At 54.7% G+C, this 113,493-nt stretch carries 106 protein-coding genes, 1 tRNA gene and 1 other RNA gene (2 of these 108 only partly in view); 62 read left to right on the top strand and 46 right to left on the bottom strand.

Annotated features, from left to right (window positions below; translation table 11 throughout):
* The 3 genes in view from yggU to ACR6JA_RS13980 are tightly spaced (at most 24 nt apart) and all read right to left on the bottom strand, a layout consistent with a single transcriptional unit that may run on beyond the window.
* On the bottom strand, positions 1–156 hold the 5' portion of the coding sequence (yggU, locus tag ACR6JA_RS13990; protein ID WP_008461542.1) for a DUF167 family protein YggU. Its footprint begins 144 nt before the window's first position; the window shows 156 of its 300 coding nt (coding positions 1–156); its start codon is at positions 154–156; its stop codon lies off the left edge, out of view.
* Positions 153–707, bottom strand: coding sequence for a YggT family protein (locus ACR6JA_RS13985; RefSeq protein WP_008461544.1), 555 nt, complete (start codon positions 705–707; stop codon positions 153–155). Before ACR6JA_RS13985 ends, yggU begins: the two co-directional genes overlap by 4 nt.
* A 24-nt stretch (positions 708–731) precedes the next feature.
* Entirely contained in the window at positions 732–1,436 is a 705-nt protein-coding gene (locus ACR6JA_RS13980; RefSeq protein ID WP_494493714.1) for a YggS family pyridoxal phosphate-dependent enzyme, read from the bottom strand.
* A 16-nt stretch (positions 1,437–1,452) separates the two neighbouring features.
* Between ACR6JA_RS13980 and ACR6JA_RS13975 the strand changes: the two genes are divergently transcribed.
* The 3 genes from ACR6JA_RS13975 (at position 1,453) to ACR6JA_RS13965 (ending at position 3,201) form a co-directional block, all read left to right on the top strand.
* Complete coding sequence (locus ACR6JA_RS13975; RefSeq protein ID WP_494493713.1) at positions 1,453–2,478, top strand: type IV pilus twitching motility protein PilT; 1,026 nt, start codon at positions 1,453–1,455, stop codon at positions 2,476–2,478.
* A 61-nt stretch (positions 2,479–2,539) separates the two neighbouring features.
* Positions 2,540–2,722, top strand: a complete 183-nt coding sequence (locus tag ACR6JA_RS13970; RefSeq protein ID WP_494493811.1) for a type II toxin-antitoxin system HicA family toxin — start codon at positions 2,540–2,542, stop codon at positions 2,720–2,722.
* A gap of 23 nt (positions 2,723–2,745) precedes the next feature.
* Positions 2,746–3,201, top strand: a complete 456-nt coding sequence (locus ACR6JA_RS13965; protein WP_494493810.1) for a type II toxin-antitoxin system HicB family antitoxin — start codon at positions 2,746–2,748, stop codon at positions 3,199–3,201.
* Positions 3,202–3,206: 5 nt separating this feature from the next.
* On the opposite strand, the gene ruvX is transcribed toward ACR6JA_RS13965, so the two are convergent.
* The 8 genes from ruvX to metK all read right to left on the bottom strand — a co-directional run bounded on the left by ruvX (position 3,207) and on the right by metK (position 10,502).
* Entirely contained in the window at positions 3,207–3,626 is a 420-nt protein-coding gene (ruvX, locus tag ACR6JA_RS13960; RefSeq protein WP_213715361.1) for a Holliday junction resolvase RuvX, read from the bottom strand.
* Positions 3,626–4,189, bottom strand: a complete 564-nt coding sequence (locus tag ACR6JA_RS13955) for a YqgE/AlgH family protein (protein ID WP_039287632.1) — start codon at positions 4,187–4,189, stop codon at positions 3,626–3,628. The genes ruvX and ACR6JA_RS13955 overlap by 1 nt, the downstream gene beginning before the upstream one ends.
* Positions 4,190–4,336: 147 nt before the next feature.
* Positions 4,337–5,284, bottom strand: coding sequence for a glutathione synthase (gshB, locus tag ACR6JA_RS13950; RefSeq protein ID WP_008461555.1), 948 nt, complete (start codon positions 5,282–5,284; stop codon positions 4,337–4,339).
* 12 nt (positions 5,285–5,296) lie between these two features.
* Entirely contained in the window at positions 5,297–6,028 is a 732-nt protein-coding gene (gene rsmE, locus ACR6JA_RS13945; RefSeq protein ID WP_166995246.1) for a 16S rRNA (uracil(1498)-N(3))-methyltransferase, read from the bottom strand.
* Positions 6,029–6,173: 145 nt separating this feature from the next.
* A complete protein-coding gene (gene endA / locus ACR6JA_RS13940; RefSeq protein WP_008461559.1) occupies positions 6,174–6,881 on the bottom strand; it encodes a deoxyribonuclease I in 708 nt (235 codons plus the stop codon).
* Between the two features lie 92 nt (positions 6,882–6,973).
* Entirely contained in the window at positions 6,974–7,489 is a 516-nt protein-coding gene (locus ACR6JA_RS13935; RefSeq protein WP_213715359.1) for a SprT family zinc-dependent metalloprotease, read from the bottom strand.
* A gap of 70 nt (positions 7,490–7,559) precedes the next feature.
* Positions 7,560–8,954, bottom strand: a complete 1,395-nt coding sequence (locus ACR6JA_RS13930) for a sugar porter family MFS transporter (RefSeq protein WP_494493712.1) — start codon at positions 8,952–8,954, stop codon at positions 7,560–7,562.
* Positions 8,955–9,347: 393 nt separating this feature from the next.
* Positions 9,348–10,502 carry a methionine adenosyltransferase gene (gene metK, locus ACR6JA_RS13925; protein WP_008461565.1) on the bottom strand — a complete coding sequence of 385 codons (1,155 nt, stop codon included), beginning with the start codon at positions 10,500–10,502 and terminating at the stop codon, positions 9,348–9,350.
* A gap of 331 nt (positions 10,503–10,833) precedes the next feature.
* On the opposite strand from metK, the gene yqgG reads away from it, so the two are divergent.
* The 4 genes from yqgG to speB all read left to right on the top strand — a co-directional run bounded on the left by yqgG (position 10,834) and on the right by speB (position 14,422).
* Positions 10,834–11,085 carry a small protein YqgG gene (yqgG, locus tag ACR6JA_RS13920; protein WP_494493711.1) on the top strand — a complete coding sequence of 84 codons (252 nt, stop codon included), beginning with the start codon at positions 10,834–10,836 and terminating at the stop codon, positions 11,083–11,085.
* A gap of 101 nt (positions 11,086–11,186) precedes the next feature.
* Positions 11,187–11,333 (top strand): acid stress response protein YqgB, encoded by a 147-nt coding sequence (yqgB, locus tag ACR6JA_RS13915; protein WP_157141458.1) that lies wholly within the window; start codon positions 11,187–11,189, stop codon positions 11,331–11,333.
* Positions 11,326–13,302 (top strand): biosynthetic arginine decarboxylase, encoded by a 1,977-nt coding sequence (speA, locus tag ACR6JA_RS13910; protein ID WP_008461567.1) that lies wholly within the window; start codon positions 11,326–11,328, stop codon positions 13,300–13,302. The genes yqgB and speA overlap by 8 nt, the downstream gene beginning before the upstream one ends.
* A gap of 199 nt (positions 13,303–13,501) precedes the next feature.
* Positions 13,502–14,422: an agmatinase gene (speB, locus tag ACR6JA_RS13905; RefSeq protein ID WP_038479002.1), complete on the top strand. Its 921-nt coding sequence runs from the start codon at positions 13,502–13,504 to the stop codon at positions 14,420–14,422.
* Between the two features lie 36 nt (positions 14,423–14,458).
* On the opposite strand, the gene loiP is transcribed toward speB, so the two are convergent.
* A complete protein-coding gene (gene loiP / locus ACR6JA_RS13900) occupies positions 14,459–15,217 on the bottom strand; it encodes a metalloprotease LoiP (protein ID WP_008461569.1) in 759 nt (252 codons plus the stop codon).
* A 268-nt stretch (positions 15,218–15,485) separates the two neighbouring features.
* Between loiP and tkt the strand changes: the two genes are divergently transcribed.
* From tkt to ACR6JA_RS13840, 12 genes are all read left to right on the top strand, one after another.
* A complete protein-coding gene (gene tkt, locus ACR6JA_RS13895; protein ID WP_008461570.1) occupies positions 15,486–17,477 on the top strand; it encodes a transketolase in 1,992 nt (663 codons plus the stop codon).
* 327 nt (positions 17,478–17,804) lie between these two features.
* Positions 17,805–18,851, top strand: coding sequence for an erythrose-4-phosphate dehydrogenase (epd, locus tag ACR6JA_RS13890; protein WP_494493710.1), 1,047 nt, complete (start codon positions 17,805–17,807; stop codon positions 18,849–18,851).
* 21 nt (positions 18,852–18,872) lie between these two features.
* Positions 18,873–20,036: a phosphoglycerate kinase gene (gene pgk, locus ACR6JA_RS13885; RefSeq protein ID WP_494493709.1), complete on the top strand. Its 1,164-nt coding sequence runs from the start codon at positions 18,873–18,875 to the stop codon at positions 20,034–20,036.
* Positions 20,037–20,133: 97 nt separating this feature from the next.
* Entirely contained in the window at positions 20,134–21,213 is a 1,080-nt protein-coding gene (gene fbaA, locus ACR6JA_RS13880; RefSeq protein WP_008461574.1) for a class II fructose-bisphosphate aldolase, read from the top strand.
* Between the two features lie 402 nt (positions 21,214–21,615).
* Positions 21,616–22,554 carry a transcriptional regulator TdcA gene (gene tdcA, locus ACR6JA_RS13875; RefSeq protein WP_494493708.1) on the top strand — a complete coding sequence of 313 codons (939 nt, stop codon included), beginning with the start codon at positions 21,616–21,618 and terminating at the stop codon, positions 22,552–22,554.
* A gap of 101 nt (positions 22,555–22,655) precedes the next feature.
* Positions 22,656–23,654, top strand: coding sequence for a bifunctional threonine ammonia-lyase/L-serine ammonia-lyase TdcB (gene tdcB / locus ACR6JA_RS13870; protein WP_494493707.1), 999 nt, complete (start codon positions 22,656–22,658; stop codon positions 23,652–23,654).
* A 15-nt stretch (positions 23,655–23,669) separates the two neighbouring features.
* Positions 23,670–25,001, top strand: a complete 1,332-nt coding sequence (gene tdcC / locus ACR6JA_RS13865) for a threonine/serine transporter TdcC (RefSeq protein ID WP_213715354.1) — start codon at positions 23,670–23,672, stop codon at positions 24,999–25,001.
* A gap of 36 nt (positions 25,002–25,037) precedes the next feature.
* Positions 25,038–26,246 (top strand): propionate kinase, encoded by a 1,209-nt coding sequence (gene tdcD / locus ACR6JA_RS13860; protein WP_213715353.1) that lies wholly within the window; start codon positions 25,038–25,040, stop codon positions 26,244–26,246.
* A 29-nt stretch (positions 26,247–26,275) separates the two neighbouring features.
* Positions 26,276–28,570, top strand: a complete 2,295-nt coding sequence (pflB, locus tag ACR6JA_RS13855) for a formate C-acetyltransferase (protein WP_213715352.1) — start codon at positions 26,276–26,278, stop codon at positions 28,568–28,570.
* 171 nt (positions 28,571–28,741) lie between these two features.
* Entirely contained in the window at positions 28,742–29,602 is an 861-nt protein-coding gene (locus ACR6JA_RS13850; protein WP_008461586.1) for a small-conductance mechanosensitive channel MscS, read from the top strand.
* A gap of 142 nt (positions 29,603–29,744) precedes the next feature.
* Complete coding sequence (argO, locus tag ACR6JA_RS13845) at positions 29,745–30,380, top strand: arginine exporter ArgO (protein ID WP_494493706.1); 636 nt, start codon at positions 29,745–29,747, stop codon at positions 30,378–30,380.
* 110 nt (positions 30,381–30,490) lie between these two features.
* The gene (locus ACR6JA_RS13840) at positions 30,491–31,228 is read left to right on the top strand and encodes an oxidative stress defense protein (RefSeq protein ID WP_008461590.1); all 738 of its coding nucleotides are present in this window, start codon (positions 30,491–30,493) and stop codon (positions 31,226–31,228) included.
* A 53-nt stretch (positions 31,229–31,281) separates the two neighbouring features.
* On the opposite strand, the gene argP is transcribed toward ACR6JA_RS13840, so the two are convergent.
* Positions 31,282–32,181 carry a DNA-binding transcriptional regulator ArgP gene (gene argP, locus ACR6JA_RS13835; protein WP_008461592.1) on the bottom strand — a complete coding sequence of 300 codons (900 nt, stop codon included), beginning with the start codon at positions 32,179–32,181 and terminating at the stop codon, positions 31,282–31,284.
* A gap of 188 nt (positions 32,182–32,369) precedes the next feature.
* Here argP and rpiA point away from each other — a divergent pair, with 188 nt between their 5' ends.
* Positions 32,370–33,029 carry a ribose-5-phosphate isomerase RpiA gene (rpiA, locus tag ACR6JA_RS13830; protein WP_008461594.1) on the top strand — a complete coding sequence of 220 codons (660 nt, stop codon included), beginning with the start codon at positions 32,370–32,372 and terminating at the stop codon, positions 33,027–33,029.
* Between the two features lie 303 nt (positions 33,030–33,332).
* A complete protein-coding gene (serA, locus tag ACR6JA_RS13825) occupies positions 33,333–34,571 on the top strand; it encodes a phosphoglycerate dehydrogenase (RefSeq protein WP_008461595.1) in 1,239 nt (412 codons plus the stop codon).
* A 37-nt stretch (positions 34,572–34,608) separates the two neighbouring features.
* Here the strand turns inward: serA and ACR6JA_RS13820 are convergent, their stop codons facing one another.
* From ACR6JA_RS13820 to zapA, 3 genes are all read right to left on the bottom strand, one after another.
* Complete coding sequence (locus ACR6JA_RS13820) at positions 34,609–35,205, bottom strand: 5-formyltetrahydrofolate cyclo-ligase (protein WP_494493705.1); 597 nt, start codon at positions 35,203–35,205, stop codon at positions 34,609–34,611.
* 20 nt (positions 35,206–35,225) lie between these two features.
* Positions 35,226–35,409, bottom strand: a non-coding RNA gene (gene ssrS / locus ACR6JA_RS13815) — 6S RNA.
* Between the two features lie 41 nt (positions 35,410–35,450).
* Positions 35,451–35,780 carry a cell division protein ZapA gene (gene zapA, locus ACR6JA_RS13810; protein WP_008461599.1) on the bottom strand — a complete coding sequence of 110 codons (330 nt, stop codon included), beginning with the start codon at positions 35,778–35,780 and terminating at the stop codon, positions 35,451–35,453.
* A 168-nt stretch (positions 35,781–35,948) separates the two neighbouring features.
* Between zapA and ACR6JA_RS13805 the strand changes: the two genes are divergently transcribed.
* The 8 genes from ACR6JA_RS13805 (at position 35,949) to ACR6JA_RS13770 (ending at position 46,154) form a co-directional block, all read left to right on the top strand.
* On the top strand, positions 35,949–36,527 hold the full coding sequence (locus tag ACR6JA_RS13805; RefSeq protein ID WP_494493704.1) for a YecA/YgfB family protein: 579 nt from the start codon (positions 35,949–35,951) through the stop codon (positions 36,525–36,527).
* A gap of 23 nt (positions 36,528–36,550) precedes the next feature.
* Positions 36,551–37,867: a Xaa-Pro aminopeptidase gene (gene pepP / locus ACR6JA_RS13800; protein ID WP_494493703.1), complete on the top strand. Its 1,317-nt coding sequence runs from the start codon at positions 36,551–36,553 to the stop codon at positions 37,865–37,867.
* The gene (gene ubiH, locus ACR6JA_RS13795) at positions 37,864–39,042 is read left to right on the top strand and encodes a 2-octaprenyl-6-methoxyphenyl hydroxylase (protein ID WP_494493702.1); all 1,179 of its coding nucleotides are present in this window, start codon (positions 37,864–37,866) and stop codon (positions 39,040–39,042) included. The genes pepP and ubiH overlap by 4 nt, the downstream gene beginning before the upstream one ends.
* 12 nt (positions 39,043–39,054) lie before the next feature.
* The gene (gene ubiI, locus ACR6JA_RS13790) at positions 39,055–40,254 is read left to right on the top strand and encodes an FAD-dependent 2-octaprenylphenol hydroxylase (protein WP_494493701.1); all 1,200 of its coding nucleotides are present in this window, start codon (positions 39,055–39,057) and stop codon (positions 40,252–40,254) included.
* A 492-nt stretch (positions 40,255–40,746) separates the two neighbouring features.
* A complete protein-coding gene (gene gcvT, locus ACR6JA_RS13785; protein ID WP_494493700.1) occupies positions 40,747–41,844 on the top strand; it encodes a glycine cleavage system aminomethyltransferase GcvT in 1,098 nt (365 codons plus the stop codon).
* A gap of 29 nt (positions 41,845–41,873) precedes the next feature.
* Positions 41,874–42,263, top strand: a complete 390-nt coding sequence (gcvH, locus tag ACR6JA_RS13780; protein ID WP_008461608.1) for a glycine cleavage system protein GcvH — start codon at positions 41,874–41,876, stop codon at positions 42,261–42,263.
* 55 nt (positions 42,264–42,318) lie between these two features.
* Entirely contained in the window at positions 42,319–45,192 is a 2,874-nt protein-coding gene (gcvP, locus tag ACR6JA_RS13775; RefSeq protein ID WP_494493699.1) for an aminomethyl-transferring glycine dehydrogenase, read from the top strand.
* Positions 45,193–45,410: 218 nt separating this feature from the next.
* Entirely contained in the window at positions 45,411–46,154 is a 744-nt protein-coding gene (locus tag ACR6JA_RS13770) for an SDR family oxidoreductase (RefSeq protein WP_213715346.1), read from the top strand.
* Between the two features lie 43 nt (positions 46,155–46,197).
* Here ACR6JA_RS13770 and ACR6JA_RS13765 read toward each other — a convergent pair whose 3' ends face one another.
* Genes ACR6JA_RS13765 through ACR6JA_RS13755 form a run of 3 tightly spaced genes read right to left on the bottom strand, consistent with a single transcriptional unit; the run spans position 46,198 to position 47,888 of the window.
* Positions 46,198–46,470 (bottom strand): pentapeptide MXKDX repeat protein, encoded by a 273-nt coding sequence (locus ACR6JA_RS13765; protein ID WP_213715345.1) that lies wholly within the window; start codon positions 46,468–46,470, stop codon positions 46,198–46,200.
* Between the two features lie 35 nt (positions 46,471–46,505).
* On the bottom strand, positions 46,506–47,267 hold the full coding sequence (locus tag ACR6JA_RS13760) for a molybdopterin-dependent oxidoreductase (protein ID WP_166878185.1): 762 nt from the start codon (positions 47,265–47,267) through the stop codon (positions 46,506–46,508).
* Between the two features lie 9 nt (positions 47,268–47,276).
* Positions 47,277–47,888 carry a cytochrome b/b6 domain-containing protein gene (locus ACR6JA_RS13755; RefSeq protein ID WP_213715343.1) on the bottom strand — a complete coding sequence of 204 codons (612 nt, stop codon included), beginning with the start codon at positions 47,886–47,888 and terminating at the stop codon, positions 47,277–47,279.
* A 144-nt stretch (positions 47,889–48,032) separates the two neighbouring features.
* On the opposite strand from ACR6JA_RS13755, the gene ACR6JA_RS13750 reads away from it, so the two are divergent.
* Positions 48,033–48,746: a winged helix-turn-helix domain-containing protein gene (locus ACR6JA_RS13750; protein WP_213715342.1), complete on the top strand. Its 714-nt coding sequence runs from the start codon at positions 48,033–48,035 to the stop codon at positions 48,744–48,746.
* Between the two features lie 4 nt (positions 48,747–48,750).
* The gene (locus ACR6JA_RS13745; protein WP_213715341.1) at positions 48,751–50,217 is read left to right on the top strand and encodes a sensor histidine kinase; all 1,467 of its coding nucleotides are present in this window, start codon (positions 48,751–48,753) and stop codon (positions 50,215–50,217) included.
* Between the two features lie 65 nt (positions 50,218–50,282).
* On the opposite strand, the gene ACR6JA_RS13740 is transcribed toward ACR6JA_RS13745, so the two are convergent.
* The 3 genes from ACR6JA_RS13740 to ACR6JA_RS13730 all read right to left on the bottom strand — a co-directional run bounded on the left by ACR6JA_RS13740 (position 50,283) and on the right by ACR6JA_RS13730 (position 53,244).
* Positions 50,283–51,716, bottom strand: coding sequence for a 6-phospho-beta-glucosidase (locus tag ACR6JA_RS13740; RefSeq protein ID WP_213715340.1), 1,434 nt, complete (start codon positions 51,714–51,716; stop codon positions 50,283–50,285).
* A 163-nt stretch (positions 51,717–51,879) separates the two neighbouring features.
* Positions 51,880–52,608 (bottom strand): MurR/RpiR family transcriptional regulator, encoded by a 729-nt coding sequence (locus ACR6JA_RS13735; protein ID WP_008461621.1) that lies wholly within the window; start codon positions 52,606–52,608, stop codon positions 51,880–51,882.
* A gap of 42 nt (positions 52,609–52,650) precedes the next feature.
* A complete protein-coding gene (locus tag ACR6JA_RS13730) occupies positions 52,651–53,244 on the bottom strand; it encodes an HD domain-containing protein (RefSeq protein WP_494493698.1) in 594 nt (197 codons plus the stop codon).
* Between the two features lie 174 nt (positions 53,245–53,418).
* On the opposite strand from ACR6JA_RS13730, the gene trhA reads away from it, so the two are divergent.
* Positions 53,419–54,072: a PAQR family membrane homeostasis protein TrhA gene (trhA, locus tag ACR6JA_RS13725; RefSeq protein ID WP_008461624.1), complete on the top strand. Its 654-nt coding sequence runs from the start codon at positions 53,419–53,421 to the stop codon at positions 54,070–54,072.
* Between the two features lie 58 nt (positions 54,073–54,130).
* Here the strand turns inward: trhA and ygfZ are convergent, their stop codons facing one another.
* Complete coding sequence (gene ygfZ / locus ACR6JA_RS13720; RefSeq protein ID WP_494493697.1) at positions 54,131–55,117, bottom strand: tRNA-modifying protein YgfZ; 987 nt, start codon at positions 55,115–55,117, stop codon at positions 54,131–54,133.
* A 246-nt stretch (positions 55,118–55,363) separates the two neighbouring features.
* Between ygfZ and sdhE the strand changes: the two genes are divergently transcribed.
* Both sdhE and ACR6JA_RS13710 read left to right on the top strand, forming a co-directional pair.
* Positions 55,364–55,630: an FAD assembly factor SdhE gene (sdhE, locus tag ACR6JA_RS13715; RefSeq protein ID WP_008461626.1), complete on the top strand. Its 267-nt coding sequence runs from the start codon at positions 55,364–55,366 to the stop codon at positions 55,628–55,630.
* A complete protein-coding gene (locus tag ACR6JA_RS13710) occupies positions 55,611–56,033 on the top strand; it encodes a protein YgfX (RefSeq protein WP_166878208.1) in 423 nt (140 codons plus the stop codon). The genes sdhE and ACR6JA_RS13710 overlap by 20 nt, the downstream gene beginning before the upstream one ends.
* On the opposite strand, the gene fldB is transcribed toward ACR6JA_RS13710, so the two are convergent.
* Positions 56,030–56,551, bottom strand: a complete 522-nt coding sequence (fldB, locus tag ACR6JA_RS13705) for a flavodoxin FldB (RefSeq protein WP_008461628.1) — start codon at positions 56,549–56,551, stop codon at positions 56,030–56,032. The two genes, ACR6JA_RS13710 and fldB, sit on opposite strands and share 4 nt — an antisense overlap.
* Positions 56,552–56,653: 102 nt before the next feature.
* Here fldB and xerD point away from each other — a divergent pair, with 102 nt between their 5' ends.
* The 8 genes from xerD to ACR6JA_RS13665 all read left to right on the top strand — a co-directional run bounded on the left by xerD (position 56,654) and on the right by ACR6JA_RS13665 (position 65,821).
* Positions 56,654–57,550 carry a site-specific tyrosine recombinase XerD gene (gene xerD, locus ACR6JA_RS13700; RefSeq protein WP_494493696.1) on the top strand — a complete coding sequence of 299 codons (897 nt, stop codon included), beginning with the start codon at positions 56,654–56,656 and terminating at the stop codon, positions 57,548–57,550.
* Between the two features lie 26 nt (positions 57,551–57,576).
* Complete coding sequence (gene dsbC / locus ACR6JA_RS13695; protein WP_213715335.1) at positions 57,577–58,293, top strand: bifunctional protein-disulfide isomerase/oxidoreductase DsbC; 717 nt, start codon at positions 57,577–57,579, stop codon at positions 58,291–58,293.
* A 6-nt stretch (positions 58,294–58,299) separates the two neighbouring features.
* Entirely contained in the window at positions 58,300–60,033 is a 1,734-nt protein-coding gene (gene recJ, locus ACR6JA_RS13690; RefSeq protein WP_213715334.1) for a single-stranded-DNA-specific exonuclease RecJ, read from the top strand.
* 139 nt (positions 60,034–60,172) lie between these two features.
* Positions 60,173–61,271, top strand: a protein-coding gene (gene prfB, locus ACR6JA_RS13685) for a peptide chain release factor 2 (RefSeq protein ID WP_156107000.1) whose coding sequence is annotated in 2 segments (ribosomal slippage) — positions 60,173–60,247 and positions 60,249–61,271 — 1,098 coding nt in all. Because the reading frame shifts where the segments join, the coding sequence is not laid out codon by codon here.
* A gap of 9 nt (positions 61,272–61,280) precedes the next feature.
* Entirely contained in the window at positions 61,281–62,798 is a 1,518-nt protein-coding gene (lysS, locus tag ACR6JA_RS13680) for a lysine--tRNA ligase (RefSeq protein ID WP_494493695.1), read from the top strand.
* Positions 62,799–62,864: 66 nt separating this feature from the next.
* A complete protein-coding gene (actS, locus tag ACR6JA_RS13675) occupies positions 62,865–63,617 on the top strand; it encodes an amidase activator ActS (protein WP_494493694.1) in 753 nt (250 codons plus the stop codon).
* 88 nt (positions 63,618–63,705) lie between these two features.
* Positions 63,706–63,779 (top strand) — tRNA-Gly (locus ACR6JA_RS13670).
* Between the two features lie 89 nt (positions 63,780–63,868).
* A complete protein-coding gene (locus tag ACR6JA_RS13665; protein ID WP_494493693.1) occupies positions 63,869–65,821 on the top strand; it encodes a DUF6538 domain-containing protein in 1,953 nt (650 codons plus the stop codon).
* Between the two features lie 1,381 nt (positions 65,822–67,202).
* On the opposite strand, the gene ACR6JA_RS13660 is transcribed toward ACR6JA_RS13665, so the two are convergent.
* Positions 67,203–68,285: a YcjF family protein gene (locus ACR6JA_RS13660; RefSeq protein WP_196555926.1), complete on the bottom strand. Its 1,083-nt coding sequence runs from the start codon at positions 68,283–68,285 to the stop codon at positions 67,203–67,205.
* Positions 68,286–68,477: 192 nt separating this feature from the next.
* Here ACR6JA_RS13660 and ACR6JA_RS13655 point away from each other — a divergent pair, with 192 nt between their 5' ends.
* Positions 68,478–69,035 carry a recombinase family protein gene (locus ACR6JA_RS13655; RefSeq protein ID WP_224253708.1) on the top strand — a complete coding sequence of 186 codons (558 nt, stop codon included), beginning with the start codon at positions 68,478–68,480 and terminating at the stop codon, positions 69,033–69,035.
* A gap of 157 nt (positions 69,036–69,192) precedes the next feature.
* Here ACR6JA_RS13655 and ACR6JA_RS13650 read toward each other — a convergent pair whose 3' ends face one another.
* On the bottom strand, positions 69,193–69,690 hold the full coding sequence (locus ACR6JA_RS13650) for a hypothetical protein (RefSeq protein WP_000147862.1): 498 nt from the start codon (positions 69,688–69,690) through the stop codon (positions 69,193–69,195).
* Between the two features lie 239 nt (positions 69,691–69,929).
* Here ACR6JA_RS13650 and ACR6JA_RS13645 point away from each other — a divergent pair, with 239 nt between their 5' ends.
* The 3 genes from ACR6JA_RS13645 to ACR6JA_RS13635 are packed head-to-tail and all read left to right on the top strand — an operon-like array spanning position 69,930 to position 71,878.
* Entirely contained in the window at positions 69,930–70,394 is a 465-nt protein-coding gene (locus ACR6JA_RS13645) for a helix-turn-helix domain-containing protein (RefSeq protein WP_001440809.1), read from the top strand.
* A gap of 51 nt (positions 70,395–70,445) precedes the next feature.
* Positions 70,446–70,676: a DUF8370 family protein gene (locus ACR6JA_RS13640; protein ID WP_494493692.1), complete on the top strand. Its 231-nt coding sequence runs from the start codon at positions 70,446–70,448 to the stop codon at positions 70,674–70,676.
* Complete coding sequence (locus ACR6JA_RS13635; protein WP_494493691.1) at positions 70,664–71,878, top strand: DUF8370 family protein; 1,215 nt, start codon at positions 70,664–70,666, stop codon at positions 71,876–71,878. The genes ACR6JA_RS13640 and ACR6JA_RS13635 overlap by 13 nt, the downstream gene beginning before the upstream one ends.
* 667 nt (positions 71,879–72,545) lie before the next feature.
* Here the strand turns inward: ACR6JA_RS13635 and ACR6JA_RS13630 are convergent.
* From ACR6JA_RS13630 to olsF, 3 genes are all read right to left on the bottom strand, one after another.
* A complete protein-coding gene (locus ACR6JA_RS13630; protein WP_213715332.1) occupies positions 72,546–72,965 on the bottom strand; it encodes a GNAT family N-acetyltransferase in 420 nt (139 codons plus the stop codon).
* A 60-nt stretch (positions 72,966–73,025) separates the two neighbouring features.
* A complete protein-coding gene (locus ACR6JA_RS13625; protein ID WP_494493690.1) occupies positions 73,026–73,667 on the bottom strand; it encodes an epoxyqueuosine reductase QueH in 642 nt (213 codons plus the stop codon).
* Between the two features lie 115 nt (positions 73,668–73,782).
* Positions 73,783–75,498, bottom strand: a complete 1,716-nt coding sequence (gene olsF, locus ACR6JA_RS13620; protein WP_213715330.1) for a bifunctional ornithine lipid synthase OlsF — start codon at positions 75,496–75,498, stop codon at positions 73,783–73,785.
* 520 nt (positions 75,499–76,018) lie between these two features.
* On the opposite strand from olsF, the gene ACR6JA_RS13615 reads away from it, so the two are divergent.
* A complete protein-coding gene (locus ACR6JA_RS13615) occupies positions 76,019–77,545 on the top strand; it encodes a peptide MFS transporter (protein ID WP_494493689.1) in 1,527 nt (508 codons plus the stop codon).
* A 68-nt stretch (positions 77,546–77,613) separates the two neighbouring features.
* On the opposite strand, the gene ACR6JA_RS13610 is transcribed toward ACR6JA_RS13615, so the two are convergent.
* Positions 77,614–78,447 (bottom strand): oxidoreductase, encoded by an 834-nt coding sequence (locus ACR6JA_RS13610; RefSeq protein WP_213715328.1) that lies wholly within the window; start codon positions 78,445–78,447, stop codon positions 77,614–77,616.
* Between the two features lie 161 nt (positions 78,448–78,608).
* Here ACR6JA_RS13610 and ACR6JA_RS13605 point away from each other — a divergent pair, with 161 nt between their 5' ends.
* Positions 78,609–79,550: an AraC family transcriptional regulator gene (locus ACR6JA_RS13605; RefSeq protein ID WP_494493688.1), complete on the top strand. Its 942-nt coding sequence runs from the start codon at positions 78,609–78,611 to the stop codon at positions 79,548–79,550.
* Positions 79,551–79,555: 5 nt separating this feature from the next.
* Here the strand turns inward: ACR6JA_RS13605 and ACR6JA_RS13600 are convergent, their stop codons facing one another.
* The gene (locus tag ACR6JA_RS13600) at positions 79,556–80,824 is read right to left on the bottom strand and encodes a chloride channel protein (protein WP_494493687.1); all 1,269 of its coding nucleotides are present in this window, start codon (positions 80,822–80,824) and stop codon (positions 79,556–79,558) included.
* Positions 80,825–80,944: 120 nt separating this feature from the next.
* On the bottom strand, positions 80,945–82,288 hold the full coding sequence (locus ACR6JA_RS13595; protein WP_494493686.1) for an MFS transporter: 1,344 nt from the start codon (positions 82,286–82,288) through the stop codon (positions 80,945–80,947).
* A 130-nt stretch (positions 82,289–82,418) separates the two neighbouring features.
* On the opposite strand from ACR6JA_RS13595, the gene ACR6JA_RS13590 reads away from it, so the two are divergent.
* Positions 82,419–83,312 carry a LysR substrate-binding domain-containing protein gene (locus tag ACR6JA_RS13590; protein WP_494493685.1) on the top strand — a complete coding sequence of 298 codons (894 nt, stop codon included), beginning with the start codon at positions 82,419–82,421 and terminating at the stop codon, positions 83,310–83,312.
* A 110-nt stretch (positions 83,313–83,422) separates the two neighbouring features.
* Here ACR6JA_RS13590 and fabF read toward each other — a convergent pair whose 3' ends face one another.
* Genes fabF through ACR6JA_RS13570 form a run of 4 tightly spaced genes read right to left on the bottom strand, consistent with a single transcriptional unit; the run spans position 83,423 to position 87,869 of the window.
* Positions 83,423–84,706 carry a beta-ketoacyl-ACP synthase II gene (gene fabF, locus ACR6JA_RS13585; protein ID WP_494493809.1) on the bottom strand — a complete coding sequence of 428 codons (1,284 nt, stop codon included), beginning with the start codon at positions 84,704–84,706 and terminating at the stop codon, positions 83,423–83,425.
* A gap of 18 nt (positions 84,707–84,724) precedes the next feature.
* Complete coding sequence (locus ACR6JA_RS13580; protein WP_494493684.1) at positions 84,725–86,287, bottom strand: DHA2 family efflux MFS transporter permease subunit; 1,563 nt, start codon at positions 86,285–86,287, stop codon at positions 84,725–84,727.
* Entirely contained in the window at positions 86,284–87,327 is a 1,044-nt protein-coding gene (locus ACR6JA_RS13575; protein WP_213715322.1) for an HlyD family secretion protein, read from the bottom strand. Before ACR6JA_RS13575 ends, ACR6JA_RS13580 begins: the two co-directional genes overlap by 4 nt.
* Complete coding sequence (locus tag ACR6JA_RS13570) at positions 87,327–87,869, bottom strand: winged helix-turn-helix transcriptional regulator (RefSeq protein ID WP_166878249.1); 543 nt, start codon at positions 87,867–87,869, stop codon at positions 87,327–87,329. Before ACR6JA_RS13570 ends, ACR6JA_RS13575 begins: the two co-directional genes overlap by 1 nt.
* 272 nt (positions 87,870–88,141) lie before the next feature.
* Here ACR6JA_RS13570 and ACR6JA_RS13565 point away from each other — a divergent pair, with 272 nt between their 5' ends.
* Positions 88,142–89,305, top strand: coding sequence for a methyl-accepting chemotaxis protein (locus ACR6JA_RS13565; protein ID WP_213715321.1), 1,164 nt, complete (start codon positions 88,142–88,144; stop codon positions 89,303–89,305).
* A 269-nt stretch (positions 89,306–89,574) separates the two neighbouring features.
* Positions 89,575–91,125, top strand: a complete 1,551-nt coding sequence (locus tag ACR6JA_RS13560) for a methyl-accepting chemotaxis protein (RefSeq protein WP_494493683.1) — start codon at positions 89,575–89,577, stop codon at positions 91,123–91,125.
* Between the two features lie 35 nt (positions 91,126–91,160).
* On the opposite strand, the gene ACR6JA_RS13555 is transcribed toward ACR6JA_RS13560, so the two are convergent.
* Positions 91,161–91,772, bottom strand: a complete 612-nt coding sequence (locus ACR6JA_RS13555; RefSeq protein ID WP_494493682.1) for a LysE family translocator — start codon at positions 91,770–91,772, stop codon at positions 91,161–91,163.
* Positions 91,773–91,880: 108 nt separating this feature from the next.
* Between ACR6JA_RS13555 and ACR6JA_RS13550 the strand changes: the two genes are divergently transcribed.
* Positions 91,881–92,345, top strand: coding sequence for an Lrp/AsnC family transcriptional regulator (locus ACR6JA_RS13550; protein WP_008458505.1), 465 nt, complete (start codon positions 91,881–91,883; stop codon positions 92,343–92,345).
* Positions 92,346–92,392: 47 nt separating this feature from the next.
* Here the strand turns inward: ACR6JA_RS13550 and ACR6JA_RS13545 are convergent, their stop codons facing one another.
* Positions 92,393–93,589 carry a TCR/Tet family MFS transporter gene (locus ACR6JA_RS13545; RefSeq protein WP_494493681.1) on the bottom strand — a complete coding sequence of 399 codons (1,197 nt, stop codon included), beginning with the start codon at positions 93,587–93,589 and terminating at the stop codon, positions 92,393–92,395.
* Between the two features lie 65 nt (positions 93,590–93,654).
* On the opposite strand from ACR6JA_RS13545, the gene ACR6JA_RS13540 reads away from it, so the two are divergent.
* Together ACR6JA_RS13540 and ACR6JA_RS13535 are read left to right on the top strand one after the other, a co-directional pair.
* Positions 93,655–94,293, top strand: coding sequence for a TetR/AcrR family transcriptional regulator (locus ACR6JA_RS13540; RefSeq protein ID WP_494493680.1), 639 nt, complete (start codon positions 93,655–93,657; stop codon positions 94,291–94,293).
* Between the two features lie 63 nt (positions 94,294–94,356).
* On the top strand, positions 94,357–94,977 hold the full coding sequence (locus tag ACR6JA_RS13535; RefSeq protein ID WP_494493679.1) for a LysE family translocator: 621 nt from the start codon (positions 94,357–94,359) through the stop codon (positions 94,975–94,977).
* Here the strand turns inward: ACR6JA_RS13535 and ACR6JA_RS13530 are convergent.
* Entirely contained in the window at positions 94,974–95,747 is a 774-nt protein-coding gene (locus ACR6JA_RS13530) for an AraC family transcriptional regulator (RefSeq protein ID WP_494493678.1), read from the bottom strand. The genes ACR6JA_RS13535 and ACR6JA_RS13530 overlap by 4 nt on opposite strands.
* A 111-nt stretch (positions 95,748–95,858) precedes the next feature.
* Between ACR6JA_RS13530 and ACR6JA_RS13525 the strand changes: the two genes are divergently transcribed.
* Positions 95,859–96,968 carry an MFS transporter gene (locus ACR6JA_RS13525; protein WP_213715407.1) on the top strand — a complete coding sequence of 370 codons (1,110 nt, stop codon included), beginning with the start codon at positions 95,859–95,861 and terminating at the stop codon, positions 96,966–96,968.
* Between the two features lie 108 nt (positions 96,969–97,076).
* On the opposite strand, the gene ACR6JA_RS13520 is transcribed toward ACR6JA_RS13525, so the two are convergent.
* Genes ACR6JA_RS13520 through ACR6JA_RS13505 form a run of 4 tightly spaced genes read right to left on the bottom strand, consistent with a single transcriptional unit; the run spans position 97,077 to position 101,463 of the window.
* Positions 97,077–98,522, bottom strand: a complete 1,446-nt coding sequence (locus tag ACR6JA_RS13520) for an NAD-dependent succinate-semialdehyde dehydrogenase (protein WP_494493677.1) — start codon at positions 98,520–98,522, stop codon at positions 97,077–97,079.
* Positions 98,519–99,562, bottom strand: coding sequence for an aldo/keto reductase (locus tag ACR6JA_RS13515; protein WP_213715314.1), 1,044 nt, complete (start codon positions 99,560–99,562; stop codon positions 98,519–98,521). The genes ACR6JA_RS13520 and ACR6JA_RS13515 overlap by 4 nt, the downstream gene beginning before the upstream one ends.
* Before the next feature lie 9 nt (positions 99,563–99,571).
* Entirely contained in the window at positions 99,572–100,075 is a 504-nt protein-coding gene (fae, locus tag ACR6JA_RS13510) for a formaldehyde-activating enzyme (RefSeq protein WP_213715313.1), read from the bottom strand.
* 26 nt (positions 100,076–100,101) lie between these two features.
* Positions 100,102–101,463, bottom strand: coding sequence for an MFS transporter (locus tag ACR6JA_RS13505; RefSeq protein WP_494493676.1), 1,362 nt, complete (start codon positions 101,461–101,463; stop codon positions 100,102–100,104).
* A gap of 242 nt (positions 101,464–101,705) precedes the next feature.
* On the opposite strand from ACR6JA_RS13505, the gene ACR6JA_RS13500 reads away from it, so the two are divergent.
* The 3 genes from ACR6JA_RS13500 (at position 101,706) to ACR6JA_RS13490 (ending at position 104,791) form a co-directional block, all read left to right on the top strand.
* Entirely contained in the window at positions 101,706–102,644 is a 939-nt protein-coding gene (locus ACR6JA_RS13500; protein WP_494493675.1) for a LysR family transcriptional regulator, read from the top strand.
* A gap of 78 nt (positions 102,645–102,722) precedes the next feature.
* Positions 102,723–103,421: an aspartate/glutamate racemase gene (locus tag ACR6JA_RS13495; RefSeq protein ID WP_166878276.1), complete on the top strand. Its 699-nt coding sequence runs from the start codon at positions 102,723–102,725 to the stop codon at positions 103,419–103,421.
* Positions 103,422–103,624: 203 nt separating this feature from the next.
* A complete protein-coding gene (locus tag ACR6JA_RS13490) occupies positions 103,625–104,791 on the top strand; it encodes an MFS transporter (RefSeq protein ID WP_494493674.1) in 1,167 nt (388 codons plus the stop codon).
* Between the two features lies 1 nt (position 104,792).
* Here ACR6JA_RS13490 and ACR6JA_RS13485 read toward each other — a convergent pair whose 3' ends face one another.
* On the bottom strand, positions 104,793–105,716 hold the full coding sequence (locus tag ACR6JA_RS13485; protein WP_494493673.1) for a LysR family transcriptional regulator: 924 nt from the start codon (positions 105,714–105,716) through the stop codon (positions 104,793–104,795).
* A 226-nt stretch (positions 105,717–105,942) separates the two neighbouring features.
* Here ACR6JA_RS13485 and lysA point away from each other — a divergent pair, with 226 nt between their 5' ends.
* Entirely contained in the window at positions 105,943–107,205 is a 1,263-nt protein-coding gene (lysA, locus tag ACR6JA_RS13480) for a diaminopimelate decarboxylase (RefSeq protein ID WP_213715309.1), read from the top strand.
* Here the strand turns inward: lysA and ACR6JA_RS13475 are convergent.
* Positions 107,197–108,228, bottom strand: a complete 1,032-nt coding sequence (locus tag ACR6JA_RS13475) for a LacI family DNA-binding transcriptional regulator (RefSeq protein WP_166868188.1) — start codon at positions 108,226–108,228, stop codon at positions 107,197–107,199. The genes lysA and ACR6JA_RS13475 overlap by 9 nt on opposite strands.
* A 150-nt stretch (positions 108,229–108,378) precedes the next feature.
* Here ACR6JA_RS13475 and ACR6JA_RS13470 point away from each other — a divergent pair, with 150 nt between their 5' ends.
* Complete coding sequence (locus tag ACR6JA_RS13470; protein ID WP_213715308.1) at positions 108,379–108,828, top strand: GNAT family N-acetyltransferase; 450 nt, start codon at positions 108,379–108,381, stop codon at positions 108,826–108,828.
* Here ACR6JA_RS13470 and galR read toward each other — a convergent pair.
* Positions 108,825–109,835, bottom strand: a complete 1,011-nt coding sequence (gene galR / locus ACR6JA_RS13465) for an HTH-type transcriptional regulator GalR (protein ID WP_494493672.1) — start codon at positions 109,833–109,835, stop codon at positions 108,825–108,827. The genes ACR6JA_RS13470 and galR overlap by 4 nt on opposite strands.
* 661 nt (positions 109,836–110,496) lie before the next feature.
* Between galR and aas the strand changes: the two genes are divergently transcribed.
* Positions 110,497–112,656 carry a bifunctional acyl-ACP--phospholipid O-acyltransferase/long-chain-fatty-acid--ACP ligase gene (gene aas, locus ACR6JA_RS13460; protein ID WP_494493671.1) on the top strand — a complete coding sequence of 720 codons (2,160 nt, stop codon included), beginning with the start codon at positions 110,497–110,499 and terminating at the stop codon, positions 112,654–112,656.
* Positions 112,649–113,493 carry the 5' portion of a lysophospholipid transporter LplT gene (gene lplT / locus ACR6JA_RS13455; protein WP_494493670.1) on the top strand. Its footprint extends 352 nt past the window's final position, so the window shows 845 of its 1,197 coding nt (coding positions 1–845); the start codon lies at positions 112,649–112,651; its stop codon lies off the right edge, out of view. The genes aas and lplT overlap by 8 nt, the downstream gene beginning before the upstream one ends.

Here is a 113,493-nt window from a genome sequence, read left to right as displayed (position 1 = left end):
TACCAGGTGAGCGTTGGCCTGCCCGTCTACCGGTGGTGCGGTGATGGCGACTTTTAACTCGTCGCCATGCATACCGACCAGGCTATCGCGGCTGGCCTTGGGCTGAATATACAGCCGCAAAACCAGCCCGTCAGGCTGCTGCGTCACAGCACTCAAATCGCGTACCAAAGGCCAGGGAACAGGTCCATACCGAGGTAGTTCAGCGCATAAAGAATAAGAATGACCACCATGGCGGAGAAATCAATGCCGCCCATCGCAGGCAAGATGCGGCGAATCGGCGCCATCATTGGCTCGGTCATTTGCATCAGCACGTATTCAATAGGGCTGCGGCCCTGGCTTATCCAGCTCATCAGGGAACGAACGATGATCACCCAGAACACCAGGGTACCGGCTGATTTCAGCAGCGACAGCACGCCGATGAGTAAGTTTAATGGATCGAGCGACAGCCCGCCGGACTGGATCAGCAGCAGAATAGGGAATTTCAGCGTGGTGAGTATAAATGCCACCAGCAGGGATGAGGTATCAATAGGGCCCAGGGATGGCAGCACGCGACGAAGCGGTCCGACAACGGGCTGGGTAACTTTAACGATGAACTGGGCAAACGGGTTGTAGAAATCACAGCGCGCCCACTGCATCCAGATACGGATAAGCAGCACCATTACGTAAAGCTCAATCAGGGTTTTGACCAGGAAAGTCAACGTAAGCATGGTTTTCCTCAAAAATGATGGTGATTAACGAGCGGGATAATCCCGCGCGCCGAAAATAGCGGTTCCAATGCGCACCATGGTGCTGCCTGCGGCAATCGCGGCTTCCATGTCATCGGTCATGCCGAGAGATAATGTATCGACCGTGGTGAAGCGGCCTTTGAGTGCATTGCAGGCCTCAGCCATTTTGCGGCAAACGGCAAGCTGGCGCTCGTAATCCGGTTCTGGCGCAGGGATGGCCATCAGGCCTCGCAGCGTCAGTCCCGGTAAGACCGCCACTTCGGCAGCTAACTGTTCCAGTTCACTCAACGCGATGCCGGACTTACTGTTTTCGTCACTGATATTAATTTGAATCAGTACGTTTAGCGGCGGCAACGTCGACGGGCGTTGTTCGCTGAGTCTGCTGGCAATTTTCAGCCGATCGACGGTATGGCACCAGTCAAAATTCTCCGCCACAAGGCGGCTTTTATTCGACTGCAGCGGCCCGATAAAGTGCCACTCCAGCCCTGTTACACCTTGTTCAGCAAAGTGGTGAATCTTATCCACGCCTTCCTGCACATAGTTTTCGCCAAAGGCGCGTTGCCCGGCAGCAATCGCTTCTGCGAGGGCACTCACAGGCTTGGTTTTGCTGACTGCAAGCAGAGTCACTTCTTCGGGGCTTCTGCCGCAACGTGCCGCAGCGGCTGAGATTTTCCCATGTACCTGTGCCAGATTGTGCGCTATCTCATTCATGATCGTTGGAAGTGATATGGATATCGAAGAAATTGTGGCCCTTAGTGTAAAGCATAATGTCTCCGATCTACACCTGTGCGCGCGCCAGGCGGCACGCTGGCGAAAGTGCGGCAGGCTGGACGTGTGCCCGGAGAAGGTGCCGGCAGTCGAAGACGTTCTCAACAGATGGTTAAGTGAAGAGCAAGCGTTACAGCTTAATCGCGCGGGGCAGCTCGATTTTTCACTTACGCTCACGAACGGTTTCAGGTTGCGCGGCAATGCTTTTCGCCATCAGGATGGTTATTCGCTGGCGCTTAGATTACTCGCGTCTTCTTGTCCGGAACTGCATACGCTTGGCGCACCGTCCCAACTGAAGGCACTTTTACGGGAAAGTGAAGGGCTGATACTGGTGACAGGTGCTACCGGAAGCGGGAAGTCTACAACCCTTGCCGCGATGATCCAACATCTCAACCAGCATCTTGACGGCCATGTGCTAACGCTTGAAGACCCCATCGAATTTATTCACGTCTCTGGTCGATGCCTGATTCAGCAGCGCGAGCCCGGCCTGCACTGTGAAAGCTATGCTGCAGCGCTAAAAGCCGCTTTGAGGGAAGACCCGGACGTCATCCTGCTGGGCGAGCTTAGGGATAGCGAGACGATTGGCCTGGCGCTGACCGCGGCAGAAACAGGGCATTTGGTTCTGGCGACATTGCACACACGCGGTGCTGCGCAGGCGGTAGAACGGCTGGTGGATGTATTCCCTGCTCAGGAGAAAAGCCTGATTCAAACTCAGCTTGCCGGAAGCCTGAAAGCGGTGCTGGCACAAAAGCTTGTGCCGGCAGGCGATGGTGGCCGGGTGGCGTTGTACGAACTGTTGGTCAATACCCCGGCCGTGGCAAATTTGATTCGTGAGGGGAAGACGCATCAACTGCCTGGTGTGCTGCAAACCGGCCAGCAGCATGGCATGCAAAGCTTTGCCCAGAGCGAGGCGCTGCTGCTGCGTGAAGGTAGGATTGCTGGAAACGATCGGGCAGCCAGCGGGCCATGGGAGGCGACATTTTGAACACATTTATTGCTGTTGTGTGTATTGATGTGTATGTTGATCGTCATTCAGGGAGAGCATGATGATCTCTGCTGAGCTGATAAAGGAATTGAGAGCCGCAGGGTGCGAACCCGTCAGGCGTTCTGAGGGTAGCCACGGGATCTGGTGGTCACCTACAATCGGAAAAACGTTCCCTGTTCCGCATCCCAAAAAGGATTTGCCCGTCGGTACCGTCAAATCCATTCGTAAAATGGCAGGCCTTTAGCCTGTCGCTGCCGGAGGTTGATGATGTTTTTTTCCGTTGGTGTGGAATTACCCGCAACTGAAAACGAAGCGTTTGGCCTGGTCGTGCCCGCGCTATGCAATGAAGAATTTGGCTGCGTATCGGCCGCAGACAGTCAGGCGGATATCGGCCCGATGGTGCAGGACGCAGTGCTGTCGATTGTGGATTTAATGGTGGAGAGCGGCAAAGACATTACTCAACTGTGTGATGCCGGGCCTTTTGCTTATGCCGCAGACCCGGAGTACAGCTATTGCCATCAATGGCTGCTGGTTGATGTGGATTTATCCGCGCTGGAAGGAAAGCAGCAGCGGCTAAACATCATGCTGCCGGACGCACTGCTGCGGCGTATTGATTCCCGGGTTAAGCAGCCCTCATCAGGCTACCGGGACCGCAGCCACTTTCTGGCGATTGCCGCAAGGCATGAACTGCTGAACGCACGACACGATACGTCCGGCAGTTAAGCCCTTCACGGGTGGTACTCGAACCAGCTTTCAAGAATAATCACTGCGGAGGCGGAGTCGATGCTGCCTTTATTCAGAGCGCGAAAACCGCCGTGTTCGAACAACCCGGCGCGGGCTTCGACAGTGCTCAGCCGCTCGTCCTGCAGAGAGACTTTCACGCCAAAGCGGCCGTGCAGGCGGTTAGCAAACTTACGGGCTCTCGCCGTCAGGGGTTGTTCGGTGCCATCCATGTTCAGCGGCAGGCCGACAACGACTTCTTCCGGCTGCCACTCTTTCAGGATTTTTTCTACCGCATTCCAGTCCGGGGTGCCGTCCTGCGCTTTGAGTGCGGTTAGCGGGCGCGCAGTGCCGGTAATGCGTTGGCCGATGGCGACGCCGATACTTTTAGTACCGAAGTCAAAAGCCATTAAAGTTCCGTTGCTCATCAGGCGTGCCCCGCTTCGCTTGGCATGGTGTGGATATCGATACCAATCAGGCGGGCCGCCTCGCGCCAGCGCTCTGAAATGGGCGTATGGAACAGGATCTCAGGCGAAGCTGGCGCCGTCAGCCATGAGTTTTCCATGATCTCCTGCTCAAGCTGCCCTTTTTCCCAGGAAGCATAGCCGAGAGCAACAATCACCTCTTTCGGCTGTTTGGCCGTGCCTAACGTTTCCAACACATCACGAGAAGTTGTAATCACCGTATCGTCGGAGATGCGAATGCTTGAGCCGAAGTTGTCCGGCGGCGAGTGCAAAATAAAACCACGATCTTCCGCCAGTGGGCCACCGATGAAAACGGGTTTATCCAGTCGAATCGTGGTGTCGCGCGGGTCCGGTTCTATTTTTAGCTTTTCGAGAACGCCATCAACCTGCAGGTTTTCCAGCGGTTTATTGATGATAATCCCCATCGCGCCTTCATCATTGTATTCACAGATATAAACTACGGAGCGCTTAAATAAAGGGTCCTGGAGAGCCGGCATGGCAATAAGAAAGTGATGCTGTAAATTCATTGTCAGAGGTTCTGATCCCGGTTGATAAAAGCGGCAGTGGCTGCGCGAAGTGTGACCAGCTTACCACTAATGAAGGAAGGCGGGCTACCCGCCGTGAATCGTGCCTTCGAAGGGGGAAGGCGGGTAACAGCTACCCGCCAGATGCGCTTAGTGAGCGAGGCGTTTTTCGATGGCGTCGAACAGCATCCCGGTGATCGACACAGGGAATTCAGCTTCGATTTCGCGGATGCAGGTTGGGCTGGTGACGTTAATCTCGGTCAGGCGATCGCCGATAATATCCAGACCAACAAAAATCAGCCCTTTAGCTTTCAGCGTCGGCCCAACGCGGCGGGCAATTTCCCAGTCGCTGTCGGTCAACGGACGTGGTTCGCCACGGCCACCGGCGGCCAGGTTACCGCGGGTCTCACCGCCCTGCGGAATACGCGCCAGACAGTAAGGTACCGGCTCGCCGTCTACCACCAGCACGCGTTTATCACCGTCTTTAATGGCAGGTAGGTAGTTCTGCGCCATGCAGTAGCGGGTCCCCAGTTCGGTCAGCGTTTCGGCGATAACCCCGATGTTTGGGTCATCCTGTTTCACACGGAAAATAGAGGCGCCACCCATACCGTCCAGCGGCTTCATAATGATGTCGCCGTGCTGCTGCCAGAAGGCTTTCAGCTGAGCTTTGTTACGGGTGACCAGCGTTTCCGGCGTTAAGTCGGCAAACCAGGCAGTGAACAGCTTTTCGTTACAGTCACGCAGGCTCTGCGGCTTGTTAACGATCAGCGTGCCTTTCTCTTCTGCACGCTCAAGAATATAGGTCGCGTAGATAAATTCAGTGTCGAACGGCGGGTCTTTGCGCATCAGGACCACGTTCAGATCGGCCAGGGCGATATCCTGCTCGGTGCCAAACTCATACCACTTATCGTAGTTCTGCTCGACGCTGAGCAGGCGCGTGCGGGCGCGCGCTTCGCCGTTGTTCAGATACAGGTCGGCCATTTCCATGTAGTGCAGTTCGTAACCACGACGCTGCGCTTCCAGCAGCATGGCGAAGCTGGAGTCTTTTTTAATGTTGATGTGTGCGATGGGGTCCATCACGATGCCGAGCTTGATCATTGTTGTTCTCCTTTAGCCCAGGTCGCCAAAGCGCACCTGCAGTGCGGTGATGGCGGTGAGCGCGGTGGTCTCAGTACGCAGAACGCGCGGTCCCAACAGAATATCAGTAAATTGGTGCTCTGCGGTCATGGCAATCTCATCTGCAGACAGGCCGCCTTCCGGGCCTATCAGCAGGCGGACTCGCTCGACCGGCTGCGGCAGCGTGTTGATGCTGGCGCTGGCTCGCGGATGCAGATTGAGCTTCAGGGCGTCATCCTGCTCGGCGCACCAGGCTGCCAGGTCCATCGCCGGGCGAATGTCTGGCACCCGGTTGCGGCCGCATTGCTCGCAGGCGGCAATCGCAATCTTTTGCCACTGCTGGAGTTTCTTGTTCAGTCTTTCCGCATCCAGTTTTACCCCGCAGCGCTCGGAAAACAATGGTGTAATCTCGTTCACACCCAGCTCCACGGCTTTTTGAATGGTGAATTCCATCTTTTCGCCGCGGGACATGACTTGGCCGAGATGCAGCCAGAGCGGTGACTCACGGTCGTCCTCGTTGCCCGCCAGGATTTTAACGCGCACGCTTTTTTTATCCGCCTGCACGATTTCCGCGTCGAACACCTGATTGCTGCCGTCGAACAGCTGAATGGCCTGGCCCGCGCTCATGCGCAGCACGCGTCCAACGTGGTTAGCTGCATCTTCGCTCAGGGCAACGTCCTGGCCAACGGAAAGATTTTCAGGATGGTGAATGCGGGGTATACGCATGAAGTGAGTTCCGGTTAGTTGCGCTGCAGGAATGGGCTCTTATCCTGACTCTATTCCAAAAAGGGAGAGGGGATTTTCGCCCCCTTGTTCTGTAGGTCGAGGGCGATATTCGTCACAGCAAATAAAGAATTGCCGCTAGTGTAGGTTAGCTGTTTCGCGCCTGGCAAGCCCGCAGCACATATGGATTATGATTGCCCTGGACTTTCGCAATGCGCTCATCCCGCTCGCACTCCCAGGTGTTGACCGGGTAGCGTTTATCCCAGGCCTGGAATAATTGAGTCTGCTGGCGAGAAAGCGACAGCTGGTATTGGTCGCGCATGTAGAAATAAGTGCGCGCAATTGCGCCTCGAGCGCGTTCCGGCGGCTCGGCCACTTTATCCTTAAAATCAATTTTCATTGCGCACTGGCCGTATTGGCTTTCGCCGCCGTTCCATTGGCTGTACATGAAGTTATTTCTGTCGGCGTTAACCTCGCCCACGGCAGGCTGCAGGTTGTGCATATCGCTTTCTATTTTGCGGTATACCGGATCTTTGGCGCAGTTTTTACGTCCACCGTCTTGCCAGCACTGCAGCAGGTGGCCGAACTGCCAGGCAGGCATGACGTGTTCCCATTCAATGCGGGTGGCCCGGTTTTCGTTCTTCCGCACTTTATAGCCACAGGACTCCAGATCCGGGATACCTTTTTTCCCCTGCCAGCTGATTTTACAGCCGCAGTAGAAGTCGCCCGGAGCATCGGCGTTGACCTTGACGCCTGCGGTTTTGGCTTGTGCGAAGCTATTGATGCCGTTGCTGAAGGCGGGAAGCGAACTGAAGGCTGCAACGAATGCAACAGCCCAAGAAATTTTGCGAGACATTTCCAGAATCCTTACTAAAACGTGCCCGCACCCTACCTGATCGGATATCCAGTTTCAATCAGAGGTGGCGTAAAAACTCCAGAAATAAACGATTAATTACATGGGGTTGTAGCGTCGGGTTTTAATAGCTGGCCGCAATGAGTGCAGCGATATTCGGCTTCGCCGCGCAGCACCCGATTGTGGCGGCGCACGGTGAGCTGATGCTGCTGGCAAGGGCAGCGGTAGGGGAAGGTATTTTTGCGTACCGAATCGACTTCAAATTTATGAGTGCGGCGGGCCGGGACGCCGAGCACGGTTTCCATCATCCATTTCCATTCCTTGCCGTGGGGGGCGACGCGGCCAAAGTGCTTCCATACCAGCAGGTGAGCCAGCTCATGGGGGACGACTTCTTCGACAAAAGCCTGCTGATTTTCCATCAGCAGCACCGGATTCAGGCGAATTTCGTTACTTTCCAGCCATGCAGTGCCGGCGGCGGTGCCGCGCTGCTGATAGACCACTTTGGGCTCAGGATAATGAGTGCCTAAATGCGCGTTGGCCTGCTGAAGTTTTTCACGCAGGCAGCGCATAACGGCTTGCTGGAGAGCGATAGGGAGTCTGGGGGCTTTCATAACGGCAGAGAATAATGGGGCAGGAAGCGCGGTGCAAGCCCCTCCCGTTACCGAAAGGGGCTTTCAGGACTCAGTTGTGTGCGCCGATTTCGCGTAATTTACGGCCTTTCATCAGGTTACGTTCGATGTGTTCCAGAGAGACATGTTTCGTCTCAGGAATAAGCCACAGCGTCAGGACGATAAAGAACAGGTTCAGCGCCGCATAAACCCAGAAGGTGTTAGCGTTGCCCAGCGTGTTCAGCATAGTCAGGAAGGTGGCGCCGACAATCATATTGGCAATCCAGTTAGTGGCGGTGGAGCAGGTGATGCCGAAATCGCGCCCTTTGAGCGGCTGGATTTCGGAGCACAGCACCCAAATCAGCGGGCCAGCGCTCATGGCGAAGCCAACGATAAACATCAGCAGCATGGCAACCGCAAAGTACTGCGCGCCCTGGGAATGGATGCCGACGTGTAGCATGGTGCCCAGCACCCCCATGCCGATGGCCATGACCAGGAAGCCGAGCACCAGCGTAGGTTTACGTCCCCAGCGGTCAACCAGACCGATAGCAATAAAGGTCGCCAGCACGTTAATCAAGCCCACGATCACGGTGCCCCACATTTGCTGCGTGGTATTCGCGAACCCGGCAATTTCAAAGATTTTTGGTGCGTAGTACATGATGACGTTCATGCCGGTGAACTGCTGCATGACCTGCAGCAACACGCCAAGAAAGACCGCCCGGCGGAAGTTCGAGTTGTCCTTAAACAGCGACCAGCCGCTCTGTTTCACTTTCAGGCTTTCGCGGATTTCTTCCAGCTCACGTTTCTCCTCTGCGCTGGTATCGCGCAGGCGCAGCAGCACGCGTTCAGCATCGTGGAAGCGGCGCTTGGCGGCAAACCAGCGCGGACTGTCCGGCAGGAAGAACACGCCAACCAGCAGTAGCAGCGCGGGAAGGGTGATCACGCCCAGCATCCAGCGCCAGGATTCGGTGTAGCTGAAAGCTGTATCGGAGAGATAAGCGCCCAGAATACCGATGGTGATCATCAGTTGGTACATGGAGATCATGCTGCCACGGATCTTCTCCGGCGCAATTTCTGACAGGTAAAGCGGGGCGGTGTAGGAAGCGACGCCAACGGCCAGGCCCAGCAGGACACGAGACACGATCAACACTTCAACGTTGGGCGCAAAGGCCGAGAACAGGGAACCGAGCACAAACAGCACGGCACCTATCATCAGGCTGTATTTTCTCCCCAGTTTGAAAGAGAGCCAGCCGCTGCCGATGGCCCCGACGGCTGCCCCGAACATCATCGAACTCACCACCCATTCCTGGGTGTGAGAGGTGATGGCGAAGTCTTTAGCGATAAACGGCAGCGCACCGGCAATCACCCCAATGTCCAGGCCAAACAGCAGGCCGGCGAGCGCGGCCAGGAAGCAGACAAAAAAGGTCATGCTTTTGTTGGAGCGCCCGGTTTTTTTATTGTCAGGCATATCGCCCTCCACGTAGATTTTTTTGGATTTGACGTTTTTAAGGGTAGGGCAGTAAACGGCGGAAGTGTGTGATGATAATCACAGCGATGTAATCGTTTACACTAGAGGTCTAAATTGAGAGGAAACTTAATGTTGATAAGACAGAGAATTAACGGCTAATAAAATCCGTCCTGCGGTTAATAATCGGTGTATGATGAGGTGTTATGTAACAAATGATGTGTCTGAACGCACATATGAATAAAAATGGCGATCAAGGCTATTCCTGTTATGTGTAATCGGTTTCAAATTGTTGCCGGTGATGGCAGGGAGGCAGGAGGAGAGAAACCTGTAGGTACAGAACCAAAAGCAAAAGGCCAGCATAAGCTGGCCTTTAAAGTACAAAGCGGTGGCGGGTTATTTCAGGCCAGCGGCTTCACGCAGCAGTGCGGCTTTGTCGGTTTTTTCCCATGGGAAATGTTCGCGACCAAAGTGACCGTATGCGGCGGTTTCTTTGTAGATCGGATGCAGCAGATCCAGCATCTGAATCAGGCCGTATGGACGCAGGTCGAAGAACTCGCGCACCAGCAGGGTCAGCTGCTCGGTAGAGATTTTCTCGGTACCGAAGGTTTCCACCATGATGGAAGTAGGTTCTGCCACGCCGATAGCGTAAGAAACCTGAATTTCGCAGCGGTCAGCCAGGCCAGCGGCGACGATGTTTTTCGCGACATAACGCGCAGCATAGGCAGCAGAACGGTCAACTTTAGACGGATCTTTACCTGAGAATGCGCCGCCCCCGTGACGAGCCATGCCGCCGTAGGTATCAACGATGATTTTACGCCCGGTCAGACCGCAGTCACCCATTGGGCCACCGATAACAAAACGGCCAGTTGGGTTGATGTGGTATTTGGTGGAGGCGTTCAGCCACTCGCCCGGCAGAACTGGTTTGATGATCTCTTCCATCACCGCTTCCTGCAGGTCTTTCAGCGCGATGTCTTCAGAGTGCTGAGTGGACAACACAACCGCATCAATACCGACGATTTTACCGTCGTCGTACTGGAAGGTGATCTGGCTTTTCGCGTCCGGGCGCAGCCATGGCAGGGTGCCGTTTTTGCGCACTTCAGCCTGACGCTGCACCAGACGGTGGGCGTAGGTGATTGGCGCTGGCATCAGCACGTCGGTTTCGTTGGTCGCATAGCCAAACATCAGGCCCTGATCGCCCGCACCCTGTTCCAGTGGATCGGTACGGTCAACGCCCTGATTGATGTCCGGGGATTGTTTACCAATCGCGCTAAGAACAGCGCAGGAGTTGGCGTCAAAGCCCATATCTGAATGCACATAGCCGATTTCACGCACGGTTTTGCGGGTGATTTCTTCGATATCAACCCACGCGCTGGTGGTGATTTCGCCGCCAACCAGAACCATACCGGTTTTGACGTAAGTCTCACAGGCTACGCGTGCTTTCGGATCCTGCTCGAGGATCGCGTCAAGGACGGCGTCGGAGATTTGGTCAGCGATTTTATCAGGATGCCCTTCAGATACAGACTCGGACGTAAAGAGGTGTTTAGCCATATTTTCTTCACCCTAAGAGGATTTATTTAGTTCAGGCTGCTGCTCTACGCCACAGCGGTGGCGAGATAGACCAACCCGGGAACTTATTGCCACAGATTGAAAAACAGGCAGTCTAACAGTTAATCAGTATAGATGGATTAACATCTGGACGGCCATTTTAGATTAGACAATCGGCAGATAGCCAGAATTTTTTAGGGTAACGGCAATATGTGATAAATCTTGAGTGGAAAGTGGAGCTGACACTGCTGGCAATTTACACATTTTGTTTTGCTTTTTACCCCTTATATGGGTATAAAGCGGCGCGCGCGGCTTAATCAAAAGCACACGATTTGTGTTGCCCACTTCCAGCCGGGTTGAGCAATTATTTAGAGCCTGTCAGGTACAGTGTTCGCAGCTTTGGCTTGTCGCATACATATTCAACGTATGCGTGGAGGTGATACAAGTAATGAACCGCCGTCATTCATATAACCCAGCACGCCGTTCTGGCGCGTATATGCTCCTCGCAGCCTGCATCTCATGTTTTCAAACTTGCCGATGTTTTACCCATCTCGGCGCTTCTCAGGATCCCCGGGCCGGTCTGTAATCCGCCGTGGTAACTGAACAAGGGCGCTCTTGTATTACAAGAGTTTTCTCGTGGTTTCGCCGTCCTGTCATACAGGGTTCGGATACGTGTTTTACAATGATATGAAAATGAAACCGGTCGCACAGCCTGGCTGTCAGCGTCTTGTGCTGTCAATGCGCGCTGTTAATGGGTTGTTATTGCAGGATACCCCTGCGATAGTAGTCAACTGTTTTGCACAATCGACAAAATTTGAGGTTCGCCATGACTGACAAAATCACTTCTGTTTCGGGTTCGTCAGTGGGCGAGCAGGATGTACATCGTTCCATTCAGGAGGTTGCCATGAGCTCCGAGGAAGCCAGCAAGATGCTGCGTACATACAATATTGCCTGGTGGGGCAATAACTATTATGACGTTAACGAACTGGGCCACATCAGCGTTTGCCCGGACCCGGACGTTCCTGAAGCTCGCGTGGATCTCGCCGAACTGGTGAAAGCGCGTGAAGCTCAGGGCCAGCGCTTGCCTGCGCTGTTCTGCTTCCCGCAGATCCTACAGCACCGCCTGCGTTCGATTAACGCCGCCTTTAAGCGTGCGCGTGAATCCTACGGCTACAACGGCGACTATTTCCTGGTTTACCCGATCAAAGTTAACCAGCACCGCCGTGTGATTGAGTCGCTGATTCATTCCGGCGAACCGCTGGGCCTGGAAGCCGGTTCTAAAGCCGAGCTGATGGCCGTATTGGCGCACGCGGGCATGACCCGGTCGGTTATCGTCTGTAACGGCTATAAAGACCGCGAATACATCCGCCTGGCGTTGATCGGCGAGAAGATGGGCCATAAGGTCTACCTGGTTATCGAGAAGATGTCCGAAATTGGCATCGTGCTCGAAGAAGCCGAGAGACTGAATGTGATCCCACGCCTGGGCGTTCGCGCCCGTCTGGCTTCTCAGGGATCCGGTAAATGGCAGTCCTCCGGCGGTGAGAAATCCAAGTTCGGCCTGGCGGCAAACCAGGTTCTACAACTGGTTGAAATCCTGCGTGAACGCGGCCGCCTGGACAGCATTCAGCTTCTGCACTTCCACCTGGGGTCGCAGATGGCGAACATTCGCGATATCGCTACCGGCGTTCGTGAGTCCGCCCGCTTCTACGTTGAGCTGCATAAACTGGGCGTGAACATCCAGTGCTTCGACGTTGGCGGTGGCCTGGGCGTGGACTACGAAGGGACTCGCTCCCAATCCGACTGCTCCGTTAACTACGGCCTGAATGAATACGCGAACAACATTATTTGGGCAATTGGCGATGCCTGTGAAGAAAATGGTCTGCCGCACCCAACGGTGATCACCGAATCTGGTCGCGCCGTGACCGCACACCACACCGTGCTGGTTTCCAATATTATCGGCGTGGAGCGTAACGAATATACCGAAGCAACTCCACCTGCGGTTGACGCCCCTCGCGCACTGCAAAGCATGTGGGAAACCTGGGAGGAGATGCATCAGCCTGGGACTCGCCGCTCGCTGCGTGAATGGTTGCACGACAGCCAGATGGACCTGCACGATATCCACGTCGGCTACTCCTCCGGGGCATATAGCCTGCAGGAGCGTGCCTGGGCAGAGCAGCTTTACCTGAACATGTGCCACGACGTGCAGAAGCAGCTTGATCCAAGCAACCGCGCGCACCGTCCAATCATCGACGAACTGCAGGAGCGCATGGCGGACAAAATGTACGTCAACTTCTCGCTGTTCCAGTCGATGCCGGACGCGTGGGGGATCGATCAGCTGTTCCCGGTACTGCCGCTGGAAGGGTTGAATCACGCGCCTGAACGCCGTGCGGTGCTGCTGGACATTACCTGCGACTCCGATGGGGCAATTGACCACTATATTGATGGCGACGGCATAGCCACAACGATGCCGATGCCGGAATACGATCCGGAGAACCCGCCGATGCTGGGCTTCTTCATGGTGGGTGCGTACCAGGAGATCCTCGGCAACATGCATAACCTGTTCGGCGACACCGAAGCGGTGGATGTCTTCGTCTTCCCTGATGGCTCCGTGGAAGTTGAACTGTCTGACGAAGGCGATACCGTGGCGGACATGCTGCAGTACGTGCAGCTCGATCCGAACAAGCTGCTGACTCAGTTCCGCGACCAGGTCAAGAACACCGGCCTTGACGATGCGCTGCAGCAGCAGTTCCTCGAAGAGTTCGAAGCGGGTCTGTACGGTTATACGTATCTGGAAGACGAGTAAGCTATCGCTTTCCCTCTCCTCTTCAGGGAGAGGGGCAAAGAGCGCGCAATAGCCTATACTCTCTTGAACCTGTATGAATTAGCGGCGATAATCCGCGCAATAAATAGTAGTCCCCCAATCCAATCCCTTCCTCGTCGGGTTTAACGACGCGGAGGGGATTTTTTTTAGGCGTTTTTAACCCCAACCGAGAGGTCAGACAATGAGCACCTTAGGCCACAAATACGATAACTCCCTGGTATCTAATGCCTTTGGTTTTTTGCGTTTCCCGCTGAACTTCCAGCCGTACGATAGCGATGCGGACTGGGTGATCACCGGCGTTCCGTTTGATGCGGCAACTTCCGGTCGTGCAGGCGGCCGCCATGGCCCGGCAGCGATTCGTCAGGTGTCCACCAACCTGGCATGGGAAGGTAACCGCTTCCCGTGGAACTTCGACATGCGCGAGCGTCTGAACGTTGTGGACTGCGGCGACCTGGTCTACGCCTTTGGTGATGCCCGTGAGATGAGCGAAAATCTCCAGGCGCACGCCGAGCGTCTGCTGGCTGCCGGAAAGCGTATGCTTTCCTTCGGCGGTGACCACTTCGTGACGCTGCCGCTGCTGCGTGCTCACGCTAAGCACTTCGGTAAAATGGCGTTGGTTCACTTTGATGCGCACACCGACACCTACGCGAATGGCTGCGAATTCGACCACGGCACGATGTTCTACACCGCGCCAAACGAAGGCCTGATCGATCCGAACCACTCCGTGCAGATCGGTATTCGTACCGAGTTCGACAAAGATAACGGCTTCACCGTGCTGGATGCCTGCCAGGTTAACGATCGCGGCGTAGACGACATTATTGCCCAGGTTAAGCAGATCGTCGGTGACATGCCTGTTTACCTGACTTTTGACATCGACTGCCTTGATCCTGCTTTTGCGCCGGGGACAGGTACGCCGGTGATTGGTGGCCTGACGTCCGATCGTGCTATCAAGCTGGTTCGGGGCCTGAAAGACCTGAACATCGTGGGGATGGACGTGGTGGAAGTGGCTCCGGCCTACGACCAGTCTGAAATCACCGCGCTGGCTGCGGCAACTTTGGCGCTGGAAATGCTGTATATCCAGGCGGCCAAGAAAGGCGAATAAGCCTTTAAATACCGCCCCATTGGGGGCGGTATTGCTTTATTTAATCCCATCCGCTGCCATGCGGTCGCGGATATGCTGGGCACGGGCGGCAGACGCCGGGTGGTCGTCCAGCATGGAGCTTTGGCGGCCTTCGTCGAGCTTAGCCAGTTTCTCAAAGCTGGTGGCAAGACCGGTCGGGTTGATGCCGCGTTTGCGCAACAGATCGTAAGAATAATCGTCCGCTTCAGATTCCTGGCGCTGGGAGAACTGAGCGTTCACCAGTTTTTCGCCTAAATCCCCAAGCTGAGACTGCGACAGGTTGCCAATCACGCCGCCTGCGGATGCGGCAGCAACGCGAGCTGCGTTAGCCCCGAGCGCGACCTGCATACCTTTTTTCACGTGGCCCAGCGCGACGTGTCCCATTTCGTGGCCAATCACCGCTTCAACTTCGTTGTCGTCCATCATGTCCATCAGGCCGCTGTAGACGCGGATGCAGCCGTTCGCCATGGCGAAGGCGTTGACGTCTTTGGTCACATAAACTTTGTAGTTAACCGGCAGGCCGTTGATGTTATCCCCCAGCGCGGAGGCAATTTTGTTCAGCCGCTGGGTGTATGGGCTGTCTGCCGGGGCTATCGTGGCTTTGCTGTCCTGCTGCTTACAGGCATCATCGCTCAGGGTTTTCACCTGCGCGTCGCTTAAAGTGTAGGCCTGGAAAGCTTCGGCCCCAGAGGTCAATAGCCCGTTGGAATCCATTCCCTGGCAGCCGCTCAGCAGGGCTGCGACGCTCAGGCTCAACAATATTGGGCGCATCTTCATGGCCATTTTCCTTTCTTTATAATAGGTAAAAACAGAATCGGATTTACCGCAGGCAAGGCGGCTCCAGAACCAGTATAAAGAAGAATAAATGGCCTGCGCATCAGGTTGCGCAACTTGCGAGCGTTATCCAGAGATTTCTTACCCTGTCAACGGCACGCCGCATGTACATGATCATTCCCCTGGTGTACATTGTTGTCACATTTTCGGGCGTAGCCCATAACGCATCGTAGTCAAGGCGCGACCTTCAACCATCCGATCTGGAGTCAAAATGTCCTCTCGTAAAGAGCTTGCCAATGCTATTCGTGCGCTCAGCATGGACGCAGTACAAAAAGCCAAATCCGGTCACCCGGGTGCCCCTATGGGCATGGCCGACATTGCCGAAGTCCTGTGGCGTGATTTCCTGAACCATAACCCACAGAACCCTTCCTGGGCAGACCGCGACCGCTTCGTGCTGTCCAATGGCCACGGTTCTATGCTGATTTACAGCCTGCTGCACCTCAGCGGTTATGATCTGCCGATTGAACAGCTGAAAAACTTCCGTCAACTGCACTCCCAGACTCCGGGCCACCCGGAAGTAGGCTACACCGCCGGTGTTGAAACCACGACTGGCCCATTGGGTCAGGGTATTGCGAACGCGGTCGGCATGGCTATCGCAGAGAAAACGCTGGCGGCACAGTTTAACCGTCCTGGCCACGACATCGTGGACCACTTCACCTATGCATTCATGGGTGACGGCTGCATGATGGAAGGCATCTCTCACGAGGTTTGCTCCCTGGCTGGTACCCTGAAGCTGGGTAAACTGGTTGCGTTCTATGACGACAACGGCATTTCCATCGACGGTCACGTTGAAGGCTGGTTCACCGACGATACCGCAAAACGCTTTGAAGCCTACGGCTGGCATGTAGTGCGTGGTGTAGACGGCCACGATGCCGCGGCTATCAAACGTGCAGTAGAAGAAGCGCGTGCGGTGACCGACAAACCGTCCCTGCTGATGTGCAAAACCATCATCGGTTTCGGTTCCCCGAACAAAGCCGGTACCCATGACTCTCATGGCGCGCCGCTGGGTGATGCAGAAATCGCACTGACCCGCGAAGCGCTTGGCTGGAACCACGCACCGTTCGAAATCCCTTCTGACATCTACGCGCAGTGGGATGCGAAAGAAGCAGGTCAGGCTAAAGAAGCTGCATGGAACGAGAAGTTCGCTGCCTACGCGAAAGCCTTCCCGCAGGAAGCCGCAGAGTTCACTCGCCGCGTGAAAGGCGAAATGCCTTCTGACTTCGACGCAAAAGCGAACGAGTTCATCGCTAAGCTGCAGGCTAACCCATCCAAGATCGCCAGCCGTAAAGCGTCCCAGAATGCTATCGAAGCGTTTGGCCCGCTGCTGCCGGAATTCCTGGGCGGCTCCGCTGACCTGGCGCCTTCTAACCTGACTATCTGGTCTGGTTCTAAAGCGATTAACGAAGATACCGCCGGGAACTACATCCACTACGGCGTGCGCGAATTCGGTATGACCGCTATCGCCAACGGTATCTCCCTGCACGGTGGCTTCCTGCCGTACACCTCTACCTTCCTGATGTTCGTAGAATATGCCCGTAACGCGGTGCGTATGGCTGCGCTGATGAAACAGCGTCAGGTGATGGTGTATACCCACGACTCCATCGGCCTGGGCGAAGATGGCCCGACTCACCAGCCGGTTGAGCAGGTTGCTTCCCTGCGTGTGACCCCGAACATGAGCACATGGCGTCCGTGTGACCAGGTTGAGTCCGCAGTAGCGTGGAAGTACGGCGTTGAGCGTCACGACGGCCCGACCGCGCTGATCCTTTCCCGCCAGAACCTGGCTCAGCAGGATCGTACCGAGCAGCAGCTGAAAGACATCGCTCGCGGTGGCTACGTGCTGAAGGATTGCGCAGGTCAGCCAGAGCTTATTTTCATCGCTACCGGCTCTGAAGTTGAACTGGCGGTGGCCGCATGGGACAAACTGACTGCCGAAGGCGTGAAAGCGCGCGTGGTTTCCATGCCGTCTACCGACGCTTTCGACAAGCAGGATGCGGCCTACCGTGAATCCGTACTGCCGAAAGCCGTTTCTGCTCGTGTAGCTATCGAAGCCGGCATTGCTGACTACTGGTACAAATACGTTGGCCTGAACGGCGCTATCGTGGGCATGACCACCTTTGGTGAGTCTGCGCCAGCGGAACTGCTGTTCGAAGAGTTTGGCTTCACCGTGGAAAACGTGGTGAAACAGGCTAAAGCGATTCTGTAATCCATCTCGCTAACTATGAGGGTCGCTTCGGCGGCCCTTTTTTATGCCGATTATTCCACTTATACCCTGTTCTTTATTCCACCACTGCGGCGCTCAGTTGCAGTTATTCCATCAAAATTGTGATGTACGTCAGAAGTTGAGAGGAGCATGTTGGGGTATCGTTCCTTTTATTCCCGCTTTCGCTTAACATAGCTGAAGCGTTTCAGTCGAATAAATGTTCGACAATTAAGCAAACAAGTGCAGTTTCATGAGTGCGAGGATTCCCCTCAGGCGGTTGCTGGATTACTCTGTCAGCCACTAAATCCCAGGGATTCTGGCAGGAGAGATATGACCGTACGCATCGCTATTAATGGCTTCGGTCGCATTGGGCGCAACGTGGTACGTGCTTTGTACGAATCTGGTCGCCGTGCGGAAATTACCGTGGTAGCAATCAACGAACTGGCAGACGCTGCGGGTATCGCGCATCTGTTGAAGTACGATACCAGCCACGGACGCTTTGCCTGGGATGTTCGCCAGGAGCGTGAAGTCCTGTTTGTGGGCGATGACAGTATTCGCCTGCTGCATGAACCGACCATTGAAGCTCTCCCGTGGCGTGAACTGGGCGTTGATATCGTGCTGGACTGCACCGGTGTGTTCGGTTCCCGCGCTGATGGTGAAGCCCACCTCGCGGCAGGGGCGAAGAAAGTCCTGTTCTCACACCCTGGCGGTAACGACCTCGATACAACCGTCGTCTACGGCGTGAATCATGAGCAGGTCGAAGACAGCCACCGTATCGTCTCCAATGCCTCCTGCACCACAAACTGTATTATTCCAATCATTAAACTGCTGGATGAAGCGTTCGGCATTGAGTCCGGGACGGTCACTACCATCCACTCGGCCATGCACGATCAGCAGGTTATTGATGCTTACCACCCTGATTTGCGACGCACTCGTGCGGCGAGTCAGTCGATCATTCCGGTGGATACGCGTCTTGCGGCCGGTATCACACGTATTTTCCCACAATTTAATGACCGTTTTGAGGCGATCGCGGTGCGCGTTCCCACGATAAACGTGACGGCCATTGATTTGAGCGTGACGGTCAGAAATTCAGTAAATTCATGTGAAGTCAACCACTTGCTGCAAAAAGCGGCACAGGAAGCATTTCATGGTATAGTTGACTATACGGAATTACCGTTGGTCTCTACTGATTTTAACCACGATCCGCACAGTGCAATCGTCGACGGCACGCAAACGCGGGTCAGTGGGCAACATCTGATTAAAACTCTAGTCTGGTGTGATAACGAATGGGGCTTTGCCAACAGGATGCTCGACACCACGTTGGTTATGGCTCAATGGATTTCTGGTAAGGCGCACGTTGCGTCTGCAAAACTTTAAGAATCAACGAGAGGATTCACCATGTCTGTAATTAAGATGACCGATCTGGATCTGGCGGGCAAACGCGTATTCATCCGTGCCGATCTGAACGTGCCGGTTAAAGACGGGAAAGTCACCAGCGATGCGCGTATCCGTGCATCTCTGCCGACCATTGAACTGGCGCTGAAACAGGGTGCTAAAGTCATGGTGACTTCTCACCTGGGTCGTCCGACCGAAGGCGAGTACAACGAAGAATTCTCTCTGCTGCCAGTGGTTAACTACCTGAAAGACAAGCTGTCTAACCCGGTTCGTCTGGTAAAAGATTACCTGGACGGCGTAGAGGTTGCTGCCGGTGAGCTGGTTGTTCTGGAAAACGTTCGCTTCAACAAAGGCGAGAAAAAAGACGACGAAGCACTGTCCCAAAAATACGCTGCACTGTGCGACGTGTTCGTGATGGATGCTTTCGGTACTGCACACCGTGCGCAGGCTTCTACTCACGGCATCGCTAAATTTGCTGACGTTGCTTGTGCAGGCCCGCTGCTGGCTGACGAACTGGAAGCACTGGGCAAAGCTTTGAAAGAGCCTGCTCGCCCAATGGTTGCTATCGTTGGCGGTTCTAAAGTTTCTACCAAACTGACCGTGCTGGACTCCCTGTCCAAAATCGCTGACCAGCTGATTGTTGGCGGCGGTATCGCGAACACCTTCGTTGCAGCCCAGGGCCACAACGTGGGTAAATCCCTGTACGAAGCAGACCTGGTTGATACCGCTAAAGATCTGCTGACCCGTTGCGATATCCCAGTACCAACCGACGTGCGTGTTGCCACTGAGTTCTCCGAAACTGCGACCGCAACCCTGAAGTCTGTGAGCGACATCAAAGACGAAGAGCAGATTCTGGACATGGGCGACGTTTCCGCTGAGAAACTGGCCGTGATCCTGAAAAACGCGAAAACCATTCTGTGGAACGGCCCGGTTGGCGTATTCGAATTCCCTAACTTCCGTAAAGGGACCGAAATCGTTGCCCGTGCTATCGCAGACAGCGAAGCCTTCTCTATCGCAGGGGGCGGCGACACTCTGGCAGCTATCGACCTGTTCGGTATCGCAGACAAAATTTCCTACATCTCTACCGGCGGCGGCGCATTCCTTGAGTTCGTGGAAGGCAAAGTGCTGCCAGCTGTAGCGATGCTCGAAGAGCGCGCTAAGAAGTAATTCCTACGGGCAGGGTAACCTGCCCGTTGATTTATTGCCGCCCGGCAAGATTCAGGACGGTGATTCGATTTTTCCAAGGCCTACAGGACACATCAACATGTCTAAAATTTTTGATTTCGTAAAACCAGGTGTTGTAACTGGCGACGACGTACAGAAAATCTTCCAGGTAGCAAAAGAGAACAACTTTGCTCTGCCAGCCGTTAACTGCGTCGGTACCGACTCTATTAACGCCGTTCTGGAAACCGCTGCGAAAGTAAAATCTCCGGTTATCGTTCAGTTCTCTAACGGCGGTGCTGCGTTCATCGCTGGTAAAGGCGTGAAAACTGATGTTCCACAGGGTGCTGCTATCCTGGGTGCAATCTCTGGCGCGCACCACGTTCACCAGATGGCTGAACACTACGGCGTGCCGGTTATCCTGCACACTGACCACTGCGCTAAGAAACTGCTGCCGTGGATCGACGGCCTGCTGGACGCGGGTGAAAAACACTTTGCCGCTACCGGTAAACCACTGTTCTCTTCCCACATGATTGACCTGTCCGAAGAGTCTCTGGAAGAAAATATCGAAATCAGCTCCAAATACCTGGCTCGCATGTCCAAACTGGGCATGACCCTGGAAATCGAACTGGGCTGCACCGGCGGTGAAGAAGATGGCGTGGACAACAGCCACATGGACGCTTCTGCTCTGTACACCCAGCCAGAAGACGTTGATTACGCTTACACCGAACTGAGCAAAATCAGCCCACGTTTCACCATCGCAGCTTCCTTTGGTAACGTACACGGCGTATACAAACCAGGTAACGTGGTTCTGACCCCGACTATCCTGCGTGATTCTCAGGAATACGTTTCTAAGAAACACAACCTGCCGCACAACAGCCTGAACTTCGTCTTCCACGGCGGTTCCGGTTCTTCTGCTCAGGAAATCAAAGACTCCGTAAGCTACGGCGTAATCAAAATGAACATCGATACCGATACCCAGTGGGCAACCTGGGACGGCATCCTGAACTACTACAAAGAAAACGAAGCTTACCTGCAGGGTCAGCTGGGTAACCCGAAAGGCGCTGACCAGCCGAACAAAAAATACTACGATCCACGTGTTTGGCTGCGCGCAGCTCAGACCTCTATGATCGTTCGCCTGGAGCAGGCATTCAAAGAGCTGAACGCGGTAGACGTTCTGTAATTTGAGCTAATACTTGTTTCGATAAAAACCCGCCTTGGCGGGTTTTTTTATATTCAAATATCAGCGTAATATTTGCAGTCATTTTTAATTCTTTGTTTTATGCACCTTAATCTGAGTAAATAAACGTCAATATTGATAAATTTTTAGTCTGAATAAGAGTTTATTGGTGGTTATATGAATTTATTATCTCCATAAAATTATTTTATTCGGGATGTTTAGGTTGACCTTAATCATGGAAATAGCAAATTACAAAACATTAACCCATTGTTATTTATGGCTTTATATTTATTTGATTGCTTGTTGTACTGATGAGGGTTGAGCTCTTGTGAGTCGCCGCACATAACATAGAAGGGAGAATACGTAAGATCGCCGCCATTGATAACTTATTAGGCATGGCGCTTTATGGATAATACGACATTACCTAAAACACAGCACCTGGTTGTATTTCAGGAAGTGGTAAGAAGTGGTTCATTTGGCTCTGCGGCGAAGCAGCTAAGTTTGACTCAGCCGGCGGTAAGTAAAATTATCAGCGATATGGAAGCCTTGTTTGGCCTGGAGCTTATCATTCGCAAAAATACCGGTGTTCAGCTTACGGTTGCCGGTAAAGTACTGCTCAGTTACGCCGAGTCGATTACCCGCGAAATGCGCAACATGTGCAACGAAATGAACAGCCTGGTCGGCAGCGAAGCGGTAGATGTTTCATTTGGCTATCCTTCGCTTATCGGTTTTACCTTCCTGCCGGGCATGATGAAAGCCTTCAAAGAGCAGTATCCACAAGCTGAAGTTTCAATGTTTGAAGCTCAACTTTGCTCCTTCTTACCGGCGATACGTGACGGCAGGTTGGATTTTGCCATCGGTACGCTGAGCGATGAGATGCTGCTTCAGGATTTGCACATCGAACCTCTGTTTGAATCAGAGTTTATTCTGGTAGCCGGACGAACACGAACGCGCGGAGGCGTGATGACGCTCCGCTCATTAAGCCATGAGCAGTGGGTGTTGCCTCAAACCGAAATGGGCTACTACAGCGAACTTCTGACCATCTTGCAACAGAACCATATCACCAGCGATAAAATCATCAAAACCGACTCAGTTGTCACCATTTATAACATGGTGTTGACCGCCGGTTTCCTGACGATTATTCCCCGTGAAATGATCGCACCTTTTGGCTCTCAGGAGTTTGTTCAAATTCCATTAACGGATGAATTACCTGTTGCACGCTATGCTGCGGTATGGTCGAAAAATTGTCGTATAAAAAAATCAGCGGCTACTCTGGTCGAATTAGCCAAAGTGCATTCAGTGCGTAGTAAATATCAATTTAATAAATTAACGGTGGTGGCTTAGCTTACTTAGCATAATCACTTTTTATCACTCATTAAATTAAAGTGGCGAGTTTTTCATTATTCGCTACGAATATCTTTTATTGCTTTAATGCGGAGATTAACATGCATATAGATAATGAATTGCCAGTTACAATTAACGATGTTCTTGAAGCGAAAAAAAGAATATCTGGATTTGTTTATAAAACCGGGATGCCGCGTTCTAATTATCTTAGCGAATGCTGTAAGGGCGACATCTATTTGAAATTTGAAAATATGCAGCGTACCGGTTCGTTTAAAATGCGCGGTGCTTTCAATAAACTCAGCTCACTGAGTGAAGAAGAAAGAACCCGGGGCGTGGTGGCCTGTTCTGCGGGTAACCATGCTCAGGGTGTTTCATTGTCATGTGCGCTGCTCGGTATTAACGGCAAAGTGGTGATGCCAAAAGGTGCGCCAAAGTCAAAGGTCGCCGCCACGACTGACTATTCGGCTCAAGTCATTATCCATGGTGATAATTTTAATGAAACCATCGCCAAGGTCAGCGAAATTGTTGAGATGGAAGGGCGTATTTTTATCCCACCTTATGATGATGAAAAAGTCATTGCCGGACAGGGTACTATTGGCCTGGAAATTCTTGAAGATCTTTACGATGTCGATAACGTGATTGTGCCTATTGGTGGCGGCGGCCTGATTGCCGGCATTGCGGTAGCCATTAAATCCATTAATCCAACAATTAATATTATTGGCGTGCAGGCGGAAAACGTCCACGGTATGGCTTCCTCTTTCCGTACTGGTGAAATTATCGCATATCGGGCAGGCAGCACGTTGGCTGACGGCTGTGACGTTGCCCGCCCAGGGAAGTTAACCTTCGAAATCGTTAAAAAATTAGTCACCGATATTATTTTGGTCAGTGAAGACGAGATCAGAAATAGTATGGTCGCACTTATTCAGAGAAACAAAATTGTCACTGAAGGTGCTGGTGCGCTGGCTTCTGCTGCATTATTAAGCGGCAAGCTCGACCAGTACATTAAAGGCCGGAAAACCGTGAGTATTATTTCTGGTGGAAATATTGATTTGTCTCGTGTTTCTGAAATTACTGGCGCAGCGGAAGCCTGCCTGGTCTAAATAAGGATCTTCATTATGAGTAATGTAGAAACAACCCTTGTTGGTCAAAAAGAATCCTCCCTGTGGCGTAAGTCCGATACCACCTGGACTTTAGGTCTGTTTGGCACCGCCATTGGCGCTGGGGTCCTGTTTTTCCCTATTCGGGCGGGCTACGGCGGGCTTATCCCAATACTTATCATGCTTGTTCTGGCCTATCCGATAGCCTTCCTTTGCCACCGCGCGCTGGCACGACTGTGCCTTTCCGGCAGCAATCCTTCGGGGAATATCACCGAAGTTGTCGAGGAGCATTTTGGCAAAACGGGTGGCGTCGTTATCACCTTCCTTTACTTCTTCGCGATTTGCCCGCTACTGTGGATTTACGGCGTCACCATTACTAACACCTTCATGACCTTCTGGGAAAATCAGCTCCAGCTGATGCCCTTAAATCGTGGGCTGGTAGCGCTATTCCTGCTGATGCTGATGGCCTTTGTCATCTTCTTTGGTAAGGATCTGATGGTGAAGGTGATGAGCTGGCTTGTGTTCCCGTTTATCGCCAGCCTGGTCATTATTTCCCTGTCGCTTATTCCCTACTGGAATTCAGCGGTTATCGATCAGGTGAACCTGAGTGAAATCGCGTTGACCGGCCATGACGGCATCCTGGTGACCGTGTGGCTCGGGATCTCCATCATGGTGTTCTCCTTTAACTTCTCGCCGATTGTCTCTTCCTTCGTGGTGTCGAAGCGTGAAGAGTACGAAGCTGACTTCGGGAAAGCCTATACCGAAGACAAGTGCTCAAAAATCATCTCGCGTGCCAGCGTGTTGATGGTTGGCGTGGTGATGTTCTTCGCCTTTAGCTGCCTGTTCACGCTGTCGCCACAGAATATGGCCGAAGCAAAAGCGCAGAACATCCCGGTGCTCTCCTATCTTGCTAACCATTTCTCTTCACTCTCTGGTTCGAAGTCTACTTTTGCCACGGTGCTGGAATATGGCGCATCGATTATTGCCCTGGTCGCCATTTTCAAATCTTTCTTCGGCCACTATCTGGGCACGCTGGAAGGGTTGAATGGCCTGGTCCTGAAGTTTGGCTATAAGAGTGACAAAACGAAGGTTTCCGAGGGCAAACTTAATCTGATCAGCATGGTGTTTATCATGGGGTCAACCTGGGTTGTAGCCTACGCCAATCCAAATATTCTTGACCTGATTGAAGCGATGGGCGCCCCGATTATTGCCTCGTTGCTTTGCCTGCTGCCGATGTACGCGATTCGCAAAGTGCCAGCGCTGAGCAAATATAAAGGCAGAAGTGAAAATATCTTTGTTACCGTGATCGGCTTACTGACGATCCTTAACATCGTATACAAAATCTTGTAATTAACTGTCATTGGCTCAGGATGAGTGAACGTTAATATGAATGAATATCCGGTAATATTAACCATAAATTGCGGTTCATCTTCGGTTAAATTTTCCGTGCTGGATGAATTAACCATGGAGCCACTTTTAACGGGTATTTGCGAAGGTATAAATACCGAAGCCGCAATGCTTATCGTTAATAGCGGTGAGCCGGTGAAGCTGGCGCATTCTGATTATGAGGATGCGCTGGCGGCAATCTCCCTCGAGCTTGAAAGGCGTCATTTGACCGAAAGCGTGGCCTATATAGGCCACCGCATTGCTCACGGCGGGGCGATTTTTGGCGAGTCGGTATTGCTTACGGACGACGTCATGGAGCAAATCCGCGCGGTCTCGCCTCTCGCGCCGCTGCACAACTATGCCAATCTCAGTGGCGTGGCTTCGGCCAGGCTGCGCTTCCCTGGTGTGCCGCAGGTTGCCGTGTTTGATACCAGCTTTCACCAGACGATGAAACCTGAAGCCTATCTTTACGGCCTGCCATACCGCTATTTCAAAGAGCACGGCGTCAGGCGTTATGGATTCCACGGGACCTCTCACCGCTATGTTTCCATGCAGGCAAGCGAGCTACCTGAACTGAAAGGGCGTTCATTGGGGCTGGTGATTGCTCATCTTGGCAACGGGGCTTCAGTGTGCGCGGTGGTTGACGGGCAAAGCGCTGATACCTCGATGGGGATGACGCCGTTGGAAGGTTTGATCATGGGGACACGCTGCGGCGACGTCGACTTTGGGGCGATGGTGTGGCTGGCAAGGCAGACTGGGCAGTCGCTGGACGATCTTGAGCAGGTGGCAAATACCGAGTCAGGGTTGTTGGGGCTTTCAGGTATATCTTCTGACTTACGGACGCTGGAAAAAGCCTGGCAGCAGGGGGATACCCGCGCGGAGTTGGCTATCAACACGTTTGTACATCGTATTGCCAAAACCATCGGCGGGCACGCAACTTCGCTGCCACATTTTGATGGGCTAATTTTTACTGGTGGCATTGGTGAAAACTCAGCTCTTATTCGTCGTCTGGTTATTCAACATTTAAGGGTATTCGGTTTCGAACTGAATGAAGAAAAAAACATGCGGCCTAATTCTGACGGCGAGCGTGTTATTTCAACCCAGAACTCGGCAGTACTGTGTGCAGTTATTCCGACCAGCGAAGAAAAAATGATTGCTCTTGATGCCCGTGAATTGGGCAAGGCATCCCGGCTTGCAGAGTTCGCTTAATTTTATTTGCGGTACAGAGGATTGAATGAATGAAAATGGATATTGATATTTCCCATGATAATTATGCTCAGGCCTGGCAGCAGTTTCGTGGGGAATGCTGGCAGCATGAAATTAATGTTCGGGATTTTATCCAGCAAAACTACACGCCGTATGAGGGGGATGATGCGTTTCTGGCGAGTGCAACATCTGAGACGACGGCGCTCTGGGAAAAGGTGATGGAGGGTATTCGCGTTGAAAATGCCACTCATGCCCCGGTCGATTTTGATACTAACGTGGCCACGTCCATTACCGCCCATGCCCCCGGTTACATTATTCAGCAGCATGAGAAAATTGTTGGCCTTCAGACGGACCAGCCGCTAAAGCGCGCGCTGCATCCTTTCGGCGGCATCAATATGATCAAAAGTTCGTTTGAAGCCTATGGCCGCAAAATGGACCCTGAGTTTGAGTATCAGTTTACTGAGCTGCGGAAAACGCACAATCAGGGCGTGTTCGACGTTTATTCGCCGGATATTCTGCGCTGCCGCAAGTCCGGCGTATTGACTGGGCTGCCGGATGGTTACGGGCGTGGCCGAATCATCGGCGATTACCGCCGCGTGGCGCTGTACGGCATTGCTTATTTGGTCCGCGAACGTGAGCTACAGTTTGCTGACCTGCAGCAAAAGCTTGAACGCGGCGAGGATCTTGAGGCAACGATTCGCCTGCGTGAAGAACTGTCGGAGCATCGCCACGCACTGCTGCAAATACAGGACATGGCCGCTGGCTACGGTTTCGATATCTCGAGGCCGGCGAGCAACGCACAGGAGGCGATTCAATGGCTTTATTTCGCCTATCTGGCGGCGGTGAAGTCGCAAAACGGCGGAGCGATGTCGCTGGGGCGCACCGCAACCTTTATCGATGTTTATATTGAGCGCGATCTTCGCTCTGGCTTGCTCAATGAGCAACAGGCGCAGGAGCTTATTGACCACTTTATTATGAAAATCCGCATGGTGCGCTTCCTGCGCACGCCGGAGTTTGATTCGCTGTTCTCCGGGGATCCTATTTGGGCAACGGAAGTGTTAGGCGGAATGGGGCAGGATGGTCGTACTCTGGTGACCAAAAGTACCTTCCGCTACTTGAATACGCTTTACACCATGGGGCCTGCGCCGGAGCCGAATTTGACCATCCTTTGGTCTGAGGCGCTGCCGAAAGCGTTCAAGGTTTATGCCGCCAGGGTGTCGATTGAAACCTCGTCATTGCAGTATGAAAATGATGATCTGATGCGCAGCGATTTTGCCAGCGACGACTATGCGATTGCCTGCTGCGTTAGCCCGATGGTGATTGGCAAACAGATGCAGTTCTTTGGTGCTCGCGCCAACCTGGCAAAAACGCTGCTGTACTGCATCAACGGGGGAATGGATGAAAAGCTGAAGATCCAGGTTGGGCCGAAAACGCCAATGTTGCTCGACGATGTGCTGGACTACGACAAGGTGATGACCAGCCTCGACAGCTTTATGGATTGGCTGGCGGTGCAGTACGTGACGGCCCTGAACCTGATCCACTACATGCACGATAAATACAGCTACGAAGCTTCGCTGATGGCCCTGCATGACCGGGATGTTTACCGCACGATGGCCTGCGGCATCGCCGGGCTTTCGGTGGCGGTGGATTCACTTTCTGCCATCAAACACGCCGTGGTTAAGCCGGTGCGCGACCATACCGGGCTGGCGGTGGATTTCGTGATTGAGGGCGACTATCCGAAATACGGCAATAACGACGATCGCGTGGACGCCATTGCCTGCGATCTGGTTGAGCGTTTTATGAAGAAAATTCAGGCGCTGCCAACTTATCGCGATGCCGTGCCAACGCAGTCTATTTTGACAATTACGTCGAATGTGGTTTACGGGCAAAAAACGGGGAACACGCCAGATGGCCGCAGGGGAGGAACGCCGTTTGCACCCGGTGCGAACCCGATGCACGGGCGAGACACTAAAGGAGCTGTAGCCTCGTTAACCTCCGTGGCTAAGCTGCCGTTCAGCTACGCAAAAGATGGTATCTCTTATACGTTTTCCATCGTGCCTGCGGCGCTGGGGAAAGAGGATTCCATTCGCTGCCTGAACCTGGTCGGCTTGCTTGATGGCTACTTCCACCACGATGTCAAAACGGAAGGCGGGCAGCACCTGAACGTCAACGTGTTGAACCGTGAAATGCTGATGGATGCCATCGCGCATCCTGAAAATTACCCGACACTGACCATTCGTGTTTCTGGCTACGCGGTGCGTTTCAACGCACTTACCCGCGAGCAGCAGCAGGATGTTATTTCCCGGACCTTCACACAAACGTTGTAAGCCCACTTTTAGCCCGGACATTCGTCCGGGCTTTTCCCTTCCTTTGCTGCATTAATACTCAATTTGAGATCAATTTTGTGACGTACTTGGCACATTCATGCGTTTTTGTTTACCCTTTACGGTTTGAACTGCCTTACCGGGCGGAGAAACTTTTCAGACAAGGAACAGTAAATGGAAGATCTCAACGTAGTAGACAGTATTCATAATGCGGGGGGCTGGCTGGTACGCAATCAGGAGCTGCTCCTGAGCTATGCGGTAAATATCGTCGCCGCCGTGGCCATTTTGATCGCCGGGATGATCGTTGCCCGTCTGGTCTCCGGAGCCGTTAATCGCCTGATGCTGGCTCGCAGCATCGACAGCACTGTCGCCGACTTTCTTTCCGCGCTGGTGCGCTACGGAATTATTGCCTTCACGCTGATTGCGGCCCTGAGCCGTGTTGGGGTGCAGACAGCTTCGGTGATTGCCGTGCTGGGTGCCGCCGGTCTGGCCGTTGGTTTGGCGCTGCAGGGTTCCCTGTCCAACCTGGCCGCAGGCGTGTTGCTCGTTACCTTCCGCCCGTTCCGTACCGGGGAGTATGTCGATCTCGGCGGCATTGCGGGTACCGTGCTTAATGTGCAGATATTCTCCACCACGTTGCGCACTGTGGATGGCAAAATTGTGGTTGTGCCGAACGGCAAAATCATCGCCGGGAATATCATTAACTTCTCCCGGGAACCTGCCCGCCGCAACGAGTTCATCATCGGCGTGGCCTACGATGCCGACATCGATCAAGTTAAGCAGATCCTGACTGACATCATCACCAGCGACGAGCGCGTGCTGAAAGATCGCGACATCACCGTGCGCCTGAACGAGCTTGGCCCTTCATCCGTCAACTTTGTGGTGCGGGCATGGAGCAAAAGCGGTGACCTGCAAAACGTTTATTGGGACGTGCTGGAGCGCATCAAGAAAGCGCTTGATGCAAACGGCATCGGTATTCCTTATCCGCAAATGGACGTTCACGTTCGCCAGATGAAAGACTCTGATAACGCATAACTTCCGGGGCCAGCTTTCGCTGGCCTTATTTCCATCAGCAATAATTAGCTATACTTATAAGCGATTAAAAACATCAATTTCCTCTAATAATTTTTGCGCATTACACTCACGCTCAATAATGAACAGTTAAAGGGTGTGTCGCGTGTTATCTTATTATTTTCAGGGTATTGCATTGGGAGCCGCGCTAATTCTGCCGCTGGGGCCGCAAAATGCCTTCGTGATGAATCAGGGCATTCGTCGCCAGTACCATCTGATGATTGCTTCCCTGTGTGCGTTGAGCGACATCATTCTGATTTGCGGCGGGATTTTTGGCGGCAGCGCCATTCTGATGCAGTCTCCCTGGCTGCTGGCGCTGGTCACCTGGGGCGGCGTGGCATTTCTGCTGTGGTATGGCTGGGGTGCGCTGCGCACGGCGATGAGCAGCAACGTGGCGCTGGCTTCGGCCGAAGTGTTGAAGCAGGGGCGCTGGAAAATCGTGGTCACCATGCTGGCGGTGACCTGGCTCAACCCGCACGTCTATCTGGACACCTTTGTGGTACTTGGTAGCCTGGGAGGCCAGCTTGCGGAAGAAGCAAAACGCTGGTTCGCGCTGGGAACCATTAGCGCCTCCATTCTCTGGTTTTACGGCCTGGCTATTCTTGCCGCCTGGCTGGCCCCTCGTCTTCGTACCGCAAAAGCACAGCGCATTATCAACGGGGTGGTTGGGATTGTGATGTGGTTTATTGCCGCTCAGCTGGCCCGGGATGGCGTGCAGCACATCGCGGCACTAGTGGGCTAATTCGCCATAATCTGATAGACAAGTTACCATTACAGGCTAAGCTTGCTGGCAGACGTCGGGAGTTTGTTGATCGGCGTAATCACAGTGGAACGTAGCACGGAGGAGTTACAGTGAAGTTTAAAATTTTAGCATTAGCCGCGTTAATGGGATTAGGTTCTGTTTCTGTGCAGGCAGGTGAGTTGCCAAACGGCCCTCACGTGGTCACCTCCGGGACAGCCAGCGTCGATGCCGTTCCTGATATCGCCACGCTCGCTATCGAAGTCAACGTGTCCGCTAAGGACGCCGCTTCTGCCAAAAAACAGGCCGACGATCGCGTGGCGCAATACCTGACCTTCCTGCAGAAAAATGGCGTAGAGAAGAAGGACATCAATGCCGCTAACCTGCGCACACAGCCAGAGTATGACTACCTGAAAGACGGTAAGACTCAGTTGAAGGGCTACCGTGCGGTACGCCAGGTGGAAGTCACCCTGCGTCAGTTGGATAAAATGAACGAGCTGCTGGATGGTGCGCTGAAGTCCGGTCTGAACGAAATCCGTTCCGTGTCGCTGGGCGTTGCGCATCCGGAAGAGTACAAAGACAAAGCACGTAAAGAAGCGATTAACGATGCAACCCGCCAGGCGAAGCTGCTGGCCGAAGGCTTTAACAGCAAGCTGGGCCCGGTCTACAGCGTGCGTTACCACGTGTCTAACTACCAGCCCGCGCCGATGGTTCGCATGATGAAAGCGGACGCGGCTGCACCGGCTTCCGCTCAGGATACCTACGATCAGCAGACTATTCAGTTTGACGATCAGGTCGATGTGGTGTTTGAACTGCAGGGCGCACAAACCCCGGCGGCACCTGCTCAGTAAGATGTGATCTTCACCTTAACCCTCGCCGCATCCGGCGAGGGTTAATCAAAGCGTTATTCCGTATCCTGCCTCAAGACCTTGTGCCCGTACTCCAGCAACGCATCCGTCACGTTGCGCATCATGCGGCTTTCCGGTGCAAAGCGGTGCCAATAGAGCATGCGGCGCTGCAGCAGACCCGGTGTCAGGTCAATTAATTCCCCGCTATTTAACTCGCGCTCAATTTGCAGGTGCGGGATCATACAGCACGTTGTGCCCTGGCGAGCCAGTTGCACAAAGGCCTCCGAGGAGTTAACGATATGGCACGGCACGCTGCCGGGGGACAGATCAAAGTTCTGCTGTAAAAATGCCTGATGCATATCGTCGAGATGATCAAAGGCTACGGCAGGGGCTTTTAACAGCGCCGACCGCGTGACGCCATTCGGGAAGTAACGCTCGGCAAAATCTTTCGACCCCACAAACAGATAGTCCAGCGCGCCCAGGCGATCCACCAGGCAGCTCGGCAGCGGCTGAGGTTGGATGGACACCGCCCCAACCACTTCCCCGCGACGCAGGCGTTCCTGAGTGCGGGTTTCATCTTCCACCTGAAGATTCAGGCGAATGGGGGAGTCGGCCAGAACCGGCGCAAGGGCCGGTAGCAGCCAGGTGGCCAGACTGTCGGCGTTAACGGCCAGCGAAAGCAGCAGCGGCGTGGAGCCGGTTTGCTCATCGCCCAGCCACTCTTCTTCCAGCAGTTCCACCTGACGTAAAAGTGCCAGCAGTTTTTGGCCCTGCTCGGTGGGACGGGGCGGCACGGTGCGCACCAACAATGGCTGGCCGAACATCGTTTCCAGTTGCTTGATACGTTGTGACACCGCCGACTGAGTAATGCACAGCTTCTGCGCCGCACGCTCAAATCCTCGTTCACGAATTACCGCATCCAGCGCCTGCAGCGTTCTGTAGTCCGGGCGTTTCATTGTTGTTCATCTGCTCCTGATTTCGTCGTGCAGTCACTATGACATAAATTTGCCGCTGATTCAGACCAAATCAGCAAGCTGACAGTGTGTTTGAACGTGATGGGGTTTGCATTGCGGCAAAGCCGGGGACAATTTTCCGACGCATGCTCTATAATGCGCGTCAGTTTCCACATCACAGGCATAAAATTATGACGCAGGATGAACTGAAAAAAGCAGTCGGATGGGCAGCACTCCAGTACGTGCAGCCGGGCACCATTGTGGGCGTGGGCACGGGCTCAACCGCCGCGCATTTTATTGATGCTTTGGGCACCATCAAACACCAGATTGAAGGTGCTGTTTCCAGCTCCGACGCTTCCACCGCGAAACTGAAAAGTCTTGGGATCCCCGTTTTCGATCTCAACGAGGTGGATTCATTAGGCGTCTACGTCGACGGTGCCGATGAGATCAACCATCAGATGCAGATGATTAAAGGCGGTGGTGCAGCGCTGACCCGCGAGAAAATCATCGCCTCCGTTGCCGACAAGTTTGTTTGCATCGCGGACGCCTCCAAGCAGGTTGATATTCTCGGTAACTTCCCGCTGCCGGTGGAAGTGATTCCTATGGCGCGCAGCGCCGTCGCGCGTGAACTGGTAAAACTGGGTGGTCGCCCGGAGTACCGTCAAGGCGTGGTCACGGACAACGGTAACATCATTCTGGATGTGCATGGTTTGAGCATCATGGAGCCGATGAAGCTGGAAAACATCATCAACGGTATGCCCGGTGTTGTTACCGTGGGCCTGTTTGCGAACCGTGGCGCGGATGTGGCGCTGATCGGTACCGCTGACGGCGTAAAAACCATCGTGAAATGATCTGACCGGGGCGCGTTCGGCGCCCCAAAAAACCGTATAAAAAATGACAAATTATTTTAACCGCATATTTGGTGACATATATCACATTTCGGTAACAGTGCTGTGATTCATACCTGGTTCACTCTCCCGCTCAGCATTTTATTCTGACTCTCACCGCCTTATTCCCGCCTGACGATACGGCGACGCAATCGTTCATATTGCCCCAAACGTAGATTTTGATATTTTGACAGAAGGGTAACTTATAGGCGGTGGCGCATCACCGCCTAAAAACGAATACAACAGCACTGAAAATAGGGTCGGGAAATGGCAAAAGTATCACTGGATAAAGACAGAATTAAATTCCTGCTTGTGGAAGGCGTGCACCAGAAGGCGGTAGACAGCCTCCGTGCAGCAGGATACACCAACATTGAATTCCATAAAGGCGCGCTGGATTCCGAAGCGCTCAAAGAGTCGATCCGTGATGCTCACTTCATTGGCCTGCGCTCCCGCACCCATTTGACCGAAGAGATCTTTGCCGCGGCTGAAAAACTGGTGGCTGTAGGCTGCTTCTGCATCGGCACCAACCAGGTTGATCTGGATGCGGCGGCGAAGCGCGGTATTCCGGTGTTTAACGCCCCGTTCTCGAACACCCGTTCCGTTGCCGAACTGGTGATTGGTGAATTGCTGCTGTTGCTGCGTGGCATTCCTGAAGCTAACGCCAAAGCTCACCGTGGCGTGTGGAACAAGCTGGCGGTAGGCTCTTTTGAGGCCCGTGGTAAAAAGCTGGGCATCATTGGCTACGGCCACATCGGTACGCAACTGGGGATTTTGGCTGAATCCCTGGGGATGCACGTCTACTTCTACGATATCGAAAACAAGCTGCCGCTGGGCAACGCGACTCAGGTTCAGCATCTCTCCGACCTGCTGAATATGAGCGATGTGGTTAGTCTGCACGTGCCGGAAAACGCTTCTACCAAAAACATGATTGGTGCGAACGAGCTGGCCTTGATGAAGCCGGGCTCGCTGCTGATCAACGCCTCTCGCGGTACGGTGGTAGATATTCCTGCTCTGTGCGGTGCGCTTTCGAGCAAGCATCTGTCTGGTGCGGCTATCGACGTCTTCCCGACCGAACCGGCCACCAACAGCGATCCGTTTAACTCTCCGCTGTGCGAGTTTGACAACGTGATCCTGACCCCGCACATCGGCGGCTCAACTCAGGAAGCGCAGGAAAACATCGGCCTGGAAGTGGCGGGCAAACTGGCGAAATACTCGGATAACGGCTCTACGTTGTCTGCGGTTAACTTCCCAGAAGTTTCTCTGCCGCTGCACGGGGGCACCAGCAGCCGCCTGCTGCACATTCATGAGAACCGCCCTGGCATTCTGACCGCGCTTAACCAGATCTTTGCTGAGCAGGGTATCAACATTGCCGCTCAGTTCCTGCAGACCACGCCGCACATGGGTTACGTAGTAATTGATATTGATGCGCCGGAAGATGTGGCTGAGAAAGCGCTGAAGTCAATGAAAGCGATTCCGGGCACTATCCGCGCCCGTCTGCTGTACTGATCTGACCATGGCCTCTTCCCCGAAGGGGGAAGGGGCATCACCACTGCCAAAGGCGCGATGGCGTCACCACGGCAGGCAAAGGAATATCCCACTGTTCTACCGGCAACGTCTCCACCTGCTGGCAATCATGCGCCAGGCCAACCGGGTAGAAACCGTGCTGCTGCCAGTTCTGCAGCGTTCTGTCGTAAAACCCGCCGCCCATCCCCAGACGCTGGCCTGTTTCATCGAAGGCCACCAGCGGCGTGACCAGTACATCCAGCTTATTCAGCGGCAGCACGTCGCGAACATCCAGCTTAGGCTCAAGAATTTTCAGGCGATTGGTGACCAGGTTACTTTGCGGCGTGTAGCGTAAAAACAGCAGGTTGCCGGGGCTAAAAGGATGAAGCACCGGGAGATAAACGTTTTTGCCTGCCTGCCATAAAGACTGAATCAGCGGGGTGGTATTCAGTTCCCCGTCGAACGAGAGAAACAACGCTACGGTCTGAGCACGAATAACCGGCTCAAACGCCAGCATGCGTTCAGCAGCCTGTAGGGCAAAGGTTTGTTGTTCTGGGGGAGTGAGCGACCGGCGTCGCTGCCGAATCGTTTGGCGAATGTCCTGACGAAGCGTTGAGGTTAACGGGGTATGCGTCATGATGGTCGGGTAGTAAAGAGGGAATCTCCGAGATGCCGCCGCAGGCTGTAACCCTTGAACCCTTGGTTCAAGGTGAGTGTGTCGTCATGGTTTTAAGGCTTCTCGGACGGACCGAGCATGCTCACCAACCGCGGAGCGCCACACTCTTGTGGTATGAAATATCGGCTCAGGGGACTGGCCCGCTTGCAAACATCTCAGAGAAATTTTGTCTTCGAAGTTACTCTACCACAGTCAACTGCGAAGTGTTATTCAAACTTTGGACCCTGTCGGTCTGCAATGCGACCTTGCTCAAGCAATGCTTGTTCGATGGTCTGCTGTAGCATCCGAATACGCTCTTCCATATTGGCGGCGTAGTCACGGGTTTTCGACTTTTCCTGAGCCAGTTCGTAGCAAATGTTAAGTGCTGCGATGAACACCAGCTGCTCGGTATTTGTGACTCTAGTGCGAACTTTTAAATCTTGCAACCGCTGATTCAGCTCTTCCGCAGCCTGATTCAGCGCATCCTGTTGTTCAGGCGGACAATTCACGCGCAATGAACGACCGAAAATTTGAATATCGACTGGTTGTGCAGACATGCCACCTTCCTGCTGTTTACTCGCCTGCCTTTACGCTACCGGCCCCGGTAGCGGAAGGGGCGCCACTATAGCTATCCCGATATCAAGATACAAGCCCTTTTCTGGTATCTGCGGGGGTCCTGGTGGTAGCATAACACACACTATTCCTGCCAACGATGACGAATGCGCATGTCAATACAGAACGCAATGCCGGACTACGACTTAGTCGGCCAACTTTTGAACCAACAGGGTGTGGGTCTGACGCCTGCAGAAATGCACGGCTTGATCAGCGGCATGCTGTGCGGTGGTAACAAAGACACCAGCTGGCAAACGCTGCTGCATGACCTGACTAACGAAGGCTTGGCCTTTAGCCAGAACCTCGCAGATCCGCTGCGCCAGATGCACTGCGCCATTGGCGATGCGCTGGAAGACGAAGGCTTCCTGTTCCAGCTTTACCTGCCGGACGGGGATGATGTCTCCGTTTTCGATCGCGCCGATGCGCTTTCCGGCTGGGTAAACCACTTCCTGTTGGGCCTCGGCGTTATGCAGAGCAAGCTCGACAAAGTCACCGGTGAAACCGGCGAAGCCATTGACGATCTGCGTAATATTGCCCAGCTGGGTTACGACGAGGACGAAGACCAGGAAGAGTTGGAGATGTCGCTCGAAGAGATCATTGAGTATGTGCGTGTTGCCGCGCTGCTGTGCCACGACACCTTTACTCACGCGGCACCGACCGCGCCAGAGGTACGCAAACCTACGCTCCACTAACAATCAAAAAATCAGGGGATGTGATGACCCAGCAGGAATTTCTTCGCCGCCGTCAGGCGCTACTGGCGAAAATGGTGCCCGGCAGCGCTGCGTTAATTTTCGCGGCCCCGGAAGCGACCCGCAATGCCGACAGCGAATACCCTTATCGGCAGAGCAGCGATTTTTGGTACTTCACCGGCTTTAACGAGCCGGAAGCCGTGCTGGTGCTCATTAAAAGCGATGAGTCGCATAATCACAGCGTGCTGTTCAACCGCGTGCGGGATAAAAGTGCAGAAATTTGGTTTGGCCGCAGGCTTGGCCAGGACGCTGCCCCGCAGAAGTTAGGGGTGGATCGCGCGCTGGCCTTCAGCGAAATCGGTGAGCAATTACATCTCCTGCTAAACGGCCTGGATGTGGTTTACCACGCTCAGGGCGAGTACGAATATGCGGATAACATCGTTTTTGCCGCGCTGGATAAGTTGCGTCGTGGTTCGCGTCAAAATCTCGCTGCGCCCGCAACCCTGACCGACTGGCGCCCGACTGTACACGAACTACGCCTCTTCAAATCCGAAGAAGAGATTGCCGTTATGCGTCGTGCCGGGGAGATTTCCGCGCTGGCGCATACTCGTGCCATGCAGGCCTGCCGCCCGGGAATGTTTGAATATCAGCTCGAGGGTGAAATTCACCACGAGTTTACTCGCCAAGGCGCGCGTTATCCTTCGTACACCACCATTGTGGGTGGCGGTGAGAACGGTTGCATTCTGCATTACACCGAAAACGAAAGTGAACTGCGCGACGGAGATCTGGTGCTGATAGACGCCGGATGTGAATACCAAAGCTACGCCGGAGACATCACGCGCACTTTCCCTGTTAACGGCAAATTCAGCCCGGCGCAGCGTGAAATTTATGACATCGTGCTGGAATCGCTCGAAACCTCGCTAAAACTCTACCGACCGGGCACGTCCATGCAGGAAGTGACGACGGAAGTGGTGCGCGTCATGGTTAAGGGGCTGGTGAAGCTCGGTATTCTGAAAGGCGATATTGATCATCTGATAGCCAATAACGCCCACCGCGCGTTCTTTATGCATGGCCTGAGCCACTGGCTGGGGCTGGACGTGCACGACGTGGGCGCTTATGGGCAGGACAGGTCACGCGTGCTGGAGCCGGGGATGGTCATCACCGTCGAACCTGGGCTTTATATTGCTCCGGATGCGGACGTGCCCGCGCAGTACCGTGGCATTGGCATCCGCATTGAAGACGACATTGTGATCACCAAAGACGGCAACGAGAACTTGACCGCCAGCGTGGTGAAGTCGGCAGACGATATCGAAGCGCTGATGGCAGCGGCGCGTCAGCCATGAGCGTCATCATTGTTGGCGGCGGGATGGCAGGGGCGACGCTGGCATTAGCCATATCGACCCTCACCCAGGGAAAATTGCCGGTGCACCTCATCGAGGCGATTGCCCCGGACTCAGCCGCTCATCCGGGGTTTGATGCCAGAGCCATCGCGCTCGCCCAGGGCACCCGGCAGCAGTTGGCCCGCATTGGCGTATGGTCTGCGCTCGCCGACTGCGCCACGGCAATTAAAACCGTGCACGTCAGCGACAAAGGCCACGCCGGCTTTGTCACCCTTGAAGCTGAGGATTACCAGATTGATGCGCTTGGGCAGGTTGTGGAGCTGCACGACGTCGGGCTGCGTCTTTTTAGCCTGCTGCGTAAAGCGCCTGGCGTAACGCTGCACTGCCCGCAGCGCGTTTCGTCGTTTACCCGGCATGAGCATAGCGTTCAGGTTGTACTGGATAACGGCGTTGAGCTGCAGGGCAACGTTTTGGTTGCGGCGGATGGCACCCGTTCTAAGCTGGCGGCGCAGTGCGGCATCACTTGGCAGCCGCAGAGCTACCAGCAGATCGCCGTGATTGCCAACGTCACGACTTCTGAACCCCATCATGGCCGGGCATTTGAGCGCTTTACCGAATACGGGCCAATCGCCATGCTGCCGATGTCCGATGGGCGCTGCTCGCTGGTCTGGTGCCATGCGCTGGATGCCCGTGAGGAGGTTGAAAGCTGGAGTGAAGCAGAGTTTTGTCAGCAGCTTCAGCGTGCCTTTGGCTGGCGACTGGGGCGAATTACCCATGCAGGCATTCGCCATCATTATCCTTTGGCGTTACAACAGGCTTCTCAGACCGTATCCCATCGCCTGGCGCTGGTAGGCAATGCCGCGCAAACGCTGCATCCGATAGCCGGGCAGGGATTCAACCTTGGCCTGCGCGACGTTATGTCGCTGGCTGAAGGGTTGGCAGAGGCGCACGCTGCAGGCACGGATGTCGGCAGTTTCCCGGTTCTGGCCGCTTATCAGCAGCGCCGTGCCGCAGATAAAGCGGCAACCATAGGCGTCACTGACGGGCTGGTTCAGCTGTTTGCTAACCGCTGGGCACCGCTGGTGGCGGGCCGTAATCTTGGCCTGATGGCGATGGAACATTTTACTCCGGCACGAGACGTGCTGGCTCAGCGCACCCTGGGTTGGGTGGCGCGTTAAAGGAGAGTCAATTTGCAAAGCGTAGATGTGGCGATTGTCGGCGGCGGCATGGTGGGGCTGGCGGTGGCCTGCGGACTTCAGGGCAGCGGCCTGCGCGTTGCGGTCATTGAAAGTCATCTTCCCAAGCCGCTGGGGCCTGAAGCTGCCCCGGAACTGCGCGTTTCGGCTATCAATGCGGCGAGCGAAAAGCTGCTGACGTATTTGGGCGCGTGGCCAAAAATCAGCGAGCGAGCCAGCAGCTATCACGGGATGGAAGTCTGGGAGCGAGACAGCTTCGGGCAAATCGCCTTTGATGATAAGAGCTTCGGTTTTAGCCATCTGGGGCACATCATCGAAAACTCGGTCATCCACCAGGCGCTGTGGCAACGTGCAGAGCAATGCAGCGACATCAGCCTGATGGCACCCGTGGACATTAACCAGGTCGCCTGGGGTGAAAACGACGCGTTCCTGACCCTGAAAGACGGCACAATGCTAACTGCAAGGCTGGTGGTGGGCGCAGATGGCGCGAACTCCTGGCTGCGCGACAAAGCCGATATTCCGCTGACGTTTTGGGACTATAATCATCATGCGCTGGTGGCGACGATTCGCACCGCCGAGCCGCATCAGGCCGTAGCACGTCAGGTGTTCCATGGCGAAGGTATTCTGGCATTTCTGCCGCTTTCTGACCCACATCTTTGCTCTATTGTCTGGTCGCTGCCGCCGGAAGAAGCGGCTCGTATGCAGCAGGCCGACAATGAAGCGTTTAACCAGGCGCTTTCCGTCGCGTTTAACATGCGTCTCGGCCTGTGTTCTGTTGAAAGCGAGCGCCGCACCTTCCCGCTGACGGGCCGCTACGCCCGCAGCTTTGCCGGCCATCGTCTGGCGCTGGTGGGCGATGCCGCCCATACCATTCACCCGCTGGCCGGGCAGGGCGTCAACCTCGGTTTTATGGATGCCGCTGAATTGATTGCGGAAATTCGCCGCCTGCATCGCGAAGGCAAAGATTTTGGGCAGCATCTCTACCTGCGTCGCTATGAGCGCAGTCGCAAGCACAGCGCGGCGGTGATGCTGGCCAGTATGCAAGGCTTCCGCGATTTGTTCGCAGGCAGCAACCCGGCGAAAAAACTCTTCAGAGATATCGGCCTGAAGCTTGCCGATACGCTGCCGGGAGTTAAACCTCAACTGGTTCGCCAGGCGATGGGGTTGCAAGATCTGCCTTCCTGGCTGCGATAAACACTCGCCATACTTCGAGCTACAGGGGTGTGACCAGTACTCACCCACTTGATGGAATCCATAGTGATAACCCCGTCACATTTCCCTTCCCGATGACCGGGAAGGGTATCTGCTCCCTCGTTTGAAATATTCTAATCTCAGGACAAATCTCGGATTACATTTTCTAATCTTACAATTTATGTGATGTAGTCAATTTGTTTCTGAAATGGTCGTAAATGTTAGCCAGTGCTAAATTCGACACTAAATACCTGCTGTTAATGTGGAGTGAATCGCATTTTTACAGTGAATTACTCTGCACACTTCCTCTCCCATTTTGGTCATAAGCTAATGCAATGACCGTTTTTCGCTTATGGTTTACGCCCCCGTTCGGTGGTAAGTTCAGGTCAAAGGTAACGTTTGCGTCGCTATCGGGGAACGGTGGCGATGCCGGGTTTCGTCTGACGGTTGGCAAAGCCAAATCCGCCTTGCCACCAGATGGTTAAAGAGGAAAAGATGACTCAACAGACCCCCTTATTTGAACAGCACACGCTCTGCGGTGCCCGCATGGTTGATTTCCACGGCTGGATGATGCCGCTGCACTACGGCTCGCAAATTGATGAGCACCACGCTGTACGCACCGACGCCGGTATGTTCGACGTGTCGCACATGACCATCGTCGATCTGCACGGCAGCCGTACTCGCGAGTTTCTGCGTTACTTAGTCGCCAACGACGTCGCCAAACTCACCCAGCCGGGCAAAGCGCTTTACACTGCCATGCTCAATGCTTCCGGCGGCGTGATTGACGACCTGATTATCTATTTCCTCACCGAAGACTATTTCCGCCTCGTTGTTAACTCCGCTACTCGTGAAAAAGACCTTGCCTGGATCAACCAGCACGCTGAACCGTTTGGCGTGTCCGTCACCGTGCGTGACGACCTGGCGCTGATTGCCGTTCAGGGGCCGAATGCGAAGGCCAAAGCCGCCACGCTGTTTAGCGAAGCGCAGTGTAAAGCCGTTGAAGGCATGAAACCGTTCTTTGGCGTGCAGTCCGGTGATTTGTTTATTGCCACCACCGGCTACACCGGTGAAGCGGGCTATGAAATTGCGATGCCGAACGACAAGGCCGCGGGATTCTGGGCGCAGCTGGTTGAAGCGGGCGTCAAGCCTTGCGGCCTGGGCGCTCGCGACACGCTGCGTCTTGAAGCTGGCATGAACCTTTACGGCCAGGACATGGACGAAGGCGTTTCTCCACTAGCCGCGAACATGGGCTGGACCATCGCGTGGCAGCCTGAAGATCGTGATTTTATCGGCCGTGAAGCGCTGGAAGCACAGCGCGCGAACGGTACCGAAGAGCTGGTTGGCTTGATCATGACCGAAAAAGGCGTATTACGTAATGAGCTGCCGGTACGGTTTACCGACGCGCAGGGTAATACGCACGAAGGGGCAATCACCAGCGGCACCTTCTCGCCAACGCTCGGCTACAGCATTGCGCTGGCTCGCGTCCCGGCGGGCATCGGTGAAACGGCGATCGTGCAGATCCGCAACCGCGAAATGCCGGTCAAAGTCACCAAACCTATTTTTGTTCGCGCCGGTAAGCCGGTCGCGCTTTAAATTTTGAAATCAGGTATCAGGAGAAAACAATGAGCAATGTGCCGAACGAACTGAAATACAGCAAAGAGCACGAATGGCTGCGTAAAGAAGCTGACGGCAGCTACACCGTGGGCATCACTGAACACGCGCAGGAACTGCTGGGCGACATGGTATTTGTTGACCTGCCTGAAGTGGGCGCCACCGTTTCTGCCGGTGATGATTGTGCCGTTGCTGAATCCGTGAAAGCGGCTTCTGACATCTACGCGCCAATCAGCGGTGAAATCGTTGCGGTCAACGACGCGCTGAGCGACAGCCCGGAGCTGGTCAACAGCGAGCCTTACGGCGAAGGCTGGATCTTCAAAATTAAAGCCAGCGACGAAGCACAGGTTGCCGCGCTGCTGGATGCTTCTGCCTATGAAGCGCTGTTAGAAGACGAGTAATTTTTAAACCCCTCTCCCTGGTGGGGAGGGGAAACCATTTCAGGAATCACCGCTCATGACCCAGTCTTTACGTCAGTTAGAGAATCACGAAGCGTTTATCGATCGTCACATTGGCCCGGACGCGCAGCAGCAGCAAGAGATGCTGGAGACCGTCGGTGCGAAGACGCTCCCCGACCTGATCGCCAGCATTGTTCCGCAGGATATTCAGCTTGCTGAGCCGCCTCAGATTGGCGCCGCGGCGACCGAGTTTGCGGCCCTGGCAGAGTTAAAAGGCATTGCCAGCCGCAATAAACGCTTCAAAACTTACATTGGCATGGGTTACACCGCGGTACAAACGCCGCCGGTGATTCTGCGTAACATGCTGGAAAACCCAGGCTGGTACACCGCCTACACGCCTTACCAGCCTGAAGTTTCCCAGGGCCGCCTTGAAGCGCTGCTGAACTTCCAGCAGGTCACGCTAGATCTGACCGGCATGGATATCGCTTCCGCCTCTCTGCTTGATGAAGCTACCGCGGCAGCCGAAGCTATGGCAATGGCTAAGCGCGTCAGCAAGTTGAAAAACGCTAACCGTTTCTTCGTGGCCTCTGACGTTCATCCACAAACGTTGGATGTGGTGCGTACCCGCGCGGAAACCTTCGGTTTTGACGTCATTGTCGATGATGCGGCAAAAGTGCTGGATCATCAGGATGTGTTCGGCGTGCTGCTTCAGCAGGTGGGCACCACCGGCGAAGTGCATGATTACACGGCTCTGATTGCCGAGCTGAAACAGCGCAAAGTTGTGGTCAGCGTAGCCGCAGATTTCATGACGCTGGTGATGCTGACCGCGCCGGGCAAACAGGGCGCGGACATTGTCTTCGGCTCTGCCCAGCGCTTCGGTGTTCCAATGGGCTACGGCGGCCCGCACGCGGCGTTCTTCGGCGCTCGCGATGAATTTAAACGTTCCATGCCAGGCCGTATTATCGGCGTTTCCCGCGATGCCGCTGGCCGCACCGCGCTGCGCATGGCGATGCAAACCCGCGAGCAGCACATCCGCCGCGAGAAGGCGAACTCCAACATCTGTACTTCCCAGGTGCTGCTGGCGAACATTGCCAGCCTGTATGCGGTCTTCCACGGTCCGGCTGGCCTGAAGCGTATTGCAGGCCGCATTCACCGTCTGACTGACATTCTGGCTGCAGGCCTGCAGCAGAAAGGCCTGGTTTTGCGCCACAAACACTGGTTCGACACCCTTTGTGTTGAAGTGGCTGATAAAGCCGCCGTGCTGGCGCGCGCCGAAGCGCGTGAAATTAACCTGCGTAGCGACATCCTGAACGCAGTTGGCATCACGCTTGATGAAGCCACCACCCGTGAAGATATCGTTGCTCTGTTGGACGTGCTGCTGGGCGATGCTCATGGCCTGGATATCGACAAGCTGGATCGTGACGTTGCCAACGACAGCCAATCCATTCCTGCCCCGATGCTGCGCGACGACGAGATCCTGACCCACCCGGTCTTTAATCGCTACCACAGCGAAACCGAGATGATGCGCTACATGCACTCTCTGGAGCGTAAAGATCTGGCGCTCAACCAGGCGATGATCCCGCTCGGCTCCTGCACCATGAAGCTGAACGCCGCGGCCGAAATGATCCCGATCACCTGGCCGGAATTTGCCGAGCTGCACCCGTTCTGCCCGGCAAACCAGGCCGAAGGCTACCACCAGATGATCGCCCAGTTGTCCGACTGGCTGGTGAAACTGACCGGCTACGATGCGCTGTGCATGCAGCCGAACTCCGGTGCCCAGGGCGAATACGCTGGCCTGCTGGCTATCCGCCGCTACCACGAAAGCCGCAACGAAGGCAGCCGTAACATCTGCCTGATCCCAAGTTCTGCGCACGGCACCAACCCGGCTTCGGCGCAAATGGCGGGTATGGAAGTGATCGTCGTGGCCTGTGATAAACAAGGCAACATCGATCTGCAGGATCTGCGTGTTAAAGCCGAACAGGCGGGCGAAGCGCTCTCCTGCATCATGGTGACTTACCCGTCTACTCACGGCGTGTACGAAGAAACGATCCGCGAAGTGTGCCAGATCGTGCATCAGTTTGGGGGCCAGGTTTACCTGGACGGCGCCAACATGAACGCCCAGGTGGGGATCACCACGCCGGGATATATCGGCGCGGACGTTTCACACCTCAACCTGCACAAAACCTTCTGCATTCCGCACGGCGGCGGCGGCCCGGGCATGGGCCCAATCGGCGTGAAAGCGCATCTGGCTTCGTTTGTACCGGGCCACAGCGTGGTGCAGATTGAAGAGATGCTGACCCAGCAAGGCGCGGTGTCCGCCGCCCCGTTTGGCAGCGCCTCTATTCTGCCAATCAGCTGGATGTACATCCGGATGATGGGCGCGGACGGCCTGAAGAAAGCCAGTTCCGTAGCGATTCTGAACGCTAACTACATCGCGACCCGCCTGAAATCCGCGTATCCGGTGCTGTACACCGGCGCGAATGGCCGTGTGGCTCACGAATGTATTCTGGATATTCGTCCGCTGAAAGAAGAAACCGGCATCAGCGAGCTGGATATCGCCAAGCGCCTGATCGACTTCGGCTTCCACGCGCCAACCATGTCGTTCCCGGTAGCGGGCACGCTGATGGTTGAGCCAACCGAATCCGAAAGCAAAGTTGAGCTGGACCGCTTCATTAATGCGATGCTGTCCATCCGCAGCGAAATCGACCGCGTCGTTGCAGGCGAATGGCCGCTGGAAGACAACCCGCTGGTGAACGCGCCGCACACTCAGGATGAAATCGTTGCCGAATGGGCACACCCGTACACCCGCGAACTGGCGGCCTTCCCGGCAGGTCTCAGCAATAAATACTGGCCAACCGTGAAGCGCCTCGACGACGTTTACGGCGACCGTAATCTGTTCTGCTCCTGCGTGCCGATGAGCGAGTACGAATAGTTTTTACAGATTGAATCAAGGGCACTTCGGTGCCCTAAAGACAGCTGACAATCCTCTGGTGATAGTAGAAATGCTAGACGATTCGTCAAAAAAATAAGGAAAATCAATTTATTGATTTTCGGCTGATAATCACAAAGAGGAAAAAACCACGCTTTTTTCCTCTTTGTCATCAACCTTAAGGGCACTTCGGTGCCCTTTCTTGTTTCTGGAGAATACGTATGAAGATAGCTCTGGTTACCGGCGGCAGCCGGGGGATTGGCAAAGCCACCTCGCTGTTGCTGGCTCAGCATGGTTATAAAGTGGTGGTGAACTACCTCCGTAATAAACAGGCTGCGGATGAAGTGGTCAATACGATCATTGCCCAGGGGGGTGAAGCGCTGGCGCTGCGGGCGGATATTGCCGATGAGCTGCAGGTGATGGCGATGTTCGCCGAAATCGATAACGCATTTGGGCCGCTGACCGCGCTGGTGAATAACGCCGGGATCTTGTTCCAGCAATCGACCATTGAAAACCTGACGGCGGAACGTATCAATCGCGTGCTGACGACAAACGTGACCGGGTATTTTCTCTGCTGCCGGGAAGCGGTGAAGCGCATGGCGTATCGCCACGGTGGAGAAGGTGGGGGAATTGTGAACGTCTCTTCTGCTGCGTCACGCTTAGGGGCTGCTGGAGAATATGTTGATTATGCAGCGTCTAAAGGCGCGGTCGATACGTTAACCACCGGGCTGGCGGTAGAGGTTGCCGCGCAGGGGATCCGCGTGAACGGCGTGCGGCCCGGTTTCATTTACACCGAAATGCATGCTTCCGGCGGAGAAGCGGGGAGAGTTGATCGGGTGAAAACGGCATTGCCGATGCAGCGCGGTGGCCAACCTGAAGAGATCGCGGAGGCCATTTTATGGCTACTGAGCGAAAAGGCTTCTTACGTGACCGGCACCTTTATTGATGCAGCAGGTGGGAAATAAGTTCGCTACGCCAGAAGAGGGTGAGACTGGCGTAGCGTCAGGCTTATTGCTTGCTCATGCTGTCTTTCGCCATACCATCTTTGGCCATGCTGTCTTTGCCCATATGGTCTTTGCTCATCCCATCTTTCTTCATGCCGTCTTTGGACATGCAATCTTTCTTCATGCCGTCTTTCTTCATGCCGTCTTTACAGGTGTGGGTCATTTTGCCCATGCCGTCTTTGGCCATGGAATCCTTGCTCATCGAGTCGGCAGCGTTAGCCCCGGCGATACCGAACAGCATGGTGGAGCACAGCAGGGCAGCGTAGATCTTTTTCATGATGTATTTCCTTGATTTTGCAGTGAGACAGAGAGTTAACTACCACCGAACCAGTTATAGCCCTGGTCTTCCCAGTAGCCGCCGGGGTAGCGATTGGTGACTTCAATGACCTGAATATGCTTCGGGTTCTTGTAGCCGAGTTTGGTTGGGATACGCAGTTTCATCGGGTAGCCATATTTGCGTGGCAGGACTTTGCCATCCCAGGTTAAAGCAATCAGCGTTTGTGGATGCAGCGCAGTGGCCATATCAATGCTGGTGTAGTAGTCATCCGCGCATTTAAAGCTGACGTATTTGGCTCGCAGGTCGGCACCAATCCCTTTCAGAAACAGGGCAAAAGGGACGCCGCCCCATTTGCCGATGGCGCTCCAGCCTTCGACGCAGATATGGCGAGTCACCTGGCTGACCTGCGCCATCTGGTGAAGCTGTGCCAGCGTCCACGGGCGCTTGTCGGTAATTAGCCCGGCAAGCTCCAGGCGGTAGCTGTCGCCGTTGATGTCCGGGGCTTCATCCTCGCCGTAAAAGGCGTTAAACGGGAAGTTAGCGTCGATCATGCTTTCCGGGTAAACCGGTGCCAGTTGGCTGCCGTTAAACAGCCAGGCTTGAATGCGGTCGTTAAAACGTGAAATCTTGCTGAGCGAACTTTCAACCGTGGCGTTATCGCTGATATCGCAGCCGGTGAGCATCGCGATGCCACCGAGCGTTAAGCCCTGTTTTAAAAAACGACGGCGGCCTTCCTGCGTGAGCTGCTTATTAATCAACTGCGTCGCTTCTTTGATAATTTCGTTTTTATCGCTCATGTTTCTTCCTTAGCGGCCACGGAGCATAGCGAGCAACGTGCGGGGCACCAGCGCCACCATCAGCAGATGAATCACCACGAAACCGACCAGCGCGGACATGGCATAAAAGTGGATAAACCTTGCCGTGTCGTAGCCACCAAGTAATTCTCGCAGGAGGGCAAACTGCACGGATTTCCACACGACGAGGCCGGAAATAACCAGCAGCAGACAATCGGCGATGACAAACAGATAGGCCGCCTTTTGCACCATGTTGTAATGGCTCAGGTCGGCGTGGGCCAATTTCCCCCGCAGCGCCGCAAAGGCATCCTGGAAGAATTCACGAGGCGATAAGGGCCAGTATTTCTGCTTAAAGCGGGCGCTGAAGAGATTGCACAGCAGATAAATCACGCCGTTGACCGCAAACAGCCACATCCCGGCGAAGTGCCACTGCAGCGCGCCACCCAGCCAGCCGCCGAGCGTCAGTTCGTTGGCAAACTGGAAATGAAACAGCGGAGAGGCGTTATAAATGCGCCAGCCGCTGGTGACCATAATCAGGATCGCCAGCGCATTCAGCCAGTGGCAGAGCCTCAGCCATAGCGGGTGAATGAGCGTTGGGGCGGTATGCAGCGTTGAGCTTTCCATCGTCCGGCTTCCTCGTGATTTGATGCAGCGAGTATTGGCCAGATTTGTTCCCCATTGCCTCACGCAAAGTTAAATTAAATGTGACAACTTAACTGACGCGAGTTGTGTAAACTTTGGCTATGCCAGCGTGTGGGGACAGACAAAGTGAATCAGGCAAAAAGAATACTGATCGTAGAAGACGACGAAAATATCGCCGAGCTTCTGCAGCTACATTTGCGGGAAGAAGGCTTTGAAATTGTGCATGCCGCCGACGGCAATCTCGGCCTGGAAAAGCTCAGGCAGGGCGGCTGGGATGCGCTGATTCTCGATCTGATGCTGCCCGGCGTCGATGGCCTGGAGATTTGCCGCTTTGCCAGAAGCATGACGCGGTACACGCCGATTATTATGATCAGCGCTCGCTCCAGCGAAACGCACCGCGTGCTGGGGCTTGAGCTGGGCGCGGACGACTACCTGGCGAAACCGTTTTCAATGCTCGAACTGGTCGCCCGCGTGAAGGCGCTGTTCCGCCGTCAGGAGGCCATGAGCCAGAACCTCAAGATAGACGCCGGCACGCTGACGTTTGGCCCGCTCACGATTGATCCGCTGGCCAGAGATGTTCGGCTGAATCAGATGCCGATAGATCTCACCCCGCGTGAGTTTGATTTGCTGTACTTTTTCGCCCGCAACCCGGACAAAGTGTTTTCGCGGCTACACCTGCTCAACCAGGTTTGGGGCTACCAGCACGAAGGCTATGAGCACACCGTAAACACCCATATCAACCGGCTGCGCATCAAGATTGAAGATAACCCGGCGGAGCCGAATTTTATCCGCACCGTGTGGGGTAAAGGCTATAAATTTACCGCCCTGATACGTGAGTAACCCTATGCGAATTCTTACGCTTTCCCGCCGCCTGACGCTGGTTTTTGCCGTGTTGCTGCTGACCGCCTGCGCCTTTTTGGGCTGGCTGCAGGTGCGTACCAGCACGCAGTACAGCCAGGCTGTGATTCAGCAACTTTCCGGTGACCTGGCGCAGCACATCAACCAGAGCTACCCGCTGCTCGGGCAGGACGGGCTGAACAAAGACTCGGTCCGCACGCTGTTCGACCATCTGATGGCCGTTAACCCCAGCGTGGAAGTTTATCTGCTGGATAAACAAGGCAATATCATTGGTGATGCAGCCCCGGATGGGCATATTAAGCGCCATCAGGTCGATCTCGCTCCGTTACGGGCCGCGCTGAACGGCGGTAAATTCCCGCTTTATGGCGACGACCCGCGCAGCCTGGACGGGCAGAAAGTGTTTAGCGTGGCGCCGATGATGCGAGACGGCAAACTGGAGGGCTATTTGTACGTGGTGCTGCTGGGGGAGACCTACAATCAGCTTGCTAACAGCGCTCAGTTTGATGCCGTTTTAAAGCTAAGCCTGTTTCTGCTCAGCCTGGTCTGCGTGCTGGGGTTGGTGGTGGGCGGCCTGGCGTTTCGCTGGATCACACGCCCGTTACGCGAACTTTCGCTGCACGTTAAGGCACTGGAATCAGGAGGGATGGCCGAAATGCAGGCCATGGCGGCTCTGCCGCAAAATCCAGGTGGAGATGGGGATGAGCTGGCCCAACTGCGTCACGGGGTGATTGCTATGGCCGGACGAATATCCGAACAGTGGCATAGCCTGACCCAGCAAGATCAGCTGCGGCGCGAGTTTATCGCCAATATCTCCCATGACCTGAGAACGCCTCTAACGTCGCTGCATGGTTACCTGGAAAGCCTCTCGGTCATGTCGGCTACGCTGAGCGAGGCGGAGAAAAAGCGCTATCTGGATATTGCGCTGGCCCAGAGTCAGAAGGTTGGGGCGCTGGCGCAGTCGCTGTTCGAACTGGCCAGGCTGGAATACGGGGTGGTGAAGCCACACAAAGAGAGCTTCTCCCTGAGCGAATTGCTGCAGGATGTGTTCCAGAAATTTGAGCTTCCGGCGCAAACTCGCCAACTTGAACTTTTGGCTGACATCCAGCCGGGATTGCCGCTGATTGAAGCCGATGTCAGCATGATCGAGCGTGTGTTGACCAATCTGCTGGACAACGCCATTCGCCATACGCCGGACAAAGGCATGATTTCAGTCCGGCTGTGGAAAGAGGTGGATAAAGTCATGGTGCAGGTCAGCGACAGCGGGCCAGGCATCCCGCAAGAGCTAAAAGAGGGGCTGTTTGTGCGGCCTTCGATTGTGAATCAATCCCGGCTCAGGGTTGGCGGGCTTGGGCTGATGATTGTGCGCCAGATGCTGCAACTGCACGGCAGCGACATTTCGCTGGTAGACCAGCCAAAGCGCGGGGCCTGCTTCCGGTTTGGGTTGCCCGTTTAAATAAAAAAGGCGCCATGAAGACGCCTTTTGCTTATCAACTCTAAACCACCTCCTATGGAGGTGGTTTAGAGATTCTCGCCATTGCTGGCGATCACTTCTTTGTACCAGTTGAAGCTCTTCTTGCGGGAGCGCGACATATCTCCAGTGCCGTCGTCGTGTTTGTTGACGTAGATAAAGCCGTAGCGCTTACTGTACTGGCCGGTGGTAAACGACACGCAGTCGATGCAGCCCCATGGCGTATAGCCCATCAGATCCACACCGTCGTAGGTCACGGCTTTTTTCAATTCTTCAACGTGAGCGCGCAGGTAATCAATGCGGTAGTCATCGTTGATGGTGCCATCAGCTTCTACTTTGTCGTAAGCGCCAAAGCCGTTTTCTACGATGAACAGCGGTTTCTGGTAGCGTTCATACAGTTCACACAATGCGTAGCGCAGACCAACCGGGTCAATCTGCCAGCCCCAGTCGGAGGCTTTGACGTGCGGGTTCGGCACGCTGCCCTGGAAGCCGGAAAGCGCATCGCCGCTGCCGCCTTCGGCCTGAACGGCGTTCGTCATGTAGTAGCTGAACCCGAGATAATCACAGACGCCTTCGCGCAGGATCTGCGCGTCACCGGCTTCCATTTTAATGTTGAACTCGCGGCGTTCCCATTCGTTCAGTACATAGGACGGGTAATAGCCACGCAGCTGCACGTCGGTAAACACATAGCGTTCACGCATCGATTCTTGCGCAAACATTTGGTCTTCAGGCTTACAGGAGAAGGCGTACAGAGGCACCATGGCGAGCATGCAGCCGATTTTCATCTCAGGGTTGATGCGGTGGCCGATCTTCACCGCCATTGCGCTCGCCACAAACTGGTGGTGCAGCACCTGGTACATCACCTCTTCCGGGTTGTCGTGCTCGGTGTAAACCACACCGGAGCAGCAGTAGCCGAACAGCGGCGCGCGCCAGTTACGCTGGTTATTGATTTCGTTAAAGGTCATCCAGTACTTCACTTTGCTCTTGTAACGCTCGAACACGACTTCGGCGAAACGAACAAAGAAATCGACCACTTTGCGGTTGGTCCAGCCGCCGTATTCGGTCACCAGGTGGTGCGGCATTTCGAAGTGGGAAAGGGTGATGACCGGCTCGATATTGTATTTCAGCAGCTCATCGAACATATCGTCGTAGAACTTAAGTCCGGCCTCATTAGGCTGCAGTTCATCGCCGTTAGGGAAAATGCGGGTCCAGGCAATGGAGGTACGGAAGCATTTGAAGCCCATCTCGGCAAACAGCTTAATGTCTTCTTTGTAGCGGCCATGAAAATCAATCGCTTCGTGGTTCGGGTAGTATTTCCCGGCTTCGACCTGCAGGGTTATCTCGCGCGGGACGCCGTGGGCGCCGCCCGTCAGCACGTCACAAATGCTTGGGCCTTTACCGTCTTTGTTCCAGCCGCCTTCTACCTGGTGAGCGGCAACCGCGCCACCCCATAAAAAGTCCTTCGGTAACTTAAGTTGCTTCATATTCTTTCATCTCATTGTTAGCGCATGAAATAATGTGCGAGGTTCACATCGTCGCGCTGAAAGTATTATTTCTGCTTTGGAGTCTAACAAATGAAAACGGATTGTCACGATATAACAAATACTGCGAATTGTGATTTGTCACAAATAAAAAACAAGGTGTTTTTTATAGCATTCTTTTTGCCAGACGGCGGCCAATGGTTTCAAGAATATAAATAACGGGGATTTGTGTGGTGATGTCATACACACCGGCGATACGTACCGGTGGAATATGCCAGGAAATATTAAAGTCGGCTAATTTCGCCAGCGACGAGTTTTCATGGCTGGTGACAGACATCACTTTACAGTGGTGAAGGCTGAATTGGCTGGCAAAGCGCAGGATCTCCTCCGTCTCACCTGAAACGGAAAGCACAATAGCCAGCGCGTTACGTGCCATATCATTGGTGACCGGAAAATAAGGATCATCAATATGGTTGCTAAATTTACCAACGTTTGAGAAAAAGCGCGCACCATATTTAGCTAAAGCACCGGATGTTCCCGCGCCAACAAAAATAATACGCTCGGAGGAGCAAATAATATCAACGGCGTGGTCGATTAAATTATCGAATTCTTCATTGTTGGTGCTTTTAAAAAAACTGATAATTTCGCTGCTGCCGAAATTAGCGGGCTGAGTTTCCGTTTGCTCCAGATATAATTTAAAACGAACGCGAAACTCGGAATACCCTTCACAGTTGAGTTTGCGGCAAAAACGCAACACGGTCGTGGTGGAGACTCCTGCGGCATCCGCCAGCTCTCGAATGGTCATGTACATGACTTTGTCTTTGTTTTTAATGACAAAGTTGTACACCATCATTTCGAGGCCATTCAGGGTGGCGATTGCCGCATGGGTAAACATACTTTTTATTCCTGCTGATACGGTGCTTACGGATGGCTGGAACTAACGCAGCCAGCCTTTCTCGTGCGCTTGATATAATTGACGCTCGACATGTTGCCACAATTCCGGCCAGCTTTCTCCCACCTGCGCATTGCGGGTTAATACCTGCTGCAGGGAAATATTATTCTCTCGCCAGCTCTGTCCTTCGTTATGCAGGTTAAGCAGAATAGGCAAAATGCGATCCAGCGCCCCGGCAAAGCGGGCGTCGGGTGTGGTGCCTGCCTCGTATTCTTGCCACAAAGCCAGAAATTGTGGCCCCTGCGGCGCAGGCAACAAACCAAACAGACGGCGTGCCGCCGCCGCTTCTTTTTCGGCGATAGCTTCACGGGCCGCAATATCATAAACCAGCACATCGCCAACATCGATTTCTACGACGTCGTGCAGCAGCGCCATTTGTATCACGCGCTGGATATTCACCTCTTTTTCGGCCCAGGGGGCGAGGGTCATTGCCGCCATAGCGAAGTGCCAGCTGTGCTCGGCAGAGTTTTCATGTCTTTCATGACCGATGATTTTGGTGCGACGTTGAACCAGCTTCAGCTTATCAATCTCCATCAGGAAATGGATAACCGCACTCATTTCACCAAATGCCTGTTGCATCGTGTTTTCCCTGTTTTTCGGCTGTCGTTTGATTGTAAAAGAAATCCTCCAGGCTGACGAAGGGAGTCGTCACAGACGCTCACATATTTATTTTAGCTTACATGTGTTCACTGGAATCATTCTCAGTTAGGCTAGTATCGCTGCGTTATTCTTCTTTATCTCGGGAGGAGCCAGATGGCTCGTAAACCACTTGTCGCGCATGGATATTCTCTGGCTGAGGAAGTAGCCAATAGCATTAGCCACGGCATTGGGTTGGTGTTCGGTATTGTTGGCTTGGTGTTGTTGCTGGTGCAGGCAGTCGATGCCAATGCCAGTGCAACCGCAATCACCAGTTACAGCCTGTACGGCGGCAGCATGATCCTGCTGTTTCTCGCCTCAACGCTTTACCACGCCATTCCGCACGAGCGGGCTAAACGGTGGCTCAAAAAGTTTGACCATTGCGCCATTTACCTGCTGATCGCCGGCACGTATACCCCTTTTTTGCTGGTAGGGCTCAACTCGCCGCTGTCAAAAGGGCTGATGATTGTTATCTGGAGCCTGGCGCTGGCGGGGATCCTGTTTAAGCTCACCATTGCACACCGGTTTAAGGTGTTGTCGCTGGTGACCTATCTGCTGATGGGCTGGCTGTCGCTGGTCGTCATCTACCAAATGGTCGTCAAACTGGCACCGGGCAGTGTTACGCTGCTGGCGATTGGCGGTATTGTTTACTCGCTAGGGGTGATTTTCTACGTCTGCAAACGTATTCCGTACAACCACGCCATTTGGCATGGGTTTGTGCTGGGCGGTAGCGTCTGCCATTTCCTCGCGATTTATCTCTATATTCGTTAAAACGTCTAACTCGCCAAAATCAAATTATTGAGCCCCGGTTTCGGGGCTCAATGTCAGATTAATTTTCTTCCAGAGAATAGGGCAGTGGCTCCAGTGAGAGCTTGCTGTTTGCATCATCACGCACGCGCAAGACGCTGTTCGGCTCAAGATCGTTGTTCATCACCGCCTGCACAACAAGACGGCCATCTTCTAATCGTGAAGCGGCCAGCACGGTGCCGGTTCGACGCCAGTTTTCACCCATCTGCAACTCAAGATCTTCGCCTGCTTCAGGCACGCGGCTTGCGTTCCCGGCCAGCAGCCAGAGTGCACGTTTATTTGCCCCGCGGAACTTGGCTCGGGCAACCATTTCCTGGCCGGTGTAGCAGCCTTTTTTAAAGCTGATACCGCCCAGCGCCTGAAGGTTTGTTGCCTGTGGAATAAACTGAGCGCTGTTTACACTATCAATGACCGGCAATCCACCCTCGATATCCAGCGTCAGCCACTGCTGGCTATCATTACGCTGTGCTTCTTCACTGAGTTTTTCAGTTAACGTCTGAGCCATTTCTTCGTCAGTGACAATCAGGAAGCGCTCCGCCGGCAGATTTAGCCACAACAGAGTTGTTGCGCCGTGCTGGACAACCTGAGTATTTTCATCCGGCAGCGTAGTGAAAACGGCTGCAAGCGCAGAACGCGCCTGGAAACCAGCCAACCCTAACAGGACGCTGGCGTCATCCGCATTGAAAGTGACTTTGGAGAAAACGGAATATTTCTTCAGCTCTGTAAGCTGGGCGTCACGCAGGTTGCGGCGCTCAATAAACGCAAAGCCTTCGCCCCGATGGAACAGACGCAGGTTACTCCACATCTTCCCTTTGGCATCGCAATGGGCGCAGAGCAGATGCTGGCCCGCGTCAAGTTTCGCGACGTCGGCAGTCACCTGACCCTGAAGATATTTCTCAGTGTCTGCACCCACGGCAGTAACGAGAGCCCAGTCGTCGAGCGTCATTATTGTCAGCGGTAGACGGGCGGCGGCACTGGGCTGGCGAGGAGGAAACGGATTAAAAGCCATAACAAAGATCCCGGGTTATCCAACGGTTTAATTTCTCAATGGTAAAAGAGCCAGAGGGCAATGCAAGCAGTTTGATAACGCCATTCGTGCGTTTGCGTGTTGCCTCGGGGAATCTTGTGCAATCGGTGCCGTTACACGGGTTTGTGTGGGGAAAGCGCGCACAATGGAACATTCAGGTAATCCCGTTGACGAAAACACGTTACACTAACTCCGTACCCAACTTGATGGCTAAGCAGGAAAGTGCACATGGATATCAATAATAAAGCCCGAATTCACTGGGCATGCCGCCGTGGAATGCGCGAGCTCGATATTTCGATTATGCCGTTCTTCGAACATGAATACGAAACGCTCAGCGACAGCGACAAACAGCTGTTTGTTCGACTGCTGGAGTCTGACGATCCAGACCTGTTTAACTGGTTGATGAATCACGGTAAACCAGCAGATGCCGAGCTTCAGCGTATGGTTGCCCTTATTCAGACACGGAATAAAGAACGTGGTCCTGTGGCAATCTGATCTCCGGGTTTCCTGGCGCGCGCAATGGATGTCGTTGCTTCTCCACGGCTTGGTGGCGCTATTCGTGCTGCTAATGCCGTGGCCGATGAGCTACACGCTGGTCTGGATGTTGCTGCTTTCCCTTGTAGTTTTCGACAGCGTGCGCAGTCAGCGCCGCATTCACGCTCGCCAGGGCGAAATTAAACTGCTGACGGATTTTCGTCTGCGTTGGCAGGGGCGTGACTGGGATATCGTGGGAAATCCATGGATGATTGACAGCGGGGCGATGCTAAGACTACGTCGTGCCGGAAAGCATCGTTGCCAGCATCTTTGGCTGGCTGCTGACAGCATGGACATCGGTGAATGGCGCGATCTACGCCGCCTGCTGATGCAACAACAGGCGAGCGGAAGCGGGCAGATTTAGGCAAAGCGTTCGGCCATTTCGCCAAGAATTTGCTCGCACCAGGTTTCAATGCGTTCGTCGCTCAGGTCGTACTGGTTGGTTTCATCCAACGCCAGGCCAACAAACAGCTGCCCGTCGGCAATGACCGGTTTTGGGCTGGTAAATTCATAACCTTCTGTTGGCCAGTAGCCGATGAACTGTGCCCCGCGCGGTGCCAGCTTGTCGTGCAGCATGCCTAACGCATCCAGAAACCATTCACCGTAGCCAAGCTGGTCGCCCATGCCGTAAAGCGCCACGAGTTTGCCTTCCAGGTTCAGGTCATCCAACTGCGGCCAGACGGTTTCCCAGTCTTCCTGCAGTTCGCCAAAATCCCAGGTCGGTATGCCAAGGATCAGAACGTCATACTGCTCCATCATGGCCGGGGCATCATCTTTCAGGTTGTGAAGCGTCACCAGTTCAGGACCAATAATGTCGCGAATTTTTTCGGCGGCCATTTCGGTGTAGCAGGTGCTGGAGCCGTAAAAAAGACCAATGTTCATAGCAATAACAACTCATTTTAATCGCGTGCAGATGGCCAAGTGTACCAGATCCCATTCGCCATCATGCATAATGGACACAATTCGCCAAATCAGGAGTGGAGCGTGGAGCAGGATAAGATCCGTATCGAACAGTTTCTGGATGCGCTGTGGCTGGAAAGAAATCTGGCCGAAAATACGCTCAGCTCTTATCGCCGCGATCTCACTATGGTGGCCGAGTGGCTGCAGCGTCAGCAACTCAGTTTTTTAACCGTTCAGGCTTCGGATCTCCAGTCGCTGCTTGCGGAGCGCGTCGAGGGCGGTTATAAAGCCACCAGTTCCGCGCGGTTGCTTAGCGCTATGCGGCGGTTATTTCAGTACCTGTATCGCGAAAAAATGCGGGAAGACGACCCCAGTGCGCTGCTTTCATCGCCCAAACTTCCCCAGCGTTTGCCGAAGGATTTAAGCGAGGCTCAGGTTGAACGGCTGTTGCAATCCCCGTGTGTCGATCAGCCTATTGAACTGCGCGATAAAGCCATGCTTGAAGTCTTGTACGCAACCGGGCTGCGCGTCTCGGAGTTGGTTGGGCTGACAATGAGCGATATCAGCCTGCGGCAGGGCGTGGTGCGAGTGATTGGTAAAGGCAACAAAGAGCGTCTCGTACCGCTGGGCGAAGAGGCGGTGTACTGGATTGAAGAGTACCTGAAGTATGGCCGCCCGGAGTTGTTAAACGGGCAGTCTCTGGATGTGCTTTTCCCCAGCAATCGCGCACAGCAAATGACGCGGCAAACCTTCTGGTACCGCATTAAGCACTATGCCGTGCTGGCCGGTATCGACAGTGAAAAACTGTCTCCGCATGTGCTACGCCACGCTTTTGCCACGCACCTGCTGAACCATGGCGCGGATCTTCGTGTCGTACAGATGCTGCTGGGCCATAGTGATTTGTCCACCACACAAATTTATACACATGTAGCGACGGCGCGTTTACGCCAGCTGCATCAACAGCACCACCCTCGAGCGTGAGTGCTACAAGAGATAAAGGAATCCTCATGAAAAAAGGTTTTTGGCTGCTTTCTCTGCTGGCCGCTTCCGTTTCCGGTATTGCTCACGCGGATGACGCCGCTATTAAACAATCTTTGGCGAAGCTGGGCGTGCAGGGCGCGGAGATTCAGGCTGCACCGGTTGCCGGGATGAAAACTGTGTTGACCGATAGCGGCGTACTTTATGTCACCGAAGACGGCAAACATGTGATTCAGGGGCCGCTGTATGACGTGAGCGGCGCTCAGCCGGTGAACGTGACCAACCAACTGCTGATCGGCAAGCTGAACGCGCTGGAAAAAGAGATGATTATCTACAAAGCGCCGAAGGAGCAGCATGTGATTACGGTGTTCACCGACATCACCTGCGGCTACTGCCACAAGCTTCACGAAGAGATGAGCGACTACAACGCGTTGGGGATCACCGTGCGTTATCTGGCATTCCCTCGTCAGGGGCTGCAAAGCCAGGCCGAGAGCGACATGAAGTCTATCTGGTGCGCGAAAGACCGTAACAAAGCGTTCGATACCGCAATGAAGGGCGGTGATGTGGCACCGGCAAGCTGTGATATTAACCTGGCTAACCACTACAACCTGGGTGTGCAGTTTGGCGTGCAGGGGACGCCAGCGATCGTGCTGAGCAACGGCAGCATGATCCCGGGTTATCAGGGGCCTAAAGAAATGAAACAAATGCTGGATGCCCACAAGCAGTTAATGAAAGCGGGTGGTTAATTTCGGGTGAAACAGCAAACGCAACTCCGCCGCCGGGTCGTTGACAGCTCGGTGGCGCTTCCGGCTACGCTGCCTCCTTTGTTACAGCGGCTGTATGCCAGCCGTGGCGTGCGTGGCGAACAAGAGCTGGAACGCGGCGTAAAAGGGATGCTGCCGTGGCAACAGCTCAGCGGAATCGATCGGGCCGTTGTCATGCTTTATAACGCCTTTCGCGAAGGCTTGCGCATCATCGTTGTCGGCGATTTTGATGCCGATGGGGCAACCAGTACCGCGCTAAGCGTTCTGGCCCTGCGCAGCATGGGGGCTGAGAATATTGGCTACCTGGTGCCTAATCGCTTTGAGGATGGTTACGGGCTTAGCCCGGAAGTGGTCGATCAGGCCCATGCCCGCGGTGCGCAGGTGATCGTGACCGTCGACAACGGCATCTCATCCCATGCGGGCGTTGAGCGCGCTCATGCACTGGGGATCCCGGTGTTGGTGACCGATCACCACCTGCCAGGGGAAACACTTCCCGCTGCCGAAGCTATCATTAACCCGAATCTCGCCGACTGCGCATTTCCATCTAAATCCCTGGCGGGTGTCGGCGTCGCGTTTTATCTGATGCTGGCGCTGCGCACGCATCTGCGTGATAACGGCTGGTTCGAACAGCGTGGGCTGGCCATTCCGAATCTCGCAGAACTGCTCGATTTAGTCGCGCTGGGCACCGTGGCGGACGTTGTGCCGCTGGATGCCAACAACCGCATTTTGACCTGGCAAGGGTTAAGCCGCATTCGCGCGGGGAAATGCCGTCCCGGTATTCGCGCGCTGCTTGAAGTGGCTAATCGTGAGCCGCAAAAGATCGCCGCCAGCGATCTGGGCTTTGCGCTGGGGCCGCGCCTGAACGCCGCAGGCCGACTCGATGATATGTCGGTTGGCGTGGCGCTGCTGCTTAGCGAAAACATTGGTGAAGCGCGTATGCTGGCTAACGAGCTGGATGCGTTGAACCAAACGCGGAAAGAAATTGAACAAGGCATGCAGGTCGAAGCGCTGACCCTTTGCGAACAGCTGGAGCGCAGTAGCGAAGCCCTGCCTTACGGGCTGGCGATGTATCACCCGGAATGGCACCAGGGCGTGGTCGGCATTCTGGCCTCGCGCATCAAGGAGCGTTTCCACCGACCGGTCATCGCGTTCGCGCCTGCGGGAGACGGCACGCTTAAAGGGTCCGGCCGTTCAGTTCAGGGGCTGCATATGCGTGATGCCTTAGAACGTCTGGATACGCTTTATCCGGGCATGATGCTGAAGTTCGGCGGTCATGCCATGGCCGCAGGCTTGTCGCTGGAAGAGGCTCGTTTTGAGGAGTTTCGCCAGCGTTTTGGCGACTTGGTTGGTGAATGGCTGGACCCGGCGTTGTTACAGGGGGAAATCTGGTCCGACGGCCCGCTGTCCGCACAGGAGATGACGCTTGAAGTGGCGGAGATGCTCAGAGACGCCGGGCCGTGGGGGCAAATGTTCCCGGAGCCGCTGTTTGACGGCAGGTTCCGTATTCTCCAGCAGCGTCTGGTGGGCGAGCGCCACCTGAAGGTGATGGTGGAGCCTGTCGGTGGCGGTCCGCTGCTGGACGGTATCGCCTTCAACGTGGATACCACCCGCTGGCCGGACAACGGCGTGCGCGAAGTTGAGCTGGCCTACAAGCTGGACGTGAACGAGTTTCGCGGCAACCGCAGCGTGCAGCTTTTAATCGATCATCTCTGGCCGATATAGCCCGCATTCTCAACGCTGCTGCAGCGTTAATTACTTGGCTATATGTCAGGGAGAATGCTACAAAATGCGGCGTAAATCCGGTAAACTTTCCGGTTTACGACCGCATTTCGTCTTCTGAAATCAACATAAGAAATTACGCATGTTTGAAATTAACCCGGTAAAAAGCCGCATCCAGGACCTCACAGAGCGCAGCGACGTTCTTAGGGGGTATCTTTGACTACGATGCCAAGAAAGAACGCCTCGAAGAAGTAAACGCCGAGCTGGAACAGCCCGATGTCTGGAACGAACCTGAACGCGCACAGGCGTTGGGAAAAGAACGTTCCTCGCTGGAAGCCATTGTCGACACGTTAGATCAGATGTCTCAGGGCCTGGAAGACGTTTCCGGTCTGTTGGAGCTGGCGGTAGAAGCCGACGACGAAGAGACCTTTAACGAGGCCGTTGCCGAGCTGGATGTGCTGGATGCCAAACTGGCGCAGCTTGAATTCCGCCGCATGTTCTCTGGCGAGTACGACAGCGCCGACTGCTACATCGATATTCAGGCTGGCTCAGGCGGTACGGAAGCGCAGGACTGGGCGAGCATGCTGGAGCGTATGTACTTGCGCTGGGCAGAAGCTCGTGGTTTCAAAACCGAAATTATTGAAGAGTCCGAAGGCGACGTGGCGGGCATCAAGTCCGTGACCATTCGCATTCAGGGCGACTATGCCTTTGGCTGGCTGCGTACCGAAACCGGCGTTCACCGTCTGGTGCGTAAGAGTCCGTTTGACTCCGGTGGCCGCCGCCATACCTCGTTCAGCTCTGCGTTTGTTTACCCGGAAGTGGATGACAACATTGATATCGACATCAACCCGGCGGACCTGCGCATTGACGTTTATCGCGCATCCGGTGCGGGTGGTCAGCACGTTAACCGTACGGAATCTGCGGTACGTATTACCCACATTCCAACCGGCACCGTGACCCAATGCCAGAATGACCGTTCTCAGCACAAGAACAAAGACCAGGCGATGAAGCAGATGAAGGCGAAGCTGTACGAGCTGGAAATGCAGAAAAAGAATGCTGAGAAGCAGGCGCTGGAAGACAACAAATCGGATATCGGCTGGGGCAGCCAGATTCGTTCTTACGTCCTCGACGACTCCCGCATTAAAGATCTGCGCACCGGGGTTGAAACCCGCAACACGCAGGCTGTGCTGGACGGCGATCTGGACAAATTTATCGAAGCAAGTTTGAAAGCAGGGTTATGAGGAACCAACATGTCTGAACAACAAGCACAGGGCGTTGACGCAGCAGCCGATCTTAACAATGAACTGAAAGCGCGCCGTGAGAAGCTGGTAGCTCTGCGTGAGCAGGGTATCCCATTCCCGAACGATTTCCGCCGCGATCACACCTCAGACCAACTGCACGCTGATTTCGATGCGAAAGAGAACGAAGAGCTGGAAGACCTCGGCGTTGAGGTAAGCGTGGCTGGTCGTATGATGACCCGCCGTATCATGGGTAAAGCGTCCTTCGTGACCTTACAAGACGTTGGCGGCCGTATTCAGCTGTATGTCTCCCGTGACGACCTGGCGGAAGGCATCTACAACGAGCAGTTCAAAAAGTGGGACCTGGGCGATATCCTGGGCGCGCGCGGTAAGCTGTTTAAAACCAAAACCGGCGAGCTGTCCATTCACTGTACCGAACTGCGTCTTCTGACCAAAGCGCTGCGCCCGCTGCCCGATAAATTCCACGGCCTGGCCGATCAGGAAACCCGCTATCGCCAGCGTTACCTGGACCTGATCGCTAACGATGAGTCCCGCAACACCTTTAAAGTACGCTCTAAAATCATGGCCGGCATCCGCCAGTTCATGGTGGGCCGCGACTTTATGGAAGTTGAAACCCCAATGATGCAGGTGATCCCTGGCGGCGCATCCGCTCGTCCGTTCATCACGCACCATAATGCGTTGGACATCGACATGTACCTGCGTATCGCGCCAGAGCTGTACCTGAAGCGTCTGGTGGTGGGTGGGTTCGACCGCGTCTTCGAAATCAACCGTAACTTCCGTAACGAAGGCATCTCCCCGCGCCATAACCCAGAGTTCACCATGATGGAACTCTATATGGCTTACGCGGACTACAAAGATCTGATTGAGTTGACCGAATCCCTGTTCCGTACTCTGGCTCAGGACGTGCTGGGCACCACCGAAGTGCAGTATGGCGAAGAAACCTTCGACTTCGGCAAACCGTTTGAAAAGCTCACCATGCGTGAAGCTATTAAAAAGCACCGTCCAGAAACCAACCTGGCCGATCTCGACGACATGGACAAAGCGGTAGCCGTCGCGCAGTCCATCGGCATCAAGATCGAGAAAAGCTGGGGTCTGGGCCGCGTAGTGACCGAAATCTTCGAAGAGGTTGCGGAAAGCCACCTGATTCAGCCGACCTTCATCACCGAATACCCGGCAGAAGTCTCTCCCCTGGCGCGCCGTAACGACGAAAACCCGGAAATCACTGACCGCTTTGAGTTCTTCATCGGTGGACGTGAAATCGGCAACGGCTTCTCCGAGCTGAATGACGCGGAAGACCAGGCACAGCGTTTCCAGGACCAGGTTGATGCGAAAGCGGCAGGCGACGACGAAGCGATGTTCTTCGACGAAGACTATGTCACCGCGCTGGAGCACGGTCTGCCGCCAACGGCGGGTCTGGGTATCGGTATCGACCGCATGGTTATGCTGTTCACCAACAGCCACACCATCCGCGACGTTATCCTGTTCCCGGCTCTGCGTCCGACTAAGTAACGCCCTCATTCCCCTCCGTAAGGAGGGGGATTTTCCTCAAGTTCATCAACGTTTCCGGGGCCTGGTTTGCGCAAGGAAAGCATTTTAAAACGCTGGCACATCACCGCTTTCATTATCATGACGAGCCTGATGCTGACGGCCTGCTCCTCCTCAAAACCAGCCAAAAGTACCCGAAACGAAGGCACGTTTAGCGGCGCAGTTTACACCGTTAAGCGCGGCGATACGCTCTCAAAAATTTCCAGAATGACCGGCAGCAGCGTGGGTGACCTCGCCCGACTGAACGGGATCCCTGCGCCTTATACTATCCAGGTGGGCCAGCGTATTCGGATCAAAGGCTCAGGCTCTGCAAGCCGGCCGAAAAACACCGCCACGGCCAAAAACACCACTGCGCCAGCTCGTTCGCAAAACACGACCATAGCAAAGGTGGCACCGCCGCCGGTGGGAGCACGCTGCTGGCTGTGGCCGACGAAGGGCAACATTGTTGAACCATTCTCCAGCAGCGACGGCGGCAATAAAGGCATTGATATCTCAGGCTCTCGCGGGCAGCCTATTTATGCTTCCGGCGCGGGAACGGTGGTTTATGTCGGTAACCAGCTGCGCGGCTACGGCAATCTGGTGATGATCAAACACAGCGAAGAGTACATCACCGCCTATGCCCACACCGACACGATGCTGGTTAATACTGGGGAGAAAGTGAAGGCCGGGCAGAAAATTGCCACGATGGGCAGCACTGGGGCGGATTCGGTGCGTTTGCACTTTCAGATTCGCTACCGGGCCACAGCAATTGACCCTCAGCGTTACCTAAAACCGTCGTGTTAATTTAAAAAGTGCTTGAAAAACCATCACCTGGACACAAAGGCACTTGCCAGCGAGTGCTGAAAGTCTATAATGCGTAACGCACCTCAAAGCGGGCGTAGTTCAATGGTAGAACGAGAGCTTCCCAAGCTCTATACGAGGGTTCGATTCCCTTCGCCCGCTCCAGAATTCCCCTAACGTATTCATTCCTGAGCCTTTTTCTGATTCATACGTGACGGCGCTCGTGATCCTACTACAAAGGGTTCATACAGCCGATGGCACAGCGTGATAATCTCTATCGACGTCCAAGCGGTATCTATGTTCTGCGGATCACCGTTCCGGTTCGTTATCGTGCCCTGATAGGGCAGCGTGAAATTCATGCATCTACCCGCACAACCCACCTTGCAAATGCCAGAGCTATTGCCGCGCGTTTGCTGGAGAAGTGGTATGCGTCTCTGGAAGAGTTCAGGCAAGTGGATAAAGAGAAAATCGGGGGTAATGCCCCATTGTTGACTGGCGCTGGCAAAATCGGCCTGGCGTTGTTTTGCGATTCGTTTGGTGTTGGGCTTGAGACTGTCGTCCAACATCTTCTGGCAGACAATGTGCCACTTTATGCCCTTGTGTCGAATCAGCGTGGCTTCCTGATTGATGATTTCAGCACGCTTGACCGTGATCCTGACACGCATGGATTCGTTTTAAACAACGTTGCGCATGACGGTGCCGAGGCTGCGGTAAACGGTTATATGCAGCTTTACCAACCGCAGTTTGCGCTTGTTGAATTGCTGAACGGACGAAAGGTTGAGGCCACTGCATTCAGAGCTAACAATGGCAATCCGCTTTCTCTCTGGCTGTTGGATTTACCCGGGGTGACGCTGAACGCAAGTTCTTTGTTCATCAACAACGTGCAGGCTGAAAAACTACGTAGCGCCTGGGATAAGGCGCTTACGAAATCAGAGCCAAAATTAAGTGCTCTGCCATGTGCTCCGGCAGTTGTAACACCAGCGATTCCTGTGGCCGCTACCATCAACCCGTATTGCAACCCGACATATGCGAGCATGACTGTTTCAGCATTGCTGGAAGCGTTTTTGGTCTATAAAAATACGGGTGATATCAAGTTGGCCAGTGAGGGGAAAATTCGTTCCAGAATTGAACACTTCACAGAGGTCATGGGCGATTTAACTCTAGGTGAACTGAATCGTGACGTAGTGAAAGATTACGTCACCAAAATGCAGAATATGCCCGGTAATCTGTATTTGATGCGGCGAAAATACAAGATTTCAGATACGCAAAAGCTTATTGAAATAGCGCTCGCTGATGGCCAGCCAGTTATGAGCCGAGATGCCATTGGCAGGCATATTGAGTCACTGGGTTCTATGCTCAAATGGGCGAAGAGTGAACGTTATCTTTTTGATAACCCTGCTGAGAATGTTCTGGCTCAGCGCCGTGTGATGGTGCGTGAGCAGGATCGCCGCGACCTCTTCACCGATGATGAACTAGTGCAAATTTTCTCGGCTGACTGGTTTAAGAAAGGCGCGGGAACGCCCAATCAATACGGACGTTATACAAGCTTCCGCCCGTTTCACTACTGGTTGCCTCTGCTGGCATTATATGTGGGCGGGCGCATCAATGAGCTTTGCCAGCTTTATCTAGCGGATATTCGCGAAGATAAAAACGGTATTGCATATATTGATTTTAACCTTGATGCGCCGGATAAGGTGATGGATGAAGAGGCACAGGCTGGCGGCGATAAATCATTAAAGACGGTGAATGCGATCCGTCAGGTTCCAATTCATCCGCGACTTATCGAACTAGGGTTGCTGGAGTATGTAGATGCACTGAAAGCTGCCGGGTATGATCGTCTTTTCCCTGAGTTGAAGCACAACAAAATCAAAGGATATCGTGCCGGCGCCTCAAAATGGTTTAACGAAAACTACTTTGGCAAAGTCCTCGGGTTCCCCCGTGACGGTAAGAAAACGTTCCATTCACTGCGGCATACTTTCATCAATGCTCTGGATGAGTTTGAGAACAATGAACGCACGATTGCGCAGCTTGTTGGACATGTTCGTGGCAGCACCACCGCGATGACAACCTATCGCAAGGATGCTGATGTGGGAGAGCAATTAGGTGTGATTTCGCAGCTTCGCTACAACTTGCCAGATATTGCGCCGTTTGATTCGCAAGGGGGTATCAAGGCGGTCATCAATGCGCGACGCAGACATAAATCATAGTATGTGCCAAACGCGCCAGGCCGCTCTCTGGCGCGTTTTATATTAAGGGTAATGGAAATCGTGGTGAGGAGTCTGCGGCGCTTTCGTAGCTCGACTGGCGCAGCTAGATGAATCAGATCTAACCTTCAACAAGCAGCTTCTTTCGCAATATTTAAACAACTAGCGGAGTATGGATGTTAATGGCGACCTACAAGCAAATTGCCGATGATGTTAAATCCCGAACGGGGAGAACAGTTAAAACATGTTGGATAGCGCATGTTAAGTCATTACATGGGTTAACCCGCCGCGTATCTCCAAACCGCATTAGCACCGAAAGCCGTGTTTATCCTTGCCCTGATAAATGGGTTGCGGAGATCGAGCAATCAATGAGAAATCTGGGCGAGCTTTAGCATTACTGCGCAGCTTAACTTTTGAGTCTGTTTGGCTCTATAAGGACTGTCTCGCCGCCACGGAATTTTTCGGACGCAATGCCTGAAAGGGGGGCTTCCAAACCTAGGACTTCCACTTTCCAGCACCCAACTTATCCGGCTGCATTGACACCGCGAACACGTTGAAGGTTAGCAGCTTCTGGTTCGTGTTTGGTTGTTACGCAGGTGAGGCAAAAACGGCAGGTTTACTTTTGACGGGAACACTTTAGGACAGAAAACAGCAGAGAAGTGTAATTGTTAGAAATGTTAAAACATAAATTGTTCTTTATGATGTTAACCCTTCCTCGGGGGGGAAGCCGGACATATCAACCCTAAGGCCATCTGAGAAGATAGCCTGTAGGTTTGCTCGGTTCCCCTTGCCAGATGAAGATCAAGTCTTCCTCGTGGTGTGACGACCTTTCTTGAAAGATGCATTATGCGCAAAAGAAGCTACTCAAGAATCCGCCGATAGCTACTTTTACCCTCTGCCTGGCTGCATCAAACGCTTGCGCGCCCTACCTACCACAATCAACGTTACGCAGAGTTCCCATCCTGACGTTTTCCGCAAAAGAGCGGTGATGCCCCACCTACCCGGACCGGTTTACCGCATGAAGTAGGTGTCATTTACAGACTAGCACACTACGTTCATCAATAAAATGTCTATATATCAATAAACTGCGTTCATATTCTGAACGCAGTTTTTACAGAAGCTTTAAGATATGGGAAAAATTCGGTTTCTACGCTGTTTTGAGCCAAATAGCATATGAGTGTTAATGGGGGGATTTGGTTTTATCCCTACAGGCATTTATTTAAAACATTGCAGGTTGAAATTCATAAAATAAGATTGAAGTTATATGCTAACAAGTGAAGCATGGCTAAAAGCAATCTTTGTTATTTTTATCAAAGTATATTAATAGGCCTGCCGCTATATTATGATTAAGGGCGTGCGCAACTTGTATAGGCACGCCTTTAAATCATTTCGCCAGTTCTTTTTTGAATTCAACAGCGATCAATTCACCAGTGAGTTTTCTGTTGGGATCATCCTTTAATAAACGGTAAAGTGTAGCAATATAAGCCTCACCAAATGTTGTTGTGACGGTTGCTGCAACACTTGCTGATATAGCTGCACCTACCGCTGAACCAGCTCCCGGAATTAATTTAAGCAGGGCTCCTGCGAGTGCTCGGCCTCCCAGTGTTCCTGCAATTGCGGTTAGTGCGCCACTTACGATTGAACCAAGGAAAGCTTTATTGGTCTCAAGGCCAAATGCGAGGCTAATGCCCGCCAGCATTGTAATCTGAATCGGAACTATAGCGATAGCATCTGAAAAGGGAATTGGGATTGCAGCGGTTCCCATTGCGGAAGTGGCAGCGGCAGCAACAATTTTATGCGACTGATTAACTTGATGTTCTATTTTTATTTGTTGAGCAGCAGAGAATGCCTTTTTTTGCCCCTCGGGCAAAACCTCCATTGTAACATCGATAAGATCGTCAAGACCTGTGGCAGGAAGAGTAAGTCCGCTATCGAATATTTGTTCAATCGAGTTTACTCTCACTACATTCCGAGCGCACTCAAAATGATTTTCAACTTCGCTTTTAAACCCTTGATCAGATAGCGCATTAGTAATTACGATTATAACTGGCATTTTTTCTGACAGGGACTTAGCTAGTTTTATTTCAGCATCTTCAATTCGACGAGAGCTTTCTGACAAGCAAACCCAGGCGGCATGAATATGCGATTGCGGGTCAGTCGATGAGTTAGTGGTTGATATGAATCTAAGTAACTCATCAAGAATTTTATCATAATCAGCTAATTCGAGTCCTTTCGTATCATATATTGATATCGGAATACCCTCTTTAGTTATTTTCTTTGTGCCTTGCGTTACTGGCTTACCTTGACCTGTTGCTGCCATCCTTCCTCTAAAGACTGCATTAATCAATGTGCTCTTACCAACACCAGTTTTTCCAGCGATTAAAATATTAGCAACTCCTTGCTTTTTTAAAGCCTGATCATATGCGTCAGAAATCGCCTTGTTCACATCAAAAGTGTTAGCGGTCATTAAATCTTCCTTTTGTTTTTCCTCGAATGAGGACCAGTGGTAATTTAAAACGAAGAGTGGCAAAAATCGACCGTTTTCCGGCATCTCTTTTGAGGTGACTTCCAGACTGTGGGGAAATTAGCCTTGGCAATTGTTGGCAGGCGTCCTATTGTTGACACCGTTTTCTGGCAGGGGCCGGATGAGGAGATGACTATGGCGATTTTTGGCTACGGGCGTGTTTCGACATCGCAGCAGGATACTGAGAACCAGCGTTTGGAACTTGAGCAAGCTGGATGGACTTTCGACTTTTGGTTTACTGATGTTGCTAGCGGGAAGGTTCCTGCGGTGCAACGCAAAGCGTTTTCTGAAATGCTCAGCAAAATCCGCGATGGTGAAACGTTGGTAGTTGCAAAACTAGACCGTCTGGGGCGTGATGCGATTGATGTTCTGCAAACTGTCAGAAAGTTGGCTGACCGAAATATCAAGGTTATTGTCCACCAGCTTGGCACGACTGATCTCACCTCCGCTGCGGGTAAGCTTCTGCTGTCAATGCTGGCAGCGGTTGCAGAGATGGAGCGTGACTTGCTCATTGAGCGCACTCAGGCGGGGCTGTCACGAGCAAAAGCCGAAGGCAAGAAATTGGGCAGACCTTCTAAAATCGCACCAGAAGCCCGTATGGCGATTATAGAGAAAAAGAATAGCGGAACCAGTGTCAGTGCGTTAGCGCGTGAATACGGTGTTTCCAGAGCGACTATAGCCGCGCTGCTTTAAACGCTTCTAAACTTTCATTGCAAACCTCGAGTTTTGGGTTGGTTAGCGTGAGAGATTCAAAGCGAAAGAAAGGTTGTGGCACCGTTTCCGGTTAGAGTAGCAAAGAAGATCTATGAGGTGGATGCTCCCACTTATGAATTCGGGGGGCTTGTGGTAGTTACTCAAATGAAGCCGCGATGACTTCCCCGGTGTTGGCGTTAAAAATACAAAAGTATTGCAGTGGTATCAGCATATTCATGCTGTTAATGGCCTTGGCCTGATGTCCAAATGCTTGAATCGTTTTCTTTTGCTCGTCGTGCCACAAGTAAGTTCCGAAAACTGGCTGAGCTTCACTTTCCTGCCACACATGGCGAAACGTCGCTTTCTTGTCCATTACCTGTTTGCACTCTTTGACGGGGTTGTGGTGCGCTTTTGCATAGCATTCCGGTGTATTACCTGAGCAAACAGCACCTTGCTTTTCTATTGTGCGTTCTGCACTCATAGCAGAAAACGCACACACTCCCAGCACCAAAGAGAGAGTTCCCAAAATGCCCCATGATATTGCACGTAGGCTGCTGATCTGCCGTTTTATTGAAACGTGAGCAACTATGCTGTAACTGGCCCAGCTAAGCACGGCTCCCGCTGCCATCGGTAATACAAAGTCTGATCCCGTCATGATTCCCTCATTTACCAAACAACATCACGTCTTGTAGTGAGTGCTGAAGACACATAACCAGTGATGACCATCATACGGTTATGATTTTATTTGTCACTATTGGTATTCATTTTGAATCTTTTAATTGTAGTGACACAGGCTTCTTGCGAGGGAGAGTGTGCTCACAAATAGGGCTTTTAGATTCAAAATGTCTCACATGGAGCGTGGCCTTACAGTGGTCAAAACTGCACATTCAATGCATGAAAAAGACCTTGAGAATACAGTTTGGCGAGCGGGTAAAAGAACTGCGTATTGCCACCGGAATGAGCCAGGAAGCGTTTGCCGATCGGTGTGGGTTTGCTCGTAGCTATATGAGTCGCATTGAGCGCGGTGGCTCTAATGCGTCTTTGGATGCGATTGAGGTGCTAGCTAATGCTCTGAGTGTTGAGCCGTGGCAACTGTTGGTGTCTGATTTATCTGAAGATAACGATCCTGATCTGTTGGTTCCATACGCGGCCGATGGTTCCTGTTTTCACCCTGGTTTGGCGAGCACCCGTGATGGTTCGTTTGGCGTAGGTGATAAAGCGGCTCAGAAGCGTTTTGCCTCATTTTCTGAAGCGCTTGAGTATCTCCGTAGCATGGAGACGGCAAAATGGCGTAGGCCCAATGCCAGTGGAAACTGGGGCATTGTTTCGGCGGTGCGCTGGGATCGTTTGAAAAAGTAACCGGAGTATTCATTCTTAAAATTTAATTATTATGGTGCAATGGAGGGTGAAATGCGTTTCTCTGAATATTTTAATCTGAATAGAACTCAGGCTTTATTAGACTTTGTTGACGTTCCTCTTGATACTGATCTTGCTGTCTTTTTAGATCCCGGTGCAATAAGAAGTTTAGATTCATTGTGGGGACATGAACTTACAGCGTATTTACAAAGTTTTTTCTCTGTCGTATTAAAAAAAATCAAAAATAAAGACGATGATGGCGCTAAAAATTATTGGCGTCATTGAATGAAAGAAATGAATTTCACTTAGGCTATTCTGCTGGTAAATCTCAAGGACATGGATTTGGTAGTGGTTCTGCTCATTCTGTTTGGAATGCTTTAACAAAAAGTAAGGCTATACAAACTGGATTACTTCGTGATCTAGAAGATACGGCTCTGCTTATTGAAGGAATCGGCACTGACATGATTTCTGATGCTGTTAGTAACATACTACGAGGGCCATTGATTAAATATACACAAGATATATGTGCTTATTATAACATTCCATTAACACCGAATGTGGCATCAGGACCAATGTGGGATATTAATAAGGAAACATGGATACAATCATTTGTTCCTTTGCCAATGACACCGAGTGGGAAAATAATACTTGTTCCTAAGGTATTGGTAAGATATAGATTATCTTTTCAATATGACCAATTCTATAGGCACTATCTGCTACCTGAAATGCAGGATGAACATATCAGTTCTAACTCATCACTCGTTAAAGTTCTTAAAGATGGAAGTAAACGAGTGACCAAAAAAAGTCTGATGGAAAAATATGGTAGTGACAAACTCTCTGTTATTGAGCAAACAATTCAACATCCTGACGTTTACGAAGACTATAAACAGCATAAAGCTAAGAATCCGTCATCACCGCTAACACATGGCGATTTTGATGAATTAGAAAATAATACATCTAAAACGGATGTTCTTCCATATTATTCTGAGTTAAAGAAAATAAAGACTGGGACAAAAAGTGCATCTGCATACGAAGATATAATTGAGAAGATATTTTCTATTATTTTTTACCCTTCGTTGTGTTATCCACAAAAGCAAGAAGAGCAACATAATGGACGAAAGCGAGTAGATTTAACTTATCTCAATGAGGCAAAGTATGGGTTTTTTAAATGGTTGTCTATGCATTACTTTTGTCCCAAAATTTATATTGAATGTAAAAATTACAGTAGCGATGTAGCTAACCCTGAACTAGATCAGTTATCAGGAAGATTTTCTCTTAATAGAGGTAATATTGGTATATTGGTTTGTCGGAAAATAGAAAACAAGAGTTTATTTAGACAGCGTTGTAAAGACACTGCTAATGATGGCCGTGGTTTTATTCTTGCACTTGATGATGAGGATGTTGAAGAGCTATGTAAAAGTTATAAGAATGATGATTGTCATCAATTCCAGTCACTATTAAAATTGTGGAATGAACTAATATCTTGAAAATTCCAATGAATAATACCCCCCTCTTTTATCTTTGAGTAAGGGGGGCATTAGAGTAGTAGTTAAGTATCATGTATAAGGATAGTAGTTCGACAGACGAATGTGAAAAATCAATGGTATCTGCTGATTAGATAAAATAAAAATACAGATAAATTATGGGGGTATTTAGTTTTTGATCCTGTCTTAACGCGTCCATACTACTATGTGATATATGGGCATTTTAACTTTCCTAACACCCTTCCAAAAATACCCAGATACAGGTGCGTTATAGTGGCATTTCGTATCGAAATATGATTTTTTTGTATTTAAATTCATATGGATATGAATATGGCTACTGCTTTCAGAAAATGAACGCACTTCAGTAGCCTTCTATTATAGTGCTATTCCTATCATGAGAATATCATGTTGGATGTTTATGACGGTCATAACTATGTAGGCCCGAGTCGCGAAGAAGAGAGGTTTCAAATAGTTCCGATGAAAATTTGTAGTTCCTCCTACAAAACCGTCCTACAATGCGTCAAGTTTTTGTTAATAAATCCATGGGATTACGAGATCTTTGGAGCGGGGGTGATTTCCCTTCGCCCGCTCCAATACTTCCCTGATATACCTATTCTCCCTGATTGCATAACGGCTGAACTTGCCCGGCAGTAGCTTGACGATCAATAACTCACAGAGCCTTTTTGCCCCACACCAGAGCCATCCCCTCGCTTTCCGGACGCACACTTTTGAAACCGAATTTTTCATACAGCTCAGGTACATCTGCGACGAGAGTTATATATGCGCCATCGGGAGACAGCTGCTCAAGCCATGCCATCAAATTTTCCATGACTGCACGCCCAAGGCCTTGCCCCTGATAGTCCGGATCGACTGCAACATCGACGATTTCAAAGTTCAACGCTCCATCGCCGACAATTCTGCCCATACCGACAACACGTCCGGAATGTTCAATATGAACGCCATAACAGCTTCTTGGGAGTCCATTTCTGGCTGCTTCTAAAGGCCGAGGCGTCAGACCGGAAATAATACGTAATCGACAGAAATCTTCTGCAGATGGAACTGCGTTAATGAGTACATACTTCGAGTCCATTTTTAACCTCAGCCTCAGGGAATATGATTTATCACTAACATTGAATTAAGTGACGCACAATCATGATTTACCCGGCTTGATTAACGCTTTCCCCTGCGATGTTCGATAAGCGTTGGCATCCCGCAAAGAATAAGCGCAGCCGCAATACTCCTGCTGATAAAACTGCTCGCGTTTGCAGATCTCTACCGTGCGCGCGGAGCCACCTTGCTTACGCCAGTTGTGGGTCCAGTAAAACATTCCCGGATGACGCGCCGCTGCTCGCTGGCCGCATTCGCAAACCTGCTGAAAATTCTTCCAGCGTGAAATTCCCAGCGAACTGCAAATCGCCTCGAAGCCGTGTTCAGCCGCGTACAGCGCGGTGCGCTCCAGGCGCATATCAAAACAGGCCGTACAGCGCGCGCCGCGCTCGGGTTCCCACTCCATACCTTTCATGCGTGCAAACCAGTTATCGGCATCATAATCCGCGTCGATGAAGGGCACACCGTGTTGCCCGGCAAACCGCTTATTCTCCTCCTTACGGATGAGATACTCCTTTTGCGGATGGATATTGGGATTGTAGAAAAAAATCGTAAAGTCGATATCCGAGGCAAGCAAAGCCTCGATGACTTCGGAAGAGCAGGGCGCGCAGCAGGTATGCAATAACAGCTTGTTTGCACCGTCCGGCAGGGCAAGCTTTGGGCGCTTAAATTCGGCGATCGTCATGGTCTGTCAGTAGAAAGAAGGGAAATAGCGGGGATTGTAACACTAAAACTGTGGGTAATGGACGTTACCCGTCAGCGGTGAGGCGGGAGGCTGTTTCTCCCGCCTGAACGGAAAGCTATTCCAGTCCCGACAAATGCATCCCGACGTACCGCTCATAGCGGCTCTTTTTCAGGAACGTTAAATCGACCAGCACGAGACCGTCGACGCAGTTGTTGAAGGCCGGGTCGCTGCCAAAATCAATAAACTGCACGCCGCCCGGCTCGCAGAGTTCCGAATATTGCTTATACAGCGTCGGGATGCCGCAGCCCATATTGCTGAGCAGAGATTTTAAACGAGTCAGATCTTCGCCGTAATCCTCTCCCTTGAACTGCGCCAGCACGTCTGGAAGCGTTGCCGGATAAGGGCTGCGGGACGAGGCCAGCGGATGGCTCGCTGGGAACCACAGCCGGTAAAAGGCGACAAGCAGATCGCGTGCGTCCGGCGGCAGGCCACCGGAAATAGATACCGGGCCGAACAGGTAGCGATATTGCGGGTAACGGGCGAGATAAGCGCCAATCCCCGACCATAAATAGTCCAGGCCACGGCGCCCCCAATAGCGAGGCTGAATAAAGCTGCGCCCCAGCTCGATGCCGTGCTGCAGCACATCGTCCATTTTCTCGTCATAGTGAAACAGGCTGTAGCTGTACAGACCGTTCACACCGCGTTTTTCAAGCTGACGCGCGGTAGGCATAAAGCGGTATGCGCCGACGATCTCCAGATCCTGCTCGTCCCAGAGGATCAAATGCAGATAATCGTCATCATACCTGTCGAGATCCCGGCGTTTGCCGCAGCCTTCACCCACGGCACGAAAAGCAATCTCACGCAGCCGTCCCAGCTCGCGCAGTAGCGGAGCCTCTTCTTTTGAGTCGCTGCGTTGCCAAAGATAAATCACTTTATCGTCTGCAGTGCGGCCAAGGCACTCCGCTTTTGCCAGCTCCCGACGCAGCGTGGCGCGGTCTTCCGCCCGGGCAATGGCGCTTTCCGTTGTAAACTTGCCTGTAAGCCCTTTACCCAGCAGCTGAACGTGCTGGCGGCACTTTTTGGCCAGTTCACGCGGAACCTGCTGCGGGCTATGCCAGCTTTCCCAGGGAATGCGCTGGCCCAGCGTAACCGGCAAATTGGAGTCCCGGCGGCGGAACATCTGCTGCATCAGCAGCAGCATCGGCAGCGCAGGGGAAACCATCGCGCTGGCATAAAACAGCGCGCTGTTGCGCGCGTGGATAAAGGCCGGCAGCAGCGGCACGCGGTACTTCGCGGCAAGCTTAATAAAGCCGGTGTGCCAGTGCCCGTCGGCAATGCCTTCGCGGGACAAACGGGACACTTCCCCCGCCGGGAAGAAGATCAGCACGCCGCCGTTTTGCAGCTGCTGTTCCATCTGCACAAGGGACGATTTAGGCGTGCGGCCATTGATATTGTCGACCGGAATAAACAGCGAACTCAGTGGCTCGAGGTGATTGAGCAGGCGGTTGGTCACTACCTTAACATCGCGGCGAACACGGGAAACGGCATACAGCAGCGCCAGCCCGTCAAGGGTGCCTGTGGGGTGGTTGGACATCATCACCACGGGGCCGTGTTCAGGGATATTTTCTAATTCGCGGGGAGAGATGTTGCAGCGGATGTGTAGGTGATCCAGGACTTGTTCGATCATATCCAGCCCGCGCAGGTGCGGATGATTTTCGGCAAAGGCCTGGAATTCTTCCTCGTGAAGCAGGCGTCTTAACAGGTTTTTTTGCCAGGGCGTAGGATTTGCCTGGGGCCAAAGGTCGTCAAGTACGTTATCGAGACTAAACATATTCGCTCCTCTTACCGTTCTGCGCCTGACGGTAGAAGATGAAGATGAACGCTGCGTGTCAGTGAGGTGACGTTTCAGGTATACGCGCCGGAGGCGTGCCGGTTTTTTATTCTGCGGCAATACGTCGGTGGGCGGTTAACGTGGTTTTTGGCTTAGGTAACAGGACAAACCCGGATGAATTATAGGTTAATGTTGGGTGGAGCATGAAAATGCGTAGTTTTTATTTAATTTATTGTTTTTAATAGTTATTGTTTTTGGTTGTTCGAGATTTTCTTGTCAAGATAAAAGCGTATTTAATGAGATTTTTATCATGAAAATTGAGAGTTAAGTCGATTTTTAATCTAAAAACCCCCTATTAGGCATTAAAGTTACTCTTCGTCTTGATGATTTTTCAACGATCTACGCTAAAGTAGCCGCCGCTGGCTAACGACCAGCCTATGATTAAAAATCAGCAACCGAGCGCCGGGACCGGCGTTTTATCAACACCGCATCAAAAGAGATAACCTATGGGAGTTCACAGATGAGTCATTCTGCGACGAAAACAAAAACCTTTTTCGGGCATCCGTACCCGTTAAGTTCGCTCTTCCTCACCGAAATGTGGGAACGTTTTTCTTTCTACGGGGTTCGCCCGCTGCTCATTCTGTTTATGAGCGCCGCGCTGCTTCAGGGCGGGATGGGGCTGCCGATTGAGCAGGCTTCTGCCATTGTCGGGATCTTCGCCGGCGGCGTGTACATTACCTCGTTACCCGGTGGCTGGCTGGCCGATAACTGGCTCGGGCAGCGCCGTGCCGTCTGGTATGGCTCGCTGATTATTGCGCTTGGTCACCTCTCGATTGCCCTGTCGGCATTCGTGGGCAACACCTTCTTCTTTGTCGGCCTGCTGCTGATCGTCCTGGGAACCGGGCTGTTCAAAACCTGTATTACCGTGATGGTCGGGACGCTGTATAAAAAAGAAGATACCCGCCGCGACGGGGGCTTCTCGCTGTTTTACATGGGCATCAACATGGGCTCGTTTATTGCCCCGCTGATCATCGGCCCGCTGCACGAGAAATACGGCTGGCACATGGGCTTTGGCCTGGGGGGCTTAGGAATGCTGGTTGCGCTGTTCATCTTCCGCTTCTACGCTATTCCGCAAATGCGCCGTTATGACAAAGAAGTTGGCCTGGATTCCACCTGGAACCGCCCGACGACAAAGCGTAAAAACGTTGGTAAATGGGTGACGCTTGCCATGGCGCTGCTTGCGGGGCTGGTGGTGTTGATCGCCAACGGCACGATCCCATTCAACCCTACGGTGATCGCGAAAAGCTCCGCCTACATCATTTCTACCTGCGTGGGCCTCTACTTCCTGTTTATGTTCTTCTTCGCGGGCTTAACCAGCAGCGAACGTTCGCGCCTGCTTGCCTGCCTGATCCTGCTGATTGCGGCGGCATTCTTCTGGTCTGCCTTCGAACAGAAACCGACCTCCTTCAACATCTTTGCACGTGATTACACCGACCGCCAGATGGGCAGCTTTGAAATCCCGACGATCTGGTTCCAGTCGATCAACGCGCTGTTTATTATTCTGCTGGCTCCGGTATTTAGCTGGTTCTGGCCATCGCTGGCTAAGCGTAATCTAAACCCGAGTAGCATGACGAAGTTCGTCATCGGCATTCTGTTTGCGGCGGCAGGTTTTGCGGTGATGATGGCGGCGGCAAATCAGGTACTGGCGACGCAGAGCGGCGTTTCTCCGTTCTGGCTGGTAGGGAGCATCCTGCTGCTGACCCTGGGCGAGCTGTGCCTTAGCCCGATTGGCCTCGCAACCATGACGCTGCTGGCACCGCAGAAAATGCGCGGCCAGGTGATGGGGCTGTGGTTCTGCGCCAGCGCGCTGGGTAACCTGGCGGCGGGTATTATGGGCGGGCACATCAAAAAAGATCAGCTTAGCTCGATGCCGGAGCTGTTCTCCCACGTCTCTATCGCCCTGGTTATCTGCGCCGTGGTGCTGGCCGCGCTGATTATTCCGGTCAGAAACATGCTGAGAAATGCGGACGCCAACGAAGCCAAATAACGGTGTTTAAGCGCCCGGCCCGGTAGCCTGTAATAGGTTACCGGGCTTTTTTATTTCGTGGGCCGCTATTACGCATCCGTCGAGCGGCTTACAGTTTCCCAGGCCGTAATATCCGCCTCCATTCGCTCAAGCTTCTCTTTGACGAAGGTGACCGCGTCGCTGCCCAGCAACAGTGCTGCCGGTGGATTAGGGCTGCCGATAAGCGCCAATATTGCTTTGGCGGCTTTGACCGGATCGCCCGGCTGCTGCCCGCTACGCTTCTGGCGGGTGTCGCGAATCGGGCCGAAGCTCTGGTCATAATCGCTTATACTGCGCGGGGTTCGCACCATGGAGCGCCCGGCCCAGTCGGTTCTGAAGGAGCCGGGCTGCACGGCGGTCACCGCGATATTAAAAGGTTTGAGCTCTTTACTCAGCGTTTCGGAGATACCCTGCAGGGCGAATTTACTGCCGCAGTAGTAGCTGATGCCGGGCAGGGTGATAAAGCCGCCCATCGACGTGATATTAATAATATGGCCCGCACGACGAGTGCGGAACCCGGGCAAAAAGGCTTTTATCATCGCTACGGCACCAAACACGTTGACGTTGAACTGCTGAATTAGCTCGCTCAGCGGGGATTCTTCCATCACCCCTTCGTGCCCGTAGCCTGCGTTGTTGACCAGCACATCAATGGTGCCCATCTCCTGTTCTATCGAAGCCGCCAGCGGCGCAGCGGCATCAAAATCGGTGACGTCCAGAATTCGGGCAAAACATTTGCCGGGTGCCAGTGCCTCAAAGGCTTCCTTTGCTTGCTGATTGCGCACGGTGCCAACCACGCGGTGCCCGGCTTTCAGCGCCTCTTCTGCCAGTGAACGGCCAAAGCCGCTGCTGACCCCGGTAATCAAAAATAACTTCGATTGGCTCATTATCATTTCCTCCGTAAGTGGGAGGTAAAGCGTAAGGCTGGGAGGGTTGAATGCGTAGCCTGGATCCTCTCTGATGTTTGCCTATTTCTATGAGGTATATGGACGACGGGAAGTTTCACTGCCAGACTCTGGCTACATCTTCCTTTGCCAGATGAACCCCTATGACAAATGCCAGCCTGCAGGTCAGCAAACAAATGGTAGAGCTTCTGGACCAGCTAACCCCGCATGAAGGCTACAATCTTACGGTGCTAAACGAGGTGCGTTTCTTACGCTCTAATCGTCCGCTGATGCGAACCCCGGTTCTTTATGAACCCGGTATTGTGATTGTAGTACAGGGGCGTAAGCGGGGGTTTTTAGGCGAGAATGTCTATTTATATGATGCGCAGCACTATCTGATGGTTTCTGTGCCCGTGCCGTTCACCATGGAAACGGAGGCAAGCGACGAAGAACCCATGCTGGCTATCTACATGAGGTTAGATTTCACGCTGGCGGCTGAAGTCATGCTGGCGCTGGATGGGCGAGGCGCTGAGCTGGCCGTCGAGCCACGAAGCATGATGTCCAGCCCAATGGATGAAGCGATGAGTGCTTCCGTACTGCGTTTCTTACAGGTGATGTCGACGCCGCTGGATGCCGAGATGTTAGGGCCGGCTCTGGTACGGGAGATTTATTACCGTGTATTGACGGGCGCGCAGGGGCGCACGTTACGCAGCGCGCTGGCTATGCAGGGGCAGTTTGGGAAAGTAGCGAAAGCGCTGCGCAAGCTTCATGCTGAGTTTGATGGGCATCTGGATGTGAATGCTCTGGCAAAAGAAGCGGGCATGAGCGTGCCCACTTTCCACAGCCACTTCAAAACGATGACCAACACTTCCCCCATGCAATATCTCAAATCCACAAGGCTGCATCAGGCGAGATTGTTGATGCTGAGAAACGATCTGACCGCTTCGGCGGCCAGCGCCCGCGTGGGCTACGAAAGCGTTTCGCAGTTCAGCCGCGAATTTAAGCGTCTTTTTGGGCTCACGCCGCTCAATGAGGTTGCGCGTATGCGGCAGCATTTCTCCATGCCGGCCCCGCTCACAGAGTCGGCATTTATCTCTTCCCACTGAAGAGGTTAGTACCAGTACTTTTTATCCAGAACCCGGCAGGTGGTGTAAGCGCCGGCGGCGCAAAGCAGCGCGGGGGCAAAATAGCTGTGATCCATATGGGTAAATTCCATCACCAGCGCCACGGCGGTGATTGGCATCTGCATCGAAGCGGCTAAAAACGCCGCCCCACCGACTAGCGCAAAGCTCCCCACGTCTCCGCCAGGGAAGACAAACTGCCAGGCCACCGCCAGCAGCAGGCTCAGCAAAGCACCTACCGTTAAGCCCGGCGTCAGCAGCCCACCCTCAGCACCGCCTCGCAGGACGGCGAGGATCACCAGCATTTTCAGCGCCAGTAAAATCGCCGCGAAGTTAACGCTCAGGCCGTTACTGATGGCAAGCTGCATCGGGCCTTTGCCGTTGCCCGGCAGCTGCGGGAACCACAGACTAAGTACGGCCAGCAGCGCAAAGGCCAGCAGGCAAAATACCGGCATCTGCCAGTTGGTTTTAACCTGCGTTCTCACGCTCGTTGTCGCCTTGCGGAACAGCCAGGCGGCATAGCCCAGCAGCGGGCTGGCGACGATGGCCCAGCCGATAAACGCGTGGGGCAGCGCAAAAGAAGCGAAGTGATATTGCGACTCATCTCCCAGCCCCAGCGTGGCGACCCAGGCCGCCACTGCCGAAGTGATGACCGCCGCCAGCGCTTTCTCCCAGCTAAACGAGATCAGCAACACTTCCAGCGTGAATAGCGCTCCGGCGAGGGGCACGTTATACACCGCCGCCAGGCCCGCTCCTGCGCCGCAGGCAATCAGCGTGCGGGTTTCATCCGGCTGCAGGCTGAACTTCCGGGCGAGGAGCCCGGCCGCCAGCGCGCCCATTTCCCGAGGGGCCACTTCACGCCCGAGTGGGGAACCCAGCGCAACGGTAATAATTTGCAGCAAAGCATGAACAGTGGTGGTGCCCGTTGGCATCGGCACGGCAGGATTTGCCACGGCGGCAGCGATAGATACTCTTTTCTTGCCGAAACGCGCGAGCAGCCACCAGCCAAACCCGGCGACGGCTCCGCCGCCAAGAATCGCCGCGACCCGGCGTAAATGCGTGGCGTCCGTCACGCCCTCAAGGAACGTCTCGCTCCCAACCAGTTGGTCAATGCTGTAGCCAAAAGCCAGGTGTTGAATGGCGTGTAAAATCAGCGCGAGAAGCATCCCCGCGATGCCGGCAAGAATGCCGGTAAGTACGACCACAATCAGGCGCACAAGGTAGTGTTTAGCGTCAGCCTGGTCAGCTTGCTGGGTCATATTGGGATCCTTAACGCGGGAAAATTCGATGATAAGGGAGAAGAATTAAACAGTTAGTATAAATGTAGCATTCATCCGGCCCCAATCTCGCTCACCTTTCCCCGCGCAAATTTCCCTTGTTTAACTCGCTTTCTGGCATGCCGCAAGCAGCATGCCTGCCACAGCGGCAGCGCCCAGCAGCCGGAAAGCCGTTGCCCACTGTGTTATATCGGGAGCCTGCCCGAGCACGACGGAAAGCACCGCCAGCATCATTGCCCCGGCCATATACTGGCTGGTGGCCATCAGGGCGCTGGCGCGTCCCTGTTGATCAAGCGGGGTGGATGATAGCCCCACGGCGAACATCGCCGGGAAGATGAGCCCGTGGCCAAGCCCGCTTAACGCGATACCACTGATAAATACTGCAGACAGCGGGGACGCCACCCCGACGGACAGCAGCCCCAGCCCCAGTGCCGAACAGGCAAACCCGACGGCCAAAACCGTGGCGCTGGCGTAACGGGCCGTCAGGCGGGTAAAAAGCGTATTGCCCGCGACGATTAATAGCGCGAGCGGCGTGAACATCAGCCCGGTGGTAACGGCATCCTGCTGCAGAGTCTGCTGCCAGAATAGCGTCATGGCATAAAACTGGCTTCCCACGCTTGCCATATAACAGGCGCTGCTGAGCCAGCCCGTTTGCAGGCCCGGCAGAGCGCGAAGCGAGCGGGCCAGTAAAGGCTGAGGGGCGTAGCGTTCGTGCAGAATAAACAGGATCCCCATGGCAACGGCGAAGCGGTTGGCAACATAGTCAGGCTGCCCGGTTTCGCCATAGCGCATCAGCGCCCAGACCAGTGCCCCGGCGGCGAAGCACCCGACCAGCGACCCGATGCCCGTCTGCTGTTTTTCGCCCTGCGTGCTGAGCGGGAGATAATCCCGGCGAACCAGCCACAGCGCAAGCAGCCCCGGCGGAATGTTAATAAAGAAAATGGTTCGCCAGTCCAGCGCGGCCAGGATCCCGCCCAGTATCACGCCCGCAACCAGGCCCAGCGCGCCGATGGCGCTCCATATCGCCAGCGCCCGTCGGTGCGCCTCGCCGTGAAATCGCTGCGCCATCAGCGCCAGTACCGCAGGCTGCAACAACGCTGCCGCCATCCCTTGTCCGCAGCGGGCGATAAGCAGTAGCGTGCCGCTTTGCGCCAGCCCACCAGCTACCGATGAAAGCAAAAACAGCGCCATGCCGAGGCTGAACATTCGGTGTGCCCCCAGCCGGTCGCAGAGGCTGCCGCCCGCCAGCAAGAGGGCGGCAAACGTCAGGCCATACAGAGAAACCACCCACTGCATCTCGCTGAGAGAAAGATTCAGGCTCTGCGCCAGCGTGGGGAGTGCGACGTAGACAATCGCGTAGTCCAGCGCGATCAGCGCCTGTGCAATGCCGGGCGCGGATAAAGCGCGCCAGGACCCACTGGCGGGTATCGCATAAGTTTGTGTCATCGATGTTTCCTGCTATTTTCTCTTTGATGAATCATTTTCATCATTTGATGAGCGTGAATAACAGGCTACGCCTTTGTTTATGGTGCAATCAAAATCATATTATTCAGCCAAGGATGAGTTAAATTCACTCATGAAAAGTCGTCGACTCCCGCCACTCACGGCCATTCGGGCCTTTGATGCCGTGGCACGCCACGCCAGCTTTAAAGCGGCAGCGGAAGAAATTGGCGTGACGCCCACCGCCATCAGCCACCAAATTCGCCTGCTGGAAGATTCGCTGGAGCAGCGATTATTCACTCGCTCTGCTCGGGGCGTGGCGCTGACTGCGGCGGGGGAGATTCTGTTCCGCGCCTCCGGGAACATGTTCACCATGCTGCGCGAGGCCGTTGAGTCCATAACAACGATATCTCACCCCGGCACGCTCACGCTCAGCACTACTTCGAACTTCCTGACTAACTGGCTGGTGCCGCGTTTACCGTCTTTACATCAGCAGCATCCCTCGCTGGAGCTGCGCTTTCACAGCGGCGTAGCGCTGGCCGATCTCCACGGAAAAATGGCGGACTGTGCGGTGCGTTACAGCATGCAGGCCGACGAATCTCTCGACAGCACGCTGCTGCATAGCGACAGCTTTGTGCTGGTGGCAAGCCCGCAGCTAAAGCTCAGGAGCGTGAAGGATCTCGCGGGGATGACGCTTTTTCATATTGATAACCGGCATGTGCCCAGCCCTGAACCCAGCTGGCAGCACTGGAAATCGGTCTTTGGGCCAGAGCATTTGGATGTGCAGGGCGGTATTCATTTTGACGACGAAACCCATGCGATTCAGGCGGCGATAGCCGGGCAGGGGATCTTGCTGGCAAGCGAGCTGCTGATTCGCCGGGCGCTGCAGCAGGGCTTGCTGCATATTGCGCTGCCGGGCGCGCTGCCTGGGGCGAACTATTATTTTGTGACCAGCCACGAAAAGGCCCGGAGAGAAGATGTGCGGCAGGTTAGGGCGTGGTTGCAGCAGGCGTTTGAGGCAGGTGGGTGATGATTGCCCCGTCCCCTCTCACCAAAGGGGAGAGGGGACGGGATCGAACAGTAATTTTCCGTCAGTTTTCCCCTCTTCCTTCCAGGGAAAGGGCCGGGGTGAGGGGCCTGTTATTCCCCGGATTCCCACCGTTTCAACAGCAGGCTTGCATTCACGCCGCCAAAACCAAACCCGTTCGACAGCGCATAGCGCAGTGCCTGCGGCCGGGCGGTAAGCGCCACCAGATCCAGCCCGTCCGCCTCTTCATCAGGGTGATGCAGATTCAGCGTCGGCGGCACAACCTGGTCACGCAATGCCTGAATAGTAAATATAGCCTCGATGCCGCCCGCCGCGCCCAGCAGGTGGCCGGTTGCGGATTTCGTTGATGTCACCGCCACCGGATGCGTGCCGAAAAGCGCTTTAATCGCCGCCAGCTCGCCTTTGTCGCCGACCTGCGTCGAGGTTGCGTGCGCGTTGATATGGTCAACATCCACGGCTGCAATACCGGCCTGGCGAAGGGCCGCCTCCATTGCTCGCCTTGCGCCGTTGCCGTCTTCCGGCCCGGCGGTCAAATGCCAGGCATCCGCGCTGGTGCCGTAGCCGACCAGCTCAGCCAGCGGCGTTGCGCCACGAGCCATGGCGTGTTCAAGGGATTCAATCACGATAAGCCCGGCGCCTTCGCCCATAACAAAACCGTCGCGGTCACGGTCGAACGGGCGTGAGGCGGCTTCGGGATTGTCGTTGGAGGCGGTAGACAGCGCGCGTGCGGCAGCAAATCCGGCCAGGCTGACGCGGTGAATGGCCGCTTCTGCGCCGCCGCAGAGGGCAATATCAGCCTCGCCGCTGCGGATCAAGCGTGCGGCATCGCCAATTGCCTGGGCTCCGGCGGCACAGGCGGTCACCGGGGCACCAATCGGCCCGCGAAAGTCGTGCGTAATGGACACATGCCCGGCGGCAAGGTTGGCGAGGAAAGAGGGGATGGTAAACGGCGACAGGCGACGTGGCCCGCGCTCGTCCGTGGTGCGCACGGCGTTGGCTATTTCGCTGAAGCCGCCGATCCCGGTAGCAATCACCGTCGCGGTACGATCTTTCTCTTCCTGCGAAGCCGGTGACCAGCCCGCCTGAGTCAGCGCTTCATGGGCGGCAACTAGCGCAAACTCAATGAACCGATCCATCTTTTTACGTTCTTTGGCGGGGATCGTCGCCAGCGGATCAAAGCCGTGCTGAGGATCCTGTTCTACGGACGGCACCTGGCCGGCCACTTTACAGGGAATATCTTCCACGACTTTCTCATCCAGCGCCGAGATGCCGGATTTTCCCGCCAGCAGCGACTGCCAGACATGCTGCACGCCACAGCCCAGCGGGCTGACGATACCCATGCCCGTGACCACAATCCTTTTCGCTGAAACGCCCATCATTATTCTCCTGAAATATCAGTGTGGCTGCGGCTTTTTCATTAACGGAACCAGCATCGCAGCAATCAAAAAACCTATCATGATCAGGTAAAAAGCATCCGAAAATGCCTGAGTTCGTGCCTCGCGCAGTGCCAGAGAGGACAAGTTTTTTAGCGCTCCGCTGGTGGCGGCATCCGGGGACAAGCCCTGCGCGGCCAGGCTGGCGGCGCTGCGCTGGACAAAGTCCGTCATCGCGAGATTAGCGGTATTGAGATGGTCGGCCAGGCGGCTGTAGTGCAGGTTGGTTCTGTCATTCAACACCGTGCCGCACAGGGCAATGCCGATAGCGCCGCCGAGATTACGCATTAAGTTGAACAGGCCGGAGGCAAGCTTAAGCCGTGCGGGCGGCAGGCTGCCCAGCGTTAACGTCACCGTAGGTGCGACGGCGAACTGCTGCGCAAGGCCGCGAAACGCCTGCGGCAGCAGCAGTTGGTCCGCGCCCCAGTCGTGGGTGATCGGCACGAAACTGTACATCGAAATGGCAAAGCCGATCAGCCCGGCCATCAGCAGCCAGCGGAGATCCACGCGGTTTGCCAGCCAGGCATAAAAGGGAATCGACATCACCTGGAACAGGCCAGTGGAAAACACCGCCAGGCCGATTTCCAGCGCGCTAAAGCCGCGTACGCTGCCGAGATACAGCGGCGTTAAATAGATCGTGGCGAAAATGCCCACCCCGGCCATAAACGAGAAATAGCAGCCGAGGCTAAAGGTTCTGTCCTTGAGCGCCCGCAGGTCCATCACCGGCTGGGCGTGGCGCAGCGTTCGAATAATAAAGGCGCTGCCGCACAGCAGCGCTATCCAGCCAGTTGTGGCGATGGTGTTGTCATCAAACCAACCCCAGCGCGGGCCTTCTTCCAGCGTATATTCCAGGCAGCCGAGCGAGGCCGCCAGCAGCAAAATACTGAAATAGTCCGCACCGCGCAGCAGAGAGAAATCAGGACTATCCACCTTCACCAGCAGCGGCACCGCGACGGCGATATAAATCCCCGGGATGACGTTAATAAAGAACAGCCAGTGCCAGTTGAAGTTCTCGGTGATCCAGCCGCCGACGGTGGGGCCAAGCGTCGGGGCCAGCGAAGCCAGGCCGCCGATGGTCGCGGCGGCAATAACGCGCTGTTTGCCCTGAAAGAAAGCGAAGGCGGTGGTAAACACCAGCGGGATCATCGAGCCGCCCGCCAGCCCTTGCAGGGCACGGAAGGTAATCATGCTTTGAATATTCCACGCCCAGCCGCAGAGCAGGCTCATCAGAGTGAAGCCTGCCGCCGAGGCGGCAAACAGCCAGCGGGTGGACATCACCCGCGCCAGCCAGCCGGACAGCGGAATAATAATGATCTCGGCGATCAGGTAGCTGGTCTGCACCCAGACAGTTTCATCATCCCCAGCCGAAAGACCGCCGCCGATATCCCGCAGCGACGCGGAGACGATTTGGATATCAATCAGCGCAATAAACATCCCGACGCACATGCTGGCAAAAGCGAAGATCTTTTTTGCCATTGGCATAGAGATGCCCTGCGGCATCGGTGCGGCCTGGGCGGTGCTCATCGCGTGCTCTTTTGATCGACGGTGACGATGACCGACAGCCCCGGACGAAGCACATCCAGTTTTGCGCCGTCACCTTCCAGCGCTATCCGCACCGGAACCCGCTGAACGATTTTGGTGAAGTTCCCCGTGGCGTTTTCCGCCGGAAGAATGCTGAACCGGGAGCCGGTCGCCGGAGAGACGCTGGCAACGTGGCCCTTAAAGGTGTGGTTCGGCAGCACGTCGGCCACCACGGTCACCGGTAAACCGGCTCGCATGTGCGCCAGCTGGTTTTCCTTGAAGTTGGCATCGACCCAAAGCCCCTGGGAAGGCACCAGCGAGAGTAGCTGCGTGCCGCTGGTCACGAAGGAGCCGGTCCACGCGCGGCGGTTACCGATCACGCCGTCGAACGGGGCGCGAATTTCGGTATAGCTGAGATTCAGCTTCGCCATCGCCAGGTTAGCCTGCGCCTGTTCCAGCGCGGCCTGGGTTTGTTTTTCACGGGCATCAAGCACCGCGAGCTGGCGCTGGGCCACGGCTTTATCGGCCAGGGCTTTGCTTTGTTCCGCTCGCGCCCGGCGATAATCCGCCGAGGCGTTGTCGCGTATCTGGGCTGAAATGGCGCTCGAGGCTTCCAGGGCGTTATAGCGGCGGTTGTCGTTGGCCGTTTTGTCCGTTGCCGCCGCCGCTGCCGCTAAAGAAGCGGTGGAGCCTTCAATCGTCGCCTGCTGTAGCTGGCGCGTGGCGGCGATATCCGCCAGCGCGGCTTGCTGGGCAGCAACTTCCCCAAGGGCTTTCGCCAGCGCGGCCTGGTAATCACGATCGTCAATGCGGATCAGCAGGTCGCCTTTTTTCACCGCGGTGTTGTCCTGCACCGCAATTTTCTGAATGTAGCCGGAGACTTTGGTTGAAATGGCGCTGATATCCCCGCCGATGTAGGCGTCGTCGGTAGACTGAATAAAACGCCCGCTGTGCCACCACCATGCACCATAGCCTGCGGCCGCCAGCACCACGGCACCAAGTACGGTCAGCGTAATCAATTTTTTCTTATGGGCGGCGCTCATCACTGGGGTTCTCTGTACGGTTCTGGCTGGAATTTAAGCCCGGCGTCGCCGGCTTGTTTACGCTGCAGGTAGTCGTGGCGGTATTTCATCATCGGTGAGGCCGCCGGACCCGGCACCATGGCGTATTTTCCTGGCTCAATCGACTCGCCGGTTTCTTTATCGGTAAGGATGGGCTCTACCGGGCGCTGGGTTTCGCGCTCAACCAGCTGCATCTGACGCCCTTCTGGCGCGAAGTGGCGGTTGCCCCATTCAGCCAGTGCCAGAATCACCATGCGGAAATCACGCCCGCTTTGGGTGAGGTGATATTCGTAACGCGGCGGCGAGCTGCTGTAGCAAACCTTCTCCAGTAAGCCATCATCAACCAGCTCTTTCAGGCGGCGCGAAAGAATATTGGGCGCCACGTTGCTGCTCTTCTGGAATTCATCGAAGCGGGTAAAACCGGCCAGGGCATCCCGCAGGATCATGATGCTCCAGCTGTCGCCGATACGGCCAAGACTGCGGGCAATGGGGCAGGGAGCGCTACACAGAGGTTCGTTTTTCATGGTTCGATCCGGGGGCGGGTTATCGTCTGGTGACAAATTGGCATAGTGACTTTCAAAATGCAAGTCACTAGACGCAACGCTGATGAAAGTGACTTGATCGTAACGTCACGGATATATTCAGAAAGGCGTCGTTCTTAAACGAAAAGTGCGGATTTAAAATCTTTTCAGTTGGCTTATGTTGGCGTTAAATTCTGATTTATTTTATAAGATGGCTTTTCCATAAATCCAGGTAATAAATAATATACCCGCCCAAGTCTCGCACAGGATTACCTATGCTTAAGAATGCCAGCGTTCGAAGCGTTATTGTCTATTTTTTGGCAATATCCTTTTTAGTTATAGATTTCTTAGCATTCGCTTTATCAGCCAGTGTGCTTGTTTTAGCCATGCTTAATATTGCCTGGGTTGTCTTACTCTTCTCCCTGTGGACGTATATGACGATATATCTTGTACGGCCCATTAATAACGTTAAGCGGAGCATTGACGAAATTAACTCGGGGAATTTATCGGTGCATATCCCTGAGTTTGGTAATAATTGTGCCGGACGATTAATTCCAGGCATAAATACGCTTTCCGCCGAAATTACTACCCTGGTAATGGATATTCGGAAGTCGTCCCAGTCGGCCAAAGCGCTTTCGGAAAGCCTGGCGCACCAAAGCGCCACGCTGTCGGTGAAAACCGAGCAGCAGTCGGCGATGCTGATTCAGACGGCATCGAGCATGGAACAGATTTCCGCCGGGACAAAAAACAATGCCGACAGCACCCGCGAGCTGAGCGACATCACCAGCGGAGCGCACCGTTCGGCCAACCACGGCAGTGACCTGATGCAGAAGCTGACCAGCAACATGACCTCAATCACCGACTGCGCCAACAAGATGACGGAAATCATTACCATCATCGACAGCATTGCCTTCCAGACCAATATCCTGGCGCTGAACGCTGCGGTAGAAGCCGCCCGCGCCGGGGAACACGGCAAAGGCTTTGCGGTAGTCGCCGGTGAAGTCAGAAATCTGGCGCATAAAAGCTCGGAATCGGCCAAGAACATTAAGTCGTTAATTGATATCACCAACCAAAACGTTCTGCAGGGCGCAAGTCTGGTCTCCGAAGCGGAAAAAAATATGAAGGATATTGTTTCCGGTTCAGAAAATATCGACGCGCTGATGGGGCATATTTTTATCTCCACCAACGAACAGGAAAAAGGTATTCAGCAAATTACCACGGCGCTCTCCGAACTGGAGAAAGTCACCCAGGGGAACGTGGCGGTGGTGGAAGAGCTGGCTGGATCTTCAGAAGTGCTGAATAAACAAGTGTTCGAGCTGGAAAAACGAACCAGCAGCCTGCATCTGGGGGAAAGCGATGAGGCAAGCGTAATATTATCGCCCCAGCTGGCACCGCGTCGGGCGTTAAAAAGAGAAGAGGAACACTGGCAGGCATTTTAATCTTTAACTTTAGAGCAAATAATAAAAGGCTCCTGGGCATGAATATGCCGGGGCCTTTTATTATTTAATGGCCTTTTCATTGTGATGAAGATCACATTAAAACATTACTTCGGGCCGAAATGCTGCTTTATCGACCGTTCCCCCCTGGTTTTTGCCTGCAGAAATAACCGTGACCTCCGATATCGGTTAACAACGTGGTTACAAAACACGCCATTCCCTCGCGCCAGGCGCCGGGGGCACTCCGGGATGTGGTTTTCTAAGGAACGAGAATGAAACTAAGTAATTTGCGTGTAGGCGTCAGGCTGAGCGGCGGTTTTTTCCTGCTGTTGTTTTTGATGATTCTGATGGGTATCGGCGCCAGCCTGTTCAGTCGGAACAATGTTCACGCCGTCGATGAGATGATTAACCAGCATTTGCTGAAGGAAAGGTTGGTCGAGGAATGGCTGGCACAGGTCGACAAGAGCAGCGGGAACGCTATCGCGGCAATGGGAACTGAAAATGCGATGCTGCGTAAGAAACTGCTCGCCAGCATTGCGCAGAATTCGGCGGTCACCACCCGAGTCCAGTCGCAGCTCACGTCGATGATTGCGTTGGAAACCGGCAAGCACCTGCTGGCGAATCTTGTGCCCGTGCGAGAAAAGTATTTGCAGGTTCGTTCCGAAGGGTTGGCCCGGGCTGAGCGGAGCGAACATGAGGGCATGGATACCTATATCTCTGAACGTTTTATTCCGATAAGCGAAGAATATCGGCAGGGGCTGCAGGCTCTGCTGGATTTCCAAAAACAGCTTATCGACAACACGCATGCCAGCATTCAGAAAAACTCCCGTAATAATGAGCTGCTCATGTTGCTGCTAGTGGCGCTGGGTGTGGCGCTGGGGGCGGCAACGGCCTGGTACATAACCCGCAGTATTACGCATCCGCTGCAGCAGGCTGTTAACGTTGCCGGCAGGGTGGCGCAGGGCGATCTCACCGCCAAAGTGCATGTGCATGCGAAGGACGAGCTGGGGCAGCTCATGCACTCATTGCAGGAAATGATTACTTCGCTTGGGAGTACGGTTAGGAACGTCAGCAGCGGGGCGGAAAGTATTGCCCTGGCAGCGGATGAAATTGATGCTGGTAACCAGGATCTGGCCTCACGAACAGAGGAGCAGGCGGCGAGCGTCGAGCAAACTGCCGCGACGTTAGAGCAGTTAACGTCCACGATCAAGAGCACCGCCAGCCATGCCCATCGGGTGAATACGCTGTTTAATGAGTCCGGAGAAATGGTCAAGGCCAACAGCGAACGTATGCACGTGGTGGCCGATGCCATGGGCGAAATCCATACTGATGCAGGCCGGATGACCGATATCATTGCGGCCATTGAAGGAATTGCTTTCCAGACAAATATCCTGGCATTAAATGCCGCCGTTGAGGCTGCCAGAGCCGGTGAACAGGGGCGTGGTTTTGCCGTGGTAGCCGGGGAAGTGAGAACGTTGGCGCAGAGAAGTTCGGCCTCCGCGAAAGAGATTCGTGACATCATTAGTGCGTCGGTGAACAAAATCACCGATGGCCGTAAGCTGGTCACGGAAGCGGATGAGGGCATGCAGGAAATCGTTGAAAACGTTGCCCGCGTGCAGCAGCTGGTGGATGAAATTGCCCGTGCGAGTCATGAGCAAAGCGACGGCATCGCGCAAATTAATGCTGCGATGGGGCAGATTGATACCACCACTCAGCAAAACGCCTCCCTGGTTGAGCAGTCCTCCGCGGCCAGCGGTTCCCTGAAGGAACAATCCGGCTTGTTGCTCAACAGTATTCGTGTCTTCACCCTACATCAGGCGTAGTTCCTCAGAGGCAGGTATCCTGCCTCCTTTTTTCGCTATTTCAACTGCTCGTAAATCAGCAGCAGCGCAATGATTACCATGAGGACACCCGAAAGCATACTCACCCTGCGAGCGGCCTGAGGGCGGGTGCTTAAGAGGGCTCTTGAACCGTAACCAATCAAGAGATAAATCAGGGTACAGGTCACCAGGTGCATCGCACCCAGAGCGGACATCTGCTGCGCCACTGACCACTTCCCCTGGGGATCGGTAAACTGCGGTAAAAGGGCCAGAAAAAGCAGAAATACTTTCGGATTCAGGCCGCTGATACACATCCCTTTGATGGCCCACTGTTGCCAGTTGCCGTTGTTCTGAGCGGCGGCGTTCAGCCCGGGAGGGCTGCGCAAAATAGTGAGGCCAAGCCAGAGCAAATAGAGCGCACCCAGCAGCGTGAGGACGGATAAAGCGAGCGGATGCCCGGCGAGCAAAACCCCCACGCCGGCAACAACAATGATTGTCGCGATAGCATGGCCCGACATCAGTCCGGCCACGGCGGGAATAATTCTGCGGCCATTGATTCCGGCGCTGATGGTGTAAGCCCAGTCAGCCCCAGGGGTGATAATTAGCAGGAACGAAACCAGCCAGAATCCTGCGGCAATGCTCATCGCCATGATGGTATTTCTCTCTTGGATAACGGGAAAGAAAGAATACGGTTAATCCCCGGCAATGGGCTTTCAATGTTATGCTCAAAACTCTTGTTAAAAGAGAGAATATTCCAAATGGATAGCGTAGACAGAAAAATTCTTGCTGAACTCCAGGCCGATGGGCGTCTGTCCATTACCGACCTGGCCGAGCGGGTTAACCTCAGCCTCTCGCCGTGCCATCGTCGGCTCAGAGCGCTGGAGCAAGAGGGGGTCATTACGGGCTATCGGGCTAACCTTGACCCGGGCAAGATGGGCTTTAATTTTGTGGCTCTGGTCTTTGCGACGCTCAAAGAAGGGGACAGAAAGGCCGTCAGCGCGTTTGAAGAAGCTGTGGAAGATATCCCGCAAATTGTGCTGGCGCAGAGACTGTTTGGCGACCCGGACTATCTGATGCAGGTCGTAACCCGGGACCTGCCTTCGTTCCAGGCGCTGTATGACAGAAAACTATCGGCCATGCCCGGTGTGCAGCATCTCCGTTCGACGCTGGTGATGAAAACCGTGGTACAGGACAGGCCCTTTCCGCTGGAGAAGTTAAAATAGGCCTGCATGTTACGATGTGATTTTTCCGCCATCGCTCTCTGGCTGCTTTATGGGCTTATTGGCTGTATTTCACTTTTGCCGCGGGTGCTGAACAACACCAGCGGCACGGCAACGGCGTACACCACAATCACCGACAGCCAGATAGCGCCGGGCCACGAGTCCTGCACCACAAAGTAGAAACTTGAGAAGCCCAGCGGGGCAATGATAGACGCGAGGCTGACCGCCGAGGCCAGAATTCCCTGCAGCTGGCCCTGGCTGGCTTCATCTACCCTCCGGGTGGCTAGCGCCTGCAGGGCCGGGGCACCAACGCCGCCCAGCCCGAACAGCGGCATAATCAGAAACACCTGCCAGCCTGCTTGCACAAAAGCCAGCATCGTCAGCGCAATACACGAGCTACAAATGCCAAAAAGTACCGCGCCGCGCTCCCCCAGCCAGCGGGTTATCGGGCCGGGAAGCAGCGCCTGCGTCAGCGTCTGGCAGATGCCGTAAGCGCCGAGAGAAAGCCCAATCCACAGCCCGTTCCAGCCGAAAGTATCGGTCCCCCAAAGCGCCCAGCAGGTGCCGTACACTTCGCCGGTTGCGCTCAGAATGAAAAAGACCATCGCAATCGGGATTAGCCCCTTCAGGGTGAAAATGCGGCGTAGAGGCTGCAGGGGATTGAGTACGGCAAAGCTGAACCGTTGGCGGGCGGGTTCGCGGGATTCCGGCAGCATAAACAGCGCCATCAGCAGGTTAACGGTGTTTAGCACGGCAGCCGCAATAAACGGCAGCCGTACCCAGGCATCGCCCAACAGGCCGCCAAGCACCGGGCCGATGATAAACCCGGCCCCAAACATGGCGTTAAACAGCCCGAAGCGACGGGCGCGTTTATCCGCCGGAGTGACGTCGGTGATGTAAGCCATCGCCACCGAGACGTTCGCGCTGGTCAACCCGGCGATAGCGCGGCCCAGCAGCAGCATCCACAGGTGCGGGGCGAAGGCCATGATCAAATAATTTACGGCGGCCCCGATAAGGGAGACGAGCAGCACGGGGCGGCGACCATAGTTGTCGCTCAGCGCCCCCAGCAGCGGGGCGAAAACAAACTGCATCAGGGCATACAGCGCGGTCATGATGCCGATCCAGTGGGCGATATCCGGGGTGTGCGTTACCTCTTCCAGCAGGCGCGGCAGAATCGGAAAGATCAGGCCGATGCCGACGGCATCCAGGCAAATGGTGGAGAAAATGACAACCAGCGCTTTGTTCATGTTTACCTGTACTGAGTATCAATATATACTCAGTACATAATTATCCATTCTGCAGGATCCTGTCAATGTCCGTCGATCGCCGAACCCTTAACCGACTCGCCACCCGCCAGAAAATTTCTAATGTTGCCACCCGGCTGTTTCTGGAAAAGGGCTTTGAACAGGTGACGATTGACGAAATCGCCACGGCGGCAGAGGTGGGGAGAATGACGGTGTTCAACCATTTCCCGCGCAAAGAGGAGATGTTCTTCGACCGCGAAGAAGAGGGGCTGCAGATGCTGCGCCGTGCGCTGAATCAGCGGGATAAAGACACGGGGCCGCTGGAAGCGCTGCGCCGCTTTGCTCACCATCTGGTGGAGCAGAATAGCCCGGTGGTGGCTTTCTCCGTGGCGGGGCAGGGGTTTGTCTCGACGATTGAGCACAGCCCGGCGCTGAAAGCGAGAGCCAGGGAGATTCGGGATGAATTTGCCCAGGCGCTGGCGCATGAGCTGGCCGCCGGCGCTGGCCTTGAAAAAAGCGACCCGCACACTCAGCTGGCGGCGGGCTTGGTGCTGGCCACGTGGAGCGCGGCGCTGATTCAGGCTCACCGAACTTTTAGCCAGACGCTGAGCAACGCCGCCGCCGCCGCCGTGTTTCTTGACCTGATCGACAGGGGAACAACGGGCGTTATCGCGGCAATGAACGGGACAGTTTACGGCGAAAAATAAAGGCATCAGGGCATTGTCGGCTGAGCTGAATTTCAGTAGATTTATCGTTTTCGGAGTTAGAAAATGTCCGTCGCCGATGCGCTTCTTGCTTTCACGCTAGCCGCCACGCTTCTCACGCTTACCCCCGGTCTTGATACCGCGCTTATCCTGCGAACCGCCGCCGCCGAAGGGGGCAAAAAGGCCTTTCATGCCGCGCTGGGTATCGACGTAGGCTGTTTTGTCTGGGGGGCGCTGGTTGCCTTCGGGCTTGGCGCTTTGCTGGCGGTGTCTGAATTTGCCTATACTTTGCTGAAGTGGTGCGGCGCCGCGTATTTATGCTGGTTGGGTATTCAACTGCTGCTTCGCCCTCGCCAGAGTTTCAGTCTCGCTTCTGCGGAATCAACCCGCGCCAACAACTGGTTTTTGCGCGGTATGCTTGGTAACGTGCTTAACCCGAAAATGGGCGTATTTTACGTCTCTTTCCTGCCGCAGTTTATCCCCTCCGGCCACTCCCCAATCCTTTGGACTTTCCTGCTGGTTTCTATTCATGTGGTGATAGGTACGCTGTGGTCCCTGACGCTAATTCTTGCCACGCGCTACGCTTCCGGGGTGCTCCGAAAACCCGGGGTCGTAAAGTGGATGGATCGCGTCACCGGCAGCGTGTTCCTGCTGTTTGCCGCGAAGCTGGCAGTTAGCCGACGTTAAGCCTGTTGCGAGGTCAACATGCCCGGTGTCTGGCCGGTCATACTGCGGTAAAAGTAGATAAAGGCGCTGTCGCTGGAAAAACCTAGCTCCGAGGCAACAACGGTAACCCGCGCGTGGCTGGCCAGCATTTCCACTGCCTTCATTAAACGCCACTGCTGCCGCCATGGCTGGTAGGAGAGGCCGGTTTCCCGGAGGAAAATACGGCCAATGGTGCGCTCGCTTGCGCCGGTTACGCTGGCCAGTTGGTTGAGCGGCGGCGGCAGCGTGTCGCCCGTCAGGTGGCGCAGCCGCTTATCCTGAGGGAAGCGCAGCGTCATCGGGACTTCTTCTGCGGCATTCAGTTCCGCTACGCACAGGGCGGCCATGTGCATCGGGGCGCCTTGTTCCCAGTCAGTTTCCCAGGGGCTGGCTGAAATCCTTTCCAGCAGTTCATTGAGCAATGGCGTGACGTTGAGTACGACCGCGTCGGTGGGCAGCGTGGGGTAACGCGTTGTGTCGAACCAGACTGAGCGGTAGGCCACGCTACTTTTCATTTCGGCCCGATGGTTTATACCTCCGGGGATCCAGGCGACTTTGCCCGGCGGCAGCAAAGAGAGCATCCAGCCATCATTCAACGTAAGCTTCACGCAGCCTCCACGGGTAAACAACAGTTGCCCCATATGGTGCCGATGCAGCCCAGAATCATGATCCCCAAGTTCGGCCTGCACGCCAATCACGCTTTTATTCATTGTGTCAGGGTTAAATTCTGCATCCGCAGATAGCCAGCTCAAAATGTCTGATTTCCGATATTAAATGTCATGATGTTTATAATGATGTATTTGTCACTTGCCTACAATAGCGCCTCTTTTTAAGGAGGACGCAGGGTGAACATACCTCGTGGTATGGCGCTATTAACGGCGCTGCTGATGTTTCCGCAAATTGTGGAGACTCTTTATAGTCCGGTGCTGACAGATATCGCCCGGCATTTTTCTGTTACTGCCCAGAAAGCGAGCTGGACGCTCTCGCTGTACTTTTTTGGCTTTGCCGCCGGGGTGCTTTTTTGGGGAAGGATTTGCGATCTTCTTGGCCGGAAACCGGCGCTGTTGCTGGGGCTGCTTTGCTATGCGGCTGGCGCGGTTGCCGCGTTGATGACGTCGCATTTCGTGCTGCTGTTGGCAGCTCGGATGCTGGCGGCTTTTGGGGCTGCCACAGGATCGGTAGTGACCCAAACGGTACTGCGCGATCGTTTTAGCGGCAGTGAGCTGGCGAGAATATTTTCCTTCATGGGTATTGCGTTGGCTGTGAGCCCGGCGCTGGGCCTCTGGCTGGGAGGGGGGATAGCCTCCGTCGCAGGTTTCGAAGGCGTATTTTATCTGCTGGCTGGTTTGGCTATTGCATTACTGGCCTGGAGCGCATGTCAGCTTGAGGAAACGAGGCCGCCAGAGCACGCCCGGCAAGGGTTTGTCGCGGTGATGTGGCGTCTGCTACGGGACACACAGGTCTGGCGGGCAACCGGGCTGGTAGCGTTATTTAATGTCAGTCTTTTTAGCTACTACAGCCAGGCGCCATTTTTGTTTCAAACCTTAGGTTTTGGCCCTGCCGCATTTGGCCTCACGGGTAGTGTGCTGGCGCTGGGTTCTCTGGCAGGGGCGCAGCTTAATCATCTGCTGATGAAACGAGGCATGAGCACCAAAGCATTGCTGAATATGGCGAGCGGTGTTGGGCTGGTGGGCGGCCTTGGTGTGTGGGGACTGATGCATAGCCTCTGGTTTTTGGCACCGATGTTTTTGGTGATGGTCGCATTCTCAATGGCGATTCCGGTGGTGCTCGGTACAGCACTTAGTGCCTATGCCGATTGTCGGGGAACTGCCGGGGCGCTGTTTGGCTTTGCTTACTATTTACTCATCGGCATTGGTTTGATGGTGTCCGGTTGGGGTCAGCAGTTGGGGATCACGCTGGTGATTTGCGCCGTGGGTGTGGTGCTAGTGGGGCGGGGATATCGGCGAGGGTAATGCTATTGGTGCAGGGATGCCCCTCTCCCCCTTTGGGGAGAGGGCCGGGGTGAGGGGCTTTCCCGATGAACGGAACTTTTGCCGAGCCAACTCAAACCGTATTCGCTGTTACAGCAATCCCCCCAGATTCACATACTTGGTTTCCAGGTACTCTTCCAGCCCACAGTCGGAGCCTTCGCGGCCGAGGCCCGACTCCTTCACACCGCCGAAAGGCGCGACTTCCGTTGAAATTATACCTTCGTTAACGCCAACCATGCCGCTTTCCAACTGCTGGGTGACGCGGAAGGCGCGAGCCAGATCGCGGGTGTAGAGATAGGCCGCCAGGCCAAACGGCGTGGCGTTGGCGCGCTCAATTGCCTCCAGCTCACCGCTGAAGCGGAAGCAGGCCGCCAGCGGGCCGAAGGTCTCCTCGCGGGCCAGCAGCATGGCTTCGGTAGCGTCGGCCAGCACGGTAGGCTGGTAGAACGATGCGCCGAGGGCGTGCCGTTCGCCGCCGCACAGCAGGCGCGCGCCTTGCTCAAGGCCGTCCTTCACGTGGGCTTCCACTTTCTCAACCGCTTTCTGGTGAATCAGCGGCCCCTGCTGGGCACCCGGCGTCAGGCCTGGGGCAACTTTCAGCGCCCGCGCGGCGGCAGCGAGTTTCTCAACAAACTGCTCATACACGCCGGCCTGGATGTAGAAACGGTTAACGCACACGCAGGTTTGCCCGCTGTTGCGGAATTTGGCGGCCATCGCACCCTCCACGGCGGCGTCAACGTCTGCATCGTCAAAGACGATAAACGGCGCGTTACCGCCCAGCTCCAGCGACAGCTTTTTCACGGTATCCGCCGCCTGGCGCATCAGCAGCTTGCCGGTTGGCGTCGAGCCGGTGAAGGAGATTTTACGCACTGTTGGGCTGGCCATCAGCGTACTGCCGATTGCCACGGTGTCACCGGTGACGGCGTTAATCACGCCAGCCGGGACGCCTGCCCGCTCGGCAAGCACGATAAGCGCGAAGGCCGAAAGCGGTGTTTCGTTCGCCGGTTTAATCACGGCGGTACAGCCCGCTGCCAGCGCGGGGCCGAGTTTGCGGGTCAGCATCGCCAGCGGGAAGTTCCACGGGGTAATAGCCGCGACCACGCCAACGGGCTCCTTGAAGGTAAGGATTTGGTTACCCGCTTTTGTGGAAGGAATGGTTTTGCCGTTGGCGCGTTTGGCTTCCTCGGCAAACCATTCGATAAAGCTGGCGGCGTAAGCCACTTCGCCTTTGGCTTCTGCCAGTACTTTGCCCTGTTCGGTGACCATCAGTTCCGCCAGTTCGGCCTGATGCTCCATGATCAGCGCGAACCAGCGCTGGAGGATCTGCGAGCGGGCTTTGGCGGTTAATGCTCGCCAGGCGGGCAGGGCTGCGTGTGCGGCAGCGATGGCTGCCTCGGTTTCTTTTGCTCCGGCGTTGGCTACCTGAGCCACTATTTCGTCGGTTGCCGGGTTTAATACGGCATAGCGTTCGTTGGCGTCCCGCCATTCACCGTTGCAGTACCAGCCGGTACGAACCAATGCATCAAAGCTGCTCATGCGATGTTCCTTGTGGTGACGTTGTCGATAAACAGGCCACGAGCGGCGCGGCTCTCACGCGCAATACGTTTGCCTGCGGTGTAGTCGTTGATGACGTCGCACGGCGTGTAGTTACGCTCCAGTTCGTAGCGCTCATCTTCATCCAGCGGTGTGCCGAGTGCGGCAATTGCGCTGTTAATTTGCTGTACAGAATCTGCGCCAACCAGCATGCAGTCCACGCCCGAATGGTTCAGGACCCACGCCTGAGCAATTTGTGCCGGAGGCAGGCCGCGCAGCTGAGCTACATGGCTGACGGACTGCGCAACGTTTCGGGAGGTGATGTCCGCGTACATCTCTTGGGTGAAGAAGTCGGTCTGGTTGCGCACGGAGGTAAAGTCGCAGCTCAGCAGGCCGCGGGCGAGCGGGCTAAAGACTGACACGCCAAGCCCCTGGTCGCGGCAGAAAGGGATCATTTCCCGCTCTTCTTCGCGGTAGGCGCAGTTCAGCTGCAGCTGCATATTGATGGGTTTCGCGTAGCCATAGCGCTCGCAGCACCAAAGGATTTTCGCCAGTTGCCAGGTGTACATGGTGGAAACGCCGACGTAGCGCGCTTTGCCGCTGCGCACGATGTCGTTCATCGCCGCCCAGGTTTCTTCGACCGGTGTATTCACGTCGAAGTAGTGCAGCATGTAGATATCGACGTAGTCGGTGCCGAGGCGCTTCAGGCTGCCGTCGATGCTTTCCATGATGTGTTTGCGTGAATGGCCCTGGTTGTTAAAGCCGGTGCCGATGGGGTAGCCGACTTTGGTGGTGAGGACCAGGTCATCGCGGCGGGCAATGCGTTTTAACACGTTGCCGACCACTTCTTCCCCCGCGCCGCTGGAGTAGAAATCCGCGAGGTCGATAAAGTTAACGCCGGATTCCAGCGCGTGGCGGATCAGCGGCTCGCTTTGCGACTCGTCAAAAATCCACGGTTTCCACTGTTTGCTGCCCATGTTCATGGTGCCGAGGCACAGGCGAGAGACTTTCAGGCCGCTGTGGCCCAGATTGACGTATTCCATTTCGCCTCCTCAGGCTTTTGGGGTGTAGAAAGGGTTACCGAGCTGCGGCAGGGCGTCGGCAATCTGGCTGCGCTGCGGCAGTTTGCCCATGGCCGCGCGGATGGCCTGACGACAGGCGCGGTAGTTGTTGTGGTACACCTCGTCGAGATCGTTGCAGCCGGGATTGACCCAGTTGGCGGTGACGATGCACCAGTTGTCTTCCGCTTCCGGCGGCAGCGTGCCGTCCAGAAGTGCTTCGGTGACCGCTTTGGCGATGGCGGCCTGAGAGGCTCCCCAGGTGGCATTGCCGTGCAGCTCGCCGCTGATTTCCGCTTTGTTGACGTACAGCGTCATCGGTTTGGCCGGAACGTTAGGTTTGATCACCACCATAAACGGGCAATGACCCTGGCTTGGCGAAGCGAGGCTGCTGGAAAACGCCTGGCCAACCACGCCGCTGCGTGGGCCAATCATGATGTTGATGTGCGAGGCGTTAACGCCGTTACCTTCAAACCCTTCTCCGATATACATTTCCACGAGACTTCTCCTGTTAAGCGTGAGCGTTATTTAGCCGGTTCAGCGGCGGCATTGCCGTGGCGCTGGGCCGGTTCGTGAGCGGCATCGACCAGGGTTAACCCTTTGGTTTCAGGCGCCCAGGCGAGTGAGACAACGGCACCGATGACGAGGATCAGCGCCAGCATGCCGGTAGTGGCCTGCATGCCGTAATTCAGAATGGCCAGCGGCAGTAAGCCGGTGCCGATGGCGGAGCCAAGGCGGCTCATGGAGGTGGCAAAGCCGACGCCCATCGAGCGCACTTCCGTCGGGAAACTCTCAGCCGGGAAGACGCCCACCAGATTGCTGACCGCCGACATCACCAGCGTGAAGGCGGCAAAGAACAGAATTAACCAGCCGGACTGGCTGACCGGAATGATGCTGAGCATCACCAGGCAGGCGGCGAGGAAGACAAACGAGCCGATCAGGAAGCCACGGCGCGAGCAGACCACCGTCAGCAGGATCCCGAGCAGCGCGCCGACGATCAGCAGGGCGTTCAGCAGCAGGTCGGTGGTGAAGTTATTGTTCAGCCCCATCACCTGCAGAATCGACGGCAGGAAGGTGTAGATGGCGAAATACGGGATCACCAGGCAGACAAAAAACAGACTGTTGAAGGCGGTGCGGCGGCGGTATTTCGGCCTGAACAGCGACATAAAGCGCTGTTTTGAGGCGACGGGGGCTTCATCCACCAGCAGCACGTTAGGGCCGAAGTGTCTATGGACAATCGCCATCGCTTCTTCTCGTCGCCCTTTGCCCATCAGCCAGCGCGGGGATTCCGGCGTGCCGATGCGCATCAGCAGAATAATCAGCGCGGGCAGGGCGGAAGAAGAGAGCAGCCAGCGCCAGGCGTCCGGCCCTAGCGCCGTCAGAAAGTGCCCGGCAAAGCCTGCGGCCACGTAGCCAAAGGTCCAGATCACGCTGAATGAGCCGAGCAGGACGCCGCGATGTTTTCGGGGGGAAAACTCGGCCAGCATTGTGTGGCCGACGGAGAAGTCGCCGCCGAGGCCGATGCCGACCATTACCCGCAAGAAGAACAACTGTTCTGGCGTTGTGGCGAAAAACTGCAGCGCCGAAGCGAGGGTTATCACCACGAAGCTGAAGCAGAAGATCTTCTGGCGGCCAACGTAATCGGAGATCCAGCCCAACACCAGGCTGCCGAGAAACAGGCCGAGCAGCGCCGAGCTGCCGAGCATCCCTTCCCAGAAGGGCGTTAACCCCATTTGAGGTTTAATTTGGGCCAGCGCGAAGCCGATGACGCCGAGCACGTAGCCGTCGGTAAAGTGTGCGCCGAAGGTCAGGCCGGCGATTTTGATATGGAAACGGTTTAACGGCACGTCATCCATACGGGTGTACTGTTGTGTCAGGTGGGACATGATGCCTCCTCCTGTGAGGTGGTTTTGTAGGGTATTTGTATTTTTTATGTTTCAAGTGCGTTAACAATGTGGCAGCAAAGCGCCTCAGCAGGCGAGTGCGTTTTAGTCATACCCCCAGGCAAAAAACGCATGTGATCCTCCTCCTGTTTTGCAGAAATAGCTGCGGCGGGGGATGGTGTTTCAGGGCAGGTTAGAAACATATTATTAACATGACTGGCGCTCGCCCGCGGATAATGACAACAATGAGAAAACTCCCGTCACTCAGTATGTTAAGGGTCTTTGAAGAGACTTGCCGGACGCTTAGCTTTAGCAAAGCGGCGCAGGCCTTGTGCATTACCCAGAGCGCGACCAGTCGGCAAATCAAACAGCTCGAAGCGTTTCTCGGCAAGCTGCTGTTCGTGCGTACCCACAGCGGGCTGGAGTTGACCCAGGACGCGATGCTGCTGTTGCCGGTGGTACGCCAGTCGCTGGATATTCTTGAAGAGGGCGTGTGCCACGTTCAGTTGCGCAATCCTCTCCAGCATCTTCGCCTGCAGGTTGCTCCGACCTTTGCCACCCGCTGGTTGGCACCGCGGCTGGTGGCGCTTCGCCAGCGCAACGGCCAGCTACAAATTGCCCTTATCAGCGAAACCCGGCAGAAATACAGCGATTTTGACTGCGCCATCCGCTTTGGCACCCGCCAGGAAAGTGAAGGCCGGGGGCAGTGGCTGTGCCATGAAAAACTGCTGCTGGTGGCCAGCCCGTTGCTGATGATTGACGGCGTCTTTCCCCCGCTGGCCTCGCAGCCACAGCTGCATATTCTTAACGGCGACATCCGACTGGATAACTGGTCGCGCTGGCTTGTTGCTACGGGTCAAAATGACAGTCTGCTTTCCGGCGGGCTGGAGTTCAGCACCGAGGATCAGGTGATCAACGCCTGTGTGACCGGGGCGGGCTACGCTGTGCTCGATAGAATGATGATCCGCAACGAGCTGCGTGGCGGGATATTGGTGCCGCTGGCGGAGCTGGAGCTTGAAAGCGGAAATGGTTACTGGCTGGAGATCCCCCAGGGTAAGCGGGAGCTGCCGCGAGTGGGCTATTTTAGCGACTGGGTTCAGGCCGAGATCGCCCGGTTCTGGGGGGAAGAAGAGCCACTCGCTCAGCGAACGTTATCCTTACCTGATGCATTAGCCGTCGGCTGATGACGGCCTCCCTTCGGAGGCTTTTTTCTTACCGGAATAAGGGTTATAACCGGAGGGAAATAGCAAAAGGGGATAAGAATGAAAACGATTGGGCTGCTGGGCGGCATGAGCTGGGAATCCACTATTCCTTACTACCGATTAATTAACGAAGGGATCAAACAGCGTCTGGGCGGGCTGCATTCTGCAAAAATTGTGCTGCACAGCGTCGATTTTCACGAGATTGAGGCCTGCCAGTCTGCCGGTGAGTGGGACAAGGCCGGTGAGATGCTGGCTGAGGCGGCGCTGGGGCTGCAAAAAGCCGGGGCTGAAGGCATTGTGCTGTGTACAAACACTATGCACAAAGTCGCGGAGCATATTGAATCCCGCTGCTCGCTGCCGTTTCTGCACATTGCCGACGCCACCGGGCGGGTGATTGCGGCTCAGGGCGTAAGCCAGGTGGCCTTGCTCGGCACGCGCTACACCATGGAACAGGATTTTTATCGTGGCCGCCTGCAGGCGCAGTTCGGGATCCGCTCGATTATTCCTGACGCCTCCCAGCGTCAGCGTATCAACCAGATAATCTTCGATGAGCTGTGCCTCGGGGTGATCAACCCTGAGTCGAAGCGCTATTACCAGCAGGTGATTCAGGCGCTGCAGGCGCAGGGGGCGGAAGGAGTTATTTTCGGCTGTACCGAAATTGGCCTGCTGCTCAGCCAGCAGGACTGCCCGCTGCCGGTGTTTGATACCGCCGCCATCCACGCCGCCGATGCAGTTCGCTTTATGTGCGGTGAAGAGTAATGATTTATCCTTATATATCAACTAAATAAGAGGTAATGGTGTTTTTCCCCCACGACGAGCCGGGTCATGCCCGGCCGCTAATGTGTTATAAATTTGTTATGTAGCGCACATTATTCCAAAAAGCTGCTCCTCTGAAATCCTCACGCTACAGGCGATTGCGCACAGCAATGGCTTTTCATCATGTCTGCAACCGGAGTTATACAATGCCTGTTTCCTTACTGGCGCTGGCGATGAGTGCGTTCGCCATCGGCACGACGGAGTTCGTGATTATGGGACTGCTGCCCGAAGTGGCAGGGGATCTCCATGTCTCCATTCCCGTCGCCGGCTGGCTAATCAGCGGCTATGCGCTGGGGGTCGCCATTGGCGCGCCCATCATGGCGCTGCTGACCGCCCGACTGCCGCGCAAGCTGTCGTTAATTTTGCTGATGGTGATTTTCATTGTTGGCAACCTGCTGTGCGCCCTCGCGCTGAGCTACAACTTCCTGATGCTGGCGCGCGTTATTACGGCGCTGTGCCACGGCGCGTTCTTCGGGATTGGCGCAGTCGTCGCGGCAAGCCTCGTACCTGCCGGGCGCAAGGCTTCGGCGGTGGCGCTGATGTTTACCGGCTTGACGCTGGCTAACGTGCTGGGCGTGCCGATTGGCACCTGGTTCGGGCAGCTTTACGGCTGGCGAGCTACTTTCTGGGGCGTGGCCGTTATTGGGGTGATTGCGTTTCTGGCGCTGGTGGTGAGCCTGCCGTCGCAGAAAGATGAAGAGGCCACTGACTTAAAAAGCGAAATCAAAGCGTTGGCGCACGGCAAACTTTGGCTATCGCTTAGTATGACGGTGTTCTTCTCTGCGGCGATGTTCGCGCTGTTCAGCTATGTTGCACCGATGCTGCTACAGGTGACAGGCATTACGCCAGAGGGCGTAAGCTGGACGCTGTTCCTGATTGGTGCGGGGCTGACGGTGGGGAACATTCTGGGCGGGCGGTTGGCGGACTGGCGAGTCTCATTCAGCCTGATCCTCAGCTTCAGCCTGATTGCGGTCTTCTCGTTACTGTTCAGCTGGACAAGCCACGCCGCATGGCTGGCGGAAATTACGCTGTTCCTGTGGGCGATGGCGGCATTTGCTACCGTACCGGCGCTGCAAATCAACGTGGTGCTGCACGGCAAAGAAGCGCCGAATCTGGTGTCCACGCTGAATATTGCGGCCTTTAACGTCGGCAATGCGCTCGGTGCCTGGGTCGGCGGCACGGTCATTGACCGTGGCTTCGGTCTGACGGCGGTGCCGGTCGCCGCGGCCGCGCTGGCAGTGGTTGGCCTGATACTTTGCCTGATTAACTTTAGCAGCGGCACGGGGCATCAGCAGCCGGTGACCGGGCAATAAGCTAGAGGTTGAGCAGCGCGTTGAGCGGGTCGCTATACAGATGCATGTTGTGCTGTAAGTGGTCGCTGAACGCGCTGACCAGCGCTGATGCCGGGCGGTGCAGAGGCCGAATCAGGCTAACGGTAAAAGGCACCGCCACGCTGAACGGGCGTACCACCACGCCGCGTTCGTGGTAATCCAGCGCGGTTAACGGGTTGACGATAGACACGCCAGCCCCTGCCTGAACCATCGCACAGACGGACGCGGCGCTGTGCGTTTCCACCACCATTCTTCGCTTTACGTCATGTTCCTGAAACAGCGAGTCCAGCAGTTGCCGATAGCTGTCGGTTCTTGACAGGCTGATGTAATTTTCCCCGGCAAAATCCTGCGGTGTGAGTTCTGCTTTCGCGGCTAGTTTGTGCCCGGCGGGCAGCACGCAAACTTCATTCAGAGTGAGGAGGGTTTGGCGTTCCGTCCCGGCAGGCGTGCTGATGTTTTCCGTCAGCCCCAGGTCGTGGCGTTGGGCGGAAAGCCACTCTTCCAGCAGCGGGGATTCCTGCGGCACGATATTCAGGCTGAGCTCCGGGTAGCGGGCCAGGAAAGGTTGTATCAGGCGCGGCAAAAATGACTGAGAAAATACCGGCAGGCAGGCAATAGACAGTTCGCCCTGGCGGAATTCACGCAGGCTTTCGGCGGCATTAATAATACGATCCAGCCCGTACCAGGAGCGCTGAACTTCTTCAAACAGCCGCAGTCCCTGAACGGTGGGGTAGAGGCGGCCCCGACTGCGCTCGAACAGCTGCAGGCCAATAAGCTTTTCAAAGCGCGCCAGCTCCCGGCTGACCGTGGGCTGGGAGGTGTGCAGCAGGCCTGCGGCTTCGGTGAGGTTGCCGGCCGTCATCACGGCGTGGAAGATTTCGATGTGGCGCAGGTTGATGGCTGGCATGGTGTTGTTCCGCTGATGTTGTTTACCCTCACCTCGGCCTTCTTCCTGGAAGGAGGAAACAGAAATTGCATCGGAGCAATTTACTGTCCCCCTCTCCCCTCTGGGGAGAGGGTTAGGGGCATTTTCTAAACCATATCATATTTGAATAGACTCGCTAGAAAACGATATTTTTTATCCCTCACTTTCTGTGGCGTAATAGGGAAAATGACGTTTACCGGAGTTCACCATGCCACGCTCGCTGCACGACACCACCACTGCGCTGAACGCGCAAAACTTGCTGACACTGCCCGCTGAATTTGGCTGCCCGGTTTGGGTATATGACGCGGAGATCGTTCGCCAGCAAATTGCCCAACTGCGGCAGTTCGATGTGATTCGCTTTGCCCAAAAGGCTTGCTCGAATATCCACATCCTGAAACTGATGCGTGAGCAGGGCGTGAAGGTGGATTCGGTGTCGCAGGGGGAAATCGAGCGCGCGCTGGCGGCAGGCTACAAGCCGCTGGAAAACCCGGATGATATCGTCTTTACCGCCGACGTGATCGACAACGCCACGCTGGCGCTGGTGGCCGAGCAGAAAATCCCGGTCAATATCGGATCTGTGGATATGCTGCATCAGCTCGGCGAAGTCTCGCCAGGGCACCGTGTCTGGCTGCGTATTAACCCGGGCTTTGGGCACGGGCACAGCCAGAAAACCAACACCGGTGGCGAGAACAGTAAGCACGGTATCTGGCTGAGCGATATGCCGAAAGCGCTGGAGGCTATGCAGCGCTACGGCATTCATCTGGTGGGTATCCATATGCACATTGGTTCCGGCGTGGATTATGGCCATCTCGAACAGGTTTGCGGCGCGATGGTGCAGCAGGTCATCGACTTCGGTCAGGATCTTGAGGCGATTTCTGCGGGCGGTGGGCTGTCCATTCCTTACCGTGAAGGTGAGGAAACGATCAATACCGATCACTATTTCGGCCTCTGGAATACCGCGCGTGAAAAAATTGCCGCTCATCTGGGGCACCCGGTGAAGCTGGAGATCGAGCCGGGGCGTTTCCTGGTGGCGGAAGCCGGGGTGCTGGTTTCGCAGGTGCGCGCGGTGAAAGATATGGGATCCCGCCACTTTGTGCTGATCGACGCTGGTTTTAACGATCTGATGCGTCCGTCTATGTACGGCAGCTACCACCATATTTCTGCGCTGGCGGGTGACGGGAGGGATCTGTCCGCACTAGAGCCGAAAGAAACCGTGGTGGCGGGGCCGCTGTGCGAGTCCGGGGATGTGTTTACCCAGCAGGAAGGCGGCAAGGTAGAAACCCGCCTGCTGCCGCCGGTAAAACCGGGTGATTACCTGGTGCTGCACGATACCGGCGCATACGGGGCTTCTATGTCCTCTAACTACAATAGTCGTCCTCTGCTGCCGGAAGTGCTGTTTGACAACGGCAGCGCGCGCCTGATTCGCCGCCGCCAGACGATTCAGGAGCTGCTGGCGCTCGAGCTACTTTGAGACTTTCCGTCCGGCCTCGAAAAAGGGGCCGGGCGCAACGGAGTCCCTCAGTACCAGCGTCCCCACAAATGGCGGGATGGGGGCTAATGGTTCGCCGCTCGCCAGCTTAATGGCCTGATCGATGGCGGTAATGATCATGTTGTCGATGGGCAGATAGACGGATGACAGCGCTGGTTCCAGCCACTGGGCGCTAGGCGCGTCATCGAAGCCGAACAGCGAAATATCCTGTGGAATACGGATCCCGGCCTGGTGCAGCGCTTTAGAGGCACCCAGCGCCATATCGTCGTTACAGGAAAACAGCGCGCTAAAGGTCACGCCGCTGGTCAGCAGCTCCTGGCACAGGTGGTGCCCTTCGGTCATGCTGGAATCCCCGTATTTCACCCGGTTCTCATCCCACGCAATGCCATGTTTTTGCAGTGCTTTCCGGTACCCCATCAGGCGCGCCTTGCCGGTTGGCGTGGAAATAGGCACGGTAATGCAGGCAATTTCCCGGTGACCTTGCTGGATAAGGTATTCGGTGGCCTGAAAGGCGGCATCCTGCTGCTCGAAGAAGACGCAGCGTTCACGGGCCTGGGTGACGTCCCGGTTAATGACGACCAGCGGCACCTGAATCGCATTCATCAGCGACATCAACGCCCGTTCGCTCATAAAACGCGTGTAGAGAACGATGGCATCGCAGTGCCTGTCCGCCAGCATTTGTACGGCATCCAGCTCTTTTTCAGGCGTGTCATGCCCGTCGGTGACAATCAGCTGTTTACCGTAGAATTCCGTGCGGCGTGAAGCCTGCTGCAGCAGGCGACCGAAGTAGAAGCCATCGAAGGTGGAGACAACCAGCCCGATACTGTTGCTGCTGCGGTTTGCCAGCGATCGTGCCAGAAAATTAGGCTTATAGCCCAGCTCTTCCATGGCCTTAAACACCTGTTCGCGGGTGCTTGCTTTAACCTGTCCGGTGCCGTTTAACACGCGAGATACCGTCGCTTTGGAAACCCCTGCGCGTAACGAGACATCTAACATTGTTACCATTGTTTCCTTCCCGATCTGGACGCTGTCGCGATTTTCCAGCAGTTTATCACAGGAGTTTCGCCCGCAAGCGGCCTTGCCGTTTCGCCGTGCAAATTGTCGTCCCGGATCACGCTTTCAGAATTTGGTGTGGTTTTTTAGGAGTATATCGTTGTGAAAATTGTCCCGTTGTACCAGGCCCCTCAGCACGCAGAGCAAGTCACGGAGTGGCTTTGGCAGGCGTTTGGCAGTCAGGAAAGCCGAGGCTTTTTTGCGTCTATTGTTGCCGCCAGCCAGCGGGAAGGCGAAATTCCCCTGACGTTTATTGCGCTGGAGGGCGAAAAGATGGTGGGGACCGTGGGGCTGTGGCGCTGTGATTTGATCAGCCGGCAGGATCTCTGGCCCTGGCTGGCGGCGCTGTATATTGATGAAAGCCATCGAGGAAAGGGACTGGGCGAGATTTTGCAGCGGCACGTCGTGGCATATGCCCGCCAGCTGGGTTTTGAGTCTTTGTATCTGTATTCGGCCTGTAAGACCTATTATGAACGGTTTGGCTGGCGCTACATCGGCGACGGGCTGGATTACCCCGACCAGCCCGTACATCTTTATCAACTTACGCTTTAAGCGTTGTCGCCCGGAGAGGCCACCGAGTGTCGGCGCACCAGCGTCGGGCTGAACATATGGGTGATTTCCGGCAGCGGCAGGTTTTCGGCCAGCGCCAGCGCGAGCTCTGCTGCCTGAGTCGCCATGGTCACAATCGGGTAGCGAACCGTGGTCAGCTTGGGCCGCACGTAGCGTGAAATTAACACGTCATCAAAGCCAATCAGCGAAATCTCACCGGGAACATCAATGCCGTTGTCGTTAAGCACGCCCATCGCTCCGGCGGCCATTGAGTCGTTGTAGCAGGCCACGGCGGTGAAGTTTTTGCCGCGTCCCAGCAGCTCCGTCAGGGCCTGCTCGCCGCCGCTTTCATCGGGTTCACCAAAGGTCACCAGGCGCTCGTTGACGGGGATATTGTGCTCGCGGAGCGCGTCGTAGTAGCCCTGAAGGCGGTCTTCTGCGTCCGATATCTGGTGATTGGAACAGATGTAGCCGATGCGGGTGTGCCCCTGCTGAATCAAATGGCGCGTAGCAAGCCAGGCGCCGTAGCGGTCATCCAGCGCAACGCAGCGCTGCTCAAACCCTGGCACAATGCGGTTAATGAGCACCATGCCGGGGATTTGCTTCATCAGCGAAATTAGCTCCTCATCAGGGAGTTTTTTGGCGTGAACGACCAGCGCTGCGCTGCGGTGGCGAATAAGCTGTTCAATGGCCTGGCGCTCTTTTTGTTCGCTGTGGTAGCCATTGCCGATAAGCAGGAAGTTGCCGGTGCGGTAGGCAACCTGTTCCACGGCTTTAACCATCGCGCCAAAGAAGGGGTCGGAAACGTCGCCCACGATCAGGCCAATGGTTTCCGTGGCCTGTTGGGCAAGGGCTCTCGCGTTAGCGTTGGGATGATAATTCAACGCTTCCATGGCGCTATTCACCGCCTGCTTTGAGGTATCGCTGGCTTTTGGGGAGTGGTTGATGACGCGTGAAACCGTGGCGACAGACACACCAGCCAGCCGAGCCACATCCTTAATTGTCGCCATGAAAAGCCTTCCTGTTAGGGGTAATCGTTTACACTGCGTTTAGTTTTACGGAATTCCCTGATGACTGCAAGGCAACAACTGATGGGGATATCGCAAAGTAGAGCAAAATCAAGGTGAAAGCGTGTAACGGTTACACTTGCCTCACGAGGTTGCCTCTTTTTAGTGCATGTCGCGGATTTTTAAACGTTTCCGCCCAAATCTTTGCTTACATTTTGCAGTCGGCTGTTGCGATTTCAGCATAGCTTAATGGAAGACGCCGCTGCTACATTTGTGGTCCCAGAGGTATTGATAGGTGAAGTCAGCGATTATTTGCTGATCCTATGAATTACACCAACCTGCGCGGATGCGCAGGTTTTTTTTTGCCTGAATCCCGCTGCCTGTAACAAGAATCGAGAATTTAAACACCTGGTTGCACTTGGGCTCATTCCCTTGCTTTTTGCCGCTGGTTTCGCCGCTGGCGGCACGAGACAATTCAGATCCCAGAGGTATTGATTGGTGAGAATTCCTGGTACTCTGCTGAGTACAATTCTTTTGCACCAACCTGCGCAGATGCGCAGGTTTTTTTTTGCCATTTTTTGAGCCCCCTCCCGCACTTAACGCAACTGGTGTACTCTGCGACTCTACACTTAATGCTGACCGACAGACGACAAAGAGAGTCGCTATGCTTCTTGCTTTTTTCCGTGCGCTATTTCGCATTCTGTTCCGGGTAACCCTTTCCGGCGATCCGCAGGTGCTTCAACGCCAGCGGGTGCTGATTGTGCCGAACCACGTCTCGTTTCTGGATGGGATCCTGGTTGCTCTCTTTCTGCCGGTGCGCCCCGTATTCGCGGTCTACTCCTCAATAAGCCAACAGTGGTTTATGCGCTGGCTTAAGCCGCTGATTGATTTTGTCCCGTTGGATCCGACCAAGCCGATGTCTATCAAGCATCTGGTGCGCCTGGTGGAACAGGGGCGTCCGGTGGTGATTTTCCCTGAAGGGCGCATCAGCGTGACCGGGTCGTTGATGAAAATCTACGATGGCGCTGGGTTTGTGGCAGCCAAAGCACAGGCCACGGTTGTGCCTTTGCGCATCGATGGCGCGGAGCTGACTTTCTTTAGTCGCCTGAAAGGGCTGGTAAAACGCCGGGCTTTCCCGCGTATTAGCCTGCATCTTCTTCCGCCAACGTCGATTGCAATGCCAGAAGCCCCACGGGCCAGGGATCGCCGTAAAATGGCCGGCGAGATGCTGCACCAAATCATGATGGAAGCGCGCATGGCCGTGCGCCCGCGTGAGACGCTTTTTGAGGCGCTGCTTGCGGCGAAGGATCGGTACGGCTCGCGTAAAAACTGTATTGAAGACATTAATTTCAAGCCAGATACTTACAGTTCGCTGCTGAAAAAAACGCTGTTTGTGGGCCGAATCCTCGATAAATACAGCGAACAGGGTGAAACCATTGGTTTGATGCTGCCGAATGCGGCGATCAGCGCGGCGGTGATTTTTGGCGCTTCATCCCGGGGCCGTATTCCGGCAATGATGAACTACACGGCTGGCGTAAAAGGGCTGACCAGCGCGATTACTGCGGCGCAAATTAAGACGGTCTTTACCTCCCGGCAGTTCCTGGATAAGGGCAAACTGTGGCACCTGCCGGAACAGCTGACGCAGGTGCGCTGGGTGTATCTGGAAGATTTAAGGTCTACCATCACCCTGGAGGATAAAGTGTGGATCTTTGCTCATCTGCTTGCGCCTCGCCTGGCCCAGGTGAAACAGCAGCCGGAAGATGCGGCGATGGTGCTGTTTACCTCCGGCTCGGAGGGCAATCCAAAAGGCGTGGTGCACAGCCATAAAAGCCTGTTGGCCAACGTAGAGCAGATTCGCACCATCGCGGACTTCACCGCCGATGACAGGTTTATGTCCGCGCTGCCGCTCTTCCACTCTTTTGGCCTGACGGTGGGGCTGTTCACGCCGCTGCTGACCGGGGCGGAAGTGTTCCTTTACCCCAGCCCGCTGCATTACCGCGTGGTGCCGGAGCTTATTTACGACCGCAATTGCACGGTGGTCTTTGGCACCTCGACGTTCCTCGGCAACTATGCCCGTTTTGCTAACCCGTATGATTTCTTCCGCCTGCGCTATGTCGTTGCCGGGGCAGAAAAGCTGCAGGAAAGCACGAAGCAGCTGTGGCAGGACAAGTTTGGCCTGCGAATTCTGGAAGGCTACGGCGTGACCGAGTGCGCGCCGGTGGTGTCTATCAACGTGCCGATGGCGGCGAAACCGGGCACCGTGGGCCGCATTCTTCCGGCAATGGATGCTCGCCTGCTGGCGGTGCCCGGTATTGAACAGGGCGGAAGGCTGCAGCTAAAAGGGCCAAACATCATGAACGGCTATCTGCGCGTGGAAAATCCGGGCGTGCTGGAGAAGCCTGAGGCTGAAAATGGCCTGGGTGAGATGGAACCCGGCTGGTACGACACCGGCGATATCGTGACCTTTGACGAGCAGGGCTATTGCGTGATTCAGGGGCGTGCGAAGCGTTTTGCCAAAATCGCCGGGGAGATGGTGTCGCTTGAGATGGTCGAACAGATGGCGATCGGCATTTCGCCTGACAAATTGCATGCTACGGTCGTTAAGCACGACGCCGCCAAAGGCGAAGCGCTGGTGATGTTTACCACCGACAGCGAGCTTAACCGCGAAAAACTTCTGCATTATGCGCGTGAGCACGGCGTGCCTGAGCTGGCGGTGCCACGCGATATTCGCTTCCTCAAACAGCTGCCGGTGTTAGGCAGCGGAAAACCAGATTTTGTCACCCTGAAAGCACAGGTTGATGAAGCGGAGAAAGCCCATGGCTGAACAGGTTGGCAATAGCGGTTCGTTGTGGTCCCGGGGCATGATGGCGGTCACCGCGGCGCAGTTTTTATCGGCTTTTGGCGATAACGCGCTGTTGTTCGCCACGCTTGCGGTGCTCAAGCAGCAGTTCTACCCGGACTGGAGCCAGCCCGTGTTGCAAATGGTGTTTGTTGGCGCGTACATCCTCTTTGCGCCGTTTGTGGGACAGGTGGCCGACAGTTTCGCCAAAGGGCGAGTGATGATGCTGGCGAACAGCATGAAGCTTGTGGGTGCGGCGGTGATCGCGCTGGGGCTGAATCCTTTTGTCGGCTACACTCTGGTGGGCATCGGCGCGGCGGCCTATTCACCGGCTAAATACGGCATTCTCGGCGAGCTGACCACTGGCGATCGGCTGGTGAAGGCCAACGGCCTGATGGAGTCTTCTACCATTGCGGCGATCCTGCTGGGATCCGTTGCCGGCGGCGTGCTGGCAGACTGGAACCTGACGGCGGCGCTGGTTGTCTGCGCGCTGGTTTACGGCGGGGCGGTGGTTGCCAATGTCTTTATCCCTAAACTTGCCGCCGCGCGCCCCGGCCAGTCATGGCGTTTCAAGCCGATGACGCACAGCTTCTTTTCCGCCTGCCGCAGCCTTTGGCGTAGCGGAGAAACGCGCTTCTCGCTGGTAGGCACCAGTCTGTTTTGGGGAGCGGGCGTGACGCTGCGCTTCCTGCTGGTGCTGTGGGTGCCGGTGGCGTTAGGGATCACGGATAACGCGACGCCGACTTATCTTAACGCGATGGTTGCGGTTGGGATTGTGGTGGGGGCCGGGGCAGCTGCGAAGCTGGTGACTTTGGAAACCGT

This window comes from Cedecea sp. B1(4) (assembly GCF_059414925.1).
This window is presented reverse-complemented; position numbering and strand designations above follow the sequence as displayed.

What these genes read in the sequence shown, in the direction of transcription:
- ACR6JA_RS13985 (WP_008461544.1), bottom strand. Translation starts at nt 707, where the DNA reads ATGCTTACGTTGACTTTCCTGGTCAAAACCCTGATTGAGCTTTACGTA.
- ACR6JA_RS13980 (WP_494493714.1), bottom strand. Translation starts at nt 1,436, where the DNA reads ATGAATGAGATAGCGCACAATCTGGCACAGGTACATGGGAAAATCTCA.
- ACR6JA_RS13975 (WP_494493713.1), top strand. Translation starts at nt 1,453, where the DNA reads ATGGATATCGAAGAAATTGTGGCCCTTAGTGTAAAGCATAATGTCTCC.
- ACR6JA_RS13970 (WP_494493811.1), top strand. Translation starts at nt 2,540, where the DNA reads ATGATCTCTGCTGAGCTGATAAAGGAATTGAGAGCCGCAGGGTGCGAA.
- ACR6JA_RS13965 (WP_494493810.1), top strand. Translation starts at nt 2,746, where the DNA reads ATGTTTTTTTCCGTTGGTGTGGAATTACCCGCAACTGAAAACGAAGCG.
- ruvX (WP_213715361.1), bottom strand. Translation starts at nt 3,626, where the DNA reads ATGAGCAACGGAACTTTAATGGCTTTTGACTTCGGTACTAAAAGTATC.
- ACR6JA_RS13955 (WP_039287632.1), bottom strand. Translation starts at nt 4,189, where the DNA reads ATGAATTTACAGCATCACTTTCTTATTGCCATGCCGGCTCTCCAGGAC.
- gshB (WP_008461555.1), bottom strand. Translation starts at nt 5,284, where the DNA reads ATGATCAAGCTCGGCATCGTGATGGACCCCATCGCACACATCAACATT.
- rsmE (WP_166995246.1), bottom strand. Translation starts at nt 6,028, where the DNA reads ATGCGTATACCCCGCATTCACCATCCTGAAAATCTTTCCGTTGGCCAG.
- endA (WP_008461559.1), bottom strand. Translation starts at nt 6,881, where the DNA reads ATGTCTCGCAAAATTTCTTGGGCTGTTGCATTCGTTGCAGCCTTCAGT.
- ACR6JA_RS13935 (WP_213715359.1), bottom strand. Translation starts at nt 7,489, where the DNA reads ATGAAAGCCCCCAGACTCCCTATCGCTCTCCAGCAAGCCGTTATGCGC.
- ACR6JA_RS13930 (WP_494493712.1), bottom strand. Translation starts at nt 8,954, where the DNA reads ATGCCTGACAATAAAAAAACCGGGCGCTCCAACAAAAGCATGACCTTT.
- metK (WP_008461565.1), bottom strand. Translation starts at nt 10,502, where the DNA reads ATGGCTAAACACCTCTTTACGTCCGAGTCTGTATCTGAAGGGCATCCT.
- yqgB (WP_157141458.1), top strand. Translation starts at nt 11,187, where the DNA reads ATGAAAATGAAACCGGTCGCACAGCCTGGCTGTCAGCGTCTTGTGCTG.
- speA (WP_008461567.1), top strand. Translation starts at nt 11,326, where the DNA reads ATGACTGACAAAATCACTTCTGTTTCGGGTTCGTCAGTGGGCGAGCAG.
- speB (WP_038479002.1), top strand. Translation starts at nt 13,502, where the DNA reads ATGAGCACCTTAGGCCACAAATACGATAACTCCCTGGTATCTAATGCC.
- loiP (WP_008461569.1), bottom strand. Translation starts at nt 15,217, where the DNA reads ATGAAGATGCGCCCAATATTGTTGAGCCTGAGCGTCGCAGCCCTGCTG.
- tkt (WP_008461570.1), top strand. Translation starts at nt 15,486, where the DNA reads ATGTCCTCTCGTAAAGAGCTTGCCAATGCTATTCGTGCGCTCAGCATG.
- epd (WP_494493710.1), top strand. Translation starts at nt 17,805, where the DNA reads ATGACCGTACGCATCGCTATTAATGGCTTCGGTCGCATTGGGCGCAAC.
- pgk (WP_494493709.1), top strand. Translation starts at nt 18,873, where the DNA reads ATGTCTGTAATTAAGATGACCGATCTGGATCTGGCGGGCAAACGCGTA.
- fbaA (WP_008461574.1), top strand. Translation starts at nt 20,134, where the DNA reads ATGTCTAAAATTTTTGATTTCGTAAAACCAGGTGTTGTAACTGGCGAC.
- tdcA (WP_494493708.1), top strand. Translation starts at nt 21,616, where the DNA reads ATGGATAATACGACATTACCTAAAACACAGCACCTGGTTGTATTTCAG.
- tdcB (WP_494493707.1), top strand. Translation starts at nt 22,656, where the DNA reads ATGCATATAGATAATGAATTGCCAGTTACAATTAACGATGTTCTTGAA.
- tdcC (WP_213715354.1), top strand. Translation starts at nt 23,670, where the DNA reads ATGAGTAATGTAGAAACAACCCTTGTTGGTCAAAAAGAATCCTCCCTG.
- tdcD (WP_213715353.1), top strand. Translation starts at nt 25,038, where the DNA reads ATGAATGAATATCCGGTAATATTAACCATAAATTGCGGTTCATCTTCG.
- pflB (WP_213715352.1), top strand. Translation starts at nt 26,276, where the DNA reads ATGAAAATGGATATTGATATTTCCCATGATAATTATGCTCAGGCCTGG.
- ACR6JA_RS13850 (WP_008461586.1), top strand. Translation starts at nt 28,742, where the DNA reads ATGGAAGATCTCAACGTAGTAGACAGTATTCATAATGCGGGGGGCTGG.
- argP (WP_008461592.1), bottom strand. Translation starts at nt 32,181, where the DNA reads ATGAAACGCCCGGACTACAGAACGCTGCAGGCGCTGGATGCGGTAATT.
- rpiA (WP_008461594.1), top strand. Translation starts at nt 32,370, where the DNA reads ATGACGCAGGATGAACTGAAAAAAGCAGTCGGATGGGCAGCACTCCAG.
- serA (WP_008461595.1), top strand. Translation starts at nt 33,333, where the DNA reads ATGGCAAAAGTATCACTGGATAAAGACAGAATTAAATTCCTGCTTGTG.
- ACR6JA_RS13820 (WP_494493705.1), bottom strand. Translation starts at nt 35,205, where the DNA reads ATGACGCATACCCCGTTAACCTCAACGCTTCGTCAGGACATTCGCCAA.
- zapA (WP_008461599.1), bottom strand. Translation starts at nt 35,780, where the DNA reads ATGTCTGCACAACCAGTCGATATTCAAATTTTCGGTCGTTCATTGCGC.
- ACR6JA_RS13805 (WP_494493704.1), top strand. Translation starts at nt 35,949, where the DNA reads ATGTCAATACAGAACGCAATGCCGGACTACGACTTAGTCGGCCAACTT.
- pepP (WP_494493703.1), top strand. Translation starts at nt 36,551, where the DNA reads ATGACCCAGCAGGAATTTCTTCGCCGCCGTCAGGCGCTACTGGCGAAA.
- ubiH (WP_494493702.1), top strand. Translation starts at nt 37,864, where the DNA reads ATGAGCGTCATCATTGTTGGCGGCGGGATGGCAGGGGCGACGCTGGCA.
- gcvT (WP_494493700.1), top strand. Translation starts at nt 40,747, where the DNA reads ATGACTCAACAGACCCCCTTATTTGAACAGCACACGCTCTGCGGTGCC.
- gcvH (WP_008461608.1), top strand. Translation starts at nt 41,874, where the DNA reads ATGAGCAATGTGCCGAACGAACTGAAATACAGCAAAGAGCACGAATGG.
- gcvP (WP_494493699.1), top strand. Translation starts at nt 42,319, where the DNA reads ATGACCCAGTCTTTACGTCAGTTAGAGAATCACGAAGCGTTTATCGAT.
- ACR6JA_RS13770 (WP_213715346.1), top strand. Translation starts at nt 45,411, where the DNA reads ATGAAGATAGCTCTGGTTACCGGCGGCAGCCGGGGGATTGGCAAAGCC.
- ACR6JA_RS13765 (WP_213715345.1), bottom strand. Translation starts at nt 46,470, where the DNA reads ATGAAAAAGATCTACGCTGCCCTGCTGTGCTCCACCATGCTGTTCGGT.
- ACR6JA_RS13760 (WP_166878185.1), bottom strand. Translation starts at nt 47,267, where the DNA reads ATGAGCGATAAAAACGAAATTATCAAAGAAGCGACGCAGTTGATTAAT.
- ACR6JA_RS13755 (WP_213715343.1), bottom strand. Translation starts at nt 47,888, where the DNA reads ATGGAAAGCTCAACGCTGCATACCGCCCCAACGCTCATTCACCCGCTA.
- ACR6JA_RS13745 (WP_213715341.1), top strand. Translation starts at nt 48,751, where the DNA reads ATGCGAATTCTTACGCTTTCCCGCCGCCTGACGCTGGTTTTTGCCGTG.
- ACR6JA_RS13740 (WP_213715340.1), bottom strand. Translation starts at nt 51,716, where the DNA reads ATGAAGCAACTTAAGTTACCGAAGGACTTTTTATGGGGTGGCGCGGTT.
- ACR6JA_RS13735 (WP_008461621.1), bottom strand. Translation starts at nt 52,608, where the DNA reads ATGTTTACCCATGCGGCAATCGCCACCCTGAATGGCCTCGAAATGATG.
- ACR6JA_RS13730 (WP_494493698.1), bottom strand. Translation starts at nt 53,244, where the DNA reads ATGCAACAGGCATTTGGTGAAATGAGTGCGGTTATCCATTTCCTGATG.
- trhA (WP_008461624.1), top strand. Translation starts at nt 53,419, where the DNA reads ATGGCTCGTAAACCACTTGTCGCGCATGGATATTCTCTGGCTGAGGAA.
- ygfZ (WP_494493697.1), bottom strand. Translation starts at nt 55,117, where the DNA reads ATGGCTTTTAATCCGTTTCCTCCTCGCCAGCCCAGTGCCGCCGCCCGT.
- sdhE (WP_008461626.1), top strand. Translation starts at nt 55,364, where the DNA reads ATGGATATCAATAATAAAGCCCGAATTCACTGGGCATGCCGCCGTGGA.
- fldB (WP_008461628.1), bottom strand. Translation starts at nt 56,551, where the DNA reads ATGAACATTGGTCTTTTTTACGGCTCCAGCACCTGCTACACCGAAATG.
- dsbC (WP_213715335.1), top strand. Translation starts at nt 57,577, where the DNA reads ATGAAAAAAGGTTTTTGGCTGCTTTCTCTGCTGGCCGCTTCCGTTTCC.
- lysS (WP_494493695.1), top strand. Translation starts at nt 61,281, where the DNA reads ATGTCTGAACAACAAGCACAGGGCGTTGACGCAGCAGCCGATCTTAAC.
- ACR6JA_RS13665 (WP_494493693.1), top strand. Translation starts at nt 63,869, where the DNA reads ATGGCACAGCGTGATAATCTCTATCGACGTCCAAGCGGTATCTATGTT.
- ACR6JA_RS13660 (WP_196555926.1), bottom strand. Translation starts at nt 68,285, where the DNA reads ATGACCGCTAACACTTTTGATGTGAACAAGGCGATTTCTGACGCATAT.
- ACR6JA_RS13655 (WP_224253708.1), top strand. Translation starts at nt 68,478, where the DNA reads ATGGCGATTTTTGGCTACGGGCGTGTTTCGACATCGCAGCAGGATACT.
- ACR6JA_RS13650 (WP_000147862.1), bottom strand. Translation starts at nt 69,690, where the DNA reads ATGACGGGATCAGACTTTGTATTACCGATGGCAGCGGGAGCCGTGCTT.
- ACR6JA_RS13645 (WP_001440809.1), top strand. Translation starts at nt 69,930, where the DNA reads ATGAAAAAGACCTTGAGAATACAGTTTGGCGAGCGGGTAAAAGAACTG.
- ACR6JA_RS13640 (WP_494493692.1), top strand. Translation starts at nt 70,446, where the DNA reads ATGCGTTTCTCTGAATATTTTAATCTGAATAGAACTCAGGCTTTATTA.
- ACR6JA_RS13630 (WP_213715332.1), bottom strand. Translation starts at nt 72,965, where the DNA reads ATGGACTCGAAGTATGTACTCATTAACGCAGTTCCATCTGCAGAAGAT.
- ACR6JA_RS13625 (WP_494493690.1), bottom strand. Translation starts at nt 73,667, where the DNA reads ATGACGATCGCCGAATTTAAGCGCCCAAAGCTTGCCCTGCCGGACGGT.
- olsF (WP_213715330.1), bottom strand. Translation starts at nt 75,498, where the DNA reads ATGTTTAGTCTCGATAACGTACTTGACGACCTTTGGCCCCAGGCAAAT.
- ACR6JA_RS13615 (WP_494493689.1), top strand. Translation starts at nt 76,019, where the DNA reads ATGAGTCATTCTGCGACGAAAACAAAAACCTTTTTCGGGCATCCGTAC.
- ACR6JA_RS13610 (WP_213715328.1), bottom strand. Translation starts at nt 78,447, where the DNA reads ATGAGCCAATCGAAGTTATTTTTGATTACCGGGGTCAGCAGCGGCTTT.
- ACR6JA_RS13605 (WP_494493688.1), top strand. Translation starts at nt 78,609, where the DNA reads ATGACAAATGCCAGCCTGCAGGTCAGCAAACAAATGGTAGAGCTTCTG.
- ACR6JA_RS13600 (WP_494493687.1), bottom strand. Translation starts at nt 80,824, where the DNA reads ATGACCCAGCAAGCTGACCAGGCTGACGCTAAACACTACCTTGTGCGC.
- ACR6JA_RS13595 (WP_494493686.1), bottom strand. Translation starts at nt 82,288, where the DNA reads ATGACACAAACTTATGCGATACCCGCCAGTGGGTCCTGGCGCGCTTTA.
- ACR6JA_RS13590 (WP_494493685.1), top strand. Translation starts at nt 82,419, where the DNA reads ATGAAAAGTCGTCGACTCCCGCCACTCACGGCCATTCGGGCCTTTGAT.
- fabF (WP_494493809.1), bottom strand. Translation starts at nt 84,706, where the DNA reads ATGGGCGTTTCAGCGAAAAGGATTGTGGTCACGGGCATGGGTATCGTC.
- ACR6JA_RS13580 (WP_494493684.1), bottom strand. Translation starts at nt 86,287, where the DNA reads ATGAGCACCGCCCAGGCCGCACCGATGCCGCAGGGCATCTCTATGCCA.
- ACR6JA_RS13575 (WP_213715322.1), bottom strand. Translation starts at nt 87,327, where the DNA reads ATGAGCGCCGCCCATAAGAAAAAATTGATTACGCTGACCGTACTTGGT.
- ACR6JA_RS13570 (WP_166878249.1), bottom strand. Translation starts at nt 87,869, where the DNA reads ATGAAAAACGAACCTCTGTGTAGCGCTCCCTGCCCCATTGCCCGCAGT.
- ACR6JA_RS13565 (WP_213715321.1), top strand. Translation starts at nt 88,142, where the DNA reads ATGCTTAAGAATGCCAGCGTTCGAAGCGTTATTGTCTATTTTTTGGCA.
- ACR6JA_RS13560 (WP_494493683.1), top strand. Translation starts at nt 89,575, where the DNA reads ATGAAACTAAGTAATTTGCGTGTAGGCGTCAGGCTGAGCGGCGGTTTT.
- ACR6JA_RS13555 (WP_494493682.1), bottom strand. Translation starts at nt 91,772, where the DNA reads ATGGCGATGAGCATTGCCGCAGGATTCTGGCTGGTTTCGTTCCTGCTA.
- ACR6JA_RS13550 (WP_008458505.1), top strand. Translation starts at nt 91,881, where the DNA reads ATGGATAGCGTAGACAGAAAAATTCTTGCTGAACTCCAGGCCGATGGG.
- ACR6JA_RS13545 (WP_494493681.1), bottom strand. Translation starts at nt 93,589, where the DNA reads ATGAACAAAGCGCTGGTTGTCATTTTCTCCACCATTTGCCTGGATGCC.
- ACR6JA_RS13540 (WP_494493680.1), top strand. Translation starts at nt 93,655, where the DNA reads ATGTCCGTCGATCGCCGAACCCTTAACCGACTCGCCACCCGCCAGAAA.
- ACR6JA_RS13535 (WP_494493679.1), top strand. Translation starts at nt 94,357, where the DNA reads ATGTCCGTCGCCGATGCGCTTCTTGCTTTCACGCTAGCCGCCACGCTT.
- ACR6JA_RS13525 (WP_213715407.1), top strand. Translation starts at nt 95,859, where the DNA reads ATGGCGCTATTAACGGCGCTGCTGATGTTTCCGCAAATTGTGGAGACT.
- ACR6JA_RS13520 (WP_494493677.1), bottom strand. Translation starts at nt 98,522, where the DNA reads ATGAGCAGCTTTGATGCATTGGTTCGTACCGGCTGGTACTGCAACGGT.
- ACR6JA_RS13515 (WP_213715314.1), bottom strand. Translation starts at nt 99,562, where the DNA reads ATGGAATACGTCAATCTGGGCCACAGCGGCCTGAAAGTCTCTCGCCTG.
- ACR6JA_RS13505 (WP_494493676.1), bottom strand. Translation starts at nt 101,463, where the DNA reads ATGTCCCACCTGACACAACAGTACACCCGTATGGATGACGTGCCGTTA.
- ACR6JA_RS13500 (WP_494493675.1), top strand. Translation starts at nt 101,706, where the DNA reads ATGAGAAAACTCCCGTCACTCAGTATGTTAAGGGTCTTTGAAGAGACT.
- ACR6JA_RS13495 (WP_166878276.1), top strand. Translation starts at nt 102,723, where the DNA reads ATGAAAACGATTGGGCTGCTGGGCGGCATGAGCTGGGAATCCACTATT.
- ACR6JA_RS13490 (WP_494493674.1), top strand. Translation starts at nt 103,625, where the DNA reads ATGCCTGTTTCCTTACTGGCGCTGGCGATGAGTGCGTTCGCCATCGGC.
- ACR6JA_RS13485 (WP_494493673.1), bottom strand. Translation starts at nt 105,716, where the DNA reads ATGCCAGCCATCAACCTGCGCCACATCGAAATCTTCCACGCCGTGATG.
- lysA (WP_213715309.1), top strand. Translation starts at nt 105,943, where the DNA reads ATGCCACGCTCGCTGCACGACACCACCACTGCGCTGAACGCGCAAAAC.
- ACR6JA_RS13475 (WP_166868188.1), bottom strand. Translation starts at nt 108,228, where the DNA reads ATGGTAACAATGTTAGATGTCTCGTTACGCGCAGGGGTTTCCAAAGCG.
- galR (WP_494493672.1), bottom strand. Translation starts at nt 109,835, where the DNA reads ATGGCGACAATTAAGGATGTGGCTCGGCTGGCTGGTGTGTCTGTCGCC.
- aas (WP_494493671.1), top strand. Translation starts at nt 110,497, where the DNA reads ATGCTTCTTGCTTTTTTCCGTGCGCTATTTCGCATTCTGTTCCGGGTA.